This is a genomic window from Lactiplantibacillus paraxiangfangensis, assembly GCF_036246185.1.
Classification (GTDB): Bacteria; Bacillota; Bacilli; order Lactobacillales; family Lactobacillaceae; genus Lactiplantibacillus; species Lactiplantibacillus paraxiangfangensis.
In genome coordinates, this window is the sequence record NZ_BTPW01000012.1 from 1 (window position 1) to 107,609 (window position 107,609).

The 107,609-nt window shown below is 44.9% G+C and carries 133 protein-coding genes, 3 tRNA genes and 1 rRNA gene; 36 read left to right on the plus strand and 101 right to left on the minus strand.

All coding sequences use genetic code 11. The features are described from left to right. Nucleotides 1-156 precede the first annotated feature (156 nt). The 3 genes from AAA939_RS07800 to AAA939_RS07810 all read right to left on the minus strand — a co-directional run bounded on the left by AAA939_RS07800 (nucleotide 157) and on the right by AAA939_RS07810 (nucleotide 3,047). Nucleotides 157-1,431: an NAD(P)H-dependent oxidoreductase gene (locus AAA939_RS07800; RefSeq protein ID WP_338210731.1), complete on the minus strand. Its 1,275-nt coding sequence runs from the start codon at nucleotides 1,429-1,431 to the stop codon at nucleotides 157-159. Nucleotides 1,432-1,446: 15 nt separating this feature from the next. Continuing rightward, nucleotides 1,447-2,055, minus strand: coding sequence for an NADPH-dependent FMN reductase (locus AAA939_RS07805; RefSeq protein ID WP_338210733.1), 609 nt, complete (start codon nucleotides 2,053-2,055; stop codon nucleotides 1,447-1,449). Between the two features lie 200 nt (nucleotides 2,056-2,255). After that, entirely contained in the window at nucleotides 2,256-3,047 is a 792-nt protein-coding gene (locus AAA939_RS07810) for a tyrosine-protein phosphatase (RefSeq protein ID WP_338210735.1), read from the minus strand. 177 nt (nucleotides 3,048-3,224) lie between these two features. Between AAA939_RS07810 and AAA939_RS07815 the strand changes: the two genes are divergently transcribed. Beyond that, nucleotides 3,225-3,860, plus strand: coding sequence for a carbonic anhydrase family protein (locus AAA939_RS07815; protein WP_338210737.1), 636 nt, complete (start codon nucleotides 3,225-3,227; stop codon nucleotides 3,858-3,860). Nucleotides 3,861-3,881: 21 nt separating this feature from the next. Next, a complete protein-coding gene (locus AAA939_RS07820; RefSeq protein ID WP_338210739.1) occupies nucleotides 3,882-4,691 on the plus strand; it encodes an alpha/beta hydrolase in 810 nt (269 codons plus the stop codon). A gap of 563 nt (nucleotides 4,692-5,254) precedes the next feature. On the opposite strand, the gene AAA939_RS07825 is transcribed toward AAA939_RS07820, so the two are convergent. Beyond that, on the minus strand, nucleotides 5,255-6,229 hold the full coding sequence (locus AAA939_RS07825; RefSeq protein WP_338210741.1) for an asparaginase: 975 nt from the start codon (nucleotides 6,227-6,229) through the stop codon (nucleotides 5,255-5,257). 289 nt (nucleotides 6,230-6,518) lie between these two features. Between AAA939_RS07825 and AAA939_RS07830 the strand changes: the two genes are divergently transcribed. From AAA939_RS07830 to AAA939_RS07855, 6 genes are read left to right on the plus strand one after another with little or no spacing between them, the layout of a single operon-like run. After that, nucleotides 6,519-7,274 carry an ABC transporter ATP-binding protein gene (locus AAA939_RS07830; protein ID WP_338210742.1) on the plus strand — a complete coding sequence of 252 codons (756 nt, stop codon included), beginning with the start codon at nucleotides 6,519-6,521 and terminating at the stop codon, nucleotides 7,272-7,274. A gap of 30 nt (nucleotides 7,275-7,304) precedes the next feature. Then, the gene (locus AAA939_RS07835; RefSeq protein WP_338210743.1) at nucleotides 7,305-9,095 is read left to right on the plus strand and encodes an FtsX-like permease family protein; all 1,791 of its coding nucleotides are present in this window, start codon (nucleotides 7,305-7,307) and stop codon (nucleotides 9,093-9,095) included. A 22-nt stretch (nucleotides 9,096-9,117) separates the two neighbouring features. Further along, nucleotides 9,118-9,396, plus strand: coding sequence for a hypothetical protein (locus tag AAA939_RS07840; RefSeq protein ID WP_338210744.1), 279 nt, complete (start codon nucleotides 9,118-9,120; stop codon nucleotides 9,394-9,396). A gap of 31 nt (nucleotides 9,397-9,427) precedes the next feature. After that, nucleotides 9,428-9,799: a GntR family transcriptional regulator gene (locus tag AAA939_RS07845; RefSeq protein WP_057707395.1), complete on the plus strand. Its 372-nt coding sequence runs from the start codon at nucleotides 9,428-9,430 to the stop codon at nucleotides 9,797-9,799. Continuing rightward, a complete protein-coding gene (locus tag AAA939_RS07850; protein WP_338210747.1) occupies nucleotides 9,796-10,674 on the plus strand; it encodes an ATP-binding cassette domain-containing protein in 879 nt (292 codons plus the stop codon). The genes AAA939_RS07845 and AAA939_RS07850 overlap by 4 nt, the downstream gene beginning before the upstream one ends. Further along, the gene (locus tag AAA939_RS07855; RefSeq protein WP_338210749.1) at nucleotides 10,664-11,473 is read left to right on the plus strand and encodes an ABC transporter permease; all 810 of its coding nucleotides are present in this window, start codon (nucleotides 10,664-10,666) and stop codon (nucleotides 11,471-11,473) included. Before AAA939_RS07850 ends, AAA939_RS07855 begins: the two co-directional genes overlap by 11 nt. Before the next feature lie 123 nt (nucleotides 11,474-11,596). Here AAA939_RS07855 and AAA939_RS07860 read toward each other — a convergent pair whose 3' ends face one another. After that, entirely contained in the window at nucleotides 11,597-12,067 is a 471-nt protein-coding gene (locus tag AAA939_RS07860) for a universal stress protein (protein WP_338210751.1), read from the minus strand. A 209-nt stretch (nucleotides 12,068-12,276) separates the two neighbouring features. Here AAA939_RS07860 and AAA939_RS07865 point away from each other — a divergent pair, with 209 nt between their 5' ends. From AAA939_RS07865 to AAA939_RS07880, 4 genes are all read left to right on the plus strand, one after another. Continuing rightward, nucleotides 12,277-12,510 carry a hypothetical protein gene (locus tag AAA939_RS07865; RefSeq protein WP_338210752.1) on the plus strand — a complete coding sequence of 78 codons (234 nt, stop codon included), beginning with the start codon at nucleotides 12,277-12,279 and terminating at the stop codon, nucleotides 12,508-12,510. A gap of 77 nt (nucleotides 12,511-12,587) precedes the next feature. Next, nucleotides 12,588-13,004, plus strand: coding sequence for a GtrA family protein (locus AAA939_RS07870; protein ID WP_057707390.1), 417 nt, complete (start codon nucleotides 12,588-12,590; stop codon nucleotides 13,002-13,004). A gap of 118 nt (nucleotides 13,005-13,122) precedes the next feature. Further along, nucleotides 13,123-13,449: a hypothetical protein gene (locus tag AAA939_RS07875; RefSeq protein ID WP_338210755.1), complete on the plus strand. Its 327-nt coding sequence runs from the start codon at nucleotides 13,123-13,125 to the stop codon at nucleotides 13,447-13,449. Between the two features lie 127 nt (nucleotides 13,450-13,576). Then, the gene (locus tag AAA939_RS07880; protein ID WP_338210757.1) at nucleotides 13,577-13,759 is read left to right on the plus strand and encodes a hypothetical protein; all 183 of its coding nucleotides are present in this window, start codon (nucleotides 13,577-13,579) and stop codon (nucleotides 13,757-13,759) included. Between the two features lie 109 nt (nucleotides 13,760-13,868). On the opposite strand, the gene AAA939_RS07885 is transcribed toward AAA939_RS07880, so the two are convergent. The 3 genes from AAA939_RS07885 to AAA939_RS07895 form a co-directional block, all read right to left on the minus strand. Then, entirely contained in the window at nucleotides 13,869-15,065 is a 1,197-nt protein-coding gene (locus tag AAA939_RS07885; protein WP_338210759.1) for a MalY/PatB family protein, read from the minus strand. Between the two features lie 209 nt (nucleotides 15,066-15,274). Continuing rightward, nucleotides 15,275-15,787 (minus strand): NUDIX hydrolase, encoded by a 513-nt coding sequence (locus AAA939_RS07890; protein ID WP_338210761.1) that lies wholly within the window; start codon nucleotides 15,785-15,787, stop codon nucleotides 15,275-15,277. 263 nt (nucleotides 15,788-16,050) lie between these two features. Further along, nucleotides 16,051-16,695 (minus strand): LVIS_2131 family protein, encoded by a 645-nt coding sequence (locus AAA939_RS07895; protein WP_338210763.1) that lies wholly within the window; start codon nucleotides 16,693-16,695, stop codon nucleotides 16,051-16,053. A 198-nt stretch (nucleotides 16,696-16,893) separates the two neighbouring features. On the opposite strand from AAA939_RS07895, the gene AAA939_RS07900 reads away from it, so the two are divergent. Together AAA939_RS07900 and AAA939_RS07905 are read left to right on the plus strand one after the other, a co-directional pair. Continuing rightward, nucleotides 16,894-17,211, plus strand: a complete 318-nt coding sequence (locus tag AAA939_RS07900) for a hypothetical protein (RefSeq protein ID WP_338210765.1) — start codon at nucleotides 16,894-16,896, stop codon at nucleotides 17,209-17,211. Nucleotides 17,212-17,406: 195 nt separating this feature from the next. Beyond that, nucleotides 17,407-18,552, plus strand: a complete 1,146-nt coding sequence (locus tag AAA939_RS07905; RefSeq protein WP_338210767.1) for an ArgE/DapE family deacylase — start codon at nucleotides 17,407-17,409, stop codon at nucleotides 18,550-18,552. A gap of 465 nt (nucleotides 18,553-19,017) precedes the next feature. On the opposite strand, the gene AAA939_RS07910 is transcribed toward AAA939_RS07905, so the two are convergent. After that, nucleotides 19,018-20,736, minus strand: a complete 1,719-nt coding sequence (locus AAA939_RS07910) for a glycoside hydrolase family 13 protein (protein ID WP_338210769.1) — start codon at nucleotides 20,734-20,736, stop codon at nucleotides 19,018-19,020. A 154-nt stretch (nucleotides 20,737-20,890) separates the two neighbouring features. Between AAA939_RS07910 and thrC the strand changes: the two genes are divergently transcribed. The 6 genes from thrC to AAA939_RS07940 all read left to right on the plus strand — a co-directional run bounded on the left by thrC (nucleotide 20,891) and on the right by AAA939_RS07940 (nucleotide 28,278). Next, the gene (gene thrC, locus AAA939_RS07915) at nucleotides 20,891-22,384 is read left to right on the plus strand and encodes a threonine synthase (RefSeq protein WP_338210771.1); all 1,494 of its coding nucleotides are present in this window, start codon (nucleotides 20,891-20,893) and stop codon (nucleotides 22,382-22,384) included. A 15-nt stretch (nucleotides 22,385-22,399) separates the two neighbouring features. Continuing rightward, nucleotides 22,400-23,200, plus strand: a complete 801-nt coding sequence (locus tag AAA939_RS07920; RefSeq protein ID WP_338210773.1) for a Cof-type HAD-IIB family hydrolase — start codon at nucleotides 22,400-22,402, stop codon at nucleotides 23,198-23,200. A gap of 264 nt (nucleotides 23,201-23,464) precedes the next feature. Next, complete coding sequence (locus AAA939_RS07925) at nucleotides 23,465-24,343, plus strand: hypothetical protein (protein WP_338210775.1); 879 nt, start codon at nucleotides 23,465-23,467, stop codon at nucleotides 24,341-24,343. A gap of 45 nt (nucleotides 24,344-24,388) precedes the next feature. Next, nucleotides 24,389-26,713 (plus strand): bifunctional glycosyltransferase/CDP-glycerol:glycerophosphate glycerophosphotransferase, encoded by a 2,325-nt coding sequence (locus tag AAA939_RS07930; RefSeq protein WP_338210777.1) that lies wholly within the window; start codon nucleotides 24,389-24,391, stop codon nucleotides 26,711-26,713. Nucleotides 26,714-27,062: 349 nt separating this feature from the next. After that, nucleotides 27,063-27,695, plus strand: coding sequence for a pentapeptide repeat-containing protein (locus AAA939_RS07935; protein WP_338210778.1), 633 nt, complete (start codon nucleotides 27,063-27,065; stop codon nucleotides 27,693-27,695). Between the two features lie 73 nt (nucleotides 27,696-27,768). Beyond that, nucleotides 27,769-28,278 carry a hypothetical protein gene (locus AAA939_RS07940; protein WP_338230760.1) on the plus strand — a complete coding sequence of 170 codons (510 nt, stop codon included), beginning with the start codon at nucleotides 27,769-27,771 and terminating at the stop codon, nucleotides 28,276-28,278. 110 nt (nucleotides 28,279-28,388) lie between these two features. Here the strand turns inward: AAA939_RS07940 and AAA939_RS07945 are convergent, their stop codons facing one another. From AAA939_RS07945 to AAA939_RS07965, 5 genes are read right to left on the minus strand one after another with little or no spacing between them, the layout of a single operon-like run. After that, entirely contained in the window at nucleotides 28,389-28,991 is a 603-nt protein-coding gene (locus AAA939_RS07945; RefSeq protein ID WP_338210814.1) for a sugar O-acetyltransferase, read from the minus strand. Between the two features lie 2 nt (nucleotides 28,992-28,993). After that, complete coding sequence (locus AAA939_RS07950) at nucleotides 28,994-29,563, minus strand: NUDIX hydrolase (RefSeq protein ID WP_338210782.1); 570 nt, start codon at nucleotides 29,561-29,563, stop codon at nucleotides 28,994-28,996. Between the two features lie 22 nt (nucleotides 29,564-29,585). Continuing rightward, nucleotides 29,586-29,945, minus strand: a complete 360-nt coding sequence (locus AAA939_RS07955) for an HIT family protein (protein WP_338210784.1) — start codon at nucleotides 29,943-29,945, stop codon at nucleotides 29,586-29,588. 12 nt (nucleotides 29,946-29,957) lie between these two features. Further along, nucleotides 29,958-30,695: a 3-oxoacyl-ACP reductase gene (locus AAA939_RS07960; protein WP_338210786.1), complete on the minus strand. Its 738-nt coding sequence runs from the start codon at nucleotides 30,693-30,695 to the stop codon at nucleotides 29,958-29,960. Next, nucleotides 30,695-30,916, minus strand: a complete 222-nt coding sequence (locus AAA939_RS07965) for a DUF2829 domain-containing protein (protein WP_057707372.1) — start codon at nucleotides 30,914-30,916, stop codon at nucleotides 30,695-30,697. Before AAA939_RS07965 ends, AAA939_RS07960 begins: the two co-directional genes overlap by 1 nt. Nucleotides 30,917-31,084: 168 nt before the next feature. Between AAA939_RS07965 and AAA939_RS07970 the strand changes: the two genes are divergently transcribed. Both AAA939_RS07970 and AAA939_RS07975 read left to right on the plus strand, forming a co-directional pair. Then, complete coding sequence (locus AAA939_RS07970) at nucleotides 31,085-32,176, plus strand: DUF871 domain-containing protein (protein WP_338210787.1); 1,092 nt, start codon at nucleotides 31,085-31,087, stop codon at nucleotides 32,174-32,176. Between the two features lie 22 nt (nucleotides 32,177-32,198). Further along, on the plus strand, nucleotides 32,199-33,380 hold the full coding sequence (locus AAA939_RS07975) for a GNAT family N-acetyltransferase (RefSeq protein ID WP_338210788.1): 1,182 nt from the start codon (nucleotides 32,199-32,201) through the stop codon (nucleotides 33,378-33,380). Between the two features lie 238 nt (nucleotides 33,381-33,618). Here AAA939_RS07975 and AAA939_RS07980 read toward each other — a convergent pair whose 3' ends face one another. After that, a complete protein-coding gene (locus AAA939_RS07980) occupies nucleotides 33,619-34,149 on the minus strand; it encodes a 3H domain-containing protein (protein WP_338210789.1) in 531 nt (176 codons plus the stop codon). A 134-nt stretch (nucleotides 34,150-34,283) separates the two neighbouring features. On the opposite strand from AAA939_RS07980, the gene AAA939_RS07985 reads away from it, so the two are divergent. Next, on the plus strand, nucleotides 34,284-35,714 hold the full coding sequence (locus AAA939_RS07985; RefSeq protein WP_338210790.1) for a nicotinate phosphoribosyltransferase: 1,431 nt from the start codon (nucleotides 34,284-34,286) through the stop codon (nucleotides 35,712-35,714). A gap of 77 nt (nucleotides 35,715-35,791) precedes the next feature. On the opposite strand, the gene AAA939_RS07990 is transcribed toward AAA939_RS07985, so the two are convergent. The 6 genes from AAA939_RS07990 to AAA939_RS08015 form a co-directional block, all read right to left on the minus strand. Continuing rightward, nucleotides 35,792-37,096, minus strand: coding sequence for a D-serine ammonia-lyase (locus AAA939_RS07990; RefSeq protein WP_338210792.1), 1,305 nt, complete (start codon nucleotides 37,094-37,096; stop codon nucleotides 35,792-35,794). 206 nt (nucleotides 37,097-37,302) lie between these two features. Next, nucleotides 37,303-37,626, minus strand: a complete 324-nt coding sequence (locus tag AAA939_RS07995) for a hypothetical protein (protein WP_338230761.1) — start codon at nucleotides 37,624-37,626, stop codon at nucleotides 37,303-37,305. Between the two features lie 60 nt (nucleotides 37,627-37,686). Next, a complete protein-coding gene (locus tag AAA939_RS08000; protein WP_338210794.1) occupies nucleotides 37,687-39,129 on the minus strand; it encodes a 6-phospho-beta-glucosidase in 1,443 nt (480 codons plus the stop codon). Between the two features lie 18 nt (nucleotides 39,130-39,147). Beyond that, a complete protein-coding gene (locus tag AAA939_RS08005) occupies nucleotides 39,148-40,587 on the minus strand; it encodes a 6-phospho-beta-glucosidase (RefSeq protein ID WP_057707365.1) in 1,440 nt (479 codons plus the stop codon). Between the two features lie 155 nt (nucleotides 40,588-40,742). Next, complete coding sequence (locus AAA939_RS08010) at nucleotides 40,743-41,096, minus strand: PTS lactose/cellobiose transporter subunit IIA (RefSeq protein WP_125072610.1); 354 nt, start codon at nucleotides 41,094-41,096, stop codon at nucleotides 40,743-40,745. Nucleotides 41,097-41,201: 105 nt separating this feature from the next. Continuing rightward, nucleotides 41,202-41,519 (minus strand): PTS sugar transporter subunit IIB, encoded by a 318-nt coding sequence (locus tag AAA939_RS08015; RefSeq protein ID WP_338210795.1) that lies wholly within the window; start codon nucleotides 41,517-41,519, stop codon nucleotides 41,202-41,204. A 181-nt stretch (nucleotides 41,520-41,700) separates the two neighbouring features. Between AAA939_RS08015 and AAA939_RS08020 the strand changes: the two genes are divergently transcribed. The 3 genes from AAA939_RS08020 to AAA939_RS08030 all read left to right on the plus strand — a co-directional run bounded on the left by AAA939_RS08020 (nucleotide 41,701) and on the right by AAA939_RS08030 (nucleotide 44,760). After that, entirely contained in the window at nucleotides 41,701-42,408 is a 708-nt protein-coding gene (locus AAA939_RS08020) for a GntR family transcriptional regulator (RefSeq protein ID WP_057707362.1), read from the plus strand. Between the two features lie 238 nt (nucleotides 42,409-42,646). Beyond that, complete coding sequence (locus AAA939_RS08025; protein WP_057707361.1) at nucleotides 42,647-43,381, plus strand: glycosyltransferase family 2 protein; 735 nt, start codon at nucleotides 42,647-42,649, stop codon at nucleotides 43,379-43,381. Between the two features lie 707 nt (nucleotides 43,382-44,088). Further along, the gene (locus tag AAA939_RS08030) at nucleotides 44,089-44,760 is read left to right on the plus strand and encodes a histidine phosphatase family protein (protein WP_338210796.1); all 672 of its coding nucleotides are present in this window, start codon (nucleotides 44,089-44,091) and stop codon (nucleotides 44,758-44,760) included. Here the strand turns inward: AAA939_RS08030 and AAA939_RS08035 are convergent. Beyond that, nucleotides 44,738-45,229 (minus strand): hypothetical protein, encoded by a 492-nt coding sequence (locus AAA939_RS08035; protein WP_338210797.1) that lies wholly within the window; start codon nucleotides 45,227-45,229, stop codon nucleotides 44,738-44,740. The genes AAA939_RS08030 and AAA939_RS08035 overlap by 23 nt on opposite strands. Nucleotides 45,230-45,484: 255 nt before the next feature. Then, nucleotides 45,485-46,309, minus strand: coding sequence for an HAD family hydrolase (locus AAA939_RS08040; RefSeq protein WP_338210798.1), 825 nt, complete (start codon nucleotides 46,307-46,309; stop codon nucleotides 45,485-45,487). Between the two features lie 529 nt (nucleotides 46,310-46,838). Between AAA939_RS08040 and AAA939_RS08045 the strand changes: the two genes are divergently transcribed. Together AAA939_RS08045 and AAA939_RS08050 are read left to right on the plus strand one after the other, a co-directional pair. Beyond that, complete coding sequence (locus AAA939_RS08045) at nucleotides 46,839-47,828, plus strand: ketopantoate reductase family protein (RefSeq protein ID WP_338210800.1); 990 nt, start codon at nucleotides 46,839-46,841, stop codon at nucleotides 47,826-47,828. Between the two features lie 83 nt (nucleotides 47,829-47,911). Continuing rightward, the gene (locus tag AAA939_RS08050) at nucleotides 47,912-48,859 is read left to right on the plus strand and encodes a DMT family transporter (RefSeq protein ID WP_338210802.1); all 948 of its coding nucleotides are present in this window, start codon (nucleotides 47,912-47,914) and stop codon (nucleotides 48,857-48,859) included. Between the two features lie 67 nt (nucleotides 48,860-48,926). Here AAA939_RS08050 and AAA939_RS08055 read toward each other — a convergent pair whose 3' ends face one another. Together AAA939_RS08055 and AAA939_RS08060 are read right to left on the minus strand one after the other, a co-directional pair. Next, entirely contained in the window at nucleotides 48,927-49,877 is a 951-nt protein-coding gene (locus AAA939_RS08055; RefSeq protein WP_338210803.1) for a phosphoglycerate dehydrogenase, read from the minus strand. 146 nt (nucleotides 49,878-50,023) lie between these two features. Then, nucleotides 50,024-51,751: a hypothetical protein gene (locus tag AAA939_RS08060; protein ID WP_338210804.1), complete on the minus strand. Its 1,728-nt coding sequence runs from the start codon at nucleotides 51,749-51,751 to the stop codon at nucleotides 50,024-50,026. A 231-nt stretch (nucleotides 51,752-51,982) separates the two neighbouring features. On the opposite strand from AAA939_RS08060, the gene AAA939_RS08065 reads away from it, so the two are divergent. After that, on the plus strand, nucleotides 51,983-52,435 hold the full coding sequence (locus tag AAA939_RS08065) for a flavodoxin (RefSeq protein WP_338210806.1): 453 nt from the start codon (nucleotides 51,983-51,985) through the stop codon (nucleotides 52,433-52,435). 74 nt (nucleotides 52,436-52,509) lie between these two features. Here the strand turns inward: AAA939_RS08065 and AAA939_RS08070 are convergent, their stop codons facing one another. Further along, nucleotides 52,510-52,734: a hypothetical protein gene (locus tag AAA939_RS08070; protein ID WP_338210807.1), complete on the minus strand. Its 225-nt coding sequence runs from the start codon at nucleotides 52,732-52,734 to the stop codon at nucleotides 52,510-52,512. Nucleotides 52,735-52,737: 3 nt separating this feature from the next. After that, nucleotides 52,738-53,496, minus strand: coding sequence for a type I 3-dehydroquinate dehydratase (locus AAA939_RS08075; protein ID WP_338210809.1), 759 nt, complete (start codon nucleotides 53,494-53,496; stop codon nucleotides 52,738-52,740). 229 nt (nucleotides 53,497-53,725) lie between these two features. On the opposite strand from AAA939_RS08075, the gene AAA939_RS08080 reads away from it, so the two are divergent. From AAA939_RS08080 to AAA939_RS08090, 3 genes are all read left to right on the plus strand, one after another. Beyond that, entirely contained in the window at nucleotides 53,726-55,159 is a 1,434-nt protein-coding gene (locus AAA939_RS08080) for an amino acid permease (protein ID WP_338230762.1), read from the plus strand. Between the two features lie 200 nt (nucleotides 55,160-55,359). After that, entirely contained in the window at nucleotides 55,360-55,836 is a 477-nt protein-coding gene (locus AAA939_RS08085) for a MarR family winged helix-turn-helix transcriptional regulator (protein WP_338210813.1), read from the plus strand. Nucleotides 55,837-56,556: 720 nt separating this feature from the next. Further along, on the plus strand, nucleotides 56,557-56,853 hold the full coding sequence (locus AAA939_RS08090; RefSeq protein WP_338230763.1) for a hypothetical protein: 297 nt from the start codon (nucleotides 56,557-56,559) through the stop codon (nucleotides 56,851-56,853). A 46-nt stretch (nucleotides 56,854-56,899) separates the two neighbouring features. On the opposite strand, the gene AAA939_RS08095 is transcribed toward AAA939_RS08090, so the two are convergent. The 72 genes from AAA939_RS08095 to AAA939_RS08450 form a co-directional block, all read right to left on the minus strand. Beyond that, nucleotides 56,900-58,039, minus strand: coding sequence for a helix-turn-helix domain-containing protein (locus AAA939_RS08095; RefSeq protein ID WP_338230764.1), 1,140 nt, complete (start codon nucleotides 58,037-58,039; stop codon nucleotides 56,900-56,902). Between the two features lie 5 nt (nucleotides 58,040-58,044). After that, nucleotides 58,045-58,725 (minus strand): hypothetical protein, encoded by a 681-nt coding sequence (locus AAA939_RS08100; RefSeq protein ID WP_338230765.1) that lies wholly within the window; start codon nucleotides 58,723-58,725, stop codon nucleotides 58,045-58,047. A 108-nt stretch (nucleotides 58,726-58,833) separates the two neighbouring features. Then, nucleotides 58,834-59,988 carry a GH25 family lysozyme gene (locus AAA939_RS08105; protein WP_338230766.1) on the minus strand — a complete coding sequence of 385 codons (1,155 nt, stop codon included), beginning with the start codon at nucleotides 59,986-59,988 and terminating at the stop codon, nucleotides 58,834-58,836. Then, nucleotides 59,972-60,229, minus strand: a complete 258-nt coding sequence (locus AAA939_RS08110; RefSeq protein WP_338230767.1) for a phage holin — start codon at nucleotides 60,227-60,229, stop codon at nucleotides 59,972-59,974. Before AAA939_RS08110 ends, AAA939_RS08105 begins: the two co-directional genes overlap by 17 nt. Next, on the minus strand, nucleotides 60,195-60,446 hold the full coding sequence (locus AAA939_RS08115) for a hypothetical protein (protein ID WP_338230768.1): 252 nt from the start codon (nucleotides 60,444-60,446) through the stop codon (nucleotides 60,195-60,197). The genes AAA939_RS08110 and AAA939_RS08115 overlap by 35 nt, the downstream gene beginning before the upstream one ends. Continuing rightward, the gene (locus tag AAA939_RS08120) at nucleotides 60,443-60,814 is read right to left on the minus strand and encodes a hypothetical protein (RefSeq protein ID WP_338230769.1); all 372 of its coding nucleotides are present in this window, start codon (nucleotides 60,812-60,814) and stop codon (nucleotides 60,443-60,445) included. Before AAA939_RS08120 ends, AAA939_RS08115 begins: the two co-directional genes overlap by 4 nt. A gap of 33 nt (nucleotides 60,815-60,847) precedes the next feature. Continuing rightward, nucleotides 60,848-61,006: an XkdX family protein gene (locus AAA939_RS08125; RefSeq protein WP_338230770.1), complete on the minus strand. Its 159-nt coding sequence runs from the start codon at nucleotides 61,004-61,006 to the stop codon at nucleotides 60,848-60,850. Continuing rightward, nucleotides 61,006-61,347, minus strand: a complete 342-nt coding sequence (locus tag AAA939_RS08130) for a hypothetical protein (protein ID WP_338230771.1) — start codon at nucleotides 61,345-61,347, stop codon at nucleotides 61,006-61,008. Before AAA939_RS08130 ends, AAA939_RS08125 begins: the two co-directional genes overlap by 1 nt. 31 nt (nucleotides 61,348-61,378) lie before the next feature. Then, the gene (locus tag AAA939_RS08135) at nucleotides 61,379-61,789 is read right to left on the minus strand and encodes a hypothetical protein (RefSeq protein WP_338230772.1); all 411 of its coding nucleotides are present in this window, start codon (nucleotides 61,787-61,789) and stop codon (nucleotides 61,379-61,381) included. 104 nt (nucleotides 61,790-61,893) lie between these two features. Then, complete coding sequence (locus AAA939_RS08140) at nucleotides 61,894-62,370, minus strand: hypothetical protein (protein ID WP_338230774.1); 477 nt, start codon at nucleotides 62,368-62,370, stop codon at nucleotides 61,894-61,896. 109 nt (nucleotides 62,371-62,479) lie between these two features. After that, nucleotides 62,480-62,893 carry a hypothetical protein gene (locus tag AAA939_RS08145; protein WP_338230776.1) on the minus strand — a complete coding sequence of 138 codons (414 nt, stop codon included), beginning with the start codon at nucleotides 62,891-62,893 and terminating at the stop codon, nucleotides 62,480-62,482. Nucleotides 62,894-62,994: 101 nt separating this feature from the next. Next, entirely contained in the window at nucleotides 62,995-63,957 is a 963-nt protein-coding gene (locus AAA939_RS08150) for a hypothetical protein (protein WP_338230777.1), read from the minus strand. A 14-nt stretch (nucleotides 63,958-63,971) separates the two neighbouring features. After that, the gene (locus AAA939_RS08155; protein WP_338230778.1) at nucleotides 63,972-64,595 is read right to left on the minus strand and encodes a hypothetical protein; all 624 of its coding nucleotides are present in this window, start codon (nucleotides 64,593-64,595) and stop codon (nucleotides 63,972-63,974) included. Next, entirely contained in the window at nucleotides 64,588-65,733 is a 1,146-nt protein-coding gene (locus AAA939_RS08160; protein ID WP_338230779.1) for a baseplate J/gp47 family protein, read from the minus strand. The genes AAA939_RS08155 and AAA939_RS08160 overlap by 8 nt, the downstream gene beginning before the upstream one ends. Beyond that, the gene (locus AAA939_RS08165; protein WP_338230780.1) at nucleotides 65,720-66,088 is read right to left on the minus strand and encodes a DUF2634 domain-containing protein; all 369 of its coding nucleotides are present in this window, start codon (nucleotides 66,086-66,088) and stop codon (nucleotides 65,720-65,722) included. The genes AAA939_RS08160 and AAA939_RS08165 overlap by 14 nt, the downstream gene beginning before the upstream one ends. After that, nucleotides 66,088-66,477 carry a hypothetical protein gene (locus tag AAA939_RS08170; RefSeq protein ID WP_338230781.1) on the minus strand — a complete coding sequence of 130 codons (390 nt, stop codon included), beginning with the start codon at nucleotides 66,475-66,477 and terminating at the stop codon, nucleotides 66,088-66,090. The genes AAA939_RS08165 and AAA939_RS08170 overlap by 1 nt, the downstream gene beginning before the upstream one ends. Nucleotides 66,478-66,485: 8 nt before the next feature. After that, entirely contained in the window at nucleotides 66,486-67,775 is a 1,290-nt protein-coding gene (locus tag AAA939_RS08175; protein WP_338230782.1) for a hypothetical protein, read from the minus strand. Beyond that, nucleotides 67,772-68,248, minus strand: coding sequence for a phage baseplate plug family protein (locus AAA939_RS08180; protein ID WP_338230783.1), 477 nt, complete (start codon nucleotides 68,246-68,248; stop codon nucleotides 67,772-67,774). Before AAA939_RS08180 ends, AAA939_RS08175 begins: the two co-directional genes overlap by 4 nt. Nucleotides 68,249-68,262: 14 nt before the next feature. After that, complete coding sequence (locus AAA939_RS08185) at nucleotides 68,263-69,222, minus strand: phage baseplate protein (RefSeq protein WP_338230784.1); 960 nt, start codon at nucleotides 69,220-69,222, stop codon at nucleotides 68,263-68,265. 55 nt (nucleotides 69,223-69,277) lie between these two features. After that, nucleotides 69,278-74,734: a phage tail tip lysozyme gene (locus AAA939_RS08190; RefSeq protein WP_338230785.1), complete on the minus strand. Its 5,457-nt coding sequence runs from the start codon at nucleotides 74,732-74,734 to the stop codon at nucleotides 69,278-69,280. Then, complete coding sequence (locus tag AAA939_RS08195) at nucleotides 74,727-74,948, minus strand: hypothetical protein (RefSeq protein ID WP_338230786.1); 222 nt, start codon at nucleotides 74,946-74,948, stop codon at nucleotides 74,727-74,729. The genes AAA939_RS08190 and AAA939_RS08195 overlap by 8 nt, the downstream gene beginning before the upstream one ends. Continuing rightward, nucleotides 74,923-75,408 (minus strand): hypothetical protein, encoded by a 486-nt coding sequence (locus tag AAA939_RS08200; RefSeq protein ID WP_338230787.1) that lies wholly within the window; start codon nucleotides 75,406-75,408, stop codon nucleotides 74,923-74,925. Before AAA939_RS08200 ends, AAA939_RS08195 begins: the two co-directional genes overlap by 26 nt. A 51-nt stretch (nucleotides 75,409-75,459) precedes the next feature. Next, complete coding sequence (locus tag AAA939_RS08205; RefSeq protein ID WP_338230788.1) at nucleotides 75,460-75,873, minus strand: hypothetical protein; 414 nt, start codon at nucleotides 75,871-75,873, stop codon at nucleotides 75,460-75,462. Between the two features lie 12 nt (nucleotides 75,874-75,885). Next, entirely contained in the window at nucleotides 75,886-77,004 is a 1,119-nt protein-coding gene (locus tag AAA939_RS08210) for a hypothetical protein (protein WP_338230789.1), read from the minus strand. Between the two features lies 1 nt (nucleotide 77,005). Further along, complete coding sequence (locus tag AAA939_RS08215; protein ID WP_338230790.1) at nucleotides 77,006-77,485, minus strand: phage neck terminator protein; 480 nt, start codon at nucleotides 77,483-77,485, stop codon at nucleotides 77,006-77,008. Then, nucleotides 77,469-77,870, minus strand: a complete 402-nt coding sequence (locus AAA939_RS08220; RefSeq protein WP_338230791.1) for a hypothetical protein — start codon at nucleotides 77,868-77,870, stop codon at nucleotides 77,469-77,471. The genes AAA939_RS08215 and AAA939_RS08220 overlap by 17 nt, the downstream gene beginning before the upstream one ends. After that, nucleotides 77,867-78,472: a hypothetical protein gene (locus AAA939_RS08225; RefSeq protein ID WP_338230792.1), complete on the minus strand. Its 606-nt coding sequence runs from the start codon at nucleotides 78,470-78,472 to the stop codon at nucleotides 77,867-77,869. The genes AAA939_RS08220 and AAA939_RS08225 overlap by 4 nt, the downstream gene beginning before the upstream one ends. Further along, nucleotides 78,465-78,803, minus strand: coding sequence for a hypothetical protein (locus AAA939_RS08230; protein WP_338230793.1), 339 nt, complete (start codon nucleotides 78,801-78,803; stop codon nucleotides 78,465-78,467). The genes AAA939_RS08225 and AAA939_RS08230 overlap by 8 nt, the downstream gene beginning before the upstream one ends. A gap of 8 nt (nucleotides 78,804-78,811) precedes the next feature. Beyond that, nucleotides 78,812-78,988, minus strand: a complete 177-nt coding sequence (locus AAA939_RS08235) for a LysM peptidoglycan-binding domain-containing protein (RefSeq protein WP_338230794.1) — start codon at nucleotides 78,986-78,988, stop codon at nucleotides 78,812-78,814. Nucleotides 78,989-79,047: 59 nt separating this feature from the next. After that, nucleotides 79,048-79,512 carry a fibronectin type III domain-containing protein gene (locus AAA939_RS08240; protein ID WP_338230795.1) on the minus strand — a complete coding sequence of 155 codons (465 nt, stop codon included), beginning with the start codon at nucleotides 79,510-79,512 and terminating at the stop codon, nucleotides 79,048-79,050. Between the two features lie 78 nt (nucleotides 79,513-79,590). Then, nucleotides 79,591-80,775 (minus strand): major capsid protein, encoded by a 1,185-nt coding sequence (locus AAA939_RS08245; protein WP_338230796.1) that lies wholly within the window; start codon nucleotides 80,773-80,775, stop codon nucleotides 79,591-79,593. 12 nt (nucleotides 80,776-80,787) lie between these two features. After that, nucleotides 80,788-81,165 (minus strand): hypothetical protein, encoded by a 378-nt coding sequence (locus tag AAA939_RS08250; RefSeq protein ID WP_338230797.1) that lies wholly within the window; start codon nucleotides 81,163-81,165, stop codon nucleotides 80,788-80,790. Between the two features lie 11 nt (nucleotides 81,166-81,176). After that, nucleotides 81,177-81,734, minus strand: coding sequence for a capsid assembly scaffolding protein Gp46 family protein (locus AAA939_RS08255; protein WP_338230798.1), 558 nt, complete (start codon nucleotides 81,732-81,734; stop codon nucleotides 81,177-81,179). A gap of 18 nt (nucleotides 81,735-81,752) precedes the next feature. Next, nucleotides 81,753-82,676 (minus strand): hypothetical protein, encoded by a 924-nt coding sequence (locus AAA939_RS08260; RefSeq protein WP_338230800.1) that lies wholly within the window; start codon nucleotides 82,674-82,676, stop codon nucleotides 81,753-81,755. Then, complete coding sequence (locus AAA939_RS08265; RefSeq protein ID WP_338230801.1) at nucleotides 82,676-84,292, minus strand: phage portal protein; 1,617 nt, start codon at nucleotides 84,290-84,292, stop codon at nucleotides 82,676-82,678. The genes AAA939_RS08260 and AAA939_RS08265 overlap by 1 nt, the downstream gene beginning before the upstream one ends. 17 nt (nucleotides 84,293-84,309) lie before the next feature. After that, complete coding sequence (gene terL / locus AAA939_RS08270; RefSeq protein ID WP_338230802.1) at nucleotides 84,310-85,773, minus strand: phage terminase large subunit; 1,464 nt, start codon at nucleotides 85,771-85,773, stop codon at nucleotides 84,310-84,312. Further along, nucleotides 85,748-86,497, minus strand: coding sequence for a phage terminase small subunit (terS, locus tag AAA939_RS08275; protein ID WP_338230803.1), 750 nt, complete (start codon nucleotides 86,495-86,497; stop codon nucleotides 85,748-85,750). The genes terL and terS overlap by 26 nt, the downstream gene beginning before the upstream one ends. A 55-nt stretch (nucleotides 86,498-86,552) precedes the next feature. After that, entirely contained in the window at nucleotides 86,553-86,786 is a 234-nt protein-coding gene (locus tag AAA939_RS08280; protein ID WP_338230804.1) for a hypothetical protein, read from the minus strand. A 4-nt stretch (nucleotides 86,787-86,790) separates the two neighbouring features. After that, nucleotides 86,791-87,066 carry a hypothetical protein gene (locus tag AAA939_RS08285; RefSeq protein ID WP_338230805.1) on the minus strand — a complete coding sequence of 92 codons (276 nt, stop codon included), beginning with the start codon at nucleotides 87,064-87,066 and terminating at the stop codon, nucleotides 86,791-86,793. A 9-nt stretch (nucleotides 87,067-87,075) separates the two neighbouring features. Further along, entirely contained in the window at nucleotides 87,076-87,336 is a 261-nt protein-coding gene (locus tag AAA939_RS08290) for a Gp49 family protein (RefSeq protein ID WP_338230806.1), read from the minus strand. 41 nt (nucleotides 87,337-87,377) lie between these two features. Then, nucleotides 87,378-87,539, minus strand: coding sequence for a hypothetical protein (locus AAA939_RS08295; RefSeq protein ID WP_338230807.1), 162 nt, complete (start codon nucleotides 87,537-87,539; stop codon nucleotides 87,378-87,380). Continuing rightward, complete coding sequence (locus AAA939_RS08300) at nucleotides 87,532-87,753, minus strand: hypothetical protein (protein ID WP_338230808.1); 222 nt, start codon at nucleotides 87,751-87,753, stop codon at nucleotides 87,532-87,534. Before AAA939_RS08300 ends, AAA939_RS08295 begins: the two co-directional genes overlap by 8 nt. A gap of 126 nt (nucleotides 87,754-87,879) precedes the next feature. Next, nucleotides 87,880-87,950, minus strand: a tRNA-Ile gene (locus AAA939_RS08305). A gap of 373 nt (nucleotides 87,951-88,323) precedes the next feature. Continuing rightward, a tRNA-Ser gene (locus AAA939_RS08310) sits at nucleotides 88,324-88,409 on the minus strand. A 130-nt stretch (nucleotides 88,410-88,539) separates the two neighbouring features. Beyond that, nucleotides 88,540-89,025, minus strand: a complete 486-nt coding sequence (locus tag AAA939_RS08315; protein WP_338230809.1) for a hypothetical protein — start codon at nucleotides 89,023-89,025, stop codon at nucleotides 88,540-88,542. A gap of 91 nt (nucleotides 89,026-89,116) precedes the next feature. Further along, on the minus strand, nucleotides 89,117-90,802 hold the full coding sequence (locus AAA939_RS08320; RefSeq protein ID WP_338230810.1) for an NADH-ubiquinone oxidoreductase chain 4L: 1,686 nt from the start codon (nucleotides 90,800-90,802) through the stop codon (nucleotides 89,117-89,119). A gap of 20 nt (nucleotides 90,803-90,822) precedes the next feature. Further along, complete coding sequence (locus tag AAA939_RS08325; protein WP_338230811.1) at nucleotides 90,823-91,047, minus strand: hypothetical protein; 225 nt, start codon at nucleotides 91,045-91,047, stop codon at nucleotides 90,823-90,825. Nucleotides 91,048-91,264: 217 nt separating this feature from the next. Continuing rightward, the gene (locus AAA939_RS08330; RefSeq protein WP_338230812.1) at nucleotides 91,265-91,672 is read right to left on the minus strand and encodes a DUF1642 domain-containing protein; all 408 of its coding nucleotides are present in this window, start codon (nucleotides 91,670-91,672) and stop codon (nucleotides 91,265-91,267) included. After that, the gene (locus AAA939_RS08335) at nucleotides 91,665-91,937 is read right to left on the minus strand and encodes a hypothetical protein (protein ID WP_338230813.1); all 273 of its coding nucleotides are present in this window, start codon (nucleotides 91,935-91,937) and stop codon (nucleotides 91,665-91,667) included. Before AAA939_RS08335 ends, AAA939_RS08330 begins: the two co-directional genes overlap by 8 nt. Nucleotides 91,938-91,969: 32 nt before the next feature. Beyond that, nucleotides 91,970-92,152, minus strand: a complete 183-nt coding sequence (locus AAA939_RS08340) for a hypothetical protein (RefSeq protein ID WP_338230814.1) — start codon at nucleotides 92,150-92,152, stop codon at nucleotides 91,970-91,972. Between the two features lie 27 nt (nucleotides 92,153-92,179). After that, a complete protein-coding gene (locus AAA939_RS08345) occupies nucleotides 92,180-92,341 on the minus strand; it encodes a sporulation protein Cse60 (RefSeq protein WP_338230815.1) in 162 nt (53 codons plus the stop codon). A gap of 73 nt (nucleotides 92,342-92,414) precedes the next feature. After that, complete coding sequence (locus AAA939_RS08350) at nucleotides 92,415-92,813, minus strand: YopX family protein (protein WP_338230816.1); 399 nt, start codon at nucleotides 92,811-92,813, stop codon at nucleotides 92,415-92,417. A 2-nt stretch (nucleotides 92,814-92,815) separates the two neighbouring features. After that, nucleotides 92,816-93,088 (minus strand): hypothetical protein, encoded by a 273-nt coding sequence (locus AAA939_RS08355; protein WP_338230817.1) that lies wholly within the window; start codon nucleotides 93,086-93,088, stop codon nucleotides 92,816-92,818. 2 nt (nucleotides 93,089-93,090) lie between these two features. Next, entirely contained in the window at nucleotides 93,091-93,357 is a 267-nt protein-coding gene (locus AAA939_RS08360; RefSeq protein WP_338230818.1) for a hypothetical protein, read from the minus strand. Continuing rightward, nucleotides 93,344-94,156: a DNA adenine methylase gene (locus AAA939_RS08365; RefSeq protein WP_338230819.1), complete on the minus strand. Its 813-nt coding sequence runs from the start codon at nucleotides 94,154-94,156 to the stop codon at nucleotides 93,344-93,346. The genes AAA939_RS08360 and AAA939_RS08365 overlap by 14 nt, the downstream gene beginning before the upstream one ends. Before the next feature lie 80 nt (nucleotides 94,157-94,236). Further along, on the minus strand, nucleotides 94,237-94,359 hold the full coding sequence (locus tag AAA939_RS08370; RefSeq protein WP_338230820.1) for a hypothetical protein: 123 nt from the start codon (nucleotides 94,357-94,359) through the stop codon (nucleotides 94,237-94,239). Continuing rightward, nucleotides 94,359-94,502: a hypothetical protein gene (locus AAA939_RS08375; RefSeq protein WP_338230821.1), complete on the minus strand. Its 144-nt coding sequence runs from the start codon at nucleotides 94,500-94,502 to the stop codon at nucleotides 94,359-94,361. The genes AAA939_RS08370 and AAA939_RS08375 overlap by 1 nt, the downstream gene beginning before the upstream one ends. Then, nucleotides 94,486-94,632, minus strand: coding sequence for a hypothetical protein (locus AAA939_RS08380; protein ID WP_338230822.1), 147 nt, complete (start codon nucleotides 94,630-94,632; stop codon nucleotides 94,486-94,488). Before AAA939_RS08380 ends, AAA939_RS08375 begins: the two co-directional genes overlap by 17 nt. Further along, nucleotides 94,633-95,253 (minus strand): hypothetical protein, encoded by a 621-nt coding sequence (locus tag AAA939_RS08385; protein WP_338230823.1) that lies wholly within the window; start codon nucleotides 95,251-95,253, stop codon nucleotides 94,633-94,635. Between the two features lie 170 nt (nucleotides 95,254-95,423). After that, on the minus strand, nucleotides 95,424-96,110 hold the full coding sequence (locus AAA939_RS08390; RefSeq protein ID WP_338230824.1) for a putative HNHc nuclease: 687 nt from the start codon (nucleotides 96,108-96,110) through the stop codon (nucleotides 95,424-95,426). 6 nt (nucleotides 96,111-96,116) lie between these two features. Then, nucleotides 96,117-96,608, minus strand: coding sequence for a hypothetical protein (locus AAA939_RS08395; protein WP_338230825.1), 492 nt, complete (start codon nucleotides 96,606-96,608; stop codon nucleotides 96,117-96,119). 2 nt (nucleotides 96,609-96,610) lie between these two features. Then, nucleotides 96,611-96,892, minus strand: coding sequence for a hypothetical protein (locus AAA939_RS08400; protein ID WP_338230826.1), 282 nt, complete (start codon nucleotides 96,890-96,892; stop codon nucleotides 96,611-96,613). Beyond that, on the minus strand, nucleotides 96,889-97,857 hold the full coding sequence (locus AAA939_RS08405; protein ID WP_338230827.1) for a DUF4373 domain-containing protein: 969 nt from the start codon (nucleotides 97,855-97,857) through the stop codon (nucleotides 96,889-96,891). The genes AAA939_RS08400 and AAA939_RS08405 overlap by 4 nt, the downstream gene beginning before the upstream one ends. A 13-nt stretch (nucleotides 97,858-97,870) precedes the next feature. Then, nucleotides 97,871-98,596, minus strand: coding sequence for an MBL fold metallo-hydrolase (locus AAA939_RS08410; RefSeq protein WP_338230828.1), 726 nt, complete (start codon nucleotides 98,594-98,596; stop codon nucleotides 97,871-97,873). After that, a complete protein-coding gene (locus AAA939_RS08415; RefSeq protein WP_338230829.1) occupies nucleotides 98,596-99,702 on the minus strand; it encodes a hypothetical protein in 1,107 nt (368 codons plus the stop codon). Before AAA939_RS08415 ends, AAA939_RS08410 begins: the two co-directional genes overlap by 1 nt. Before the next feature lie 2 nt (nucleotides 99,703-99,704). Next, entirely contained in the window at nucleotides 99,705-101,663 is a 1,959-nt protein-coding gene (locus tag AAA939_RS08420; RefSeq protein WP_338230830.1) for an AAA family ATPase, read from the minus strand. Continuing rightward, nucleotides 101,660-101,875 carry a hypothetical protein gene (locus AAA939_RS08425; protein ID WP_338230831.1) on the minus strand — a complete coding sequence of 72 codons (216 nt, stop codon included), beginning with the start codon at nucleotides 101,873-101,875 and terminating at the stop codon, nucleotides 101,660-101,662. The genes AAA939_RS08420 and AAA939_RS08425 overlap by 4 nt, the downstream gene beginning before the upstream one ends. A gap of 138 nt (nucleotides 101,876-102,013) precedes the next feature. Then, a complete protein-coding gene (locus AAA939_RS08430; protein WP_338230832.1) occupies nucleotides 102,014-102,139 on the minus strand; it encodes a hypothetical protein in 126 nt (41 codons plus the stop codon). A gap of 99 nt (nucleotides 102,140-102,238) precedes the next feature. After that, nucleotides 102,239-102,592: a DUF771 domain-containing protein gene (locus AAA939_RS08435; protein ID WP_338230833.1), complete on the minus strand. Its 354-nt coding sequence runs from the start codon at nucleotides 102,590-102,592 to the stop codon at nucleotides 102,239-102,241. Nucleotides 102,593-102,614: 22 nt separating this feature from the next. Beyond that, nucleotides 102,615-103,145 carry a hypothetical protein gene (locus AAA939_RS08440; protein WP_338230834.1) on the minus strand — a complete coding sequence of 177 codons (531 nt, stop codon included), beginning with the start codon at nucleotides 103,143-103,145 and terminating at the stop codon, nucleotides 102,615-102,617. A gap of 71 nt (nucleotides 103,146-103,216) precedes the next feature. Then, complete coding sequence (locus AAA939_RS08445; protein ID WP_338230835.1) at nucleotides 103,217-103,405, minus strand: hypothetical protein; 189 nt, start codon at nucleotides 103,403-103,405, stop codon at nucleotides 103,217-103,219. 34 nt (nucleotides 103,406-103,439) lie between these two features. After that, nucleotides 103,440-103,664 (minus strand): helix-turn-helix transcriptional regulator, encoded by a 225-nt coding sequence (locus AAA939_RS08450; protein ID WP_338230836.1) that lies wholly within the window; start codon nucleotides 103,662-103,664, stop codon nucleotides 103,440-103,442. Between the two features lie 145 nt (nucleotides 103,665-103,809). On the opposite strand from AAA939_RS08450, the gene AAA939_RS08455 reads away from it, so the two are divergent. From AAA939_RS08455 to AAA939_RS08470, 4 genes are all read left to right on the plus strand, one after another. Further along, on the plus strand, nucleotides 103,810-104,202 hold the full coding sequence (locus tag AAA939_RS08455) for a helix-turn-helix transcriptional regulator (RefSeq protein WP_338230837.1): 393 nt from the start codon (nucleotides 103,810-103,812) through the stop codon (nucleotides 104,200-104,202). Nucleotides 104,203-104,210: 8 nt separating this feature from the next. Continuing rightward, nucleotides 104,211-104,654: an ImmA/IrrE family metallo-endopeptidase gene (locus tag AAA939_RS08460; protein ID WP_338230838.1), complete on the plus strand. Its 444-nt coding sequence runs from the start codon at nucleotides 104,211-104,213 to the stop codon at nucleotides 104,652-104,654. A 68-nt stretch (nucleotides 104,655-104,722) separates the two neighbouring features. Beyond that, nucleotides 104,723-105,412: a hypothetical protein gene (locus AAA939_RS08465; RefSeq protein WP_338230839.1), complete on the plus strand. Its 690-nt coding sequence runs from the start codon at nucleotides 104,723-104,725 to the stop codon at nucleotides 105,410-105,412. Nucleotides 105,413-105,578: 166 nt separating this feature from the next. After that, nucleotides 105,579-106,760, plus strand: coding sequence for a tyrosine-type recombinase/integrase (locus AAA939_RS08470; RefSeq protein WP_338230840.1), 1,182 nt, complete (start codon nucleotides 105,579-105,581; stop codon nucleotides 106,758-106,760). Nucleotides 106,761-106,916: 156 nt separating this feature from the next. Here the strand turns inward: AAA939_RS08470 and AAA939_RS08475 are convergent. Then, nucleotides 106,917-106,989: transfer RNA gene (locus AAA939_RS08475), tRNA-Thr, on the minus strand. A 493-nt stretch (nucleotides 106,990-107,482) separates the two neighbouring features. Continuing rightward, nucleotides 107,483-107,599 (minus strand): 5S ribosomal RNA (gene rrf / locus AAA939_RS08480). Nucleotides 107,600-107,609 lie beyond the last annotated feature (10 nt).

Below are 107,609 nucleotides of genomic sequence, written 5' to 3' on the forward strand. Positions count from 1 at the left end.
CTTCAATTACATTGACCGGACAACACAAAGAAGCGGCTTCACCGCGGTAGAATACCGCGGCAAAGCCGCTTAGACAGAACTCGAAAATTATATTATTTCACCTGTCAACTTGACAGGGACTAGTACAATTGCGAGTGACTTTTCTAAATTTTAGCTTTAATCGTTAGCTGATGCGCCTGAAACTTCATCAACTGCTGGTGCTTCGCTCTTTTCAGCTGGTGCCTCATCGGTATCAGCTGAAGCCCCTGAAACTTCATCAGGTTTAGGCGTCGTTGCTTTGGCAGATGCACCTGAAACGGCATCAGTCTTAGCATTCGGGTCTTTAACTAACTTTTGGCCAGTTAAGCCAAGGTAGTACTTAACGATTGGTAAAATATCCAATACGAATTCGTTAACTCCTTGGAACTCGCCCTTATCATCGTGCATCGCTTGGTAATAGTGCATATCACACTTATCACCGTTGCTTGGTACGGGAAGCTTAAATAAGTCTGTCTTGCCCGTCCGTAAAACGTGGATTGCTTGTTTAACGTGTGGAATAGCCCGCTTTGGATGACAGTCAGCAAGCGGATTCCCAACTTGCGCTGGCTTCCGAGAAGCTGACATGTTCTTAGCGTCGGTCTGATGGTTATAGTACAAGAACTGGTTATTTGCATCCACGAAAGTCAGTTCCATTGGCATTGAATTAAGGAAGTAATTCAACTGATCGACCGTCAAGACCCCACAGTCCAACCGTACATAGCTGTTACCAGTGACCGCGTTCGTCTTTGCAGTTGCTTGGTCGACCCAGTCGGCAGCGTGCATGTTCAGGCCCTTAATCGTCGTTGGCACACTCCCCGTTGCATTAAGATCTTCACTCTGCCAATCATCGTCATCAGCCTTTTTGTTCATCGAGTTAATCACTTTAACGAACTTGATAAATTTGCCTAAAGTTTCCTTTAAAAAGCCAATCGTTCGGTCGTCTTTAAGGTTATGTTGATCGTCAAACGCCTGTTTAACGTCGCCCAACAAGAATTCATTACCAGGCATCACAACGGCGTCGACCCCGGGTGATTCCAAAATCTGACGTAAATTCAACTGTGCCCGTGATGAACCTTGGTCATAGTATGAAGCGCCGACAATCATAACGGGTTTGCCGGACATTGGGTGAATCTTGAATGACAACCATTCAATCACGCTCTTTAAAGCCGCCGTGATGGTGTGATTATGTTCTGGTGTGGCGATAATAATTCCGTCAGCACCTTCAATTTTGCGTTTTAAGTATTGAACGGCTTCCCCATCAGTTTGGTCGTCACTCTGATTAAACATTGGGACGTCTTGAATATCCAATATTTCAACGTCAACCATGTCGCTAAAATGGTTTGCAATAAATTTTAATAAGGTCCGGTTGTAAGAATGATCTTCAACTGAGCCCGCAATTCCAACTAATTTCATGAGTTTAACTCCCTTCTATAACTTATCCCAGTCAAGATCCCGAACTTCTTGCTTGTTAGCGGCATTCGCATGCGTTAACTTTTGGGTGATTTCAACGAAGACTTGGAAATCTGCGAATAAGCCATCAAGCTTAGCCACTTTTTGTTCGTCTACTAAGTTGCCCGCGTCATCAAACGCTTGTAAGGAATGTCCCAATAAGAATTCAGAACTTGGCATGATCCGCGCCCGTAATTCGGGTGAATCTAAGATTTGACGCAAGTGTGCTTGGGCCCGTGATGTTCCTAAAGAACCATAAGAAGCCCCAATAATCATAACGGGTTTATCAACCAGCGGATGGATATAAAATGAAAGCCATTCGAGGGCGTTCATCAAAACGGCTGGTGCCGAATGGTCATATTCCGGCGTGCTAATAATGACCCCGTCAGCGGCGTCAATTTTATCCGCCATACTTTGCGCTAAGGCCGGTACTTTTTTATCTTCGGGCTTGTTAAAAATTGGTAAGTCCTTAATTTCCATTAATTCAATTTCAGCTTGGTCAGCAAAGTGACTTTGCATGTACTGCAATAATTTGCGGTTAGTTGATTCGGTCGAATTGGTTCCGACCATCGCGATAAATTTATGCATTCAAAACAACTCCTTCATAAGAAATAGTCTAAAATTATATCATTTCCGAATCATTATCTATATTGTAAGTGATTTCACGATATAAATCAAAAGATATTTAAGCGGTTACAACTACATGTTAACGGGAATTCACCCGAAAGTCTACCGCTATTAAAGTTAAGTCTTAATTACCCCTAGTCATTAAGCAACCACTCAAGAAATCATTCCAAATATAACCGTTGCAGATCCGTAATTTCATTTTTAGTTAATTTTAATTCGGTCCGTAAGTAGTGGGACAAATTCCCAGACTGACGCTCAATTTCGGTCATCGCAGCGTCTAAGTAAGCTGGATCAACTGACCAAAGTGCCCGCAAACTATCGACCGTTTCTTTAGACGCACCCTTAGCTTGGGCGGCCTTCGTTGCACCTTCAATGCGATCTACCGAGGCCTCGTTGGTCAACAAGTAGTCAGCCTTAATCGTTTCAAAATCAACGCCTAGCGCAGTCAATAAGAAGACGGCGCCCATCCCAGTACGGTCCTTTCCCGCAGTACAGTGGAAGAGTAAAACGTCGTCTGGCTTGTCATTGGCTAACAAATTATCAAAGAAGCGGCGGTACTCATTTTTTGCGTGTTGTTCCGACACGATCATGCGATAAACCTTCAGCATGTGCCGGAAACCACTATCAGGATGTTCTTCCAGGTTGGCCGTCATCTTATCACTGCCGTCCGAGTTCTTCGTCTCATCAACGTTAAACACTGGCGCATAGATGTACTTAGCATTCCCGGGGATCCGGTCAGGTGCGTCCAGCACTTCTTGGGGTGAACGGAAATCGATGTCATAGCGCACACCATAGTGATCCAAAAAGCTTTGATCAGTTGCGGTCAAGTCACTGAGACTTCCCGTCCGAATTACTTTGTGCCACTTCGTTTGTTTGCCATCTTTGGTCTGATACCCACCCATTTCGCGAAAATTGATGCCTTTTTCCATGGTCAAAATACGGTTTTGTGTCATTATTACGGCCACCTTTTCTATTAAAAGTCTTACTTCTATTCTAACATTGCTACTAAACAGGTCGCAGAAAGAAACACCATTAATTGACAAAGTTTCCGACCGTGAGAAAATAGAATTGGACGGTTTACATAGATGCATGTTTACGTGCAATCCACTAAATATTAAAGGAGCTTTTTTATGCCACTAGATTATTCAACCCAGGCCGATTGGGGATTCGTTGGTCAAACCCGACAGTCACCGATCGCCATCACAACCGCAGACGCCATCCCGTCACAACTTTCCGCCATCAGTTGGCGCGGTCTTTACCAGGCTAACCACATCACGGGGGAAGCTACGACGCTCAAAGCATCTGGAAACGGCATGGCCTACCTAAACGACCGGGACTTTAAGTTTCAACAGATCCATTTTCACACGCCCGCGGAACACACCCTCGATGGTGCCAGTGCCCCCATTGAATGGCACCTCGTTCATCAAAGCGCTAGTGGTCAGCTTGCCGTTGTCGCCGTCTTTGGGCGTGTCGGTAAACCGAACGCCAGCTTTCAACAGTTACTAGACCAACTGACGCCTAATGCCAGCCACGACTTGACTGAGCCTATCGATTTAAGCGACTTATTGCCAACTACTGGAACGGTCTATCACTACCTAGGTTCTCTGACCACACCACCGTTGAGCGAAACCGTTGAATGGTACGTTTGTGCCGACACCGTCATGCTTGGTCAAGAACAGTTAGCCGCCTATCAACAACTCTTCAAAGCTAACCACCGTGCGATTCAACCGTTAAACGACCGCGCCGTCTTAGCTGAACGATTCTAAACGACTTATCGAGGTGAGGGTATGCCTAAAAAAGTAATATGGGGATTGATTGCATGCGGGGCTTTCCTGCTGCTGATCATTGGCTTAGGGCTTGCCACCCAGCTCAAACGTGACCAAACGAGCCACGTGATAACCCAACAAAAACGGCCGCTGATCATGATTGCTGGTAGTAACAGCACACCTAATAATTTTGACGACATTATTAAGTCACTCAACGCCCAGCATCAGCATCCGGTCATTAACGTGACCGTGACGAACAGCCAAGCCATCAAAGTTAAACAAAACCGCGTTGAAGGGACTAATCTCAACGATGCTTTGATCGTCGTCTTCTTTGAAAATAGTACGGATACGAATGCTAACATCATGACTCAAACTAACGGACTGGCAAAAGTCATGCGTTATCTTCAAAAAAAGTTTAAGCTAAAAACGGCGAACGCCTTGGGCTACTCAAACGGTGGGCTCATTTGGAGTCGCTACATCGCGGGACTGACTAGTTCCAAGCCCCTGCCGATTCACGATCTCATGTTAGTGGGCACCCCATTTTTGGGGACTGATGAAGATCATCCCGACCACGAACTCTACGATCCATTGCTTAAAAGCCAATCGCATTTCAAATCATTGCACGCCGTCGTTAACGTTGCCGGTGATACCAGCAGCGGTAATGACAACGTTGTCCCGTTAACCAGCGTGACCGCCGGCGGTAAATTATTCATGAACACTGCCGGTCGTTACACACAAATGACCGTTAACATCAAAGACATCAGCCACGGCAACCTTCTACAGGAAAGTTACGTGGCACGACTAGTTCGGCAAAACCTGGTCAATCAATAATATGTTTATCAAAAAATAGCGGGTAACGCCGGTGACATCACTGTCATCAGCGGTACCCGCGCTTTATTTAAGGTTGAAAAAGCTAAAATTACCATTAACACCGTAACAGTGGCGATAGTCATGCTTAAATTATCCGCTTCGACGGACAGAACAGATGTGCTATTGGGGGACGGCCCCAGCCGAAGTGCGGTCTGCGACCTCGATTCAAAGCCGCCAGCCCACGTCTTTGAACCGCCCCGCAACAGTACAAAAATCATCGGCTACCGTTGCCGACACAGCACATCAATTCTGTCCGCCTTCGCTAAATTAGCCTTGCTATTATTATTATCGGATAATCGGAGACTGTCACTGATGGCATCGGTCGTGAAGGTGGTTTTAGGCCGGTGATTTTTCCGGACTTAGACCACGGACGGTCCGGGACAATTGCGCTTTTTGCAATTATTCCGGGCGAGGGACTAGACCGCTTCCCAGGCTAGGCCCGGTCCCACGACCGCATGTCATCAGTGGCAGCCGGAATAACTACTCACAGGTAGCTAATTTAGATTTGGCTTTTGAACGTTCAATTAAGAGTTCGCCGTGGCTACAAACCGCGCCAATTCATCAGCGGACATCCCGGCACTGACACCCACTAATAATTTGATGCGTGCCTTTTGCCCGTTCAATCCCTGACAAAAAATAACGCCCATCTGTTTCAGCTGAACGCCGCCACCCTCATAGGCGTAGACGTCCTGTGCAATCCCATTAAAGCACCGTGAGACTAAGACCACTGGAATATTCATGTCCAACAGTTTTTGGATTGCTGGCAACGTGGCTGGTGGCATATTACCCGCACCTAACGCTTCAATGACAACGCCGTGCGTGCTTGGTTGCGCAATGGCTTCAAATAATTCTGGTCCCATCCCAGCGTAAGACTTAATCAAAAAGACGTTATCCGTCACCGTTTGAATTGGGCAAACCGTGGAACGCAATAAGGATTCGAAGAAGACCACCCCGTGATTGGCAACTAGCCCAATTGGCCCAAACGTCGGTGTTCGGAACGTTGCCACGTTGGTAGTATGGGTCTTCGTCACATACCGCGCCGAATGAATTTCATCATTCATCACAACTAAGACACCTTTATCAGCGGCATCCGGCGAACTAGCCGTCTGGATCGCCGTCTCCAAATTATGCAACCCATCCGAGCCAATCTCATTAGCCGAACGCATCGCACCGGTCACGACAACCGCCAACTCGTTAGGCAGCGTTAAATCTAAAAAATACGCCGTTTCTTCCAACGTATCGGTTCCGTGGGTCACAACGACGCCGTCCACGCCTTCATGGGCCGCTTTATCAATGCGTTGCTTCAACGCCAACATCCGTTCTGGCGTGATGTGTGGCGATGGTAAATTAAAGACGTCTTCCGTTTCAAGTTGAATATCCGCGCCAAACGAACTTTGGTACTGATCTAACGGATTTTCAGCCCCCGGAACCACGTTTCCCGAAGCATCTGCGGACATCGCAATCGTCCCACCAGTATGTAGAACTAATATCTTTTTCAAACTTTTTCCTCCTATTGACTGCCGTTTTCGACCTAACTCAGTACTGGTAATTTTAGGCTAGCCCCACCTAGATTTCAATTAAAATCAGGTTAGTTTCCGCATTGCGTCCGTCCCCCACAGCACACTAATTTTTCAACAATTAAAAACATTGACCTATCAACGTTTAACCCACCAATTACCTCAACCCCCACCGAAAACAGTTGACAGTTCGGTCCGTTACTTTTATAGTTAGTTACATAAGCAACTAACCAAGCAACAAACTAACAAGCAATTAAAGGAGTTTTAAAAAATGACAACACCAATTATGACGGTCAGTGATTTACACAAAACCTATGGTAAATCTGGCACCAAGCAATACGAGGCTTTAAAGGGTATCGACTTTTCAGTTCAACCAGGAGAATTCGTCGGCATCATGGGGGCTTCTGGTTCTGGTAAAACCACCCTACTAAACATGTTAGCAACGTTAGACCAACCAACTAGTGGCGAAGTAACGATTCACCAACAACCCATTACCCATTTGAAAGGGAACCAACTAGCCGACTTCCGGGCGAAAGAAATTGGCTTCATTTTCCAAGATTTTAACCTATTAGAAACAATGACGGCCTACGAAAACATCGCGTTGCCATTAACTTTGCAAAAGGTTCCTGCTAAGAAGATCCGCCCCGCCGTAGAAAACGTTGCGACCCAACTTGGAATTCAAGAATTCCTGACGAACTATCCTAACGAATTATCGGGTGGTCAAAAGCAGCGGGTCGCCGCTGCCCGGGCACTGATTAACGAACCTGCAATGCTCTTCGGTGATGAACCAACCGGGGCTTTAGATTCCAAGTCGGCCCGCGAGTTATTGGACCTCTTCACTAAGATCAATCGTGATCAAAACGTCTCCATTCTGCTCGTTACCCACGATCCGTTTTCCGCAAGCTACTGCCAACGGATTCTCTTCATCAAAGACGGTCGCATCGGTCAAGAACTACGACGCGGAGAGATGAACCGTAGTGATTTTTATCAACAGATTCTGGATAACCTTGGGACTTTCGAACAGTAAGCCCGACGCAAAAAAGGAGTACTTTCTACTATGTTAACTAAACTTGCATTGACCGGCTTCAAAAACCGCTGGCGTGATTACCTGGTCCTATTCTCCGGACTGATCATGTCCAGCGCAATCTTCTACATGTTTGAAGCCCTCGCTACTAACCACGACTTTTTAAAACAAAACACGGGGATTAGCATGGTCGGGATCATTTTCCAATTTGGATCCGTTCTGCTGACCATTATTACCCTGGTCTACATCAGTTACGCCAACTCATTTTTACTCAGCATGCGGAAACGCGACTACGGTTTATTCATGTTAGTCGGGGCTCGCAAGAGTAAAATTGGCCAGCTAATCTGGCTTGAAACGTTACTCGTCGGCGTCGTTGCGACCGTCATTGGGATCGTCTTCGGAACCGCCCTAACCGCTGGCATTAGCCGCCTGTTAATAAGCAGTATGGATTTAACGTTGCACCACTTATCAGCTTGGTACCTGCCAGCTGCCGGAATTACCCTGTTACTCTACGTCGGCTTGTTCCTGCTTGCCGGTCTGTTTAACCTAGTAACCTTAACCAAAACCCCAGCCCTTAAGTTATTACACAGTAACGATCAACCTAACCGGCCCCGCTTGAAACCAGCACGTCAATTGCTTGAAATCATCGTTGGTTTAATTGCCATCGCAATTGGTTACTGGTCCATGGCCCACCTGGACACGTTGCAACTTGCCGGTATCGGCATTGCTTTAGTCACAATCGTGTTAGGAACCTACTTCCTATTCAACGCCATCTTTGTTTGGCTGATGGTTGGGTTAAAACGCCTGCCATTTGCACAACGCGGCTTGAACAATTTTACGTTATCCCAACTCAGTTTTAGAATTCGTAACTATACAAAAATGTTATCGATTGTCGCCATGCTATTCGCCTTAGCACTCGGTGCGATTACCGTCGGCATGGGCTTCCATGCGCAAACGCCTAAACTGGCTGCATCCAGCAACGCCTACGACATGGGAATCGTCAACGCGACGACGGCAGAAAAACAGCAAGTCACCGCTTTAAAACCAACTACCAACGTGACGTACCACTTTAAAACGGATAAGAAAGCTGTTTATTACCAAGCAACCGAATTTGACCAGCACCCCTTCACAACGATTAACATGCAGGGGAAGAATCAACTGAACTTTAAGCGAACAACGAACGATGCACAACAACTCAGCAAGTCCCCAGTGAGCTACCAATTATCGCAGTTACAAGCTAGTCAGAGCCAAAATAAGGCCAACGTATTCTTAAGTGCTAAGGACTACCAGAAACTGGCGCAACCCGAACAAAACCTAACCGTTTTTGCGACCAACGACGTCACGCAACACCTCCCAGCCTTAAAACGACTCGCAAAAGTTCAAGGCCAACGTGACCACGGCCTAGTTGACAACATGCTCGGTGGTCGTTATGGAAATTACGTGATGATCAACGGCATGTACTCCGGCTTAGAATTCATGGGGCTCTTCTTAGGAATCGCATTCCTTGCCATGTTAGCCAGCTGTTTAATGTTCAAGATTCTCTCAGGCGCCGATGCTGACAAACACCGTTACGCCATGCTAGACAAGATTGGCACGACGCACCAACAATTACGGGGGGCAATTAACAAGGAAATCGCCGTACTCTTCATCTTACCCGGCATCGTCGGCGTTATTCACGTGCTCTTCGGCTTACAAATGTTCAAGTTTTTGATGGTCGTTTCACCGTACACCGGTATTTGGTTACCATTCGTCATTTTTGCCGGCTTGTATTTGCTCTACTATTTACTGACCGTTACAATCTATCGCAGAATCGTTTTACAATAACCTTTTGGAGGAGGAATGAATCATGGTATACTTTGGATTAGTCGCTTTATTAATCGTTATTACACCGCTGCACCGTTACGTTCTCGCTAACCGCCAAGCATTTTGGCTAGGAACGCTGATGCCCCTACTTTGGGTGGGCACTAACGTGTTGTTGGCTAACTTAATGCCCTTGGAACACCAAGACATTCTGTTAGCGGTTCTCGGCACCCTCCTCCTACTATCGAGTTGGGTCGCGGCCCGCATCGACCGTACAGAACAACAATTGCAAGTGTCACGCCACCACAAGGTCGCCACGAAATAACGGTTAGTCACACTGCAATGAGGTGAAGAAAATGCAGTTCAACTTTAATAGTACGGAGCCAATCTACTTGCAAGTTGCGGATCAAATCGAAGAAGCAATTTTCACGCAGACCTTTGTTGAGGGCGAACAAATCCCTTCAACGACCGAAATCTCCAAAGAATTTCATATTAATCCGGCGACCGTGCTCAAAGGAATGAACATCCTCGTTGATGCCAACCTAATTGAGAAACGGCGTGGCGTTGGCATGTTCGTCATCGCTGGTGCCCAGGCCCGGATTGTCGAAAAACGACGTGACCAGTTTTATACCGATTACGTTAAAAAATTAGTGAGTGAAGCAAAAAAGCTCCACATCACACAAGCAGAACTAGCTAAATTAATCGAACGGGGGTTTTCCGCATCATGAGTATTCAAGTTCAAGGCGTGCAACAAGCCTTTCACGGCCATACGATTCTAGAGGACCTAAACTTAACCTTAGAACCTAATAAAATCTATGGGTTACTGGGCCGTAACGGTGCTGGTAAAAGTACGCTGCTAAACATCATTAGCAATCGCATTCGGCCAACCCACGGGACCGTCACGCTGGATGACGAATCAATGCACGATAATGACCACACACTGGGTAAAATCTACCTTATGAGCGAGGTCAACATGTACCCCGAGCGAAGCCGGGTCAAGAACTTGTTCAAAACGACTCGCTTATTATACGGTGGTTTTAATGATGCCTACGCGGCAAAGTTAGTGCACGCCTTTGGACTCGACGTTAACGCTCGTTTCGGAAAACTTTCAACCGGTTACCGGTCAATCTTCAAGTTGATCATCGCGCTGTGCGTGCCCGTCGACTACGTCTTTCTAGACGAACCAGTCTTGGGATTAGACGCTAATCACCGTGAGCTCTTCTACCAAGAATTGATTGAAACCTACAGTGACCAGCCGCGGACGTTCGTGATTTCAACTCACTTAATTGAAGAAATCGCTAATTTGATTGAGCACGTCTTCGTCCTTAACGACCATCACATCATCATTAACGGTGAAGTACCCGATATTTTAGCTAAGTCCTACACGATCTCTGGACCACAAACGGACGTGGAAGCCTACACCGCTAATTTGAACGTTGTCGGCGAAGACCATCTGGGTGGCATCACCGCTCACTACGTCTACGGTGCACTCGAAAACGACCGGCCGATTCCGGATACCGTTAAAGTCGATCACCTTGATTTACAAAAGTTGTTCGTCATTTTAACGAACACCAAGGAGGAGGCCACCGCACATGTCAACTAAATTACGCGCAACAACCCGCTGCCTGCTGATGAATCAGCTTAAAGCGCTTGGGGAAGCATTTCTGGCCGTAATTGCCATTTTCATTGTCATCCCGTTCGTACTAGCAGTTGTCTCGGGTAGCCTTAGCAGTTTTTCGCTGCCCAATACGATTGCAAACTTCAGCTGGGGCTTCTTAATTGGTGCGTTTATCTTTCTCTATAATTCGTTAACTTACGACAACTTCAAACTGTTTATTCAAAATGGAATCTCGCGTAAAACGTTTTGGGCGACAAAGATTATCACCACCGTCATCATTGCCGTGATTGGTGAACTATTTGCTGCCTTTTACCGCTACGCCATCTCCGCGCCAATTTGGGGCATCAGTGCCCACGCGGCGTTAATGAAGACGCCCTACAGTCTGTACGGTAACTTTTTTGGGAGTAACGTTTGGGTCAACATTTTGGTTAGTCTCCTATTTACCATTATTTTCTTTATTGCGACTGGCATGACCGGCATGGCCATTGGTGGCGGACTGGCCCTCCTCAGTAAGTGGGGCCAGCGTATCGTGATCGTTGTCGTCCCCGTAGTTGCCATCTTTCTAATTGGCTTTGTTGGCAATAGCAGTGCCGACAAACAGGTTCACTATGACTTCACGTGGCTAGTCAACTTACTCAAATTCCTAGTTGGCTACCCGCAACACGAACCTGCCATTGCAGGTTCCTTCAGCCCGGCCGTTCCAATGATCACCATGCTAATTGGCGGTGCCATCATGGCCGCCATCGCATACGGTTTTAATCAACTATTAAAAGTTAAAAATTAATTAATCAAAGCAAAAACGCCTTCTATCAGTCATTAGAATGACTTTGGTAGGAGACGTTTTTATTTGATTATCTCGGAATTACTTCCCCCTAAATACTAGGGATTTCGCAATGATCCGTTTAAATTACTTTGTCACTTGGGTATTCATCAAATCGGTCTTGACCACGATAACATCCGTCAACGCATTACGTTGTACGTAGGTCGTTACGGACCCTTCTAAGACCCGCTCCATCGCATTTAGGCCAGTCGCACCCATCATGATTAAATCATTATGGTGATCGGTGACGAAGTCCTGCGAAATAATTGGCTTCGGACTGCCCATGCGAATATGAAAATCAATGTCTTCAAACCCGTCTTTTTTGATCTTAGCAATGGTCTCTTTTAAGTAGGCTTCGGAATCCTGAACTAGCTGGTAAGTAATGTCGCCATCGGCTAAACCCGCTAAGTTATACCCAAACTGGCCAGGGTCGACGACGGCTAGGACATCAACGTGTGCTTGGTTACGCTTAGCAACCGCAACCGCCTTGTTGAGAGCAACCTCCGCCTGTTTGGAACCATCCAAGGGAACTAAAATATTCGTATATTCTTGTAACATTTACGCCACACCCTTTCCATCTGCTACCCTTATTTTACCATTTATCGCGTCTGAATGCGTTGTCATTTCCATTCCCAAGATGTTTGGGAACGTTAAGTAACGAACCCGGTCACCGCCACTGATCAGTTTTACACAACATTTACACAAACGGCGCCGATTATTTACACGGAGCACCTACAATGTAACTAATCTATGGGGGAGGCGGTTCTGTGTTAGCTTTAAACATTCAACCGGGCATCATTTCTAGTCAGACCATTACCGTTAATGAGGAACTGAGCTACCGAGTAACACTAGTGGCTAATCGACACCAGCGGCACTTCACGTTAAAGGTCACCGCACTAACGTTACTAGGCGCAACCGTCATTAAGGTGACGCACTTTACTGATCTTAGTCAGGCCCGCCGTCAATTCACATCAACCGTCACACACCTCGCAAAACCGTAATCTAATTATTCCTTCACGCACTTTTATGGTAGGATAAAACTTATCAAACAAGCCGTGAGTGAGGGTTAATTTTAAACATGGGACAACAATTGCAGCATCTCTGGCACCGTTACAAAAGCGTGCTAGCTTACTTATTTTTTGGCGGTTTAACGACCGTCGTTAACTACCTCGTTTTTTGGATTTTTAATATGTTCTGCTCATACTTAATTGCCAACACGTTCGCTTGGTTCTTATCAGTACTCTTTGCCTACGTGACCAATAAGCTATGGGTTTTCGACGCCAAGACCCCAACCGTCCGCGCACGCCTTAAGGAAGCTACGTCCTTCTTTGGGTTTCGCTTATTGAGCTATTTTGTGGATCAAGGCATCATGATTGTCGGAATTTCTTTCTTACACGGCAACGACTTGATCGTCAAATTAATTGATCAAGTTTTAATCGTCGTTTTGAACTGGTTTTTCAGTAAACTGTTTATTTTCAAAGATCGCGATGTTTAAACAAAACGCAGGCTCAAAATGGCAAAACTGTCATTTTGAGCCTGCGTTTTGTTTTAAGCATTCTCTTAAGGTCAATTTCAGCTTACAATAGAAAAAAACGTTCTAGGAGGAATTGAAAATGAACCTTACCGCTTCAGAGAGTGACTACCTCGTCACCGTTTTAACCAACCAATTATTCAGCTTATTAAGTCGTGTCAACCGTTGGCAGACGCACAGCCTCACTCAACATCAATATGATCAGCAAGTTGAAGAAACGCTAACCCCCGAGCTTAAGTTACTGAGCCAACTTGCTTTAAAACTCCAACCAACCGTCGCAGATCAAGATCAACTAGGTGCCCTCAACGCTGGTATTGCCAAGTTAACGGCGGCCACGACCTACCAATTGACCACCACCCAACTGGACCAGGCCAACGAGCGACGCATGAACCGCCACTACCGACATTAAATCATTAACGTCAACCATGGGACGCATATTTAACAGAAAATTCAAATTTCGATCACGAGATAGCTATTTTTAGTCGCTACAATAGAGCTATAAATTAATTAACGTGCAACGAAAGAAGGAGGGTCCCATGTTTTTAATTGTTTATTGTACACTCGCAATCGCAGTTTTCTTTTGGCTATTTGGTTTTATTAAAGCCGCAATCGTTACTGCGTTATTGACCCTAGCCATGGTTGCCTACTCCTTCATCCGCCGTCAAATCAAACGGCGCCGGCTTCTGAAGCAACAAACCGCGACCAACAAATCCCGTTAAATACAGCGTTCTTAAAATTGAATAAATAAAAGTAGTCGCCGTGTGAATTTTACACCTGGCGACTACTTTTGTTGTTAAGCTCATTTATAAATCAAATTCTAATTTATTACTAATGACTGGCTTGCGCGATACAAGTCACAATGTTGTCCACGGCTTTGTGCACATATTTAGGATCCGTGGCCAAGTTCAGCCGGACAAAACCTTGATCAGCAGCACTGAACCACTCACCGTAGTCTACGGCCAATCCACATTGATCCTGAATAAATTGACGCGTTGCTTCGGGCTGAACGTATGCCCGAAGATCTAACCAAGTCAGGTACGTGCCTTGAAGGTCAGCGACCGTGATCTTAGGGGCGTGTTCAGCTAATTGATCCTTCAGATAATGATAGTTATCCCGCACAATGGCTAAAATATGGTCTAACCATTCCGCCCCGTGTTCATAGGCCGCCTGCCCTGCCGTTTGGCCCAACACGTTAACTTCTGTCTGGCTCAAGCGGTTAATTTTAGCATCATATTTTGCCCGTAACGTTTCATTTGGAATAATGATGTGTGAATTCAGCAAGCAAGCTAAATTAAACGTTTTCGACGGTGCGTTGAGCACAATCACCCGGTCAGCAAAACGCCCACCCGCAACGGTTAGCGCTGAAACAAACGGGTGTTGCTCCCGGTCGATTTCGATATCTTGATGGATTTCATCCGAAACCACTAAAACGTCGTACTGCTCACATAGTGCCAATAACTTGGTTTCCTCTTCTGGTGTCCAGATTCGACCCACAGGGTTATGTGGCGAGCATTGAATAAACAACCGCACTTCATTGGCCTTAATCTTCGCTTCCACGTCCTCAAAGTCAATCGTGTAGTGCCCCTGGTCATGGCGTAGTTCAGAGGTCACTAGTTGCCGATGATTATCCTGAATAGCGTTAAAAAATGGGTAGTAGACTGGCGTTAAAATCAACACGCCGTCCCCTGGCTGAGTATACGTGTTCACTAAGGCGTACAGTGAATTGACGACCCCCGAGCCAAATCGAATCCAGTCCTTTTGCAACGTTAAACCGTGACGTTGTTGTTCCCAATTCATGAAGGCTTGGTAATAACTGTCTGGCGTATACGAATACCCATAGATTCCATGGGCAACCCGTTGTGTTAAGGCGGCCGTCACTTGTTCGGGCACCTTAAATTCCATATCGGCGACCCACATTGCAATGAGGTCCGGATTACCATAACGTTCGTCCAGCGCATCCCACTTCAAAGAATTTGTGTTAGCTCGGTTAGTCGCATATTGTTCAATAAACGTTGCTTGATCCATTAAAAATCTTCCTTTCACGAGGAGACCTAAAACAGCGCATCACCGGCTTTCATCAGGTTCAAACGGGCTAAAGAAAGCCTGGGATTAGCCCGGGCTTTTTGCAACCATGACCTGACTAAGTCGTGCCACTGCTTTTCTCATCATCATCTCATTTTAAGTTGTTTTTAACGTACACCGGCTATTAGCGATTGTCAACCGACCCGAAAACCTTAGTGGGCCTCATTATCCCAAGGCGCTCGTTTTGGCACCGTGTAAGCCGTTACTAACTGCTCTGCGACTGGGAACGCCCCGGTCATTAAAAAGCGCTTAGCCTGCATCACAGCCGGCGAACTGTTATGCCAATTAAGCTGGGTCAATGGCACTCGGACGGCACCAGCTGATAAAGCCGTCGTATAAGCTGGACGCTCGGTCAACAGTTGCCCGCCCACTGGTTCTAACAAATAGAAAATATTGACCATCATGATTGGCAGACCAAGTGACGCTAACGTGGGCAACTCAAACTGAACCGTACCGAGTTGCTGCGCAATCACAGTCGTTAAGCCGGTCTGTAGTTTGGTAATATGACTTACTGCCATACTTAATGCAACCCCTGGTGTCAGTGGTGCGGTTGCCAAATCATAACGGTTTTTAAACGGTCCCGTTAAACACTTATTTACGATCATCGTTTGCTGATCACCGATAATGCCACAAACGAATAGCGGTGTAATTTGTTCGCTAATCATTGGTTCGCTTCCTTCTATCGCTTATCATTAAGATTAACCAGATAAACTAATCATTCTATAAAAATATAACACATTCATTTTACCTCATTATAAAAATAACCATAGTAAAAAAGCGTCGTATAATAAATATTTACTATTTTTAACATTGAACCCCGGTCTATAATGAGCAAACTGAGACGTATTTTAAAAACGACCGACCACGTGTCCATTTTTACCGTCAAAAAAACGACTACGGGATAATTTTCCGTAGTCGTTTTAACCGCTTATTGAGTTTGAACATCCGTTGTATTGATAAATGATTGTGCGGGCACACGAATTAACCATCGTGTCATCGCCTGATGACCAACGTGAATGCCTAAGCCGTTCCAAAAGCTAGGCTTGTAAGTTGCGGTCATTTTGACCACGTACGCTTGCTCGTGATGCCGATCCATCTTAGTTAAAGCCTTTTGTGACCACGGAATTCCCGCGTCCGCCACTTTAACCTGTTTCAAATCGCTCACCACCGTCGCCTTGTTGCTAGAAACGGTGTACTTAGCCCCGTTGATCCAGTAGTGATAAATATGCACCGGTTTGTCCGTTGTTCCCCGGTCCACCGCCACGTAGTAAGAAGCCGAACCGTTATTGCCGACTCTTAAAACTAATGGTTCGTATTTATAAGTGACTTTAACCCCTTTAGTATCGGTCAGATCGACTTGGTGATTAAACGTCGCGTAGCCCATACCAGCCAGCAAGCCAATACTAATGATCAGCTCACCAATCGTAATGAATAAACTGTTCCATTCAAACGTGTGCTTACGTTCAACAATCATTTTAATCCGGCGAACACGGATATTATGAAATACCCACACAACCAGTACTAAGACAATTATCCAAGCAATGATTCCAATCCAGTTCCACGCAGAAGTCATTGATAGGCCAACCCTTTCCCTGTTACATTATTATTATGACCTAATTGTAAATAATTCACCCCTAAATAACAAGTCATCCTCTCAAAATCTCATCAGTTTAAAACGGCTCGGATTGTGAAAAAAATCACTGAAGTCTCACAAATGTAATCGAATTCATGGTAAAATAATGTTATTAACTTGTAGAAAGAAGGATTACCAATGATCGCATCACTTATTTACTGGGTTGTTGTGGTTGGCTTAATCGTCTGGGGTGTTTGGATGGCGATTTTGTCCGCTTACTGGGCAGGCCAAAAACAAAACGGCAATATTTTCTTTATTGCAATTATGAATACTTTAGGTTTAATTGCCGGCTTACTCGTTTGGTGGGTCTTTAATAACCAGAACTGGCAATACTACTGGTTATCAAGCACGGTTCAAATGACCAACCTCTTAGGGATCATCTTGATCTGCTACGTTGTCTTGATCGTCATTGAATTTATTCAAGGTCGCGCTATCAAACCAGCTGCAGCCAAATAATGATCCAACCAAAAAGTCTAGGACAAATTCCTAGACTTTTTTATTGCGCTAAACGCCCCTGAGAACGTAATGCACATCACAAGACCGTTCACCCACCTTGCCCTAGCCAGATGCCATTTAGTAAAACCAAACGACCCTTTTTAACTCATAAACTGATAACGTGAGTTAAACTGGTCTTATTAAGGAGGAATCGTGATGGCAGTATTTACAGACGTAGAAAAAATTAAAATTTTAAGTGACCTCGTTAAGATCAAATCGGTCAACAACAACGAAGCTGAAGTGGCAAGGTACTTACAACAATTATTGGCTGACCACGGGATTCAATCCAATTTGATGCCTATCAGTGACGGACGTGCTAACCTGGTTGCGGAGATTGGCACCACCGGCCCCGTCTTAGGGATTTCTGGACACATGGATGTCGTGGCACCGGGTGACCTCGATGCTTGGGATAGTGATCCCTTCACTTTAACTGAACGCGATGGCCGCCTTTACGGTCGCGGTGCGACGGATATGAAATCAGGTTTGGCCGCCATGGTCATTGCCATGATTGAAATCAACGCCGCTCACACCTTGACTCACGGCAAGCTTCGTTTAATGGCAACAATTGCTGAAGAAGTCGGTGAAACCGGCTCCCAGAAATTTTACGAAGCGGGCACGATGGATGACGTTGACGCCCTACTGATTGGCGAACCTTCCGGATACAACGTTGCTTTTGCTCACAAGGGCTCGATTGATATTAAACTCACGTCGACAGGAAAAGCCGCCCACAGCTCGATGCCCGAACAAGGATACAACGCGTTGGACCCACTGCTCGAAGTCCTCTATCACGCCAACCATACTTTCCGGGAATCAAAGTTAACTAACGCTTTGATGGGCCCGTTAGTATTCAACGCCACGGTCCTCAACGGCGGTGATCAAGTAAACTCGATTCCTGCCAGCGCTGAGACTGATATCAATATTCGCTCAATTCCAGAATTCGATAACGACGTCGCAATTGCGACCCTTCAAAAGCTTGTCGACCAACAAAATACACAGGGTGCAAAAGTTGCGATGGACGTCTTCATGTCGCAACCTTCCGTAGAATCGCCCAAAGATACTAAGCTCAGTGATTTAGCCGTTCAATTGGGAGAACCCTACGCCGGTCAGCCAATTCCTAAACTCGCAATTCCCGCTGTGACCGATGCGTCCAACTTATTGAAGGACAAGGGGGCTGATTTTCCATTTATCATGTTTGGCCCCGGTAACCAAACACCGCATAAGGTCAATGAAAATGTCGATAAACAGATGTACCTTGATTTCATCCACTTATATGAAAAACTGTTTGTCACCTATTTGAAGTAATGACATGGTTTTTAAAAAGATCCATGATTAAATAAAACGTGCGGTAATCCCATTTTAGGTTTACCGCACGTTTTTTTTTTAACTGAAGGTTGAAAGTTAAATTTAAGGATTGAGTACTGTTGTATCAGTATTTAGACTAATACAAATTAACTACTTGTGGGTTAGTCCGGTTACCATTGATGACATGCGATTATCCAAATCACAATAGTAAGTCTGTTTTGAGCGCAGTCGGGTAGCCCTGGTGTGCTGTGTCGGCAAGATTGGCAGGCGTTTCTTTTCTGCCAATCTTGCGGGGCAATTCAAAGACGTGGATTGTCGGCTTTGAATCGAGGGAGCAGACCGCACTTTGGCTGGGACCGTCCCCCATAGCACACCAGGGCTACCCGCCGGAGCGGCTAATTTAGGAATGACTATCGCTACTGTTACGGTGTTAATAGCATTTTTAGACTTTTCAACCTTTAGTTTTTAATTGACACTGACTTCAAAGCCACCAGCCAACAATTGATGCTCATGGACGCCAACACTCATTACCGTTGGTGTGGCACCGACTGCAACTGCGGTGGTGCCTAAATTAAACCGACCACTGATCAACTGAGTTGCGCTCTGACGGTTCAATGTTAAACACTGGCCCTCAATCTTCCAACTTAGCTCGTCACTTGCAAGCGCCGAAGCGTGCTCCCGCCGAAACCCGACGAGTTGCTTAACGAACGCTTTTAATGCTAACTCATCAGCATTCGGCTGCCAATTCATGCAACGCCGATTATCCGGGTCAGCCCCACCGGCTACCCCGACTTCGGTCCCGTAATACAAACAAGGACTCCCCGGTAATAGCATTAACAAGGTTAACGCAGCCTGTAACTTGGTGACATCCCCGTTTAAGGTCGTTAATAGCCGCGGCGTGTCATGCGTATCGATTGCGTTAAACATCGCTTGCTGGTTAGGCAGTCGGTATTGCGTCAACTGCAAGTTAGTCTTACCGACGTATTCTTTTAAACTGAGCTCGTGGTTAAACAGGGCCAAAATTGGCTGGGTCAACGGATAATTCATTACCGCGTTGAACTGGCCATTATTGACCAGTGCCTGACTACTGTGCCAAGCTTCACCTAATAAATAGATATCTGGTTTGACTGCCCGTAATGCCCCGCAGAGTTTCCGCCAAAAGCCATGGTCGACTTCATCGGCAACGTCAAAGCGCCAAGCATCGATGCCAAATTGCTCGACCCAATATTTGGTGACACTAATTAGGTAATCTTGCACCGCTGGATTTTGCGTGTTCACTTTTGGCATGGCCGCCCCGGTCGCAAACGTTTCATAATTTAATTGGTGCGTCTGTGGGTCGCGTCCAACTGGCCAGTCATGGATGTGGAACCAGTCCGCAAACCGGGATTGTTGGCCGTTCTTAATCACGTCTTGCCACTGTGGCGACTGTTCCCCGAAGTGATTAAACACGGCATCCAACATGACTCTAATGCCCCGTTCATGCGCACCATCGACTAAGGCTTGAAAATCAGCCTTAGTACCAAAGTGCGGGTCGATTTCAAAGTGATCGATCGTATCATACTTGTGGTTGGACGGCGAAGTAAAGATGGGACAGAGGTACAGCCCGTTAATTCCTAAATCAGCCAAGTCGTCTAAATGATCGGTCACGCCCTTTAAATCGCCACCATAAAACGAATCACGGTGCACGGGGCCTTGCCCCCACGCCGTCACGTTAGCGGGGTCATTGGTCACATCACCGTTGGCAAACCGTTCGGGGAATATCTGATACCAAACCGTATTCTTGACCCATTCGGGCGGTAACTCCGCGTCACTGACATGTAAGTAGGGTAAATGGAAGTAATGCCCGGCTACGGCCCAGTTAGTTGCTAGGTCGTCAAAAAAGCCGTCGTCGCCGTAACCAATTGTTTGTCCCGCCTTGTCAGTGACCCGAAACCCATAAATCAAGCGATTCGTTGGAATCGTCACTGCTAGTGTCCAGTACTGATTACTTTGCGTGGCTAGACCGCGGTGCATTTCAGTCGTCTGCATCGGGGTCCCTTCCTGCCATAAATACATATCTGCATAAATCATTTCAATTTTAGCAACGTCGTCTAACGCCGTTTTTAAACGAATTATCACGCGATGATCAGCCAAAATGGCTGTATCTTCACTTTCTGGTCGGTGTAAAATTCCTGCCAATAACATATTCAAAAACTCCTTTACATAGAAAACGGTTACATTTTGCACTAGTCGTAATCGTCATTCTCCGGTAAACCGCCGGGGATTTGTGGAAAAGGCCCCCATTCCAACATAATTTAGTGTATGATTTAGACAAAATCAATTGAAAGGACGTTCATCCATGGAAACACTTTATCGCAGTACCCGTGAAACTGCAAGCCACACCATGACTAGCTCACAAGCTGTCTTACAAGGGTTAACTCCCGACGGCGGCCTATTTGTGCCAGTCGAATTACCACGGGCCGACTTTGACTTTGATCAACTCGCAACCATGTCTTACCAAGAAGTAGCTTACGAGGTCTTAAAGCTGTTCTTCACCGACTATACGCCAGCCGAACTGCATGACTGTATCGATGCCGCCTATGGTGACCAGTTCGACGACGCGGCCATTGCACCGGTCAAAAAGCATGGCGAACCTTACTACCTTGAACTATTTCACGGCCCCACGATTGCGTTTAAGGATTTAGCCCTTCAGATTCTTCCCCACTTAATGACGACCGCCGCCAAGAAAAATCAGTTGACGTCGGAAGTTGTCATTTTGACCGCAACCTCTGGTGACACCGGTAAAGCAGCCATGGCTGGGTTCGCTGACGTTCCTCAGACTAAAATCATCGTCTTTTATCCCAAAGATGGTGTCAGCGCCATTCAAAAACAACAAATGATTACCCAGGCGGGGGCTAACACCTACGTCGTGGCCATCAACGGCAACTTTGACGAAGCCCAAACAAAGGTCAAGGAACTGCTTAACGATCCTGATTTACACGCCCAACTGGCAGCCAACCAGTTCCAATTTTCCAGCGCTAATTCTATCAACATTGGTCGGCTCTTCCCACAGGTTGCCTACTACGTTTACGCGTACGCGCAACTGATCAAGCAAGGGCAAATCCACAACGGCGACGAAGTCAATTTCAGCGTACCGACGGGGAACTTTGGTGATATTTTAGCCGGTTACTACGCGAAGCAATTAGGGACACCCATTCGCAAACTGGTGTGTGCCTCTAACCGGAACAACGTCTTGACCGACTTCTTCAATACGGGCACCTATAATAAGAACCGTGAATTTTTCTTAACCAGTTCACCTTCGATGGACATTCTCGTTTCTAGCAACTTGGAACGGCTCGTCTTTTACCTCACCGGTAGTGACCCCGTTGCAACGGCTAACCTAATGTCTGATCTGAAAACCACTGGTCGCTATACGTTGACACCGGCAATGCGTGCCACGGTTAAAGACTTCTGGGCTGGATTCGTTACTGAAAATCAGGACCAGGAAGCTATTCAACACGTTTACAAGTCGCACCATTATACGATTGATCCCCATACGGCGGTTGCCACTGCGGTTGCAACCCAGTACCGCGAAGCGACTAAGGATAAGCGCCCGATGGTAATTGTTTCTACGGCGAGTCCTTATAAGTTCCCACAGGCTGTTTTACGCGCCATTACTGGACATCCCGTAGACGTGGACGGTCTGGCCGCAGTCGACCAGCTCCACGACCTCATTCAAACGCCGATCCCGGCTACGGTCGAAAATTTACGGCAAGCAACCGTCAAACATGACCAAGTCACCGATCCGGCTACAATGGGCGCCACGATCAAGACCATTTTAAAACTTCAGTAGAAAGTGTGACAGGATATGATTACGACCATTGCTTTAGATTTAGATAATACGCTACTGACATCCGACAAGACGATTGCACCCCGAACCGAGCACGTCTTAAAAAAGCTGCACGCTGATGGCAAGCGAATTGTTTTATGTACGGGACGTCCTATCAAGGCCATCCAACCATTTTTAAAACAGTTAGGGTTAACCCAGCCGGATGACTACGCCATTACTTTTAACGGCGGACTGGTTCAACAAACTACGACCGGTAAAATTCTGGCGCGGACCAGTGTCACTAAGGCTGACTTACAGCCGCTATTTGAAGATGCTCAGAAAAATGGCTTCCATTTAGACGTGATCGACTTGCAACAAGTTTATTCCCTCATGGACCTTGGCAAGTCACCGTACGAAGACTTCATTAACGGGCTAATGCCATTCCAAAACGTCAACTTTGCCGACCTCCCTGAAGATACTCAGTTCGGGAAAGTCGTCAGTGCCGGTAAGGATGCCAAAACGGTCCAGGCTAACCTGCCCACTAGTATTACTAACTTCTTTCACGTGGTCCCGTCACGGCGCACCTTGCTGGAATTTCTGCCACCACACACCGATAAGTCCAGCGGTTTAAAATCCCTACTCGGACACTTCGACGAAGACTTTGACCAACTAATGGCCTTTGGTGACGAGGAAAATGACCTTGGGATGTTAACCGCCGCTAAAGTGGGCGTCGCGATGGCCAACGCCATCCCCGCCGTTAAAGCAGCCACGACGCACGCAACCCTTAGTAATGATGAAGACGGCGTTGCCGTCTTCTTAGAAAAGTATTTCAAATTGTGATTTGACTCAAGGGGTCTTCCGTATGAATAATTTCATGCGGGAGACCTCTTTAACTGACTGGTTTAACTGGAAATCCACTTGAAACAGCCCCTCTCGGAAGTTAGCCGATTAATTTCAACGTGTCAAATACCTCCCGAGGCTGGCCCACCAACTAAAATTCAGGTTGTTCCCACCCCTTTACAAGGTTTATAGTATATGAGTTAATTAAACGTAACGTTACTTAACTTAAATTCATAACAAAATTTATTCAGGAGCCGAAATTTTATGCAATTACTTATTAATATCGTCCCCAATGAGACCATTTCTTGGGACCGACTATTTCAACTAGGTGCTGCCATTGAGGCCCAACGATTTGCCGGTGTCACAACAAACTTACAATTAACCGCAAACCAAGAATTGACGGCCGACCACCAAGCAAAATTAGCGACATTAAATATCACCGTTCAAGATAAACCGCAAGTACCCGTTGCTAAGCACAGCTACGTCTTGAATTTACGTGAAAATGACGTGCTATTACCCGGCGCCCTGGCCCAGTGGCAGAGTGTCACGACCCAGCATGCCCACACGCCAATCAGTTTAGCGACTTTTGATAATCAGTTACCTTTAGATGAACAAATCTCTGATTATTTAATGATTCACGCTAATAATTCCCTATTAACGACGTACCACCAGCTTTCAAAGTCCGACAACGTTTGGCCACAACTGTGGGGGCTTCAAAATTACTCCGTCAGAAGTAACCTCAAAAACTTCCGGCTTTTTTCACAGCGCTTACGGCCAACCGGGGTCCTTTTGCCCGCAGACCAAATTAGCTCAGATTACCCACTGGCATCAATCGCACAAAATCTCCAGTTACTTAGCCAGCACACCGAAATTGTTCGGTTACACGTCCCAACCATTCAAAATGGTCAGTGGAATCGCGATACACCATTTATTTGGTTCAATCAACTTCAGGCAGCCACTAAGGTGCCATTGAGCATCGACTGGGAGCCGGCCTTTGCCCGCTATTGTCGCTCACAACTACGTAAGTTACTGAAGAACACTGAAGAAAACCACTTGACTCAAGATCAGCAAACCGTCATCAGCGAACAACTTGACCAATTTGTTGCTCAAGTGGATCAAGATGCTCAAGACGACGAAGACTAAGTATCCGTTGGTTTTAGCTATTATGATTTTTAGAAAGGATCATTTATGTTTTATAGTTTAATTACCCCCTGTCTGCCAAATGAACTTGAGCAGTTATTGGTTTTAAAAAATAATCTAACGCGTCAGACGATGACCGATTTTGAATGGCTGATTGCTTGCAACCAACCCATCGACCTGACCCAATCAAAGTGGCAGGCGCCATTCCCAATTCGTCAAATCACGTTTACGCCCGATACCGTCGGGGCAGCCCGTAACCAGGCCATGCAAGCGGCCAATGGTGACTGGCTCGTCTTCGTTGATAGCGATGACTACCTCTTACCTAACGCCTTGATGGACGCCGCTGCTATCATTAAGACTCGTTCAACGGACGTCTTATACGACTTGAACCAGTACCCAACTTATGAACCACACAGTGCCTTTGCCACCAGCCACGAAGCTGACGGCACGCGCGATGACTTACCAAAATGGGGCGGTCGGAAACGCAACCGGCCTAAGCGTCACACGGTTAATTTGCCTGCTGACGCGCTCTTACCAGCGGACTTATCCGTTGACCCACTCGTCATGAACTGGCTTCAACACCGTTACCTTGAACATACCGGGGAACAACGTTGGGACGGGCTTAACCGCCAGTTAAAAGTTGCCGGTAAGATTGTGGCCCGCCAATTAGTCGAAGCCCAAGCGTTGAAATTCAATGAGGAAAACCCGTTGTACCCCGACGCACCGTTCATGTTGCCATTAATTGCCGCAACGACTAGTACGATTCGGCTTAGCCAACATACTTACGTCCGGGTTAAACATAACGACCCCATTAACCACCCGTCGGTTCATCAACTAGATGATCCCACTCGTTGGACTAAACGGGTTCAAGATTGGCAAACTGCATTAGCTACCCAGACGCCAGATTCAGAAGGCTTTAATAAGTATGCGGTTCGGGCGCTACACCGCCTCCACCGTTACTTATACGCCGCGTTAGCAACTCGAACCGGAACGGTTGCTGAGGAACAACGCGCTGAACTCTTACAGACTTTACAAGGCTTCTTAAACGATGTGCCAGAATCTTTGATTAAAGAAACGTTACGTGGGCAAAGTCGCCGGGTCTTACTTACGATTCGGCGCAACGGTAGCTTGCCGCAACGTTCAGTAAACCGAATTGTCCGTTTGCGTGAACTTAACCGCGTGCTCCATCGGCACGGCCGGGGCATCACTAAACTGGCTTACAACTGGTGGTTTACTAAGTTGCCAATCAAGCCTACAACGATCTTTTACGAATCCTTCTTGGGCCGTAACTATTCAGATAGTCCTAAAGCAATTTATGAATACTTGCAACGGACGTATCCCGGCAAGTTCCACCACGTTTGGATCATGAACAAGGGGGTTGAACCTAACCCTGGGCATAATCCGAATACGACCGTTGTCAAACGGTTCGGCTGGCGGTACATGTACTACTTGGCAACCTCGAAGTTCCAAGTGATCAACATGCGTCAACCTAAATGGTTTATCAAACGTCCGGGCACGAAATTCCTGTCTACTTGGCACGGGACGCCGCTGAAACACTTAGTCTTTGATATGGACAACGTGGCCAGCGCCAACCCACTGTACAAAGAGATTTTTTACCACCAGTCCCGGCAATGGGATAACCTGATTGCGGCGAACCAGTTCTCAGTTGACGTATTTGAACACGCCTTTATGTACCCAACTGACCGCATGCTCAAGTCTGGTTACCCACGTAATGATATTCTAAACGCCCCGGACAAAGTCGAACGAACCCGCGCCATTAAAGAAAAGCTGGGGATTCCGTTAGACAAAAAAATCATCCTCTACGCCCCAACTTGGCGTGACGATGATTACTACGGTGTCGGGGATTACAAGTTTACGTTGAAATTAGACATTGCCCGGCTCCGGCGTGAACTTGGTGACGACTATGTGCTGGTCTTACGGACCCACTACTTCATCACCGAACATTTGGACACCACCGACTTCGGCGATTTCGTTTACAATGAATCCAGCTACAGTGATATTTCTGAACTGTACCTAATTTCAGACGTTTTAATCACCGATTACTCGAGTGTCTTCTTCGACTACGCCATTTTAAAACGACCAATTCTTTACTTCGTTTACGATTACGAGAAGTACGGCAGCGTGTTACGGGGCTTCTATCTCAACATGGAGAAAGACTTACCAGGGCCACTGCTCAAAACGAACGATGACGTCTTGGCTGCTTTACATGACCTTCCCGCACTCAACCGTGAATACGCGGACGCTTATCGCAAATTTAGCGACCGCTTTAACGCTTGGGAAGACGGCCATGCCAGTGAACGGGTCGTCAACGATTTCTTCGGTGACGTTTTACCAGCACCGCGCGCTAAATAATTGCATTTCTTACAAAACAGCGGATTATAAAGTTTGGGGTTAACGCCCCAAACTTTTTTCTTATCACTAATTAAAAATTGAAAATACTAGAACCAGTTTAATCGCTGATTTCCCGATTTTACGCCACCGACATCTTGAGAGACGCGTTTTTTCGGCTCTCAAGTGAGGTTCATGACCGCTTTTTGGCATGAACCGGTCGCCACGGCGGATGAAATCACGGACGATCGGAAGCGGGGATCTTAACAATTTTATTGGTGCTATCGTTGCTACATCAGTTAACTAGCAAACAGCTTCAACTTTCAATCTTAAGTCATTAATAAAAAACCAGTCAAACAATGAGGGATTACTAATGGAAACACCACGGATCATGCCATCGACCTTAACGGATGGCACTTTTACAACTATTTTTGATGATGAAGACCACTTACTCAGTCAGTGCCGAATCAGCGATACGACGCTTCCAGCAATCGATTTTCCACACCCGATGCTCGACCACGTCATTTTTGAAAACGTCGTGTTCACTAACCAGACCTTTGAGCGGTTAGAAGTCACGGACGCCATTTTTAACAAATGCGATTTTTCCAACTGTCACTTTGAAAAAGCCAATATACTGCGCGCTCAGTTTACGAATTGTAAAATGGTCGGGCTCGATCTAACCGGCGCGATTTTGAATAACGTTTCCTTTGACAACTGTCGCCTTGACCTGGCACTCCTCTGTGAAATGCAACTAAAAACGACCCACTTTAACGATTGCCAACTGATTGATGCGAGTATCATGGCTGATCGACTCACGAAGGTTCAATTCAACCGTTGTGACCTCGATAAGGCTTCTTTCAGTGAAACCCGCCTCAAAAACGTTGACCTCAGTAGTTGCCAATTTGACCAACTTGAACTCGATCCCGAGTTAGTCCGGGGCATGCAAGTTAACTTATATCAGGCTGCTAGCTTAGCCGCAAGTCTTAACGGGATTCAAGTCAAATAGGGCTATCCGCTTCGTCACTAACCGTACAAATACTTTTAGGCCCCACTTTCAGCATTTACACGAGGTAACGCAAATGATTCACTATCAATTTTATTATTCCAGATGGCATTTTTTAGGCGCACTACTAACTGGATTTGGCCTCATCATGGTTGGCTTAGCCTTAGTGCTCATGAAGCACTGGTGGTTTCTTATTCTAGGCGTTGCCCTAATTTTGCTTGGACTGTTCGCCCAATTAATCATTCTGCACCGCCTATTGACGAACCCCGTTGTTTTAGACGTTGGCCCAAAAGGCATTGCTTACCGTTACGGGACCTTTAGTAACCAAAAAATGATTTGGATTCCCTGGGCTAATGTCCAGGATATCAAGTTGGGAGACATTACCTATGAAAACTACGGTGCCGACGTTCCCCTTCCCATGAAGCTTGAACACATTACAATCATCGTAACGGACGGTTTTTTGAAGGATTACAGTATGTTTAGAGATAACATTTTTATTGCTGGTAACGAGTTGCGAATCACCACGAGTAACCTTCGCAAGTTCAACGCTGCGTATTTATTGGCCGGTCTTAAAGCCAATCATTAACTCACTATAGATAAAATAAATAACGCCCACTGAAGTCTTGATGAACATCATCAAAGCTTCAGTGGGCGTTATTTGAACAATGGCAACCAGAACTTGCCACTCATTTATGATTAATCCAATTTAAACTGCTGACCACTAAATCCGGTCCGATCCTCAGCAGTGATGGGCCGAATGACCCGGCACGGATTTCCAGCCGCAATCACGTTAGTAGGAATGGCATGGGTCACGACGCTCCCCGCACCAATAATGGTATGTGCCCCAATCGTGACGCCGGGTAAAACCGTCACGTTGGCCGCCAGCCAACACTGATCTCCAATTGTGATTGGTTGAGCCTGACAACCGCCATTGAGTCGTTCCGTAGCGTCAAACAGGTGATTACTGGTATATAACCCGACCTTTGGCCCAAATAACACGTGGTCACCAATTGTAATTGGCGCTCCGTCTAGCAAGACACAGTCGTAATTGGCGTAAAAGTCATCCCCAACGTGGATGTTACGGCCAAATTCAACCCGAAAATTAGGGTTCACAAACGGGGCCCGTCCTGTTGAACCAATCAGATTCCGTAGTAACCGTTCTTTTTCTATCGAATCAGCCGTCGCGTTAAGCAGATCCGTCTTTTCAATGGCCTGATCACGCGCCGCTACTAGGTCGGCATCTAAGTCATTATACGGTTTACCCGTAGCCATATACGCAAACTTTTCATCTAAGTTCATCATTATTTACCCGGACGAATAAAGTTCAAATACCAAGTTAGCGCACAAATGCCTTGTGCTGAACGAATTTTTCCATCCTTTACCAGCGCAATGACCTTCGTCAGTGGCACTAGTTGGGTGTTAACGTATTCGTCGTGGTCAAAATGCTTGGCGGCATGTTCACTCGGATCGATGTGCGTCAAAATCAAGCTGACCGTTTCATTCGTGAACCCTTCTGAAGAACTGATTGCGGTCATAACTTGTGGATCATGCGCAACGTATCCGGTCTCTTCTTGAAGTTCGCGTTTCGCCGCCGTTAGCGGATCTTCGCCTTCATTGATCAGTCCCGCTGGTAACCCAATTGTCTCAGCGTTGCGACCAACCCGGTATTCTGACCCGAGAACGACTTGGTCATCATCGGTAATGGCGAGAATCGTCACCGCGTTGCCATGATCAATGAGGTCCCGCTCGACTTTCAGACCATCCGGTGTTTCAATTTCTTGTTTGACTAAGTTAAAAATCGGCCCTTGATAGACTGGCGTCTGCTTTAAGACTTTACCCGTCCGTCCGACCTTTTCAAAAATATCTGACATTGTTGCTTACCTCTTATCTATATTAATCAGCTGCGGGTGGTAACATCTTGCGAATCCCACCGCGCGGGTCGGGAACGTCGCCGCGGTACCGTGGAATCAAATGAATATGACAATGCATGACCGTTTGTCCCGCATCCGGCCCGACGTTAATACCAAGGTTATACCCATCCGGATGATAGTGATCGTCCAAATAAGCCTTGGCTTGCGTCACCAAATCAAACATGGCGTCCCGCACAACTGGAGGAAGCTCAAAAAAGGTGGCGTAATGTTGCTTGGGAATAATCAACAAGTGTCCCCGTCGAACAGGATGAATATCATAAAAAGCCGCCGCCAACTCATTTTCTAATACGTACGGTTGCGGTTGACAAAAAAGACATTGCAAGTCTTCATCCCCTTACTTTTCTAACCAGCCACCATCCACGGGCGTTACCGTACCGTGAATATAATCGGCGTGCCGACTCGCCAAAAATAACGTCAAATCAGCCACTTCTTCTGGCTGGGCCCAGCGCTTGGCTGGTGTTTCACTAGCGACCCACTTGGCCATCTTACCGTCACCTGCAAAATCCGCCGCGTTCATCGGGGTATCGATTGCACCGGGTGCAATGCAATTAGCACGAATCCCCTGCGCCGCGTAATCCAGATCCAACTGTTTCGTATAACCAATAATGGCGTGCTTAGCCGCGGTATAAGCCGCACCACCGCCACCACCAACGAGACCGGCAATCGACGCCATGTTCACGAAGACGCCGTGTTGGCGCTTGAGCATCGCTGGCAAGACCGCGTTGGTGACCAGAAACTGACTAGTCAGGTCCGTCGCCAAGATATCTTGCCAAGTGGCTAAGTCAATGGCTAACGTCGGTTGATAGCCATCCAGTTTACCAGCCGTATTGCAGACGATTTGGGGTGTGCCTAAGGCCGTAATACCCGCTTGAATTGCATGGTTCAATGCGACTGCATCCCGCACATCCGCCACTTGAACATTCAGTTGATTGCTTTTTAAATCAACCGGGTGTTGGTCGATCGCAATGACGGCCGCGCCCTGTGCCAAAAAGGCTTGAACTTGTGCACGCCCAATTCCTGACGCCGCCCCGGTGACTAGCACCGTCTGTCCTTCAAACTCCGTGAATTTCATTAGTCAACGAGTTGCCAGTCAGTGGCTAAAATATCACAATCCGTTGGTGACCACATACTGTACGCTTCATCCGCCGTTTTAATTAAAAAGTACGGGTTCAACGGGTCCCCCTCAAACGTGGTCTTAGCTTGTAGGATCACGAATAGTTCGGTCCCTTCCCAGCCGGTCCGAACCGCCTTTTTGCCAGCTTTTAATTCGGGTAAGATTGCTTCAAATGTCATATCCATTCCTCCATTTTCTAATTACCCAAATCGTATCATAATCACACTTTCAGGAACAGGTTTAAAATTTGTACCAACAAATTATGTTTTATGGCTGGTATGGACCAATTAAATATGCGATAATGAAAGCGAATACAGAAGCTAACTATTTTTTGGAGGGATTTATTTATGAGTAAACTTGGTGTCTCCGTCTATCCAGAACGGTCAACATTCGAAAAGGACGCTGCCTACTTGGATTTAGCAGCTAAATATGGTTACAAGCGGGTCTTCACGTCACTGCTTGAAATCAAAGGCGATCAGGATGAAGTTGTCAGCAACTTCAAGAAAGTCATCACTTACGCCAACAAATTAGGCCTACAAGTGATGGTCGACGTTAACCCCGGTTTATTTAAACAACTCGGCGTTTCCTACGACGATCTTTCATTTTTCCACGACTTAGGTGCCTGGGGCGTCCGTTTAGACCTCGGGTTCACCGGCCAAGAAGAAGCCCGGATGACTCACAACGAATACGGCTTGAAGATCGAAGTGAACATGTCTAAAGGGACCCATTACGTGGATACCATCATGGACTATTCACCCGAAAAAGATAACTTACTCGGGTCACATAACTTCTACCCACAACAATACACCGGACTAGGTCACGACTACTTTGTTCAGACTTCTGAACAATACCGTCAATACGGTATCAACACGGCCGCCTTCGTTTCTTCTAACGATGCAACTTACGGTCCTTGGCCAATGCAAGACGGCCTGTGCACCCTTGAAGAGCACCGGGGCTTAGCCGTTGCAGCGCAAGCCCAACATCTCAAGATGACTGGTTTGATTGACGACGTCTTGATTGGTAACGCGTATGCCAGCGAAGCTGAATTGAAAGCCGTTAGTGACGTCTTCTTCAGTCCTTACCCACTACTACACGTGGACACCGTTGCTGACTTGACAGATGTTGAAAATAAAGTGCTCTTTGCCCAACCACAAACTTACCGGGGCGACTTCTCTGACTATGTGATCCGGTCCTCACAGACCCGGGTGATTTATAAGGATGAAGCCTTTCCTGCACACCATACCGATGATGTTAAAGCCGGCGATGTCTTAATCGATAACGATGACTACGGTCAATACAAAGGCGAATTACAAATTGCTCGCCGTGATTTCAAGAACACCGGTCGGATCAACGTGGTTGGTCACGTCGTCGCTAGCGATGCCTTATGCTTAGCCTTATTACAACCATGGGCAGATTTCAAGTTCGTCGCATCTAAATAAGATTGTCAAAGGGGGCACCTTAATGACTGCAGATTACCGGTTAACAACCGACGCCGACCGTGAGAAATTCTATCAGCTTTACCAATACGCTTTTAATAATCAGGACTCGCCGACTCGCCGGGCTTTCTTTATGGACCGCTATCAACATGGCTGGATCTATGGTCTCCACAATCAGAATCGACTCGTCAGTGGCCTATACAGTCTCCCCTTAGAAGTGAATTTTCACGGCGTCAAGTACGCCATGCACGGGATTGGTGACGTCATGAGTGCACCGGAATACGCTGGCAAAGGTGGCGCTGGCAAGTTGCTAACGACGGCCTTAGAAGCCATGGCAGCTAACCACGTACCGCTATCCTACTTGGCGCCATTTTCCTACGGGTACTACCGTCGCTTTGGCTACGAGCACGTCTTTGACCACTGCCACTACGTGATGGCGGCCAAGGACCTGCCCCGAATCAAGCCACACGATTTAACGGGCACGGTGACCCGCTATGGAAACGACGGCCTCGAACTAATCAATGCCTTTTATGAACAACAGCCCGCAAGTCAGCGCGGGGGTGTTATTCGGCCAGCTTGGTGGCGCCATTACCTGACCTTAAAACACAACTGGTCCGTAGCCATTTATCGTAATTCAGCTGACGTTATTGAAGGCTACTTGATTTACGATCGTGAGTCGACTAATTTTGCCATTCAGGAATGGTCAACCAGTACCCCGTCCGCATTTGAACGGTTGGCAAACTTTGTCACCAAACACGGGACAACTTTTGAAACGTTCAGTTACGAAGCACCGAGCGCTGACAACCAGCTCGACTTCCTAGCCGATCCGTACACGGCTACGGCCACGACGACGCCATACATGATGGCCAGAATCGTCTTATTGCACGACTTTATCGCCAAGTATCCGTTCACCGCTGATGTTACGCCGATTCGGCTTGCCGTCAGTGATGACACCCTTGCGATTAATCAAGGCATCTGGGAATTATCACGGAATCATCAGGTTGTCACGTTCAACCGGGTCAGTCCCGAAACGACTGGTCAGTCTGACTTACAATTATCCATTCAACAATTGACCAAAGCACTCTTTGGCACCCGCACACTGCTCAGCGCCTTAGAACACGGTCAAATCACCGGTGATGCCGACGATGCCGCCCGCTTAGACGCCAGTTTAGTCAACACCCGCCCAGCGTTGATCGATTACTTCTAATGGAAATTACAGCAACAAATTAATTACCTAATAAAAGGGTTTGGGACAAAGCTCAAAAGGCCAATCAGAAAATTTCTGGTTGGCTTTTCCTATTGCTATGGTCGAAACGTGCGCCAAAAGGCAATTTGTTCCGCTTAACCCGAAAGCAGTGACTATTCCAAAACCCAGGAATAATCACTGCTTTCACGTTAATGCTCGCAAATTAACCGCCTTTTGGCCCACTCTCTGCACTCACTGTTTAATTTTCATACAAGTACCCACCCTCACGCAGCGTCGCTTGAATCGCAACTAGCTGATCCGGTGTTTGGTAACCTACCGTGTGCGTGTGGATGCCGTCCGTGAGTTCGGATAATAAGTGCCCCTGTTGCTTTTGGAGACGACCCATGAAGAGGTTAATGTCACCCACCGTCCGCAATTCTAGTTCACCACGCAAGCGGCCGTACAACGGGTGTTCAATGGTCACGTCCTTAATCACGCCCCCGGCCTGCACGATCCGCGTCATCTCATCAGCGGCCTCATTCGGAAAATGCCGACAAACCAAGATGGCTGTCGGTTGCGCTTCATCTTCCAACTCGTAGCCGTGTAACGTTGCAATAATTTTCAACCCGTTAGCGCGCAGCAGTGAAATATCTCCGACCACCGTTTGGCGACTGACACCCAATTGCTGAGCTAGCGTCGTTGCACTAACCGCTAGTGTGCTCGTCGACAGCGTTGCTCGTATTTGATCACGTCGTTCTGATCCTGTCATGACCTCATCTTCTTTACTCATCAGTTAGTCCTATTTTACCAGAAAGGGTATCAAATAAGTGTACCGAATCTTTTCATAATTGAAAAACTATGCTACACTGTTTTCAATTGTAAGGGTGTCAAGACACCTAACTAAAATTGAAAGAGGTTTACCTTATGCGTAATTTGTCGTTACTGACGGACCTGTACGAATTTTCCATGGCGAACGGTTTTCAGCATGACTTACCCGACACGCAGGCCACGTTTGACGTCTTTTATCGCCGCGTTCCCGACGCCGGTAGCTTTGTCATTGCTGCTGGATTGCAACAAGTGGTCGAAGCATTACAGCAATTTCATTTTAGTTCTGAAGATCTCGCCTACTTCGAGCAGCTTGGTCTCTGGGATGCTGACTTCTTAGCCTACTTAGCCGATTTTCAACTCGACTGTCAAATTCAAGCCGTTGCTGAAGGGACCCCGGTCTTTCCGCGCGAACCGCTATTAACGGTGACGGGCCCCATCGCTCAGGCACAACTACTAGAAACCCTCGTTTTAAACATCCTGAACCACCAGTCCCTAATCGCAACCAAAGCTCGCCGGTTAACTTTTGCCGCCGAAGAACGTCCCATTATGGAATTCGGTGCCCGGCGCGCCCAGGGACCTGACAGTGCCATCTACGGGACCCGTGCCGCTGTGATTGGCGGCGCCAAAAGCACTTCCAACGTCCTGGCCGCTAAAGCGTTCAACATTCCCGCTGCCGGTACCATGGCTCACAGTTGGATTGAAGCTTTTCCCGATGAACTGACCGCCTTTCGCAAATGGGCGGAACGCTATCCGGACAACAGTGCGCTCCTTGTAGATACGTACGACGTTCTCAATTCAGGCATTCCTAACGCCATCACGGTTTTCCAAGAACTACGCGATCGCGGCCATCAGCCAGTCGGGATTCGCATTGACTCTGGCGACGTTGCAATTCTTGCCCAACAGGCGCGTAAAATGTTGAACGCCGCGGGTTTCCCCGAAGCTAAAATCACCATTTCAAACGCGTTGGATGAAACCATCATTACGTCGCTCTTACAACAAGACGCTCCCATCGACAACTTCGGAATTGGTGAAAAACTCATCACCAGTGCTTCCGCCCCCGTTTTAAGTGGCGTCTACAAATTAGCTGCCATCGAACGTGACGGTCGCGTCGAACCTAAAATTAAAGTCAGCGCCAGTCGTGAAAAGCTCACCATTCCTGGTAAGAAACAGGTTTACCGCTTGTACCACGCCGGTACCAAGCAGGCCTTTGCCGACTTGATCGCCCTGACTAACGAAACAATCGTTGGTGCAACGAACTTAGCCGTCTTCAACAGTAACCCACTAAGTGTGGACCACCACCACGTCCTGACCAACTTCGACGCACGACCACTACTAGTGCCGGTTACCTTAGAACCCTCAGCACCGCTCAGCGTCCAAGTCATTCAATCGACTAGTCAGGACCAGTTAGCAGAGCTACCGCGTGCCACGCAACGGCTGGTTAACCCTGACGTCTATCCGGTTTACATGACAGCGGCCCTAGGTCAGTTACAGACGGAACTCCTGCATCAGGCGACGGTGTCAGAATAAAATAAGCCAACATGATAAAAGGTGTTCCCCAGGATTCTGAGAAGCACCTTTTATTGTGGTCAATTATTTTGGGGTTATCACAGACGCTCAGCCAACAAGTCGACACCACGTTGATAGTCCAACTGACGTTCACTGGTGGGCATCATCTCGCCACCAGTTGCCCAGACGATGTGAGTCACGTTGGGCCCCGCAAGCTGTGGAAACGCAGCCATCAGGGGTTTAATCGCTGTAAAGCCCGCCGCGGCCGACGGTTCGACCGTTAGTTTTTGCGTATCAATCAGTTCACTGACATAAGTGAATAAATCATCATCGTTAAAGGTAACACTGCCTAGCAGTAGGGTCCGCATAATCTTGCCCGCAATCCGTGACGGCCGGCTGACGGCTAACCCGTCCGCTGCCGTTAGCCCATCGAGTCCAATATCTTGAACTGAAATTCGATGGTTCAATTTGGTCATCATCCCCAACGTCACGGACGGCACGTGGACGGGTTCGCAAAAGACGGGATGGATGTTCGCACCCATAATCATCTTGAGGCCAAAGGCGACGCCACTCGGGCTACCACCAACGCCCGCTGGTAAGTACACGACAACGGGGTGATCCGCATCGAGCTTGATTCCCCGTTGTTTTAGCTGGGCTTGCAGCCGGACTGCTGCCACGGCGTACCCGAGAAACAAGTCCGTCGACCCCTCATCATCGACAAAGTGACAGTGGGGATCGGCCTTGGCCGCTTCCCGTGCCAATGGAATCACACTTGAGAAATCCATGGCAAACTCCTTCACCGTCACACCGCTAGCCCGCAAACGATCTTTTTTCCACTCCCGGGCATCATGCGACATGTAAACCGTCGTTTTAAAACCGAAGCTTGCCGCTGCAATCCCAACACTGAGCGCCAAGTTTCCAGTCGACGCTACAATGACACTGTACTGTGAAAATAACTCATGGTACTTAGGCGTTGCCAAAATACCGTAGTCGTCCATGTACGTTAAGTCCGTCCGTTGCATGGCCACGGTCTCTGCAAACTTGAGCACTTCATAGATGCCGCCCCGTGATTTGATCGAACCGGAGACCGGTAACTCACTATCAGCCTTCAGGTACATCTGCCCCATCAATGATCGCCGGTTTAGCATCTCCCACGCCGCCTGCATGCGATCGATATGGACCAATGGGGATTCAATAACCCCGTGGGTCGCCACCGTTTCGGGAAACGCCTTTTCCAGGTACGGCGCAAACCGTTCCCAACGGGCAACTGCATCAAAAATCTGGGCCTGCGATAACGGTAGCTTGGCGGTCTTCCCATAGTCTGGATTTCGCCAAACAATCGGGCGTTTTGCCATTAAATCTTTGATCTGCGGATATTGTTTGATTAACATTTGCTTATCCATTACGCTCAAGTCCTTTACGTCAGATTGACTTACCAGTACCCATTACTTTGACTCGCATTTAACCACAAAGCCTCATGGGATACAAGCTGACACGGCTATGGTATAAAGTACAGCTAATGCCCGTCTGAAGCCACTTAACAATCAAATTTCGCCTGTTAGCTTTTAAAAATTATAGCTGATTCTTTCAGTTTCCTAATACTGTTTAATCATAAAACTAAAGAAAAATCTAAAACTGCTATTAATACCGTTACAGTAACGATGATCATCCCCAAATTATCCGCTCCGTCGGGTAGCCCTGGTGTGCTAAAAACAGATTTACTATTTTGATTTCGATAATCGGAGGTTGCCACTGATGATATCGGTCGTGAAGGTGGCGTTGGCACGGCGGCTTTTTTGCCGGGCTTACACCACGGACGGTCCGGAACAATTGCGTCTTTTGCAATCGTTCCGGGCGAGGGCCGAGACCGCTTTTCAGGCTCGACCCGGTCCCACGACCGCATGTCATCAGCGGCAACCGGACTAACCAACAAACAGTAAAAAAGCCTCTCAGAAATCAAAAATTTCTGAGCCGCTTTTAACTTAATCAAGTGTTATTTTAAATCCGCACCATTAGTCTTGATAACTTTTTGATACCAGTAGAACGAATCCTTCTTAGAACGGTCTAACGTTCCATTGCCTTCATCGTCTTTATCAACGTAGATAAAGCCGTAACGCTTAGACATCTGACCAGTTCCCGCAGAAACTAAGTCAATGCAGCCCCATGGGGTATAGCCAATTAAGTCCACACCGTCTTCGTTGACCGCTTTGATCATCTCGCTAATGTGGGCCCGCAAATAATCGATCCGGTATGGATCATGGATTGACCCATCGGCTTCAACCTTATCACGCGCACCCAAACCATTTTCAACGATCATCATTGGCTTGTTGTAACGATCCTGTAGCCAGTTCAATGAATAACGCAGGCCTTCAGGGTCAATTGGCCAATCCCATTCACTCGTCTTGAGGTATGGGTTGTCAACGGCTTCAGTCCCAACAAAGTGGTAACTTGGGTTGTCAGCTTTACCTTCAACGGTGTTGGAGTTGTAATAGCTAAAGCCGATGTAGTCAACGGTGCCTTCCTTTAAGACTTGACGGTCTTCCGCCGTAATATCTGGACGGAAACCAGTCTGCTTGAAGAAGGCCTCCATGTTCCGTGGGTAGTAACCCCATGATTGAACATCGGCAAACCAGTAACGCCGTTGCATGGCTTTTTCAGCCTGCATGATATCTTGTGGCTTTGCCGTTAGTGGGTAAATTGGGGTCATGTTGATCATGTTCCCAATCTGGAAGTCAGGGTTGATTTCGTGACCAATCTTAACGGCTAACGCACTCGCAACCACTTCATAGTGGGCTGCTTGATACATTAAGGCTTCAGCATCGGGATCGTCTGGTTTTAAGACTAACCCCGAGTCAGTTGCCATCAAGAACTGGTTCGTATAAGTCGTCTGGTTATTGATTTCGTTAAAAGTCATCCAGTACTTAACTTTGTTCTTGTAACGTTTGAAGACCGTAGTTGCGTAGTGAACAAAGAAATCGATAACTTTCCGACTCCGCCAGCCACCGTACTCTTTAACTAGGTGGTAAGGCATTTCAAAGTGCGCTAGCGTAATTACGGGTTCGATGCCGTATTGATGACAAGTATCGAACATGTCATCGTAAAACTTCAACCCAGCTTCATTAGGTTCTTCTTCATCACCGTTAGGGAAAATCCGGGTCCAGGCGATTGACGTCCGGAAACACTTGAAGCCCATTTCAGCAAATAATTTAATATCTTCTTTGTAATGGCCGTAAAAATCAATGCCATCATGGTTCGGGTAGTTTTTCCCGGCAATGACACCATCGGTAATTTCACGGGGAACACCGTTGGCACCAGCCGTCATCACGTCGGCCATGCTGACGCCTTTACCGCCTTCTTGCCAGCCGCCTTCGAGTTGGTGGGCAGCAACCGCGCCACCCCATAAAAAGTCTGATCGTAAACCGCTCTTAGTTGTCATCAAAAAATCGTCCTCTCTCTATAAATCTTCACCGTTACTTGCAATGACCTTTTTGTACCAGTCAAAGGAATCCTTCTTAGAACGGTCAAAGCTTCCTTGACCGTTATCATCAGCATCCACGTAGATGAAACCGTAACGTTTGGCCATTTCACCGGTGCTGGCAGAAACTAAGTCAATGCAGCCCCATGGCGTGTAACCAATCAAGTCGACCCCGTCTAAGGCAACGGCTTCTTCCATCGCTTTAATGTGATCATGGAAGTAACTGATCCGGTAATCGTCATGCACGCTACCGTCCGCTTCCTTCTTATCGTAGGCACCGAAGCCATTTTCAACGATAAATTGTGGTAAGTGCCACCGGTCTTGCATCCAGTTCATGGCATAGCGAAGACCAGTTGGGTCAATTTGCCAACCCCAGTCGGATTTTTCAACGTATGGGTTTTCAACGAAATCGTCTGGTTCTTTGAAATCGTAGTCGGTATCGCCATCCTTGCCCTTGGTAACAAAGGACATGTAGTAACTAAAGCCGACGTAATCAACCGTACCAGCCTTTAAGGTAGCTAAATCGGCCGCCGTAATATCCATGTCAAAACCTTTACGTTCAAAGTACTTTGGTAACCACTTTGGATATTCCCCTTGGCAGTGAACGTCGCCAAACCAGTAACGCTTTTGCATGGCCCGTTCCGCCATCATGACATCACTTGGCTTTGCAGTTAACGGATAGATTGGGCACATGGCGATCATGCAACCAATCTGGAAGTCAGGGTTAATGGCGTGACCAGCTTGAACTGTCAACGCACTAGCGACTAATTCATAATGGGCCGCCTGATACATTGCTTGTTCCCAGTTGTCATCCTTGCCGAGTTCCAAACCAGAGTTTTGAAGTAACGGGTGTGGATCACTCCAGGCCGTTTGGTTATTGATTTCGTTAAAGGTCATCCAATACTTAACCTTGTTCTTGTAACGCTTGAAGACCGTTTTAGCAAAGTGGACGAAGAAATCGATCATCTTACGGTTACCGAAACCACCGTATTCCTTAACTAAGTGGTAAGGAATTTCAAAGTGAGATAACGTAATGACGGGTTGGATATGGTGTGCTAACAAGTCATCAAATAAGTCGTCGTAAAATTTCAATCCAGCTTCATTTGGTTCTTCTTCATCACCGTTAGGGAAAATCCGGGTCCAGGCGATTGACGTCCGAAAACACTTAAAGCCCATTTCTTCAAATAATTGATCATCTTCAGGATAACGGTGGTAAAAATCATTGCCCCAGTGGTTCGGGTAAATTTCACCAGGTTTGACCCCGTCAGTGACTTTACGAGGAACCCCGTTACGACCAGCAGTCATCACGTCAGCGATACTAACGCCCTTACCGCCTTCTTGCCAGCCCCCTTCTAATTGATGGGCAGCGACCGCGCCACCCCATAGAAATCCTTTGGGCATTTTATATCCAGTTGCCATAAATCGATTACCTCCAAATAAGTTAGCTTACTTTTTTGTTTAGAAATTGACCAAATTAGCTCTAAACCGCTAAACACCGCGGCCATAATGATAAAAAGGGGCCTCCACCCAACACCAGTTATGGTATTTGTGTGGAACCCCCAATTAATTAACGATTATTTAGCTTCGTCAGCAGCTAAACGCCGATAAACATCCACAACTTCACCAGCTAAATCGCGGAAGGTAATGGCATTCATGATATGGTCTTGTGAATGAACCAAGAGTAAGGAAACGTGTGTATGTTCCCCTTGGGCTTCCGCCGTTAACATTGAAGTTTGTGAGTTATGTGCTTCAGTTAAGAAGTTATCAGCTTCCTTCAACTTAGCATCCGCCGTGTCAAAGTCGCCTTCTTTAGCAGCCTTGATAGCTTCAAAAGCGGAACTCTTAGCGTTACCGCCATTGACGATCAGACCCATGATTGTTTCGAGACTTGCTTCAGTTTCTTTTGGTGCTTGTGTTTCTTCTGCCATTAACCCTCATCCTTTTAGCCTAAATTTATTAGTTACTTATACAATCAAAATGCCACCGGACCAATAGTGATTAACTACCATGGTCTGGCAGCATCTAGAAATCATTTAGTTAGCTTTTGCAATTGAAGCTTCAGCTTCGCGTAATACCTTTTCGCCGTTCATCATGCCGTAATCTTGCATGTTGATAACTTCAACAGGAATTTCAACCCGTTTTTGGAAGTCGCTTAACATGTAACGAACCTGTGGTCCAAGCATTAAGATGTCTGGATTCTTTTCTTCCAACTTAGCGTCGGCGTCACTGGCAGCGGTTGCAAAAATTTCTGCATCAATACCGTCTGCTTCAGCAGCCTTTTGCATCTTTGAAACTAATAGTGAAGTTGACATCCCAGCAGCACATACCAACATAATTGTTTTTTCAGCCATAATAAACACGCTCCTAGATAGATTTAAATTAATTTATTTCAGCGGTTGCTTTAGTAAACCGCTTTCATTACAATTAGAATTATAAGTCATGGGTACAAATTTGACAAGCCTTATTAATCAAGTTTACGCAATTTATTTAATTGGTACCCACAAATTATTCTACCGGAAGAAGTGAACCATTATGTATCGTGAGATTGCGACCAAACTCGTCAATGCCATTCAAGATGGCCAATTTGAAACAAAATTACCGACCGAAGCCCAGTTGATGGAACGATTCCATGCCAGCCGTAACACGATTCGTAAAGCAATTGATTTAGTCTATCAACAAGGACTCTTACGACGTGTGCAGGGCAGTGGTTATTTTATTACCAATATTCAGTTAAAACATAAAACGGTCGTGAACCTGTCCGCTCGCTCCATGTTAAATAGTAACTTACACCCCCGTGATCTCGAATCAAAGGTCCTCACCTTTGATACCATTCACGGCGATACCGCACTCAGTCGCCAACTAGGCATTCCCGTCGACGAAGAACTTTACCGGGTCATTCGGTTACGCTACTGGCATAACCAACTTTACTGTTTAGAAAAGGCCTACTACCTCCGTTCAGTTGTGCCTTACCTATCCACTGAAGCCGTAAATTCTTCAATTTGGGACTTTTTAAGTGAGGCGTACGGTATCGGTATCGCTAACAGTGATGACTACCTTTCCCTAACGAACCTATCAGTGGAAGAATCGCAATTAATGGGGCTCGGCCACGGGGATACTTACATGACCTTAGATTCTTGCAATTATTATAAAAATAACGGCCTCTTAGACTTTTCGCACACCGTCTTCGTCTATCCCGACTTAGCCCTGTATTTTCACACAACCAACTTAGCCAATAATTAATCGGTCCCGTTATTTTTAGGATTTGGCCTATTTTATGAGCCAATTGGACTGAAACCGTCGCCAATCCTACCTTGTCAGCAATTATGATGAACACGCAGAGCCATTAAGCCGTTTTTCTTACACATTACCATTAAGAAAATAATTAAAACATCGATAAAAAAGGGGATTTCACTATAATTTTGTCACAATTTATGACTATAATGGTAAAAGTAACCAAATTTACGATGGAGGAATTAGCGTGTCAGCACCCCTTTTTTCAGTGGTTGTACCTGCGTACAATCAACATAAATTTATGAATAGTTGCTTGGCGAGCTTGCAACGGCAGACCGTTACCGATTTCGAAGTAATTGTCGTCAACGACTGCTCGACCGACGATACCGGTGACCAAATTGCTACCTTCGTTGCACACGACGATCGCTTTCACGTGGTCACCCACCAGCGTAACCGCGGCGTTTCCGCAGCTCGAAACTCTGGTATGGCAGTCGCCAAGGGTAAATACCTCTGTTTCGTTGATGGCGATGACTGGGTTGAGCCGGATTTTTTGGCGAGCTTTCAAGCCGCCTACCAAGCCAACCCCAAGAGTCAATTAGTGGTTTGTGGACATTTCGGCTACCTTGCCGTTCCAAGTCCCGCCAAAACGTATACTCAGAAAGAATTAATTGCGAACATTAACTTTGGAACGGTTGGTGGTTTTTCGTGGAACAAATGCTTCATTCGTAGCATTATCGCGACCCACCAACTTAAATTTAACGAAGACATTGCCTTTCTAGAAGACCAACTCTTTGCGTTCCGTTACGCTAATTATGTCACTAGTGCGCCATACGTTCCCGCAAAAACTTACCATTACCGTTGGCGCTTCCGTAGTAACCTAGCGCATATCGGTATTCCATTTTTTGCCGCTCGACGCAAGATGATCAAAATTCTCAAACAAGAAAACAAGCAGTTGCTTAGTGAAGATTTGAATAATCAGTAACTTAGAGACACACTGCTCAGTATTTAGGGACCGTGATTAAATTAATCATGGTTTCTTTTTTTGTATACAACGACTGACTATCTTTAAGTTAGCCGCTCCGTCAATCAGAAGATTAGTATTTTTCGGCGCTTCGCCGGCAGAATCAGTGGGCCATGGGGTCGGCTACAGACAAAGGACGGTCTTCCGCCTCGCTTGAAAGCCTCAAAGAACGAGTCTTTCAAGTCGCCCCGCACTGTAACCTGGCAAAAAAACGCCAGCTAACAGTGCCGACACGGCCTGCTGACTCTGCCGGCTACGCTAAGATTGCTTTAAAACAAACCGGTTAAGTTTGTCAGCAACCTCAACATAGCTGGAGGTTGTCTATGACAAATGTGCTTTAATCGGATGCTCGGAGGTTGCCACTGATGGCATCGGTCGTGATGGTGGCGCGGCGTTTTTTTGCCGGGCTTACACCACGGACGGGTCCGGGACAACTGTCATTTATAGCCTATTCCGAGATTGGAACCAACCGGAATAGCTCATATTTAGTCCAGTCTAAATAGTGAGCCAGTAGCACTTAATTTCCAATTCTGGCTTCCAAACTTTAGTTAATCATTCTAATGATTTATTCATCCCAAAATAAACGGTTTATTAACAATTAAACACTTGTTCAAATATGTACTCGGCCTTACAATTGAGCTATATCAATTAACGAAAGGGGTATGCGCATGGCAACGATTCATTTGTACTTAGTTCGACACGGACAAACTGAACTGAACGCCGCGGGTCGGTTACAAGGCATTTACGACTCCAAATTAACCCGCAACGGTATCCGCTCAGCCCAACGACTGTCCCGCATGTTAGCCGACGTTCACTTTGACGCTGCCTATACTAGTGACCTTGGTCGCGCCCAACAGACCACCCGCATCATCACCGCACTACACCCCGAAATAAAAAAACCGACAATTGATGTCGGTTTACGTGAATTTAACTTTGGCGGTTTGGAAGGCACTAAAAACCTCTGGATCGTGGGTCAAGTTCGCAAGCAGCTCGGTATGGGAACGTTCGTTAAGCTTGTTTTGAGCAAAGAACGCTTTGCCACCCTGCTTTGGATGTTCAACGCTTTAGATAAAACCCGTGCAGCCGAGACCCTCGTGGGGGTCACCGACCGAATCAGTCGCACCCTTCGCCGCATTTGTCTATTCGAATCACAGGATGGACAAGATAAGAACGTCTTAATCGTTTCTCACGGCTTAGTTTTAAGCGCTTTCCTATATCAAATCAGTCCCAGCGAACTGCCAACCCGATTACTGAAAAACACGAGTGTCAGTCGGGTCGATTACGACGATCGTCAATTTGACTTGATCGACATTAACATTACGCCAACTCGTCGGTCTTAGTGGTTTCCAAACTTTGCGTTTCTTGGTTACACGTCCGGAATTGAAGCCGGGCCTGAATGCCAAAGAACGCTTTTATTTTGCGTTGCAATTCCTGACCAGTCGCATGAACGACTTCGGAACCCGCACCCGGTGCCCCAATGACGATTAGAACCCGGCTACTCTTCGCATTTAAATTGGGCGCCACCGTTGATTCCGTTGGTGTTCCCAACGTCACGGCTTTTCCAGTGACTTGGACCTGCGCACACGGAACGTTTAGCACCGTCATATCCCAGGCCTGAATGCCCACCGGATGACGATGGCCAATCAACTGAATCAAATCAGCCAGGGCACTTTGGGGATTGGCCACGGCAACGTTTTGTGTCACTAATTGTTTTTCAATTGCCGGATTAAGCTCACGATTATCCAAATGCTGTAATGAGAGAATAGCGAGCGCCGTCGAGTGCGCTGCCGGTAAAATTTCAATTTTCACAGTTATCACTTCCTAAAGACACTTCCACAGTCAAAGCCAAACTTTGACTATCAAAATCAGGATTTCCCAAATAGTTCTTGGCATTTCCATCCTAAATTTCTTCCCCTTTAAGTGTGCCAAATTTGACGTAAAAGTCAATCACCTGACCCTTAAATGGGGCAAAACTTAACAATCAAAAAACGCCACGTGAACCATCGATTACGGTTCAAACGTAACGTTTATTTTTCTAAAACTTAGAATTCTAATTAATACTCGCTAGTTTAACGGATACTTTTTAAAGTAATCCTCTAAGAACAGTGCTAAACCGTCATTATAGTTCGTATCGGTCACGAAGTTCGCCGCCGTCTTAACTTGTGGCAACGCGTTCCCCATGGCAACTGACAAATCAGCCGCTGCCATCATCCCAACATCGTTGAGACCGTCGCCAAAGACAAAAGTATGCGCAGCGTCAACGTTTTGTTCCCGCTGAATCTGTTTAACCGCCGTTCCCTTGTCAGTATTTAAAGGAATCATTTCAATATTATTTGGATTGGATGAAGACAACCGTAATAACTTACTACTGGTTAACTTCTCACGGGCCGAATCTAAGCGCGACATATCTTCCCGACTCAAAATCACACCGTTTGTGATCTGATCTTCAATTTTGGATAACTGCGTAAAGCTCTTCACTTCAGAGTAACCAATCGAAGTCTCACCGGCATCAAAGTTAGCCGCATTCCGGGCCACAAAGCGCGGAATTTGTTCCGTGTAATAGGCCATTTCTGGTGTAAATAACATCATTGGCAAATTATCACGCCGAGCAATTAGATAAGCCAATTCAACGGCTGCTCCCCCGAGTTTTGTGATTTCGCGCCCCTGTGCACCGTCAAACACGGCACCGTTAGAAGTCACTAACCGGACTTCCGGATTAATTTTATTCCGTACAATCTTTGCAAGCTCGTACATCCGTCCAGTTGCAATGTAGAACATGACGTCCTGCTTTTGTAACCGTTCGATAGTTGCTTTCGTTCGCTCTGAAACGTACTGATGGTCCGTTAGTAAAGTCCCATCAATGTCCATAAAGACTAGATATTTTGGCATGTCTAACCCTCCCACATTTTTACAATTATAATTGTACGCCATTATCGGCCAGAATGGAAATCGCTTTCAAAAGCGACCCGCGTAACGCATTCTGAAGATTATTAAGTTTAGTCCCCGTTTTTCTCCCCGTATACCCGTTCATTCTTTCGATTTAAAACCTTTTAAGAATTTCCATTGACATTTAACCGGCAAGCAACTAAATTAGAAAACAATTAATATTTGATGATAAAAGTTATGAGCAGTCCAGTAGTGTCCCCGGTAGCGGTTCAAGCGAGTCTGAAATGGTGTGAGCAGACCCCGTGGTGGTGACATGAACATCAGCTGTGAACGGGGCCCGTGAACGTGAGTAACGGGCCATGGTTTGCACCCATTAACGTGCGTCGGATCAATTATGATTCGCACGAGGTCAAGTCCGTAATGGCTTGATGAATAACCGGTGGTAACACGCGACTGCGCCCGGCAGACTTTGTCTGCTGGGCTTTTTTCATCTTAAATTAATAAAATATCATTTTAAAGGATGGTCATACATATGCATTTTACAGTACTTGGCGCAGGCGCCATGGGGCTACGCTACGGCGTCCTCTTACAAGAAACAGGCAATCAGGTTGATTTCGTCGATACGTGGTTACCGAACGTTAACAAAATTCATAAGCAAGGCGGCGTTTACGTCTCCCGCGATCATCAAGATCGTCATTTAGTTCCCGTTAAAGTGGTCACACCAGAAAATTATCACGATGATCCGGACGTCTGGGTCGTTTTCACTAAGCAGATGCAACTAGCAGATTTCTTAACCCGCACCGCCCACGCGTTTAACGATCACCAGTACGTCCTCACTTGTATGAACGGCATGGGGCACGTGGAAAAGCTCCTCCAGTACTTTCAGCCACAAAAAGTTTTAGCCGGGACTGCCTTAGTTGCAACGGTCTTAAATGGCCCGGGCGACGTCGATTTCATCGGGGCCCGCGGTGCTGGGACGATGAACTTGGCAAATTACACTGAACAGCCCGACGAGATGACGCATCGCATCGTGACCGAACTTGAAAAATGTCAGTTTAACCCTAACCTAACCACTAATTTCCGTGGCACCTTGTTAGCTAAAGTGGTCTTCAACTCGGTCGTCAACACCCTGTGTACCCTATTTGAAATCACAATGGGTGAATACGCAGCTTATCCCGGAGCCGATGAACTCAGCCGCCAATTGATCAACGAGGCTTATGACGTCTGCGAACGCGATGGCGTAACGATGCTCAATACTAGAGCGGAGGAACTTGCTTCCGTGAATTACGTCAGCAAAGTCGCTAACCCACTACACTACCCGTCAATGTATCAAGATATGTCCCATAACCGACCAACCGAGGTCGACTACATCAACGGCTACCTGGTGCAACTGGGGGCAAAGTACAATTACAATGCTAAGACCCACGCCTTTTTGACCCACTTAGTTCATTTAGCCGAAACCACTCGGCAAGCCGCCGCTAACGACGTTGCATCCGAAGTTCAAAACCAGGCCGTGCTTTAGTTTATTTAAGCCTAAGTCCCGTTTTTCTAAGTAAAATCAGTTACAATGAATGGAAAGTGATTTTACTTAGGGAGGCGTTTTCGATGCAAGCTAGTCGGGAATTTAAAGGGATTTTCTTAGCAAGTATCAGTGCAACTTTTTGGGGGATCTCTGGGGCCATCGCCCAGACCCTCTTTGATACGACCAATATTAATTCAGTTTGGTTAACCGGGATTCGGATGCTCGGCGCAGGAATCGGGTTGTTACTGATTAGCCTACTGACTCACGTTGATCTGTGGTCAATCTGGCAGCATCCCCGGGATCTATGGCAGATTGTCGGTTACACACTGTTAGGCTTAATGCCCGTTCAGTTTACCTACTTCTTAGCGGTAGAGGCCAGTAACGCCGCAACGGCCACCATTTTACAATTTATGGGACCCGTCTTCATCGCACTCTGGATGGTGGTCGCGCACCGGCAATTTCCAACCCGTGCGGAAGGGATTGCCATCTTGTTTGCACTACTGGGGTCGTTTCTGCTCGTCACCCACGGAAATCCCGGTACCTTAGTTATCTCAGTGGGTGCCCTCATATGGGGCTTACTATCTGGCGTTTCGTCGGCAACGAACACGTTAATGCCGACGCAATTGCTGACTAAATATAGTCCGATGACCGTCAACACGTGGTCCATGTTACTTGGAGGAATCTTATTTAACTTTGTTCAACCGGTTTGGAGTATTCACATTCCACTGACAATGTTAAATATTAGCAAACTGAGCTTTGTCGTTATTTTTGGGACCCTGCTTGCGTTCCTGTTCTTCCTCCAAAGTCTCCAGTATATCCGACCGACCGTCGTGAGCTTGCTGGATGCCTTTGAACCCCTTTCCGCGACCGTCATTGCCGTCGTACTCCTAGGCGTCAATTTCGGCTGGCTTGATATCGTCGGTAGTTTACTCATTATCAGTACCGTCTTCATCCTCGCAATTGGTCAAGCACCGAACGACCGGAGCGCAGAAAATTTTAAGGCGGACGATCCTGCTAATCAACATGATTAATTTTCACCATTAAAGTAGCGAACGGTTCATCATCATTTGAGATGGTGACCCGTTCGCTTTTGATTTACTAATATCCCCGCGTTAAATCAACCTGATTACGAGCAAGCGTTCCGTCTTGGACGTACTGAGCAAAGTTAGTTGCAAAAATACCGAAGACCGTCGTACGAAAATGATCAATTTGGCCCGAAATATGTGGCGTAATCATGACATCGGACCGTTGCCATAGTGGATTTGTCTCCTCCAACGGTTCTGGTTCCGTCACGTCTAACGCCGCCATACTGAGTCGATGCCGATCTAATGCGGTCACCAAGTCAGCCGTGTTAACGGCGGGACCGCGACCAATATTAACAAACATCGGCTGTTGTTCAGCCTTTTCAAACAACGTCGCGTTAAACAGATGGTGCGTCGTTGGCGTCAATGGCAACGCGTTTACGATGAAGTTGGCCTGCTTCAGTGATTGGTCGGTAGCGGTTAAGGCAACCGTCGCATCAAAACCAGTTGCCGGATGGCCCGTCGTATTGACACCGGTAACGTGCATCCCGAAAGCAGCTGCTTTTGCCGCAATCGATTGACCGATTTGTCCCGTCCCAAATACCAATAAGTTTTTATCCGTCAGTGTGGTCGTTTTAACGGGCAACGACCACTTTTTAGCCCCCGTTTGGTTGATCCAAGCAGCGTGGTAGCCCCTAACAACCGTCAGCATGGCCCCAAGGACACTTTCACCAATGGCATCCGCGTGAATTCCACTCGTATTCGCCACCAACACATGCGCTTGTGCCAACGCCTTCAAGGGCAGGTAATCCACCCCCGCAGAAATTACTTGTACTAGTTTTAGCTGATGTGTCGGCCGTGCCAGCAACGTTTTTAAGATTGGGTGATTCCCGAACATCACTTGAACCTGATCATAATCTGCGAACGTTAACTGGTCGACCGTTTTAAACTGCCAAGCCGGATACTGTGCTTTGATCTGCGCAAGTTGGGCCGGCTTAGTTGCTTGAACCATTAATGCAATTGGCATATTTGACACTCCGTTTCTGATTTTTGACCCTATTTCTATTAATTCAATGGTACACCATGGGACTTAGCGCCAAACATAAAAATGCTCCTCAGAAAAAATTCTGAGAAGCATTTTTTTAATCAGCGCTACCAAAGCGATGACTTTAATTAATTATTATCAGTCGTCGTTGTATCGTTAGTGGTCGTACCGCCAGTCGTTTGATCGGTGGTATTGCCAGTACCGGTACCCGTGGTATTGTTGTTCTTTGAATGACTGCTGTAATGAGTCGTGCTTGAGCTTTCAGCCGCTGAACTAGTTTGCGTATCATTACCACCACCATAGTAAGTCGAAGTTGAGCTACTATCGGTCGTCGTTGATGACGTATCTGAATCTGAACTACTTTCAGACGACGATGAGCTAGACGATGATTCAGGTTCACTGTAACTAGAACTGCTTGCACTGTAGCTTGAAGATGATGAACTAGCCGTCTTAGCTAACTTCTTACGGTCCGCCTTTAACTGCTGGTAATCGTTCGCAGCTAACTGGGATTTCTTCCGGTAAGCCTTCAAGTTGGACTGAATGACGTCAATATCGCTGGATGGCGTGGTCGATTTAAGCTTGCCCTTTTTAGTATAAAGCTTCTTAAATGCTGCGTCGTAACCGGCAACCTTCTTGACCGTCTTATTCGTTGACTTAAATTGGTTGTCGTACTTCTTGGCAAAGTACGCCTTATCGTTAGTCAATCCCGTTGATACGATTTTTTGTCGGTCTTTAGCAATCGACTTAGTCGTCACGTCAATGTTGATCAATCCTGCCGTATTGCGTAGTCCTCGATAACTTGAGCGAACTTGCATCATCTGACTAGCGTAGTCGTGCTGCTTTTGCAGCTTATCTTTTTCGCTAGAATCTTTCATGTTGTCAATGTTGGATTGTAATTGCTTTAATTGGTCAGTCGATGCATTCGTGCGTAAATCACGTTGTGCACTTGAGGTATAGATCGCCTGGACAATTGCTTCCGCGTTAGACTTAGCATCCGCTTGCGCCGTTTTAGCCCGGTTCCACATGAGTAACGCACCAAGTCCCGCAACAACTAAGATGGCAACCCCTACGCCCATCAATTTCCAACTATAATGGCCGGACTTCCGGGACTTTTTCTTTAAATGCGGATTGTCAGCATCATCGTGTTCATCGGCCGCTTCCTCGTCAATTCGATCGGCATGTCGTGCAACCCGTGACATATTATCCGCGTTCCGCTTTTCCGGTTCCCGACCACCATTTGGTTGTTGGTCACCGTATAATTCTTCACGTGATAATGGCAATTCTGGTTGGTCATCATCAGCATTTTCAGTTCCACGAACCGCAATTTTAGGCTGATTATCATCGCTACCCGCAGCGTCGTGAACGGCAAGCTTAGGTTGCGACGCCTCACTAGTTACTTTTGGCGTAGCGGCACTCGCTGGTGTCCGCCCCGCCTTAGTATCAGCTGCTGACTGCGCAGCCTGTTTGTGCGTACGCTTAGTAGATTTAGTTGAAGACCGCTTTGATTTTGCGGGTTCAGCTGGCTTAGGCGTCTTAGCTTCACTAGCCGGCGCCGCTGCTTTAGCTTCCTCAGACGATTGCTGTGACGCAGCCGCTGACTTGCTTTGATGTGACTTAGGTGCTGGTGCTTCTGAAGCTGGCTGCTTGTGTTTCTTCGTCGCTTTCGTAGCAGCGCTTGCGGCAGTACTTTCTGCAGATGCCGCTGGCTTAGCCGGTGCACTTTCAGCAGAGTCCTTCAAATCGTAAGCTAAAGGAATCTGTTCATTATTTTGATCATCGTTATCATCTGGCAACGGCTCAGTGATTGAGTCCCATAACCGCTTACCAAAATGCGATTTCTTTTCTCTTTTAGACAAATTAACCGCTCCTCGCCAATTATTAGTATCAATAAAGTCTTCTGGTTAAGCGCCGTCAATAACTTTAATACGAGCCGGTAAAATAACCATTATTAAGTAAATTATAGCATGGAATCCGTTGCTGAGAAACCACTGGTTTAGCGGTTTTCTGATTATCGCCGACTCCGCTTAATTTCTACTACGAACTCTGCTATAATCAGCTTAATAACAAATTGAAAGCGGGGAGTTATCATGGCCACAGCCAAAGTCATTTTTGCAACCATTACGGGTAACAATGAAGATGTTGCTGACATCATTACGGAAAAACTAGAAAATCTCGGTGTGGACGTTACGAAGGAAGAAATCTCGCAGGCGGACGCAACCGAATTTGAAGCGGTCGATATTTGTATCGTCGTTCCTTACACTTACGACGAAGGGGCCCTCCCCGAAGAAGGCTTGGACTTCTTTGACGACCTACAAGACGTTGACCTGAGCGGTAAAGTGTACGGCTGTGCCGGATCTGGGGATACTTTTTACGACGACGATTACTGCCGCGCGGTGACTGATTTTAGTAAAGTTCTGAAAAAAGCGGGCGCCACTCAAGGGGCCAAGGACGTTTTCGTTAACCTTGCACCCGAAGCTGACGATATTAAGAACTTAGACGCCTTTGCGGAACAAATCGTGAAGACGCAAGCGAACGCCTAATTTCAAAAAAATAATCATCATAAAAATGACTGCTCAGTATTTTACTGAACAGTCATTTTTATGATGTCTATTTTTCATTGATGACGGCGACGCTTTAAAATTCGTTGCCGTACGTAATTATAAATAATCTCAACGACCAAGAAAAGCGCCGCAATTCCAATCGTATTTATAACGTAGGACCATAAATGATAACCCGTTTTGCCAAGCCACAGGTCATATGGCCCCTGAATTAGGAAAAAGTAAATGACAAGCGTCTCCAAAATATAGCGCGTGTGCCGCCAAATTGATTTCCACTTCATGCCCTAGGCTCCTTCTACCGTTGATAAAGTCTGTAAAGCTTGTTTCAACTGACTGACGGGAAGTTGGTTTAATTCACCGACACGACCAACGCGGCCAAACGCCAATGCTGAACCAGTCAATTGACCACAAACGCTATTAAAACGACCAAGCGCCCCCGTGACCGTCGCGATGAGTGGCAATGTTAGCTGTTGGCGTGCGGTTGCAGTCGCAGTCATGAGTCTTAGGACTGCGCTAGCATCCTGGCCCTCAATCGTCACACGCGCAACGTCTGCGCCCGCAGCGGCCATTTCTGTATAAGCCGCTACTAAATCAGTCGTACTTGACGTTGCCGGTAACGTTTGACTTAATAATAGGGCGATTTGGTTGGACCGCATCTGATTTGTTAAATTCTCATAATCAATTTGATTAACCATGGTAAAGTCAATGTCCACTGCGGCGACGGCCCGGTTATTGACTAAGGTCAAGCAAGTTTGGCCATAATCCGTAGCTGACATTGGCTTTTGGTCCGTCTGAAAATCAGCAATCACTGGAATTGTTCCTAAAACTTGTTGCAGTTGCGTTGCGGTATTGATCAACTCCGCGCGATTATCAAACTCCTGGTAAGCGGCCAATCGCCAAATAACCACCTGAGCCGCTGAAGACAAGACTTGCGCAGCTTGCCCCAGCAACGCCTGCCGGTTACTTCCAGAGAGCACCACCCCAATTTTTGGCATTCCCGTTGACAATGTGACCGTCCCAATGGTAACTGTTTTCAAAATCATTCCCGCTTTCATTTCAGTCTAACACGTCCGTCCCCTGACACATCATTGACGCGACTAGTTGTTTCGTTATTCTATTTAACAATATCAAACTTTCGCTATTTTAACATCTAATATTCATTTTTTATACCAAAATTTAAAGCGCTTTTAATATTGAAAAAATAAAGTTGTCAACGCTTCCATTTTCGTTTTACAATTAGGCATATTCAGACTAAAAAAAAGAGGTTAGCTTATGAAAACAGAAAAGCAGTTACGATGGTCCAACATCGCATTAATTGCGTTCGTAGCCGTCTGGGGTTTGGGTAACGTTGTTAACAACTTTGCGTTACAAGGCCTGTCAGTGGTTACATCTTGGATCTTGATCATGATTATCTACTTTGTCCCTTACACCTTGATTGTTGGTCAATTAGGTTCAACATTTAAGGACGCTGAAGGGGGCGTTTCCTCTTGGATTCGCGCTACTAGTACGAAGCGACTAGCCTACTACGCCGCTTGGACGTATTGGATCGTCCACGTGCCATATTTAGCGCAAAAACCCCAAGGGATTCTAATTGCCTTCAGTTGGTTATTTAAGGGAAACGGGAATTTCATCAACACCACCCCCGCGATCGTTGTTCAAGCCATTTGTTTAGTGCTATTTTTATTCTTCCTATGGATTGCTTCCTTAGGCTTAACAACGTTAAAACGGATCGGTAGTGTTGCTGGAACCGGGATGTTCATTATGTCGATTCTATTCATTATCTTAGCCGTTTCCGCACCATTGATGACCAAGGCATCGGTTCAAACACCTAATATGCTTTCCATCAAATCGTATATTCCTAAGTTCGACTTTGCTTACTTCACAACCGTTTCAATGTTAGTCTTTGCGGTTGGGGGTTCGGAAAAGATTTCACCGTACGTTAATAAAACGAAGAATCCTGGCCGCGAATTTCCACTGGGAATGTTAGTTTTAGCCGGAATGGTCGCTGTCTGTGCCCTACTTGGTTCCTTTGCGATGGGGATTCTCTTCAACGCAAAGCATATCCCAGCTGATTTAATGGCCAACGGTGCCTACTACGCTTTCCAACGCCTAGGTGCTTTCTACCACGTTGGGAACTTATTCCTGATTCTATACGCGATTGCCAACGTGCTTGCACAAGTTTCTGCGTTAGCCTTCTCAATCGATGCACCATTGAAGATTTTGCTTGGTGATGCCGATCCAGAATTTATTCCAAAGAAACTCAGCAAGATGAACAAAAAAGACGTGCCGGTTAACGGTTATATTATGACTGGAATCTTAGTCAGCATCTTAATTATCATTCCTGCTTTAGGAATTGGTAACATGAACGAATTATTCAACTGGTTGCTAAACTTAAACTCAGTTGTTATGCCAATGCGTTACCTCTGGGTATTCTTAGCTTACATCTTGTTAAACAAACATTTGAAAGAATTCAAGAGCGAGTACAAGTTCTTGAAGAACCCGATGGCTGGTAAACTTGTTGGGGCCTGGTGCTTCTTATTCACCGCCTTTGCATGTATCTTAGGGATGGTTCCAAAGACATCCTTAGCTGCTAACCCAAGTGGCTGGTGGTTCCAATTAGCGTTAAACATCATTACGCCAATCGTCTTCGTTGCTTTAGGGATGATTCTGCCAATGATTGCTCGGCGCGGTAATGCCAAAGCCTAGTCTATTCAATGATAAAAAAATGGTACTTACGTCATCTGAGGATGATGCAAGTACCATTTTTTATTATCGTTTTATAATTTTACAGCCCACTATTTAACACTTTAAATAAATTTTGCGTTACTATCTTATATGAAAATCAATTATCAACAATTACTGTATGTTGATATTGTTCAGACAAGCTTAGCGAAGGAGGCTAAATTATGGCATCCACCACACCCGTATTTGACGATTTTCTCAATGACTACGCTGCAGTCTTACGTTATCTCAATGACCGGATTACTGCGCCACTTAATACTTATCACCTTACGTTTGATACTTTTTTAATTATGCATGAAATTCAGACTAGCCACGAACCACTGTTGTTGATGGATATTGCAAATAGTCACCACGTGTCGCGTAGTGCCATTTCTCGTCAGATCAGCATACTCCTAAAGTATGATTACGTTTATCAGGTTTCAAATCCTAATGATCGGCGTCAAAAGAGCTTATTGCTGACCAAACGTGGCCAAGAAGTTGATCAAGCACTGATTACGACCATCCAACAGACCTTTGGTGAATGGACCCAGCAGCTTGGTAAACGTCGCATCAACAACCTATTAAGTCTATTGAATGACTTTACCCAGCAGATTATCGCACCAACGTACACCAAGTCATCACCGGCCCCTAAGGACCACTAACACCGTCTTTTGCAACGGTGTTTTTTTATTATTCTGAATAAGCCCGGTAGTCATCCTGGTGTACCACTCGTGTACCTAATTAAGAAAATGAGACCAATTTACTGCTTTTTAAATAAAAACAAATCCCATACAAACGTCGTCACAGCAACATTTGTATGGGATTCGACAAACTATTGAAATCGTCCTGAAGCCGTTTAGCAGATTTGAACGAGTAGTAACAAACGCCGTTAAATCAACGTTTTAAAGACTTTGGTTTTTGGCTCGTGTACCTCTCGTGTACGTAATCTAAAAAAGTGAGGTTTTTGTTTTCTGAAAACATGCTCCAAAAAATCAAAATAGCACTTGATTTATAGAACATACGTTCGGTATACTCATATTGAGGTGATTATCATGAAGTATGAATCCATGAATGTTTTATTTGATAATGAAGTCAAAATATTAAAGTTGAATCCACTTATGTTATACGTCCGTGTTTTTAACGAAACAACACGGCAACCAATTAATTGTATTTTGGTGAAGCACGCTTTAACATTCTTCTACGAATTGCAGTCTGATTCACGTCTTGCACTGTACGGTCATTACAATAACAGAAAACAGTTTATAATCAATAAGTTTATGATCCAACACGCACTAGAATCTGCTGCTGTTTAAAAAATTAAGAGGTAAAAACGGGAATCATCTCCTGACTGCGTATTTAGTAAGTACAAAGGAGATGGTCAAATGCACATTGTTTCTGAGCACACTGAATTATGGGAATTCGGCCCGACAACTATTTCAAGACACTACTGTACTGTACGGCAAAAGATCGTAGGCTACTCGAATGAATCTACTGTTTTTCCTACTGAACACGACGCACGTCGATTTTTTCAAACACTTATCACGGACCATCGAGAATCCTTCTTTGAAGCTGTTGAGCTAGAGACTCATTGTTCTAATCCAGAATTTCTTGAAGAACTGTATGGTATCGGATTACGTACAGCCCACCAATATCAAGAACAACTACTAGACAAAGAATAACAAAAAGCCGCCTACCGGTCGAGATGACTGGTACGCGGTTTTTGCATTACAATAAACGTAAGTTGGGTTCTTGCTTATCTTCTAATGAAGGCATTTTCTCGTTGATTAACCAGTAGTTGACTTCAGCAATTGACAAACCAGCGGCCCTTGAAATCTCTTTCAAGCCATAACTGGAATTATCATTTGAAAATTTAATCGCACTTTGAATATACGACGGCTTTTCTATCGGAATTTCATCATCAAGTGGCTCATTAATTCTCCACTTATTTCTATAAATAGTCTGTCGTAAAAAAAGCGCTTGAGAATCGCTTATTAATCCCATCTCATTTCCACGATAAACTAACGCTTGAATGGCTACCTTCCAATGTTTTTTTAACTCAATCATATAGCTCATATTTGTTCTAATCATGTCTAGTGAAATCCCATAATCTGGCATTAGTAATGCCCCAGCAAAATGATTAGCTTCGCTCTCAATTGTTTTTAAATTAGAGCTACTATTAATAATATTGCTAGGATAATGTGCATGTAAAAGTATATGTCCTAATTCATGTGCTAAATTGAATCTTAATCTAACACTCGAAAGTCGTCTAGAATTCAATAAAATATATGGTCGTGACATTATATTTCCTGTAACGGCATCTATCTTTTCACTCTCAAGATCAGAAAATTTAACTCTTATTCCCATTCTCTCAACTATCAATGTCATATTTGCAATGGGTCCATCGCCCAAATTGAATTGTGATCTTACATTGTCCGCAATTCTATCTATTGTTTCATAAGATAGAACCTCAAAATTTTTAGACTTATTTGCGTAATTAGGTTCTGAATATGTTGGTAGATTAAGTATTTCGGTCAATAATCCATCAACTATTGCAAATCCTTTCTCTTTTGATTTAGCTTGCGTTATCTTTCGCTTTGGTAAAACTGCTGCTTTTCTAAAAAAAACAGGACCATCAAATTCAGGTATATCTATCCTTGACAAGAAAAAATGATGATCAACATTAAAATGCTTTGCCAGGCCCATTATGCCCGAAAAGTCAGGTATAGATCGTCCTTTTTCCCATTTTGAAAGTGTCGTCACGCTATATCCGACATCATCAGACACTTGCTTTAAACTTTCACCTTTTAAATCACGAAAAAATTTTAGCTTTTCGCTCGAAAATCTGCCTGATTCTATCGCTGGCATAGTCCTCATCCTTCAGTTTTAAATTCTTGGTATTGCCGAAATTCATCCATACTAAACGATGCAATTTCTTTTGCTGTCGTCTTTATATCTCTTTCTTCATTACTTGAAAGAACCTGCAAGTTATTCTGCAAATTTAGTCTAGCTTCCCATAAACCCGTATTGTCTGGTTTACCTAGTATTGTAAATGATGGTTGATCTGACTGATAGCCATGGTTCAATTCCAGATAAACTGAATCTTGACTCCTTGCTTCATCATCAAACAATACAAATCGATTATCACATTGATCAAATAAATCAGCTCTAAACTTTGCATGTCGACTAGCACGCTTATCAGACGGTGTTTGATTTATAGTTAAGACAACTTGTTTCTCGTTGTCAATAAGCTTCAAAAATTTGTTTTTATTTTTTTCAATAGTTTCAATTTTATATGAAAATGGAATAATCTTTTGATCACATGCACGTCTCAGCGAAAATTCAACAGCCATATTCTTCAACTCAGGATATAGCTTTTGAGCTCGGTCCATTCGAAGCCATTCTGGTGCGTTAACATTCACAAAATGCTTTTCAGCCTGATATCCTGCCGCTATAATTCCAACAACCAAACGTTGCTGAGTTGGTGTGAACAAAGTCTGGACTAATTGTTGCGCTGATTTATTTGATTCAGAAAAATACGGGACTTTTTTCATTGAAATCAACCACCTTACGTCTTTTTTCCAATTTTACATCTTTACATGTTTTTTGTAAACCTGACAAAAAATCCCGCACCGGCCATCATGGCTAGTGCGGGATTTTTGTTATTTGATAATTAACTTTTCACCGGGATAAATCGTACTGTAGATTGACTTCCCATTTTTGACCGCTAATGTGTACGCATTTAAACCACTTCGTTGAGCGATTACCCACCACGAATCGCCGTACTTGACCTTGTAGTACACGTGAGAAGCACCACTTTTCACGTAGGCTAGCGAATTACTTGCCGGGCCAGTTACCAGATAGCCGTAACCGTGTGATCGTGGTTGGCGTACCCAACGATATCCACCCCTAATAATTGCAAGGTCCGTTTTGACAGTGGCGCCGGCTCGTAACGGCGCAATTACTTTTGAACTGGTTGACGCACCAGTGCGGAGGTTGACCGTCGTCTTCAGCGTGTAGGTCTTTTTTTCCTTGATACACTTGGCTGAGTCGTTCGACTTAACAGCAGGCTGCTTGCTGGTTTTCTTGCTATTGGCTTTTACCGCCTTCTTGTCAGTTGGCTTAACCGCCGATTTCTGACCAGCAGTGTAGTAAGTGCCGTAAAGCTGACTTACATCGAAGTTACCGCTTGAAATGCGGAAATGTGCGGTGCTACTGAACTGCCAAGCATGTGACCACGAGTACCAGGTCTTGCCACTAGCATCATATGGGTAGGACGCGGGCCAGCCGGTTCCCTTCTTTAGGTCCATTTTGGTGCCAACCCAACTACCCATGGTGTACACGTCCGGGCGGTAACCGTACTTTTCAATCTGCTTCATGAAAGCTTTATTGTTAGCATTGTTGGTCGCCTTCGATACGCTTCCTTGTTCTGCTTCAACATCAGCAGCTAAAACGGCACCCACAGGTAGCCCGCTAGCCTTCGCCATGCGTCCGGCAAAGTTACCTTCAGCAATAGCTTGCGCCTTAGTGGTGTAGTGCGCAAAGTGATACCCATTCACGTACAACTTAGCCGACTGTACGTTTACGATGTTACTAGTCGCGTACGGGTCTTTGTAGGTTGTCCCTTCACTAATCTTGACCGTGACGGCTTTCACACCGAATTCAGTCCGCATCGAATTGTACTCTGCCGTGCTCATGTACCCGTTGTGATTAGATACATCCACCATATCCATGCGGGCCGCATCGGCATTCAGGGCAAAAGAAAAAGCCGCAATAGCTGCGACTCCCGATAAAACTAATTTATTTTTGAACTGCATGCTTGGTTTCACCTCCGCGCAAGTTTTTCTTTAAGATTGGATTATTATCAAAATAGGCCACTAAGTTAGTCATAATCGTTAACCATAAGCTAACCTCTTGGTTCAATTCATCGCTAGTGATTGGCAATACTGGGTGGCCAGTTGATACTAGAATTTGATTAATCCAAACCAGTAAATAACCGGCGAACTTAGCGGCTGCTGGAATGTTAATCTTTTCGATGAAAGCTCGAATCTTGTTCATTTCGGCTTTTCTCCTTTTCAAGTTTGATATTTTTTCTTACTTCTGATTGCCACTTCTGGTAGTACTCATCACGTTCTTCCTTCATCTGACTATAAAGCTGCTCATACGCTTCGTGGTTAGACTTCTTTTTACTAAGAAGAAAAGTGCCAATAGCAATGGCGGCACTTCCTAATGCGGTGATAATACCGGGCAGCGTCGTCCAAAAGCTTGCCGTCATTTGCTATCACTCCTCTCAGCAAGTAACATGAGTACCCCCGTAATTGCTATATTTGAAATCCATGGTTGCGGGATTCCAAACAAGTACCAATGGAAAAATTGTAAAAACGTCAGAACTGCCATCAGCGTGCTAGCACAAATCAAAATAATGTGATTAGCGCGAGCCGACTTGTTAGCATCTAACGCCCACCAGATCATTGCAATTCCAACCAAAATAAAAAACACCCCAAAGGTGTCATCATTTTCGACAGGAGCCATAATGGGTGGCCACGTAAAATAATTTTTTTGTCCTATCAGATATACCCCAATACCACTGAGTGCGGCACCTAGTACCAAGTGATTCAAGTTTTCCTTTGCCTGTTTAAACATGTTCTCACCTCCCCACCTTTGAACTTACTGCCATTATTCAGCAGTAGCGGCAGGCGTAGGTGTAGCGTAGTCTTGACCGGTAATCTCTTTGTACTGCTCAATTGTCAAACCGGCACCAACAAAGACTTTGTAGTAATTCGGGTCACTTTGACCCCAAGACTTAAAAAGCTTACATTGCTCATAAATTGTCATTATTTAGAATCTCCCTTGCTCAAAATCGCTATCTGGCTAGCTTGTGACATTGCCAATTGCTGCAGTTGTGCGATGCCAGTTGCTTGCTGCATAATCATCTTCTGTTCTGCGGTTGGCTCTGGTGTAGGCACTGGATGTGCTGCTAGCCACTCTTCCTTAGATGTACCCAGCCATTTTGTTTTATCATCGCTAATATGAATTGGTTCATAAAGCCCATTTTCCGGAGCAACCGTCGTCGCATTATCCGGCAACGGCTTAGGCACATCGCTCTCATTCATATAGAGCTCACTATGATCGAGCTCTTTTGTTTCTTTATCCCAGTAATATAGTACTGTGGCCATCTTACACATTCCTTTCTGTAACTATATCAATTTAGCCAATCATCCACATAATCACATCGCCAACATAATCCTCGGAATGAAAGTCATTATCGAGTGGATTTTCAAAGCTAATCACTCCGCTTGTGCTTATATTCATTGAGAATATACGTCCCGCTGTTCCTCGCATTGCAGTTCTAATCTCTATCTTTGGCGCAAAATTAGACGGAAACTTCCCTAGAGGGGTATTCTGCGTTAGTTTTGAGGCCCACAATCGAAGCATGACTAAATTTCCAATTTTTCTAATGCTAGTCGTTCCAATTTGATTAATATTTTCAAAGCCATTAAGAAATTCAATATCAATCCATCCGGAATCAGCGACTGAACTCCCTAATTCTGTTAGCATTTGATTAAGTGGTCCATCCCAGTTAGACATTCCATGATCAATTTTTACAATGTTAGCCACGACGAACACCACCAATCATCTGATACATAAAGCTGTCTAATATATTTATACAATTCATAATTGAGCTCCCTCCATAACAAAAGGCCGCCCAACTATGAACGGCCTTAGGCTATTCCAATGTAGTTGACCTGAAGCCGGTCTCCTTCTGCTATTGTTTCCTTTGAACGAACTGCAATTTTTTTAGTGTTTAGATTAAACGACATTGCTACTACTGATCCGCCACTTACAAATCCAGAAAATCCTTGCTTAACCGCAGGGTTATCCAAGATAAACTGATTTAAATCATCCGGCACCGTGCAAAAATCCATCCAATTATCGGCTTGAAGGTTATCCGGAACCTTTAGTCCACCGTTAACTAATACAGCCTTTTTGGCTCCACCCAAGCTAACATAGCGATATTGAAGTGTATCATAGGCTGAACCACCAAACTCAGTAAATCCGTTGATTAGAGTGATTCCGTTTGTAATCCAACCACTGTCCTCAGTTGCGCCATTGATTGCAGCAACAATCTTGGCAGCATTGTCATTCCAAATCTTATCCCAACCGGCTTCTCCCGGCACTAAAATAGGTAGGCTATCCATATAAAACACCTACCTTTTTAAATAATAAAGAGGTTAGAAATGCTGTTAAGTCAGCATTCCGCCCCCCGTAAAATTTTAATATGTTTTTCATTTTGATTAATTCCTTTCTTCAATCAACTACCCACATCAGTATGTCCCCAACATAATCACTATCGGCATAATTACCATCTACCTTACTTTCAAACAGTACCGAGCCGTCTGAATTAATAGATAGGTTGTATGCTGCACCAGCAAGTCCTCTGACAAATGTTGGTATTGTTCGATTTGGTACAAACCCCGTTGGTAATTTTAAACAGCTAGTTGCTGGAGTTAAATGCGATAACGACAATTGTAGCGTAACGGTTTTTCCAATCTTTCTAACTTGAGTCTTTCCAATACGATCTACTGGTAAAAAACCATTAATCAATGGTAAGTCAATCCATCCACTGTCATCGGTTGACTTAGCCAAAGCTTCTAGCATTGTATTCAGTGGCTCAACCCAATTAGACTGGCCTTCAACAATCGGTTGATATACTTTAGCCATTTTGTCCACCGCCCAACTCTAATAAAAGGGTTAGAAACGCTGGTACTACTGAGTTTCTAGCCCCCCCCCGACGTTTTCTAATGTTGTTTTAATTTTTAACATTATGCTACCTCCTTAAAAGTTGCGTTTAAGCATTGAATACCAATAGTTGGAGCACCGACTTCTGGCGTGTTTGAAACCAGATATAGCCAATGCCCATCCGTTGATCGGTTGATTGTGAAGTTTGACGTATCGAAATCTGGCATCACACTTTTAAGCTGTAAGGTCCAAAATTTTGGAATCATAACGGCCCCATTATCTTTTAAGTCTGCAAACATTTGCAGATGAAACATTTCTGGCACACCAGCATAACCATCTCCTGATTGTGCGATTCCAGCACCATTATAATAGGCACGAGCAATGAATCGCGGATAGTCATAGAATCCCAAACTATTGGTGTCTACTGAAAAGCTGGCCTCGTTAAGTGTGTTCATTGCGAGATCAGCCGGGTGCATTACTTTAGTATCATCAGCAGGAGTGAACGTCGTTCCGTTTGCCGTGATAGTGCCGTCGTGATTATCCTTTACAGTCGCCTTATCTAAGGCCTGAACGTCCGTGCTTAAAGCATATACATCGTTCTTTATTTGAATCGTAATGTTAGTAGCATTGGAATACCCAAAGGTTACCCCTGCAATGTAGCTAACTGGCACGTTGTTGTAAGCAGGTAAGATAAACGGATCAACTCCGACAACTACGCCCAGTAATTTATCCGTAGAATCCGTACTTGTATGTGCAACTACCCCAATGAGCGCAACCTTGTAATCACTTGTTAAAATATTGCCGGTTGCATTATTAGAAACCGCCGCTTTAACTTGAAATGAATCATCATTTTTCTGAACTGAATTTATATTAAACTCAATAGGATTAGTAAAATCAGATAGTGTCAGATACTTCAAATCAATGCTCTTATCAATACTCTGCTGTGAAACAATCATCTTATCAATGACTATTGATGTTGAATCTGCATCACTTCCAGACAGCATCATTAGGCCATCTTTAGTCAATGATTTTTGACTATAATCCAATTGCTATACCTCCTTTATAAATCAACTTGAACCGTAAACGATGGTGCCATACCGATAAATAAACCTTCACTAAGCGGGACAGATAGGTTCACAAAGTTAATCTTTGTGGCGCCCACCGTCGCCCGCTCTAATTCAGTAGTTAGCCGGTCAATCAAAAACATATTCTTTACTTTGTCATATGGAATGTCTTTAACGTCAATCGTATTAGGGTCGCCAACCAAATCGCCATTGGCATCTAAATGCCGGTTGCGAGCCATCCAGACATCTGATTTATCGCAGCCAAGTAAGTTAGCAGCAATCCCAATCAATTCGTTAATTGTTCCTTTCGAATCACGCGACATCATGCGACTAAGCAGTAAGAAGCGATATAACTCATCATCGACACCGTTACGCTCAATTCCTAAATCGTCGCCAATGTCATCTAATTCAAGTCCGTGTGCATAAGAAATTTCACGAGCTTTGGTAATTTCATCAGTGTTTTGAAGTCTGGTAAAGGCTGCATCATCCAGATACTTAATTAAGTTGTCGAATGTCGTACCTTTATAATTGGCTTGAAAACCGGTAAATTGTGCGACGTGATCACGGTGGTATTCATCGAATGTCGTCCCATCTAAAAGCTCGTCAGTATCTTCAGCCATTAGTTACCGTCACCCCAATCAATTCATCAGTTGTTTGAGCTTGCTGGTAAGTATCAATTAAGATATTGTCAGCGGTCAGTGTATCGGCAATTCCCGCAGTAATTGAAGTAACATCATCAACACCAGTAATCTGGTAAAGATAGCCGTACAGCTGGTTTAAGATAACTGGCTGGCCCATTGTGAGCGTGTCAAAATAATCCAACACGGACTGTCTGAGAGCGTCCTCATCGACAGTCGTGCTGGATTTAATTGTGATTGCTAATTTAACTTGTACCATTTGTTGCTGATCAAAATATTCGGTTACCTTATGGCCGCTGTCGTCAACTCCTGTACCCGATGATTTACCAACAAACCACACTTCACCGCCCGCAATATCAACAAGCTTCTGAGCTATTGCATCAGGTTGGCCACCCATAACATAAACGTGCATTGAATACGGCGGGTTGCCGTAACTATCAGTGATGTTGCCCCGATTGGCAATTACTTGCACATCCGTCACACCATCGACGTTCATCAGTCCGACCTTAATCCCGTCATTAGTCGTTCCCTCAGCGGACGCCTCATTTGGAATAATACGGTGCCGGTAATCGTAATCTGTTTCTAAATCAGCACCGCCGGTAGCCGGTTCTGGGTTAGTGACCTCAAATACATCATCAACCGGCTCAGCCTGATTAATAATTTGATTAGCACCAACATTGACGTAGTCAGCTTCATCTTCGGAATAAACATCAACCGAACCGTTGCCTGACTCATCAAGTTGCACATCTCGGCCACTAATAAACGCAGTCCCGTCATCAGTATCAAACTCAGTTTCAGCTTCAACCACATAACCCGGCGTCCCCGTAATTTGTAAAGTAGCCACCGCGCTTTGCGACAAATTGCGTTGCACACCAAAGTTAGAACCCACCCTATCAAGGCTCACACCATTACTAAGAGCTGCGAAAGCGGCATCATAGCTATCATGCGCATGCTCGTCGGCTTCGATATCCTTATCGGCTTCGTATTGTGCGATTTGTCCCCATGGAGAATGGTCTGACAAATCAATTTCTTGACCTAAATATATTTTTAGCTTAGTCCGTTCAGATTCAAGCGCATCATCTGGATCTAAGTCTTCCCAACCATTATCACCCAGCGGCATTTAATGGCACCTCCTTCCCAAAATTGATATCTCCGACTGTGGAAGATAATGAAATCGTAAAATTAGCGACTCCCGTGTCATAATCCGGTTCGCAAGTTATATCATGAATCTCAGTAACCCGCTTATCCTGCATAATGGCTTCGGTAGCCGCCTCAATTCCAAGTTCCTGATCAAAGCCACCAACGATAAAAGTCATGTCTAGGCCCATATCTTCATTGTCTAAAAAGCTCCCTTTAGGTGTTGATAACAGTGAACGCAGAGCCTGCGCCAACTCCTCAACACCGCTAATTATGACCGGTTGTCCGCCTTGAATGACAATATCGCCAGAATCATCATAAAGAAAATCCGTTGCCATTATTCAAAGTCCTCCTTATTTGCAACCTTCCCGATTACTACGGCGTTATTAACTAAATGCGGTGTTGTCGTCATTTGTCTAAAGAACTCTTTACGGTTGTAGTACGTCGTATCATGATCCAGAACAACACAAACAACGTGATCATCAGGCTTTAATTTAACTTTGCCTGTACCACTAGGGCAAAGCACTAACGCTTTTTCAATAATTCCTTGCTTCTGATTAGATTCAACCGTTAAAGATAGTGGCTGAACACTAACAGTTGGCGGTGAAACCTTGACCACTTCAGCAATAAATGACACATTCACCCCTGTTAAGGCGTTTCCGATGGTCTCTTTGATAATTTTAGCCAAATAGTTAGTACCGTCAGCCCCATTATTTTGAGCACTCATGTTATCACCTACTTCTTCTTAGACTTGGCTTTAGTTTTAGTCTTAGACTTGGCCTTCTGCCGTGCTTTCCGTTTAGCTTGAGCCTTCTTCTTAGACTTCTCGTCAGCCTTCGCTTTAGCCTTACGGTCGGCTAATTTTTTCTTGTTAACCTTCTTTTTGACTTTAGTCCGATAAGTAGAGTACAGCTCAACAGTTACCTGCGTTGTTGGCGTTCCGTTACCTGTATATGAGCTATTACCGCTTAGGATAATGACCCAACCATTAGGGCCACCTTGAGCAGTTGAATTCAAATAAATAATGTCCCCGACCGCAACACTACGGTAAAGGAACGTTACTTGCCATTGATGTGAATTCTTATTATCGTCGCCAGATTGATATTCTGTGGATATTAATCCGGTTGACGGCTGAATGTGGATGTTTCGCTTGCGCTTAGTATCCAGCTTTTCAATCCGTAGATCACCGTAAGAATTAATAATTTCAGTGTCACAGTCTTTAGCAATTTGTTTAATACACGTCATTGGCTTTGATTTAGCTGTGTATCCGTTCAAATATACTCGGTCATAGTTAAGATGAACTGCCTTCAGCTTGATACCTGCCTGCTTTGCAATTCGCTTAATAATGGTTGAACCATGAGTTCCTTTTTTAAAACTCATATATTCATGAACTGTTTTAACCTGGTACTGTTTCTTGTCGTTAAGCTGCTTACGTTTTTTGTTATAGTTGGACCGGGCATTAGTTGCGTAGTTCTTCTTCAACTTCGTCCAATGCTTATTCTGGGCCGTGACTTCTTTCTGCTTAGCGTGCGGGTGCTCATCAATCCATTTCTTCCGTTGCTTATTAATCTTCGAATTATAAGCACTGATGGCCTTATCTAGGCTCTTCTGTGATGCCTTGATTCTTACACGTTTGGATTTACGCACCTTGATTGGCTTAATGTTGTCATACTGCTGATTTACAGTAATTGTGAACTGAACAGCCGTATCCGCATCAGTATAATGTGACGGTGAAACAAAGGATATCTTTGCTGAAATAACGCGGTGCACGTCGTAATTGTTGCCACTGATGTCATACCAACCAGCGTCAAGTGTCACGGTTCTACCAACCTTAAACTCCTTAATATGGGCCATCGTAAGATTGTGGATAGTGACTTCAACAGTTCCCGTAGTATCTTCAGAAGCGAAAGTATTGGTATGCTCGAGCATGATTCGATGCCCTTTCTTTTGGGAAGCCCGAACGTGATACTTTTTATTTTTAGAGACGGTTAGAACTAAATGCTGTACGAAATGAACTAACTTCATGAGTCATCGCCTACCGTTTCATCGGTCCCATAAAGATTCATATCGTCATCAGTAAACTCGTCGTTATCATCCAAATCGTCAGAATCATCATCTCCGTCTTCATCGTCTAAATCGTCGGTAAATTCTGTGGCTGCTTCATCATCCTCATCTGGATCATCAGCTGGCAGAAATAGAAACACGCTTTTTTGAATGTTGCTCCCATCTACTACCGATTCACCTTCAGACTCCGAGCGTGGAATGATTGGAATAATTGGTAATCTAGGATCATTAATCGTTCCAAATAATGGCTCACCATATTCCATTTTTTCGCCTAAAACTATTGGAACTTCATCCTCGTCGTACACGTCAATATATAAGTAATCACTGTACTCACTACGATACACACGGAACGTGAAGTCCTCCCCAGCCAACGTCATATTAAACTTTTGTGGCAACTGATCTACATCAAATTCAATTGAATCGCTCTCTGCCATATCATCACCTCAAATCAGTAGTAAATTTTTGCACCAATAGGAATCTTACGTGCCGGATATTTGTTCATCTTTTCAATTTTACTCAAGCTAACCTTGGTTTTCTTAGAAACGTACCAGTATGAGTAACCACGTTTGGCGATAATGTACCGCTTCTTCTTGGCTGACTTTGAGCCTTTCTTTTTTGATGATGCCTTTTTAACTGACTTTTTACCGGTATCGGTAGTTTTCTTCTTTTTCTTCTTAGGATTACTATCGGCAAAGTCGCCGATTGTTAGCGTCATGCTGACTGCGATGATGTTGGTACCGCCAGTACCGGGTTCGTGATTAAAGTCAGGGGTGAAATTCGTAATGACAACTTCTGGGTATACATTGTCACCGTGCCAAGTCATAACCGAGCTATTATCAGACCACCGCGCTAATCGCTTGGCCTGCTTTTTTAACCCTGCCATTTTGGATTTATTACCATCTCCACCTAAATATCCAGTTATCGATACAGTGGTTGCCTGCTTTTGTGCATTCGCACTCAGAGAACGCCCCTTTTCAACCGCGTTACTGCTCATTGTGGTTTCATGTGGGGTGCTTTCATCAGTGATAAAAACAAAGCAATACGACGTGTTAGCGTGTGGATATTTCGGCATGATGTAGGCCCGGTGCCCCCAGTAATCACTTTTGTGCATCTTCTTCATGATCTGCTTGCGATACGTTGCCGGCAGTTCAATCTTCTTTTTATACCTGGATAAATTGGACTTAGCCTTGTCGTATTTCTTCTGCTTAGACTTTTCAATCTTTTTATTAGCCTTGATTGATTTCTGTAAAGTGACAAGTTTGCGAGCATCGCTAGTTGTCGCATGGTGTGCCATTCGCTTTTGAATAGCCTTTAATTGCTTGTTTTCTTTAGCTAGTCGCTTCTTTGCCTTAGTCAATGCAGCCTTGGCCTTGGTGTAGGCTGATTTATATTTCTTTTTAGCAGACATTTAACTACCCCCGTTATCAAAATTCTATGTATAAAAAAGAGCCGAAGCTCTCTTTTTAGCCTTCGCTTGTGACAGCGTAAGTTGCACGCTCATGTCTCTGAATTTCTTGTTGCACGAGCTTTTTGAGCTGTGCAAGCGTGTAGTTAGCAAAATCATGGGCAGTTTTAGCGTCTGTATTTCCGTTGAAATTGAACGTTGGACTGATCACGATCTTACTGCCGTTGCCACTATTAGAACTACGATGCGTGCTAGTGACAACACTCCGTAGTCCTGTGATAGCCTGCTTGTAAAGTGATTGACGCTTGGTTATTGATTCCTGGTTAGCTGCAGCCCGCTTGAGCTGACCCGCTATCCCGGATCCATTAACCTTGGAACGCTTATCAATCGCACTAGCAATCAAGCCGTCAGCGCTGGCCATTTTTGGATTAATTGCGACCTCTTGGTCCTTTTCACCAAAAATGTTTAGTTTACCAGGCACAGACCAACCACCCGCATTATGCAAAGCAGCTTCAATTTTACGTGCACCCGCAACGTGTTGCGAAGTATACCCGCCACGTTCCCAACCAGTAGAAAATCTAGTAGCTAGAGAAGCAACGGATCCACTGCCACGCAAAATGCTCTTAAGCAGTGAACTGTCTGAGCCATCACCATTTAGGGCAAAAGCTAACTGTGTCCCAGCATTTTTCCAGCTCTTACCGTGCTTTGAACCGTAGTTGATCAAGGCCGTTTTACGACCGCCCAACCATTGGCCCAAGCCAGAAGCGCCACCGCCGGGGTTAATCGCATTAGGATTCAAGCCAGATTCGAAGGACCAGTTACCAAGTACCGCCGCAATCCCGGCATTAGTAGCCGATGGATATAACCGCTTGATAGCTTTAGCAAGTGATCGTGCACGTTCGGCTACGTCTCCTGACATCGAAATGCTGGAAACATCAGACTGAAGATGATCCTCAATCCAGTTAAGCGCCTTTGAACCAAGTTCCCGCTTTACCAGCCCGTTCAGCCCTTTACCACCTTTAGGTAGCTTTTTAACCTTGCCTTTATAGGTGTCAGGGTTAGGACGTGAATCGCCGGAGCCTAAGCCTTTCCGCAGTTCGTAGTGAACATGCGGTCCAGTTGCTTCACCTTCGGCACCAACCCGCGCAATGATTTGGCCAGCCTTGACGTGTTGCCCAGCGTGGACCGAGTAACTACGCATATGACCGTAAATAGTGTTGATATCCTGACCATTTGGTCTGATTACAACCCAGTTACCGAACCCACTAGCTGAGCCAGCGGTGACAACCGTCCCGGCATACTGTGCCGGAATAGGTGTCCCCATCGGGGCAGCAAAGTCGATACCTTTATGGAAATCGGAAACGTCACTAGTTCGGCGACCGTAGCCAGAAGACTCTGTAAATTTGCCACCGAAGTGAGGCTTAAGTGAACCGTTGCCGGTCCCGCCACCCTGTATGGTGCTGTTAATCAATCCCCACATTGCGCTTGACCAAGCTGTCCCCAGTGAATCAACTGCGCCTTTTGCCGTTTTCAAAATGCCTTTTGATAAGACAGACGAACCGCCCTTACCAATATGTTTATCAAATCCGGACTTGAAGGCGCCTTTAGGATTACCGGAGTTCTTGGTAGCCAAATCAATCAGCGCATTGTCAGATAGCCCAGTTCCTTTTGCATAGTGCGGTAGGAACCGTTTTGCTTGATGACCATTAAGAACATGGTCACCCTTTTTCAAGTGGGTAAGCGTGTCATTACCTTCTGGCTTCAACAGCTGATTATTGCGGAGAACTAATTCTTGCCGTGGCCCACTGACAGCATCATTCAATACGGCCAGTTGATCACTGCCAATTGGACCGTTTGACCCAGTTGCGTAATGAATTGGCTTCAATACTGACTTATTACCGCCGAATTGGCCCAGCGCGCTATCAATTGAACTAATCCCGCCGTTCAAGGCAGAAACAGCCCCAGACATGCCTTTATGAGCATATGGTTTGAGCTTAGTCATCACGTTACCGAAATAATTCACCATATTGCTCCAGGTCTTACGCCACTGCTTACTGATTGAGCCGGTAATATCATCCAAATTGGAGCCCATATTTTTAACCTTATGGGTCAAATTTGAAGACATCGAACCGGTCTTGTGGCTTAGACTTGATGACAAGTCTTTAGCGGTACCGTTGACACCACCGGACATTGACTTGTAAGCCTTTTGTACTTTCGATGACATGGTGCCAATCTTGCTAGTCGTGTCACTCTTAACCTTTGCAAAATCGCTCTTACTTGAACGTTTGAACGAAGAAATAGACTTTTTAGAGCCATTCAACTCTTTGTCATATTTCTTTTTGGTGCCATCAATGCCAGTTTTAACCTTAGTCGCGACACCGCCGATTTTTGGTAACTGTGCCGTTCCACTAGCAAGGTGAGCCATACCAGTCGCACGTTTAGAATCGCGCCCGTTTAAAACGTGTGTACCTTTACGCAAAAACGCGATTTGGTTCATCTTCCGAAACATGAACGGTTGCTGTTCCGGTGGCAGAATTAATTCACGTGACCCACCATCGTTGACTTTAGCCATCATGTCATGTGGTAGGCCATTGGGATAACGTCCCTTAGTCCCAGTTGCAAAGCCGACAGCACTGATTACCTTTTTAACAGCTTTTGAACCACCACTAAAAGCGTCCTTAATCATCTTGACCGGGTGGAATCCGGATAAGGTATCCTTGAACCACTTAATAGGGTGGAAGTTCTTAAAAGGATTAGGAATACTGATTTTAGTAAATCCGCTAATTAGATTTTTAAAGTCCTTGATTGGATGGAAACCAGCAATTTTGGATTCAAACCACTTAATCGGATGGAATTTATCAAACGGATTGGCAATCTTAATCTTACCTAAATCAGTAAGCTTAGCTTTGATCCATTTGATTGGGTGGAAATTTTTGAGCTTAGATTCAAACCATTTTATAGGGTGGAAGTTCTTAAAAGGATTAGGAATCTTGATTGACTTGACCTTTTTGATCACGCCGGTAGCCCACTTAGAAATTCTTTTGCCAGTTTTGGTGTCCGTCAGGAACCACTTTGTACTGTCAGAGAACGGGTGCGTGATAAAATGAACCACCTTGGGACCATACTTGGTAAAGCCTTTCTTAGCTGACTTGTACCAGCCAGTAACGGCGTCCCCAGCTTCACGCGCATAGTAGCCCGCTTTAGGTAATAATCCCTTTGGCGGCTTTTTGGCACCGCGTCCCTTCTTGTTCCATCCATCGGTAAATTGTTTGGCTCCTTTGCCACCCCACTTACCAATGAATTTACCGATTGAAGCACCAATAGCAGCGCCCGCTGGGCCACCAAAGAAGAACCCAATCCCGCCACCTAGTGCAGTACCAATTCCAGAGCCAAAATCTTCAAATTTCTTTTTGGGATTTTTAGCTTTGATACCTTTATAGATATCGAGTCCACTAGAAACAGCAATCCCGACACCAACCGCACCAGTAGCAACTTTACCGGCGGCAGACATATTAGAAACGTGACGGCTGGTTAAATTATTAATCCAACCGCCTTTTTCTTTGTAAGCTAGTCCGCCAACTTCTTTGGAACTCATGGCGCCCTTTAATTTCGACCAACCTGTACCAATTTTTGAACCAGCCGACTTAAAGAACTTGCCAACAGACGTGTTAAACGGCTTCTCATCAATCTTAGCTTTTGGGCCAAGCTTGATACGCTGAAATGCTCGCCCTAATCCATTTAAAGCACTTAATGGTGCTTTTAGAATCTTACCAGCACCAACCAATCCAACTAACGAACCGTGCAATACTTTTGTAGCACCACTCATTAGAATCATGCCGGCCGCCCAAGTACCGAATACTTTAGGGTGCTTACTTACGAAGTCCCCTACTACTTTCAGTATCGGCAGTAGGTCCTTTAGGGATTGAACCATAACCTTCAGCGATGCGCCACTCGTAGCCTTCATGGCTTCAAAGAACACTTTGATGTCTGGCATGTGACGCTTGATTGACCCACCAAAGTCAACAACGCCCTTAGTCAAACCGGACATCAGGCGGTCCATTACTTTTGATGACGATCCTAAATGGAAGGTAGATGAAAAAGCCTTAGCAATAGTATTAACGCTTGTGTTAATAGCTTTGCCAAGTTTTTCGAATTCCTTTTCGGTTTTCTTAGCAGCCACCCATTTAGAAATGCCACGATACAGCCCGGATTCTTGCGTTAAGAATGGTTTTTCCATCATACCCATAAGAGCCGGGACACGGGACTTGATTGTCCGTTCCATCCCGTTGAAGGTTCCCATCATACGCTCAGCAGCTGCACCGTACTTGACATTACCTAACTGCTCAAACACCTTTTCATAGGCGCTAGCGGAAATTTTCCCCGTCTTTGCCATTTCTCGTAGGTCTTTACCGCTGATGCTTTTAACATGCTTAACTTTGGCTAGATATTTCTCCATAGCTTCGTTAAACATCGGGAAGTACTGGCCAATGACGTTTAAGTCACCGGTCTGCACGACACCGCCAGCCAACGTATGGACCATATCCTGACTGACCGACTTCGCTTGGTCCTTACTCAGGCCAACGGCATCGGTCATGTTAAGCATGGCATGAGTCATTGAGTTGGATTCTTTTTCATTTGAGTGTAAGTGATAGAATCCTTGCTCTTCCTCGTTAACCAGATCAGTATCCTGACCAGTTTCGGTTGAGTAATTGTTAATGCTCTTGCGCATCCGCCGGGCGACCTTTTTAGAACCGCCTAACGTGGTCCAAGTAGCTAACATTTGGTCCTGACCTTTTTCATAGTCAAGACCGGCTTTGGCCGCTTCTTTGATTTTCCCGGTTAATGCGCTCCACGAGCTTAAAATGGCGTTACTAATCAAGGTTGAACTAAATATCTTACTAAATAGGTGCTCACTAGACCCGGCTTGCTGATCCAACTCATGCAGTTTGTTCTTGGCTTTTTGCAGCCCTGAACCCATGAATTGTCCTGCGGACTCTCCGGCGTTACGGAAATACCTTTTTGCATTGCCGCTAAATTTCTCTACTGCTTCAGTTGCCCGCTGAGTTTCCTGCTTAGTATTAGTTTTTACCTTGACGACTGGCGAAGTATGACCCAGCTTATCAACTGCACGTTGAGCCTGCGCCGTAACTGAATTATTATACTTAGTCTTTATTTCAACTGATTTAATTGAATCTATCGCACTAAGCTTTTTGCTGAAAGCGTCAACCGTCTTAGCGGACTTGTTAACATTTTCCTCAGTACTTTGCGAGGCGCGTTTGTTCTGCTTGACGATTTTATCAACAGCGTCCTGTGACTTATCAGCTAATTCGGAGTATGCCTTGCCAAGTTTATCCACATTTTTAAGGCCCTCATTACTGAAGGCCTTTTCCAACATGCCTGTAACTTTAGTGGCTTTTTTAGGCATTTCATCGAGTAGCTTATTGGCTCTTTCCAGCGATTTAAGGTCGCCCTTTACGCTGAAACCGATAGTAGCCCGTCGCATTTCTTTAGCCAAAGATTGATCGCCTCGATTCCTGCTCGTTCTTGATTCGCTTACGAGTGCAGTAAACCATCACGGATAGCTCAGGAATCGTTAGGTTAGCAACGTCGTCGGAGTTTAGGTTCAAAGTTCCGGCCATGTAGCTAATCCATTTGATGACGTTAATGTCATCTGAATCCAAATAGGCCTTAACGGCCCGGTCGCTAATCGGCGTTAGACACCTTGTCAAGAAAGGAATCTGCCTGATCCATGAAGTATTGGTAAGTCTTATTTGAAACATTTTCAAAGAATTCATCATTGACCTTGCCAGCTGGCTTACTGTCAATCATTGCTTGGCCGAAATATTCCATGAGTGCAGCGTGATAATCGCCTTGGGTCATCCGTGAAACTTGCCGCCCGTTGACACCCCGTTCAATTTCAAATTGAAGACCTTCTAAGTTTTCAGCAACCCGCTTACCAGGCCAGTTGAAAGGTGCCGTCACAGTTCGACCATCCTTTTCAGTTACTGTGATTCGGCGTTGTGTTTCGGAAACGTCATCAAATGACCCTTGCCATTTTTGTTCAGGCACAGTCTCTGCGGGCGTTGTCGCTTCTGCTGGTTCTTCCGCAGCAGTTGATTCTGCTGTAACTGCTTCGCTAGTTGCTGTGTCTTCAGTTGTGGTTCCTAATACATCTTCATCATTTGGCATTTTAAAAAATCCTCTCTATTTTTGAAATTTAGACAAAATAAAAGCCAACAGTTAGGCTGCTGGTTCAGCTACAAGTGTTGGTGTCTTGAATTGAAGTGCCCGTGTTGGTGCTTCGTTACCAGAATTCATATCTGGCATTTTAACCAAGTGAGCTGAGTTAGTGTGTAGGTGTTCAACCGGTGTCATGATATCGATAGTGTGACCCTTGCCAGGATCGTGATCAACTAGGAAGTCATGCCAAATCGTATCCAACGCAGAAACGTTAACCGTAACAGTGGCTGAACCGTTGTGGTTGATCACGGTAATCCCGTGTCCTTTGATATCTGCTGAAATCGTAACGTTATCGGAATCGTATGTTGCGGTGAAAACATCACCAGTTGCATATAACTCCGGTTGCTTAGAATCTATTAAGATAACGACGTCGGCGGTGTCCCACTTAGGATCCGTATAATCTCCTGCTGCCATGTATAATTCCTCCTATTCGTTTTGTGTAACGACAAGTGTTTGAGTGAACTTAACTTGATCAATAAGCCGCATCATTGAGATGGACCACTTGAACTTATTCAAAATACCGGAAGCTTTTTCTGCTTCACTGATATCCGCAACTTGTGGGTCATTAATTGAAAAGTCTTCAATAAGTTCAGCGGTCTTGTAATCATCTGCCACACCCATAACAGCACTCTTAACCAGCTTTAAGCTTGGTTGGTCGTATGGTAGGTAACCCGCACCAGTGACGATTGGAGAAACGGCATTTACCACATCGCGAGCAAACGCATCCTTAGTGATCATGTTGCCCATTTGAATCCCGGAGAAAGAACGGCCGTTGGTGGTCATCGGTGTGTCCTTTTCGTAGGCATAGGTAGCAATTTGATACTTGTCGTAAACGGCTAAGTTATCATTGGTAAATTCGTACCGATCTTGTGGTTCAACGCTCAACTCGCCAACAAACTTTGCATTTGAGCCTGTTTTGAGTTCAACGTAATGTCCTAAGAAATCGGCCCCAAACGTGTTATCTACGTCTTTATCACTAGGCAAGCTAAATACCTTAGTACTCCGGTTCTTTTGAATCTGAGCAAACTGAGAGAAGTCTGGGGTGGTTGCAGGGTCAGTTGTGTAGCTCAAAACCAAGTAGCCACTATCCTGTGCTTCAACAAAGTTGGAAACCGTTAAAGCTAATTTGATATCGTCGGCTGTACTGATTGGAAGCAGCACATATTCAAACCCGGCAAAGTAGTACTTTTCCAAGGCATGAATTAAGCCACCGCCATCGGTTGAATCCAATGAAACAGTGGCTGTTTTATCGGTAGTCGTCGCACCGGTTTCGGTTGGCGCACTTGCCGTATAGTTTTTGTCGTAATTCATGACGTAGATAGCGCCATCACTAGCTCCGTTAAAGTAGGCGTTGGCTTGGTTACAAGTAGGCGTATCGATGTCGTAATCATCTTCCAATGCGTCAAGACTCCGATAGACCATAAGGCCCTCTTTATCTCCGGCAATTGGAAGTAACACGCCCCGTAACCCAATATCAGTTTCTACTTGCTTATAGCTTGTAGATACGATCACTGGTGAAATCGGGACTAATTCTTTAATAGCCATTTTATGAATTTCCTCCGTATTGTTTAATTTCTGGGTGGTCTGATTGGTACCGGCGTAATAGTCGGATAGTCAGGTCAAACCCGTAATTGCTAACTTTCATGAAGTCCGAGAGTACCGCGCTCCGCCGCGCAAAGTTTTGGACGCTCACAAACGTAATGCCGAAACTATTCAGCTCGTCACGGTACTGCGGGTCTTGCAGTAAGGTATGCAAATCATCCGCAATATTATTTGCTTCGCCGTCAGTCTCGGCATAACAGCTAATTGATACCGTTCTGTCAAATTGGTCGTTAACCTTATAAGTGCTGTGAAATAACTCGGTATAAGGATTCTCATCAGCAAACGTGATAAACGGGTACTTAGCTGTTTTAGGCACTCGGCCATCATCGTAAACAGAAACTTGACCTTGTGTGATATCACTCAAGGTCTTAGCTAAACCGTTTATAACTTTGGGCCAGTCGAATGTTCTAGCTTGATACGCCATCGTGATCACTCCTTGCACTGAGGTAGTAAACGGCAAAGCCGCCAATCTCAAAATATGGATCAATTTTTTTTACCGTCAGTTCATGGCCTTGGTAGCGAACAACGGTGCCAGTTGGGTAATGGCCAGTTGACCACCATTCATAATCGAAAGCGTCAGCACTGCCACCAGCTCCTAAACTCATCAACACTGAGCGTCCACTGGTAAACGGCATGAGTGGCTCGGTTAGTGTTTGAAGCGGCTTCTGGTCAGCTGTATTGCCTTCTGAATCATCTCCAACAAAATAGCCTCCAGAATTTTCATCTGAAGGCCCCGGACCAATGCGCATTAAGTCGAACTTAACAGCGAACATCGGGAAAATATTTAAAACGCCTGCTAAAGGCTTCATTCTTCCACCACCCAACTAATCGACCGATATAAAGCACCGGTATCGAACAAGGGCTTATCCTTACCCTTGTTTGCAATGGTTAACGGTGCATTACTAGGACTGGCTTTCACCATCGCCCTCTGCACGTCCTTGACCATCTGGCGCCCTAAGTCGATGTACAGTTCCTTAGCTCTCATTTCGCCAACTAGAATTTTTGAAATATCAAACTTAACTCGATCAGTCCATTTTGATTTAATGTTTTGGTCGAATGTATTCCGCATGAAAGACCGTTCTGGAATATCTACCTGCTTTTTCAGGATAAAGTAGACATCTAACCCACCTTGACCGTTGGACTTAGCTAAAATATTGTGATTTTTAGGCTTGAATAGGCCCTCAATCTCACTAGCCTTACGACCGTCAGCCAATTTAGTGGGTATCGTTAACCATTGCCCATTTTTAGGGTGAATATGTGCGCCGTACTCGTTAACCATAGCAATCATTTCGATGAAGCTCTCACTATTACCACTGGCTGCCTTTAAGGCGCCGACATGGACCGACATTCCCCCAAGCTTTTTTAATTCGCTGGTTGGTCGTTCTAGTCGGTTGAAGTCTTCACTAGGCAAATCCAGTCATCTCCGCTTCATTCAGGCCAAGGTGCTTCACGGTGTTATTAAACATCGTCAGCCAGGTATCACTGCCAGTGCTGGCGCTGTTTATTTGAACACCATTTACTTTAACTGAGCTAAGACTAGCCATTTTTGCGTAAATTAAATGCGCAACCCATAACTTAACTAGCCCGGCCACCTGTTCTTCAGGCGGTTTAAACGTAGCTACATAGGATTGCGCAATTTCAACCAACGCTTCTAGTTGGCCATCACTAAAACCCGCAGCTTGATCGCCGACCAGGATTTTTACGGATTGAACCAACTCAGATAGTTCTGCTTTATCTTCCATAAGCGTCCCTACTTTTCTTTAGGAATGTAGATTTTTCGACCAGCAGTCGCATAGTTGCCGGCACTCCGTGAATTAACTTGACGTAAAGCACCTACGCCAACGTGAAATTGTTCAGCAATGCTGAATTCAGTATCACCATCCTTAACGGTGTAGCGTACTAACTTGCTGTATTCTGATTTATCCAAGGCCCTAACCCCCTTACTCTAATGTGATTGTGGCGCTATTATCCGTGGTGGTAATCCCATCAAGCTTTGGGACTACTCGCCGGAGCTGTTGGCGTACCCGCTGTAGCTTCTGACGCCGTGGAAGTACCTGCACTGTTCTTAGCAACTACCTTGAACGTGTAGGCCGTGCCATTCGTCAAGCCATCAATGGTCCCGGTTGTCGTCGCTTCAGGAATGTCCGTGAACTTCGTGCCGTCAGTAGAATAGCTAACGACGTATGAACGTTGGGCGTTGCCGTCGCCGGTCGCTGGCGTGATACTAAAGTCTGCCTTACCATCGCCAGCAGTAACTACCAGAGATGGTTTCCCCGGTGTCGTCGTCATATCATCAAGAGTTGCCATGGCAGTCGTGTCACCGGCGTTAGCAGCCTTGTAGCCCTTGTATGTGGTATTGCCAGATAGGCCACTAATAGTAACTGGTGACGGCTTGCCATCAACAACCTTAGTTCCTTTATCGTCATAAATATCGAATAATTTATCAGCCAAGTTTAAGCCTCCTAGCTCAAATCAATTTTTGCAGTCGTGGTCGTAGTAGTGATTGAGTTTACTTTGGGACTACTCGCACTATTTACTCGCCCCAGAGTCACCTGCGGGTTCTTCCGTTGCGGTATCCGTTCCTGAATCTGGTTGATCAGTAACCGTCATGCGGAATACACCAAGTGATCCTTCAAACGTTGGCAAGCAGTTCATTGATACCAAGGTTTCCTTACGTGCCATCCGCTGATCATAGTAGACATGGTAAGTAACACCGATATCGAATGTTTGAACCGTGTTACCTGGAAGCTCACCGTTACGGACAGCAAGTTCTTCAGGGGTTGGCGCAAATGCCATATGACCAATTGGTTGAGTACCATCTACAACACCAGTAGATCCTGTGCCAGTCAAAGCAAACTGTTCAGGAATTGGTGCGTTAAAGAGCGCAATTTTGCCTGTCGGAACGTATGGCGTGAAGTCATCGTTACCCGTGGCATCTTTATCAATAAAGCCTTGATCGTAAATAACTGGCGTGATATGCAATTCGGTTTGCAAATAATCAACAGCCTGTGATTGTGTTAAACGAACATTTGGCGTGTTGGCATTGTTAGCCAGAAGCGTCGCTTTAACGCTTTCGTTGCGTTGGATTAACCGGAAAGTCTCGGTATTCATAACAACTTGATTAGGTACAATCCCAACCTTCTTCATTGCATCGATAGCGGATTGCAGATCATCGATTGGCGTTGACTTAGCTGTATCTGTCCACTTAACATTTGAAGTGCTATTAAATCCGTCACGGGTCTGGTATGTGACTGAGCTCTTGACGCCGCCAGATGCCAATTTAATTTCCCCAGTCATTAGTGCCTGCATGCCCATCCATTCACGACGTGCGCGATGGCCAAGCAATTGCTTAGTTTCGTCATCAAAGATGCGTCGTAAAACGGTATCAACAAGCGCATCATCACTGTTGAATAAGGCCCGGTTGAGTTCCTCTAGGTCATTTTCATTCAAAGCCATGGTGTTCCGGAAGAAACTAGTTGAGAATGTTTCTTTTTCAAATTCTTCACGGTTTACTGGTACTGGCTGTGCATCATAGGTTGATGCCTTAGCTAATTTCGGCGCTTCCCCGTGTGAAACAAGGTATTGAACTAAATCGGTCCCGATTTTGATACCAGGGAAATATGATTCAGTCAAGAATGGCGGTAAAGTTAGGACCTTTTGGTCATACCATTCCGCCAACGCTTTGAGAGTGACAAGTTGGTCAATATTTAACATGAATTAGCCTCCTTAGACTAAAGTAATGTGAGTTAAGGCATTTTTAACAGCGTCTGTGTACAGTTTTTGCACATCGTCGTCCATATTGCCTAAAACAACGTCACCGCGACGGATAACCGTAACTGGTGCAGGCCCATCGGTAATGTCAACATCGTGCATGATTACTGCTTGACCATTAGACGCAGTCGCATCCGTAATCGGAACTAACGTGACGTTATTTGCGTCCAAATAAAAAGGCTTATCCGCCCCAACGGGTGTACCAGCCTTCAAGATTTTTCGATTATAGTCATTTACAGTTGCAGCAGGAGCGTTAACTGTTGCAGATACCGTCAACGCTTCCGCAAAATTCATAAGGATTTCGCGACTAGTGCCGTATTTTTGTGAAATCATTGTGTAACCTCCTATTTATTTTTGTCGCCAAATTGGCGCTTCATGAAGCCTTCCATAAAGGTATCAGGGTTAGCATTCTTACCGCCGTTCTTTTGGATATTGAATCCATTGTCGGTTGGCTTAACGTTGCCTTTACCGTTCGCTTGCATGATTTTGGCCATATTTTCAACGTTGGCTTTGGTTGTTTCCTCGTCTTTGCCAAGTAATTGATCAGCCATGTCACCTAAGTCAATACCGGCTTCTTTAGCAGCTTGTGTTTGAACACTTACTAGCTTTGTATGTGTCTGTTCAGCCTTCATTTGACTTAATTCATTGGCCAGACGTTCATTTTCAGACTTTAACTGTGCATCTGCACCAGTTGGCTGTGATGGGGCCGGTTGTGTTGGCTTAGTGGCCGCTGGAGCTGGGGCCGGTGCAGGATTGCTGTTAGAAGTAAATTCCCGTAGCATTCCCATGACTTCATTCTTGAACTCGTCAAAATCTGCTCCACTAACATTGCGGTGCCCTGGGTCAACCGGTGCGCCGTTTGGATCTGTTTGTTGATTTTGGCCATTATCTGGTTCTGACATAAATGGTTCCTCCTAAACTTAGTAATAAACAATAAAGCAACGACATCCATGGTGTGGCCGTGCCGGTACCGCATTACGACGATAAGGGCTTTCCATGGCTAAGGTCTCACAGGGCTTACATACTCGATTATCTTCAACCGTGTACCAGTAACCCTTCTTAAGCGAATTAGCAATAGCTACATAATTGGCCACCATCGTCACAATCTCGGCTTTCTTATCACGTAATAGTGAATTGGCCAGATAACCGTTAGCCGAATCAAAAAGGGCTAGTACGCTGCTACTGTTACCTGAAGCACCATCGTTAAATAAGTGATTCTCGTAGTAGTCATCGTCTAGTCCTTGCTGAAAGGCGCGATCAATTGCGCCGTTAACCTGGTCGGCCAGTTTATCTGTCCGTAGCCAAGCGCGTTCAGACATTGACAGTCCCTGAGTTTCTTGCTCAGCAAACTCTTTAGCCATTGTCTCAACGTCCTCCGCCACATCCTTGACTTTGGTACCACGCCCGCGGCTTACTTTATTTTGAAAGTTCATCGCGCTACTGGCTTCACTGATCAAGGACTGGCCGTAATAATCATTAACGCCAAGTGTCGCATAAGCGACGGCAATCCCAACAATGGAACTCATCAAATGGGCGCGGTCAATTCCCGCAGTCTTTTTGGCGTTTTTTAATCGATACTTGGATTCTGCATCCTTCATCAATCGAGGACCGTACTTGCTAATAAATGCCTGCCACATTTGATAATCGCCATCATTGACGTTTGTACGCATGTCGCCAACCGAAAGCACCCCATCATTTGCGTAATGGTCACGGAAATACTTGAGCTTCTCCGCAATTACGCCGGTGGTCCCTTTACTTAGCGAACTGATGTAAATATCGTCACCATGATCGTCGTGCTTAATCTGGCGTTCACGCTGGCTAACTAACTGCTTCTCCGTAGCCATTACTTATCATCACCCCCTTTGATGCTCGGCGGCGCATCGTCGTCCTTAGCGCCTGGTGACTGATCGTCCTTGTCGCCGTTTGAATCATCAGGACTACCATCAGTTGGCCCAGCGCTGTTAAACTTCTGGGCGTTCTGTTCTTTTTCCTGTTCCTCACGCTTAATTTCATCATCAACGTTATTAATTCGGCTCAAGTAGCTAAGTAACGCCGGCTTGGAAATAATGCCGTTCAAGTTCTTAACCACAGTGGCTTCATCGATGTCGGAATGTGGAATGTTTGGCGTGAATTCAATCTTGATTTGCCGTACTAGCTCCGCAATGTCATCTTGATTACCGAACCCACCGTTCTGATTCAGGATAATAGTCAGTAGTCGCTTGATTGCAGTGCGCATCTTCTCGGCTTTAGTACTGGCTAACATCGTCATAGGTTGCATCTTCTGCTCCAGAGCTTTACCACTGGCTGAAGAACTCAATGCAGGGTCCGATAGGTTAACTACCTGGGCACCGTCGTAAATGTTATCGGACAGGTGTTTCAATGCGTTCTCTTGGAGCTCGTTGCTATTAGGCTTGTCCAGGAACTCAACACTCGCATCCTCACTACCGCCGTCATTTTGAATCTGCATGACGCGCCAGTGTTTGATGTCCTGCTTATCCTTATCGTTGAGCGGAGCCACACCCTTAGTGACCATAATCGCATTACTGAAGTATGAAATGTCGTCCATCAATGCGGACAGAACCTGGTCTTGATGATCAATCAACGAGATCAAGTCATCATATAACCCAAGCCGCTCATTATTTTCAGGCAATTCAATCACCGGAATCATTCCAAAAGGATTCGCAACTACTCCGTCGTGCGCATCAACACGATCTATAAACTGCTGTGAGCTTGAAAATGGGTGCCAGTGTCGCACCATGTCGCTGTTATCAAACTGATAAATGTGCGCCGGCGTGTAAACCGAGCCAAAATAGCGACCATCAACATAATCAAACGTAACGGCAAATATTGGGTCACTATCGTTGCGATTGCTATACACGATCAGTGCATTCTCTGGTCCCTTCTGGGAAAACTTGAGCGTCTTGTTATCATCATTGGCTATATACGCCACCAGATAGCCACGGCCGTAAATGTCTGATGATTTACTCCACTCATAGAAAACATCGTCAGAATCGCTAACTGAGAGTGCCTGTGAGATGACATCATTAACCTTCTTGGCTTGTGTCTTACCGTCATCAGTAGGCGCGTATGTGATTTTCGGTGGGACTCCGATAAAGTAGCCGTTGAAAGTATTAACCAGGTTCTTAGCTACACTCACAACTACCCGGTTCTTATCATCACCCAGCTCGTCTTTGATTGGCTTATCCTGGATATCCTTATGATCACCTTTGTAGTAGCGCATTTTCTGGTGGTAAGTCTCCCCAACCATAGTCATGTACGTGCTCAAAATCATGTTCAGGTCGTCCAGATGGTCTTCAATGTCATAGCTCGGCGAACAGCGCAACACGTCATTATCATCGAAGTAGATGGCGTCATTAAGCCATACGTCATAGCCGTGCGTGCGTCCACTAATAAAGCGGTTCGGTCTACCATGTCGGTTAAACATTCCAAATATGTTCATTCATTCACCTCCAATCCTTAATGCAAAATGCTGTTATGACTGATGATCACACTTGCCGGCTTACCAACAATCTCACGGCTTAGTGCTTGTGTCATACTGTCAACTTCATCATCGTGTTCCTTATTTGGGAACCCGGTCCATTCATCTAACATTTCAACAACCCATGGTTGCCACTTTGGGTGCGGTAAATAAATATTACCGGCGTCAAAAAACGGAACGACTACGTTAGCCCGGGTAACCTTGTCACCCTTTGGAACTACCGGAATCACTCCGCTAATGGCGTTGCGAATCGTGCTAATGATAGCTGACCCGTTTGCCTTATCTTCAATGTAAATTGCCTTAGCGTCAGGCTGACGGACATGCATGGACTGAATAGCTTGCAATTGCTTGTTGAAGTCCATCCGACCGTGCACACGATCAAGCAGGTAAAAGTTAGCAGCCTGCTTACCCCATGTCTGCCCGGCAACGAAGTCGGAACTGTCCTTATCAGTGAACGTAAGGTCCCAACTGCTCCAACGCTTATCCAATCTTGGTAAGATTGCAATTGTCTCATCGTGATCAAGTCCAAGTTTGGTAGCAGTCTTGGCGTCTGGTAAGTAATAGTGAATATTGGACAGCTTGAAAATGTTCCCACCTTGTAAGACTGGCCGTTGCTGATAAAGTGCCGCCCAATTACGTACACCTTCAACCCGCTGTGTCTTCTCCGCCCACACCTTATCCTTGTAGATTGGTGCGTATGGAGCCAACGGCTCGCCTGGTTGCCGACCTAACTGGTCATGTTCCTCAGCAATCGCTGGTAGTTTTAGTTCCTGCCAAGGTAGGGCCATTTCTCTAAGTAAGCGTCCCGCCAAGTCATCAACACTCCAGCGTGTCATGATTACGATCACACTGGCGTCCGCAGATAGCCGACTAAAAAAACTAGCTTGCCACTCATCCCATATACGGTTTCGAATCGTGGGTGAGTCAGCTTCTTGCTGGTTTTTAATTGGATCATCAACAATCAATAGGTCCGCATGTTGCCCGGTTGCTGACCCCAGAATAGTGGTTGAGTGCATCGCACCTCGGTGGCCATCAATCTGCCACTCGTTAGCCGTGTGCTTCGTTGGTGATAGCTGCAAACCATACATAGGCCCGGCTAGGTTACTAAACTTAGCCATGTTTCGGCTACCAAACTTCTGGGCTAGCGTATCGGAGTAACTGGCAACCATGGCTTCTTTATCTGGATACTTCATCAGGAAAGCACTAGGAAACGTTTCGGTAATAGTCGTAGATTTGCCATGTTGCGGAGGCATCTCAACGATTAAGTATTGTTGCTTGCCATCAAGGATTGGCTGGAGCGCATCACAAATGAACTTGGTGTGTGGCATTAGTTTCATTTGGTTGTCTTGAGACAGCTGAAAGTAATATTCATAACTACGCCGGGCTAGTTCGTACTGGGCCTGTTGACGTAAGTAATCACTCTGTACTGCTGTTAGTGTCACCAGCTAATCGCCTCAATTCCTCAATTGACATTCCATGCATCGCTTTCTGCATTCCTAATGAATTACCGTTACCATTAACCTTAGCAGCCTCAGCTTCAGCCTTACTTGCTTCCGCACTCAACAAGCGCCGGCGCTCAGAACTCAGTGAATCCTTGATAGCCTGCTTTTGACGTACTGCTTGCATCAGTGACTTAGTCACATTATCCAGCGCAGTATTAAGCCTGATTACCAAATCCATGCGGTCTTCATTTTGTTCAGCACCCTTTGAAACCTTTAGCAAGCGCGCCATGATACGATGCTGCCTAATCTTAAGCTCACGTATTTGGGTATTAGCAGTAATTAATGGATCATCAGTAACGCCGGTAAACATGGCTAACTCATCATCAGTCATTGTGTCGAACATGATGGTTTCGTACTGACCAGTAACCAGAGCGTTACTATTGCCAACCGGAGCACCATAGCCCACCGCATTATTGTTACCGGGTGGCGCACCACCGTGGTTTCCAACTGCGTTTTTGTTCTCTTTCATCGAAGCGTAACGCTCCTTATCAATCGGAGCGCTCCGTTTGCTTCCGAGTGACCATTTATCGGTCGATTTCCATTTTCGAATCGTTGAAGGAGTGACACCAATTTCTTTAGCAATATCTTTTAACGGCTTACTGCCCTTAGACTTTTGCCAAATCTGATATGCTTTATCACGATTCGGATTTCTTTTCTGTGCCACTCAACTTCACCACCTCCGTTAGGCTAACCTCTGTGTTGTTTGTTTCAGAAATATGCTATGAATCAAGGCCCGCAAACTTCAGCGCCATTGCAAAAGCTTGATCATCTGAAAATCCTTGATTAATTGCTTCAACATACATTTTTCCTGATTCAACAACGATATTTTCCACAACATCGTCAATGGTTCCGTCCGCAATCTCTCGCTTTAATGTTTCCGCGCGAACTGCATCTTGATTAGCGATTTCAGTAATCTTTCCATCGAACTGTTTAATAATTTCATCTTTATTCATGCTGCTATTCCTCCACCAGTTCATAGGTTTCTTCAAAAATATCCGGCTTGCATGGATACAGCTCACCGTGAACGCCTCGAATAACGTAGTCACCACGGTCAGCAATCATGTAACCCTCTAGTGTACGAATAACCATTTTTGCCTTGTCAGTTCCAACATCTTTGAATTCCACGTCTTTAGTCTTAATCGCTTTACAAATCCACTCTGGGTCTTCCGATTGATCAACATCTCCGGTCCACTTAAATGCTTCAATAGTTACTGGCTTTTTCCGATATTTCATAGCAATCTCCTAATCCTTGTCAGCTAAAATACTGGCCAACCGATATCCTTCAAGTTCCCAGATTTTATTCTTAATTCGTTCCAAGCAAATTGTTTTACCCATTTCAAAATCATAGTTTTCTTCTGACACTGCACCAGAGCTTTCTACCAACACAAATCCATTAGGAAGCTTTGCTGTCACAACAGTTACTTTGTTAAACATTGTCTTTGCTTCAATTTGTGAATTATTTAGAATACCCTCAACGGTTGATTCTGACACTTTGGTTTGCATTTTAATAACCATCCTTTATTTTCTGAATTAAACACAACCGGCTAGGAATCCTTTACCACCGGTGCACGCTTATTTTCCAAATTAAAAACGCCCTGCTGTTTAGCAGAACGCTTCTTTCCTTTAATCCACTTATCTAACCGCGCATCAGCTTGAATCCACTCACGGGTTTCATAGCCGTATTTACAGTGAATCATCTTAGCCATGAGTATCGGCTTCTTCCAACTGATCAAGTGGCACATCAATCATCTTGGACTTACCATGGCGCATGAGTAAACCAAACTCGCCATCGCGACGCTTTAGAACACCAAAACAACGGCCTTGAATCGTTTCTGCATTACGGTGTACCTTTTTGCCACCATCGCCTATCTTGTCAAAAGCTGGCCGATTCCAAACTACCTTACTACCTCTTTTAATCATCAGATCACTCCTTAATTTTCGTCACATCAAAAAAAGCCCAGCATTCGAAGACTGGACTTTCGACGAAGACTAATCGCCACGATGAGAGGAACCCCTTCATCTCCCTATTTTAAATCGTGGCAACGCCCCTAACCGGATTCGAACCGGCGACCTCTTGCTTATCAGGCAAGCGCTCTAACCTAGCTAACCGGACCAACGCCCGACAATCAATGGTGCGTACGACATCAATTGAAGCTGTCAACTTTCTGAGCTATAGCGACTTTGGTCATTGCTGACCTTTCATGTCCCTTATAGGACAATCATTGCACCCATTACGGAGTATCCCATCACGCGGTATGCAATGTGCTTGGTAAGGATTTGCACCCTACATGACATGTGATCACACCATTGTCAGCTGGTGCCGTTTTTCGTGTCTGACATGCGTCTACCTATTCCGCCACAAGCACACTGGATAATAGCACCCGAACCGCCGCAGTGCCTCTAATGATCAGCTTAATCAGAACCACATCCGTTAAGCCCCATGCGTTTTATGCCCCAAAGAACTATCCACAATCCTTCTAGCATTGGATACGGAGTGAGCTGGACTTGAACCAGCAACTCAACTAGTGAGTAACGACTTAGCAAGCCGCTGCAGTACCGATTATGCTTACCACTCCTTGATGATAGGCATACAAGCTGGGGTGGCTTACCTATCAATCGATAATACTAATATAGACCCCTTTTTCGCTAAAATGTTCCGGATACCGTCCGGATTCAGTCCGAAAAGCGTCCGGATTGTGTCCGGATTTACTTTTTGCCATCATCGCCCTTCTTAACTCGCAGTTCATGCGGATAAAACATGGGAAACTTGAACATGGCTTCCTTTCGATACTCATAAAAGGTTGTTTTAGACAAATCTACGCCATACTTCTGCATGTAGTGGTAACAGCAGTCCTCAACCTTGTGGAACTCAACAAATTGTAACTGAAGGACGGTAGCCAACTGGTCAGAATGCTCATCAACTTGCCCCATCAACTTAATGGCGTTGGTGATCATGGCCATTTTGAACTCGTTTTTTTCTTGCAAATGTAATCGTGTAATTTCTTTTTCTTCCTCGTGATTAACATTAGTTGTACTATGCGGCATCCCATCATAAACCTGCCCGGCTAAATGATAAGCTCGCAATTGTTGCTCCTTAATCACTAGACCCTTATACCCTTTCAGTTCGTGCACTACATTTTTAATTGTTGCATCGTCGTCATAATCATCACTCTTAAAAATTGGTTCAATCAACGCCGCCACCCCTTAACTTGACTGTGATATAATTAATTTTGTAGGAATTAATCGTAGCGCAACCTTTAGGGGTGGCGCTTTTTATTTGCCATTATTTAAAGCTTAGATTTTTGAACACCTGCACTGTGCCAGTATTTGCTGACTTATTTACGTTTCCAGCCAATTGAACACGGTCTCCAGTCTTCATCAAAACGGCTTTAGGATAATCGTTTGATCCAACCGTCCATAATACTGAGTTACCTTTCAAAGCAAACAAAACATTTTGAGAATTACCGGATGGTAAGACGATCACACGGGACACTACACCGGTTACTTTAGACATCTTGCTATTCCCTGTTGAACTTGCTGTTGATCCTGCAGCAGCTAATTGAACTCGGTACTGATCTAAAGCATCAGTTGCTGTTGAGGCGTATGCTTTAACACTTTGGTCGCCAGCTTTAATATATGCATAGCTACGAAAGGCACCAGTTGAATCCAACAACGAGACTACCCAAGTTGGCGTTCCGTCAATGTTATACATAATCGGCATAGTAGCTGACCATTTCTGTGCTACATACTCTTTTTCAGCAATTTTCTTAGCCCCATCGCTATCCATCACACCGATATTTTTACCAGTATAGTAAGTAATCTTGCCTGTCCGTGCATTGATCATTGAATAGCCCATCGTTGAATCGGCATCCGATTTAGGCGACGTGAAGTCGTTAAAGTATGAAATGTTGCCATGTTTATCGACAACCGGTGTTACTCCGTCTTCAGTGCCATTGTTGTTTGAAACTTTGACATTAGTCTTCCCAAATCGAGCATTCCAAAATCCATTGGCATACTTGCCAAAAATACTATTCATTGTTGCTGCAGTAGACGAAGCGATTGATTCGTTAATGAATTTTGGTGCGCCACTTGCTGTATAAATTTGAGTTGACTTAGTCTTAGAATTCAGCACAACAACATGCAAGGTTCTGTAATTAATGCGCTTAGAAAGGCCACGTGCCTTGTAAACCGTCTGAATGTAGTAAGGTTCACCTTGATCGTTAACTTCAAGCTGCGGGTCACCTTCCTGAATCCATTCCGGATACCGGTTATAGATTACACGTTGAGCATCGTCTGCCAAGCAAGCACTTGGCGTGTATTTCATGGATTGCTTAACAAAATGTGGTTCAGCATTAACATTGGTGGCATCAATAATGAAATATCCCGGAGTTGTATGTGCTCGTTGCCATTTCCAGAATCCATCAAATTCAACAGGAGCAATATACACGACCTTGCCTTTGACTACTTGTGTCTGCAAGCTTCCTAGCTTGTAGTAAGACGTGTTTGGAACTGTACTCATAGCCTTATTCATTTTGTTACGAACTGTCTTAGGCGAGATAGCAATCGGCGTTTCCTTCTTATCCAACAGTGGCGCTTTCTTCTCTGTTTTTACATTTAATGACGAATAAACGGGCTTAACACTAAAAACCGTCTGAGCAAATCCAACGCCAACTAAAATGACTAAGACTAATACTAAACAACCTGATACCCAGCCAAACAAGTTTTTTCCCTCGCCATCATTAGCAAACAATGCTGCGATCGGTAAATATAAAACGCCCATCAACAAGTTAAGCCCAATCATACTCAACAATGACTTACTAGGCATTGCCAGGAACACCAATCCTAGTAAAAGCACGTAATAAATCGCATAACTAAACGCAAAACCAACTATGTGCTTCGCATTTATAAGTAGCCCCACACAAGCCATGATCAAAACACTTATCATTCCCAAAAAAGTTAATAAATACACCTTTCATTCCTCCAATTTTTCTACTTTGGTATTTTTAAAACGGAATAAAGCTGAAATTCGCTATTAATAGCTTTCTTCCCCTGTTCTTCAATCTCAATCCTTTTAAATCTCTCATCCCAACCACTATCAGATACGCCGTACGCTTCATAAACAATCTTGGCCGCCTTTTCGCCTACCATCATCGTCACAAATAATTCTCTAAAGTTTCGCAAATCAAACCGCCAAAATGTGAATTCATATCTCATTTGCTTATCCTCACAGCCCTTACCTTTGCATTATCAGCAAGCCTCATCAGCAGCATAACTAAGTGAATGTCAACGTTACTAAACGTAATCGAGAATCCACAGTCATGCTTAGCGGTTGACTCACAGTCGTTATAAGCAAGCTGCATTCCGATATAAGTCCGCTTATCTATGACATGGTATAAAGTCTGCTTTAATCGTTTGCGACGCATCCGCTTGTTCATTCACTTTCCTCCACTTGATAGCCATCAAGCCACGCACGGCATACTGTTTCCATATTTTCGAATATCCAATCGCCATCATCTAATTTTCCATGGGTTGCTACATACATCAGCGCACCCATGTCGTGATTAGACTTATAATCCTCGATAATATCTGCAACATATCTTGAAATTACCGGCAACTCAGCATAGGCTTGCTTGAATGCATCAGCTTCCCAAATTGACAATTCCCTGTCATCTTGAACTAGCCAGTCTCCATATCGGACTGTCACCCGCCCCTTTGCATACGTTGGATAAGCGCAATAGTGATCATCCCGCCAGTCTAGCTGCCAACAATCCGCCATCTCATCACTGCCATCAAACTGCTCGGCCTTAATCGTGGCCGTCTTTCGGTAAATTCTAATCATTTGCAATCCTCCGCAACTTGCCTTTAATTCTCTTGAATCTCGTACCATCAACGCTAACGCTAGTTACGGACACCTTTAAGTGTCCAGCGGTCCAAAACGCAGCTTCGGCATCTTCCTTATCACTATAATCAGCATTAGCAGTGGTATAGGTTTGAACCTTTTTCCCATGTTCAAATAGACAAATTATTTTGTAATTTTTATTGTCAAAACGTCCTAACCACCACTCGTTATACATTTTTTCTTCTGAACTTAATTCACTACTCATGTTGCACCTCCTATCAGAAATAGAAATTTTATTTAAAGCTTCCGTCCGCACATTGGGCAATATTTTATATAAGCACCGCACGTATCGCCTACTGAAACTTTTAATGAATTTCCTGATACCCAAGCATCGGCTACATCACCATCTATCATTTCCATAATCGCCATTGAATCACCATGACAATAGCGGCACTCTTGCTGCTTTTCAGTTTCACTCATTTAAATGCCTCCTATAAAACAGAAATCCTATTTAGATTCAGTTTGATAAATAATTAACGCATAATCATTTTCGGTAGTTGCTTGAAACTTGATATCAATTAATAACACGTCTTGATGTCTCTTAAGCCAATTGTTAATTTCATTTTCCATATTTTGATCTACATAATTAAAATATTTAACTTGAACCACTTTGCTTGCCTCCTGTTTACACTTTCTATCAAAAAGTGTATAAATGAATACTTATTCTACAAACGCACTCATATCAAGCTTTCAGCAGTCCCGGATTCTCATGGATATTGCCAATAACTCCATAGCCATCAAAATGAGTTACTTCATCTAGTAAGTAGTCACAATTGTTGCAGTCAACAACATAAGCTCCCAATCTTGAAATGAACCGCACCACTCCGACATGTTCTTCTTCTTGTGGGTCAGACTGGGTTCCATTCAACCAGATACTTCCAAATTTAACGATATCGCCCTCATAGACTTCGACTCCATTGGAATCCAGCAATCCTGTGTACGATTCAACTACTGCAATGTCATTAACAGCTTCATCAAAATCACGATTTATGGTTGTCGCTACATGTCCATCCTGTAATAAAATGACTGATTTATCGAAATATCGCTTAGCCAATTTGTCCCATGCTCTAAATTTAATCATCGCTAGCCCTCCCCGAATAATTCAAAAGCCCGTTCGATGTATTCAATCATCAAATCACGATGCAACTTGCATGCAATGACCCAGCAATAAGTTAGACACTTATCATCACCGATTGGATTACGTCCTTCGGCTTCGTCCGTCAACCAGCTATGTGCCTGTTCGACGACAATCTGGGTTATTTTTCGGGCTGACCGTTCACCATCAGATAAATCTGGTAAGATACTTTCATCAATAAATTCACTTACAACTGACGGAATCAAATTTTCATTTTTCATGACTACTCCTTCGGCGGGAATGCTGCCCGCAACTCATCACCATGTTTTTCCAGTAGATTCGTGCCAGCTAGGCTAATTCCTACGCAATCATACCCAAGTATGGCTTTAAGGCCGCCTTTATCCATGCAGCAGATCTTCTTGAACTTGCCAACAAAGACGCCGTATTTGTAGTTATTTACCCAAATTAGTAAAGTGTTGCCTTCCCACGTATAGTCCTCAATATATGGGTTACGAATGAACCTGATAAAATCCAAATTAAATTTGCTCATGCTTTGCATCCTCCATTTCAAGTAGATCAAGGCTTCCGGCTGGTTCAAAGTTGCACCACACAACTTCTTGCCGTTTCTGGCCAGCTTCGGCGTGAGCGTCAAAGTAACGCTTATGCCAATCTCCTAGATAGCTGTCATACATTTCGCTCTGATAGCCACTGATAATCACTTTGCCTTTGAAGTTAACCAACGTATCTAGCAGTGCTTCGTGGTCAGCATCCGTCATCTCAACAGCATAGTGCCGCTTGCTTCGGGTACTTAGCAGGTACGGCGGATCAACGTAGGCTAGGACGCCGGGACGGTTGTAACGGTCTAAGAGTTGCAATGCGGGCTGGTGCTCAATCTGGGCATTTTTCAGCCGCTTAGCCACCGCAACTATCCGCTGGTCCAATCCTTCCCACTCACCGATTTTCCCGCCTACTTGGTCAATATTTGACCGCCAGCCAGTTCGATCACTCGTTTTGCCACCGATGGCTTGCCAACTTCTAACCATGAACCGCCGCGCATCTTCGATAGGATCCGGACTAGGCTTGTATGCTAGCTCATGCTCTTCGCGTGATAGTGGTGTAAGCTCGATTTCCCGGCAAAGCTCCTGCGGGTGGTCGCGACAAACTTTAAAGAAGTTAACCACCCGGCCATCCAAATCATTAACAGTCTCAATGCGGCTCTTAGGCTTATTAAAAAATACTGCTCCGGATCCAAAGTAAGGCTCAAGGTAAGTCAAGTGCGGTGGCATCATATTGATGATCCAGTCCGCCATACTCCATTTGCTTCCGGGATAATTTAAAATTCGTTTCAATTTTCATCACCAACTTTACCAACGTTAACAGCGATATACCCGCATCCGTTCTGACGTCGCCGCGCGGTAACCGGCGCACTTTAGTACCTGATGGTACCTTCCTTTACGCCAAACTTAGCGGCCAGTTGCTTAGCTGTCCCATAGCCAACGACGTCGTCACCGTGATAAAGGTAGTACTCGCTTGCTGCATATCTACGTCCCATCAGATCACCACCATCCAAGCGTGAACAACTAGCCATACCACAAGGCCAAGGAGAACAACGATGTAAGCTATGCACAGCCCAATGGCGCCGATGCTCCCAAACATCTCGATGGCATCATCAATTGCATTAGTAATCCGCTTCATTCGACGCACCTACTTTACTTTCGTGCTTTGCCCGCGGGCGCTCCACGCTATGTTGTGCTGCGTGCAACCTCATGCGCCGACGCTTCTTTTGGATTGCTGACTTTTTCGCATGCTTTCGCTGTTTTGCCATTTAGTTTTCCTCCAATAACCGAACAAAATCATTTTTTAAACGTGCCTGGGAATAATTAACCCCCTTGCTATCCAGATACTCCTTAATTTCAGTTAAGGTACTGTAAGCATTTGGCTTAGCTGGACCATCATCCGCACTTGAATAGGCCTCGTCATCTTCTCGTCTAGGCTTGTATTCCTGATTCAAAATGTAGTAGCAACCGTCTCGATCTGCTTCTCCTCTGATACCAGTTGACCAAGCCATAAACAACTTAGTTCCACATTCTGGGCAACGCCAATAGCTGTAACCATACTTAACCTGTTTAAGACCCGAGTAGCCACATTTTGGGCATTGTACCGTCGCGGTGACAAAGTTTCCACGTTCGGGTACATCAACATGGTTTAATGGCCAATGCTCTTTTAAACTATTTTTTAATCTTTCAACGGTTTCAGGATTATCAACCGGGCCATCATCCGGCATATTGTTCTTGACCATCACCGGCTGTTTTACCTTGGCCAACTTATCCTCATCATATTTTTTGCCGGTTACTAAACTGTATGCCATTACCAACTGATTGAAATCCAAGTCCGTGTCAGTCGTAATCTTCAAATTTGCTTTTTCACTATCAATTTTTAATTTCATCAATATTCACTCTTTCTACTCGCCAACCATTAACTTCAATCGACTTATTTAAATGCAGCATCCCTTTAATACGCCATGTTTCGCTGTGAAGATACCGGAGCGCATACTGCAACGTGATGTTGCGGTGCCACTCGGAACCATTTGTAATCGTCACTCTCATCGTCTATCAGTTACTCCTGTTTGCTAATAATTGGCTCTTCACGGTATACGTGCCAGTCGCCTAGCCTCAGCATTTCTGCGAGCTCTGGCGTGACCCGTACACCCTTGATATGGTACTTACGCATAAACGTCCAAATACCCGTGTTATGTTGCTCATTGTGATGCTCCCGGCACAATGCCATGACTTGGTACCCAATATGGCTAATCTTGGTACGGTCACGACCAATTCCGACCGCGTGGACGTGCGCAATGTCGCAATGCTTGCCACAAATACAACACTTCTTTTGCTCCAAGCACTTCCGCTCCCAACCGTACTGCCCGCGAATTTCGTCTAAGGACTTGCTACTAAAGCTGATATCCTCAACTAGGCAGAACTGAATTAAAAACTCGATAAAGCTAGTTGCCAATGTCATGGAACAATCAGAAAACGAAAACTTGCCTGATTGACCGGTATACATGCCGTAGCGCTGTTTCATTTGATACTCAGTCAGGTCAATAAGGTAATTGCCGACCTGCTCATCAATGTCGTGCAGCATGGCAAAAATCTTTTTACGCTGGAGTGCACTGATGTGCCGACCATCATCATAGACAAGTCCGACATCGCTGCCGAGCGTTAAATAATCCGGATGATCATGAGGATCAACTTGAATAGTCACCAAATTGCCTTTAGTCTTCACCACTTTTGCTGGTGCCTGCATTTCTAATCACTTCGCTTTCTTAGTAATGCGGTATCCCATTGCCATCCCGCCACGCTCTGCTACCTGCTTAACTGTCCTAGCCGGTATCCCCAGCAAACTCGACATGGTCCGCACTGAGTCGGTTCTGATTGGCTTGCCATCATCGTCATAGGGTTCGGCAAGCCAGTAGGATTGATCGCGTGGTGCGAATACTCGGTCGATGTACCGAATTTGCCCACGTGACAGCCCAGTTGCTTTGCTGATATCGGGCAAGCTCGTGAAGCCCGCCTTAAGCGCCTGCTTGACCATTTGTAGTCGTTCCTCAAGGCTTGGACCTTCTGGTTTGTTCATGCCGTGGTAATATTCATGATCAGTAATCAATTTGATACCATCGGGAACGATTGCGACCGGGTAGCGCCAATGTCCGCTGTCACGCTTAGAGCTAACCAGCTTAAATAGATACTCATGCGACCCGCTGGCTAGGGGCGGATTATAATGTTCTGCGCTAATTACAATCAAATTCACGCCTCCATCTGTAACCCATTTCGAGCTTGATCCAAATCAACAAAATAATCGGCAGGCTTGTCCCAACATTTGCTTAAGTCAAAATCCAATCCGTTCCGCTGATATTCAGTAATCAGGACTTCTATCGCAAATAATTTATATTCATGCGCACACACGTCATCCTGAGCGCTACCACCAGTGCTTAAGTGCTGTTTCATGCGTTGCTTGGTCCAGTTAAACGCCTCTGGTACATAAGCGTGATTAGCGGCTAGTTTTACTAATTGAGTACCCCAATTCATTTGGTTCCCTCCTGACTATTCACAAGTGCTAAGAAGTCTGCATCGCTGATGTCTTCTTGACCATTCTGCCCTGATTTTTGCTTAGATTGCGTCTGTGAAACGCCTTTCTGCGCCCATTTCGGCACTACTTCCTTACGTCTACCTGAAGTCTTACCATGCGGCCTAGGGGGCGTCATGTCGTATTTACTCAACCAACCACCGTTATCCAACCAGTTAGCAAGCTGTAGGACGTACTGGCCTTGCGTTTCCTTGACTTCCAAGTACCGCTTATACCGGTTAATCCCGTCAATCACGGTTGCTTTAGTCGTCTTACCAGCCGGATTAGCACCGGTTACCGTAGCTCGGTAATAAGCGTTCCATGCATCACTAAACTTTTCTTGGCGTGGGTAAATGGGCCATACCTCGTTTTGGAATTCTTCACGAATACGGTCACGCGGGTCAGCTTTATTATTATTTACTTTGGTATTATCTGATTTACTCTGTTCTGATATACTATGCGTACTTTCATGCTTGGAAACGGGGTTATCATGACTTGAAACAAAGTTTCCATCGTTGGAAACCTCGTTGTCATGGCTGGAAACTCTTGGCAGCTGAAACTTAGGCTCAATCGAATGATCTTTTTTTTGTTTAGCCGCCAATTTATAGTTCTCCTGAATCCGTTTAGAAGTTAGCACGTGATACTGCTTAAAGATTTCACTTCCAAAAAATTCAACTGCACAAGCTTTGTCAACCACATCTTGTACTGCACTTTCCTTAGCACCAAGATCGTCAGCAACTAAGAACCGTATATCTTCATCCCACCGCATGTAATACCCTTTATCTTCATAGATATTACAGAGCAGGTAGACTAGTATCGCAATCGATTGATTACCGCATGCATTACGAATTTTTCGAATTTTAATATCATGAAAAAAAGTAACATCTAAATTAAAATAATCGATTCCTTTTTTGATTGGACGTGCCATATTAGCACCTCCCTTAAGCTTTTACGCCAACCTTAGGCGCCACATACACCGGCACGCCTGTTTCTTCTTGAACACGGCGCTTAAACAGCGCCTCATTGCTATTTAAATCTGATAAATGGATCAATGTCACATCCTGCAATGCAGGTGAATCGTTAGCCTTAATAAAATCTAGCGAGTTATTCATTTCAAAATGCGACGTGAACAACCGATTCTCTAGTGCATGGTTTAGATCACCATGCTGCTCGTTTTCCATGGCGATGTCCTTGGAGTAATTCATTTCAACCAACATCTTAGTAATGTGGCTGAATCGGTACTTTACAAAGTAGGTATCAGTCACATACAGCAGGCGTTCACCTCTTGAATTTTCAAGTAGGAATCCTACTGGTTCAGCTGCATCATGTTCCACCCTGAACGCTGTCACCGTCCACGAACCGATTGTTCTAGGCCTCATAGGTGTTAATGCACTGTATCGACTTCCAGCAACGTCAAGCGCCTTAAACGTGCCCTTTGTTGCGTACATTTCAATGCTCGTGAACTTCCAGAACTTATGAATATACTTGGAGTGATCACCATGCTCATGGCTGATTAGTAACCCCGCGACCTTCCGCAGGTTGAAATCCATCGCCTGCTCTACTTTTTGATAAGGAATACCAGCTTCGATAATGATTTGAGACTTTCCATCATCGACCAGGTAACAGTTTCCACTGCTACCCGATCCGAATACTCGGACTTTAATCATTAGAATGGCACCCCCTCATCAATTGCGTCTGCTTTAGCCGCTTGTGATGCGGGTTCTGATGCCGTTTCACTAGTTGCCGGTTGACTGCTACCTGAATCAGCACTGTCAGGTTCAATAATTTCGCCGTTCTCCGTAACATCCCGATCACCTTGTGGTTCTTTAGCTTCAGGCTTTTCAACTGATTCATCAAAATCAAGTTGGTTAGCTGATTCAGTAACATCACGCCGCGCCTGCTTCAAAGATTCGTTGGTCGTCTCTTCATAAGTTTGGACAGCCAAGCCATTGCTGAAGTCTTTGGGTATTTTCTTCACCACGTTGTTCCGCATCTTTCGAATAATCATTTGTTCACGGCTCTGTGGTTCTTTCCAAGCTGGGGAAATCTTACCTTTGGCCTGCATTTCAGTGCTGTCCAAGATTTCATCAACTGTATGGTCTTTAGCAAACTTCTTAATAGCATCTACTTTTTCAGCGTAACCTTTGGGATTATTACGCGATTCACTGCGCAAATTGTTGATCATATGGGCTAACAGGTTAGGCTTAACCAGCTCCCGATTAGTTGAATAGTACTCAACAGTTGAATCTGTTTGTTGGTCGTCTGTCCAGAATTCGATTGGGTAAACTACTCGCTCAACTTTGGCATCGGAACCGTCCACTGGCTCCCATTCAGGGTCAGTAATATGGATTCCTTTGCGCTTAGCGGGCGTGTAGCTGTCACCCTCTCTAACTATCCAGACGGGGTAAACATGCTTCACATTGCGGCCAAAGCGGGCAAGAATAGCATCGTTACCGTCACCCTCAATTCCCATCTCAATCGTTTTAGTCCAAGCGTTCCCAACTTTGACGTTACGAGTTTGAAAGTAGATTTCACTTGGTTGAGCGTTGGCATTGAGCTGCAAGGAAGCAACAGTCATAAGAATGTTGCTGACGTCGTTCATGATGTTATTTGGGTTAATACCGTTCTTGTTGATCAGTTCATACATATTCTGTGAAGCACTCATAACGCACATCCGTTGGTAGTCCGTCATTTGAATGCTGTGACCTTGCAATTGTTCCGCAATCATTGGCATAAATACGTTGTTAAACTTGGTTAATCCTGTTTCTGTCATGACTAAGCCACTTCCTTTTCAGTTTCTTGTTCAACAGTCAATTGCTTGTCGCCGCTTACTACTAAGGCAATCTGTTGGGCATCCGTGTCAATCAGTCGGTTAACTGATTCGGCGTTATCTACAAAAATTGGTGCAACTACTTGGTAGTGATTAGACAGTGTGTTGATAATATCTAACCCAGCGTTGATGCGGGCCGCATTGTTAAGGTCAGTGCTGTATGGCACACCATCAACCATGGCTTCACAAATCTCGTTGATTTCACCGTTCTTTTGGACTTCGAATAACTTGAAGTTAACCAATTTGAATAGCTTATTGATTCGACTTTCTAGCATCGTTACCCGCGTCCGTGTGTATTGATCAAGTAAGAATGACTGCTTATCTAAGTCGGCGTAAGTGTTTTTCAGCTCGTCTTCTTGTGCATGTAACGCCTTGACCCGGTCTTCTTGCTGCTTGATCAAGTCAAAGCTTGCTAACTGTGACTTCACCTGGTCAATGCTTGATTGAATCTCATCAATTCTTGCTTGAGCGACTGCTTTAGTTTTGGAATTATCGCCAGAATTGCTATCAATTAGGCGTTGCTGTTCATCAATTTTCTTTTGTAAGCTTTCGCCCTTAGTCGTTTGGCTAAAGTCCACTTGGATCGCCTTGGCTTGGTTATAATCATTGCTGATTTTATCTAGGCGGTCTCGCACCTGATCTAGCTCGCTTTGTGCGGCATCTAAGGCTTGCTGTTGGCTCTTAATCTCATTGTTTGCCATATTCATATCTTTGGCAGATTGAAGCCCATCGGTCTTGATTTCTTCAAGTTTGGTGGATTTTTCAACGTTGAAATGCTTTCGAATGTCTTCTTGCTTATCTGGCTGTAGTTCTTGTCCACAGGTTGGGCATGTCAGCTGTGATTCATCAAAGTTTTTGTGATTAAGCACAGAATACTTTTTAACAAGCTCCGTATGTTTAGCAGTCGCTATCTCTAGTGCTGCCTTTGCTTGGCTCAGGCCAGTCTTTGCACTGTCCACCGTCATGCGAACCGTATTGAGCTTTCGTTGCATGGTGTTCATATCTTCCGAAAGTCCGTTAAGTTCCAATTGGTTACCCTGCATGTAAGACATCTGGGCATCACTGTATTCGCCTTGAAGTCGTGCTTTTTCGGCTTGGGCATCTAAATTAATCCCACCCGTTGACGCAAGACTCAGCGACTGTTGTGCATCGGTCATAGTGCCCTTTAAATCTTCTAGCCTAGTTTGAAGCTTGTCCTTGGAATCATCTGGAACTGCTGGGATTGCTCGTGTCGCCTCATCAATCCGATCAGGCAAACCGTCAATTTCGGCTTTAAGTTTGCGACGGCTGCTAGCAATGATTCGCTTCATATCATCGGCAGTATGTTGATCGAGTAGCTTAGCTAACTCGGCAGGATTCTTGGTAGCCTTGATAACATCTTCGTCGCTAACATCACTGACCAAGTCAAGCAATAGTTTGCGGCGGTCCGTCCATTTGAGATTGTTAAAAGCGAACGGGTTAGTAATCATCTTGAAGCTATCTTCATCAACAATTGAACTGATGTAGGCAGTAAAGTCTTTGACCTTTTGCGGTACTTCATCGATTGTTAGTTCGGTTGCATCAGGCTTACGCACCTTCTCAGCTTGTCCGCGCGGTGTGCTCCACTTTTCTGCCAACTTGCGGCTTAGTGAGACTTCCTTGCCCTCAATTTCAAGTACAGCAGAAACCTCTGGGTCCAAGCCAAGTTGCTCACTTCCATCTGCATTTAATGGCTTAGGATTGAACTTTTTAACTTCGTCGGAGTTCTTACCGAACAGCAACCAAGTGAACCCATCGAACAAGGTCGTTTTACCTGTCGCATTAGCTCCGCTGACTGAAATTGATTCACCATTCGGTGTTAAAGTGAAGTCCTTGATACCTTTAAAATTGTGATAACTGATTGAAATTAATTTGATTGTTTTCAAAGTTCATCCTCCTTGTTGCTATAGTGCGTAATAACTTCTAGCACAGGTTTCCACTCGTTCAAGCTATCTGAAATGACACTCAGGTCATCATATTGTTGGTCAGACAATTTATTACTGTCGTCATCAACAAAATGTGATAAGTCGTTACATAAATCGACTAAGTCGCCAATATTCTTTACTCGAACATTATTGCCAATTTCTACGCTCATCATTTCCACCCCCGCAGTTTACGGATTAACCGTTGTAACAGTCCTGATTTTGGACTAGAATAGAAATCGAAATTAAATTTGCTTTGTGTTCTAGCTGTCCACGTACTTCCAATACGTGAACAGCTTTTTTCGTACTCTTGTTTAGGCACTAGCGGCACTCTTCGTGTTTGCAATTCGTTCAGCCTCCTCTTTAAAAACTTTATGAAGCTCCTCACTCGTGACTTGCTCAAAATGTAAGCCACCAAGATTAAATGTGAATCTAGTCATTGTTATCACCTCCGAAAAACTTATCGTAACCGCCCTGATCTAAGGCGCTCAGTAAAATCGCTGGTATCAGTATTTCAATAAATAGCATGTCAATTCCTCCTATCCCACAGCTTGGTTAGTGTAAAGGTCTTCAAAATGAATACTTAGCCAATCACTCATACGTTCCGCATCAATTGAATACTTTTCTTGATTCGTAGCTGGGTAATAAACCGGCCCGCCGTATTCAGTACTCAATTCCTTTTCATATTTGCTAAAAATCTTTTGGCTTATCCATGTACGTTGATGGCCTGTAACCCGAATTAAGTCGTTTACTGTCCATCGCTTACCATGTAGCACGTTATGATCACGAAACCGTTCTAGGCTTTCGAAATAGGTCTTATCAACAATCACTTTGTCGTCTGGAAGCTCAAGCGTTACATTCGCTTTGATTTCCGTTTGAACATCGGTTGCCATATCATCACCCCCTTACGAATAGTTATGCTTTAACTACCCCAAACTTCTGGTTAAATTCGTTAAATAAACTAAGTAGATCATTATTGGAATACCCAGCATATTCAGCTTTTGTGATGTAGTCTGCTTGCTCCGCAGAAGCTTCGCTCACATACTCAAATAAATAGTCATGAATAACTTGAATTTGCTCAGCTGTCCTATATTTTGGGTCAACAGCCACAGCATCATTGAATGCTGGCTCCATTTTCTGACGCTTAACTTCTAGTTTTCGCTGCTCCCAAGATGTGTGATAAACGTCTGTTTTTAAACTCTTATCAACTCGGAAGCTTGGAACTTTGTAATCAAAGCTCGCCGATTGAAATGCCAGCCGGCAATCTTTTAAAACGCCGGTAATTATTATTCGCATTTCTTTGTGTATTGGCCGCTTTCCACTACGCATCCGAGACATTTGCCCCGGGTCTACATGGACCTTTTTAGCCATTTCTCGGTTCGTTATTGAATGCCTATCCACGGCCTTGCTAATCAACTCATGCATCGTTGTGCGTGGACTCATCATAAAATCACCTTCATTTGGCAACTCCTGAATATTTAGTTGCCAGCCTAATAAATTAAGATGTAAGTAATCAGCTAGCGATTGCCTACTTGGATTGATTGTTGCTCCTTGATGCGTTCTGAATGAGCGTTGGCGTGGTTAAAGAACTCAAGATACAATTCTTCATCACTTAAAACTTCAAACCAGATACGTGCTTTATCTGGTTCTTCATTAACCAGTGCATCAATCATTGATTTACGTGATAGCTGTGATAAATGTTCCATTCTTATCGCCTCCTCGTTTAACTACTTAAGGTAGTTACATCCGACCGTTTAACAACATTTTGTAGTTGAACGCTTCAAAAAAAATTTCCTCTTTGGGAGTATGAAAATAATCTTCCAAAAATTGCATCTGTGACGGTTTAGGTGTGGATTTACCTCGCTCCCACTTACTAACTGTTCGCTGATTCGATTTTAATAAATTGGCTAATTCCAATTGTGTTAATCCTTTTTCTTCACGCAATTTTCGTAATTGGTTTTCCATTTTCACACCCCCTTTAACTACCTTATGTAGTAATAATATACCACGTTTTGTTGTAAGTCAATGTTTTTTACTACATTTCATGGTATTTCATTAAATAATACTACTAATCGTGGTATTATCACAATAATAACTGGAGGTTCTAACCATGACTAAACTATCTAATCGTATAAAGGAGCTTAGAAAGCAATCCAAGTTGAGCCAGCGCGAGCTTGCACATCTGATCAACGTTTCCCAACAGACAGTTGGTAGTTGGGAAACCGGACGTTCTGAGCCAAACTCTGAAATGATCAACAAGTTATCTGATTACTTTGGGGTAACTACTGACTTTTTACTTGGTCACGATATTGGCGCAGTTGATACACCATCCTGGGCAACCGCCTCAGACGTTATAGATATGGAAAAAATGCTTAAATCTGCTGATCCAATGTCTTTTGGAAATTTAAACTTAAGTGCGTCCAATAAGGAAAAAGCATGGCGGGTGCTGCGTAGCCTTTATTGGGACGATCTTAAGGAATTAAAAGAAAAAGGGCAAAAGTAGGTGGACACATGCGTTATGACACGTATCTTAAGGTTCAACAATTAGCGAAGACTTTTAATACCTTCAACCCTTTTGAAATTGCAGACATGCTAGGGTTTAAAGTTGTTTACCGGGATATTGGTACTAATCTAGGATTTACACAGGATTTTTTAGGCTTCACGCATATTGTTTTAAACGAGAAGTTAAAAGACATTCCGTACCGCTGGCCAGTGATGGCTCATGAACTTGGGCATGGTGTTGAACATACTGCTTGCGCAGCATGGTACACCATCGGAAATCTTCAAAAAAACAGTATGGAATACCAGGCAAACATGTTTGCTTGCTATGACCTATCAAAATTATATGAAGAGCAATTTGACATGTTGCCGGAAGATTTCAAGGCGCTACAAATGGCCTATGCTCTTCCTGATGAATTTTACGAATTTTTCACTTCATCAGATATTATTAATTAAGAAAACTTATTATTAACAGACCAGATACTGAGGTCGGTAAAAGCTGAAATTTGCGGGGGAATTTATTTATGTTTGGTTTTTTGTCATTTTTACTATTTGTTTTTCTAGTTGGAACGCTGGTCTGCGCTATTGGATGGATTATTAGCTTTGTCCGCGTACAGAGTAGTTCAAGCTTCACGCCTAAGCATCACTGGGGGCGCTATTCGCTCATTGCTTTAGTTGCCAGTATTGCACTGGTTTTTGCTTGCGGTGCTGCCTACTCCAATTCTCCAGATGGGAAAGCCGATGCTCGTGAAGAATCAAGGTCTGACGCGTCCAGTCGTAAGGCTGCATCAAAACGAGAATCTTCCAAGAAAGCTTCATCCACTAAGGCTAGTTCAGTTGCTGAATCTAAGGCCAAGGATAAGAAGGAGCTTTCAAGTGCTCGTAAGGCTAATGAAAAGAAAAACTTCGCTAGTTATAAAAAGGCTTTAGCTACTGTGCCTACAAAAACACATAATGCAATCAGTAAAGCGTACTTTGATAAGACCAGCGAGCAGACCGTTCTTGTTTTATCTGATGATGCTTTAAGCCTAAATGATAATGAATTAAAAGGTGTTGTTAGAAGCGCTTGGAATGCCGGTGAAAATTTGTTAGATAACTACACCCCATTCCCTGATGATGACGCCGCAGCAGCTTTGTATATAACTGTTCAAGACAGTGCTGGTAATCGACTAGCACACACGTCAGCGTTTGGTAACTTCAAATATGATGATTAAAAATTATTTTTATAATAGCCTGAAAAGGGCTTTTATTTAAAGCTGAAAAAGAACATATGTTTGTCTTACTAACGAAAGGAGGCGGTTGCAGCAGGAACAGAAAAATAATTAGACTTTACTTAACCAGACACTATCAATCAGCAATTTGGAAAGGAAGGGATAACTTATGGCCTATTACTACAAACGCACTGACGGACTATGGCATTGGCGTATTAACCGCACAATTGATGGTACCCGCGTACCAATTAATTCAAATGGTGGTTTTAAACTCCGGTCAGCAGCAAAGGCTGAAGCTGAGCAGGTAGAGTTTGACATTAGGCATGGAACTTATGAAGAAGATCCAGATATATCATTCGCCAAGTATTATGAGGAGTGGTACAACACTTTTTACAAAAACAAGATGAGTTACGCTTCAAATATTCATTTTCTAAATGCTCTAAAAGTTATCAAAGAATACTTTAAGTATAAAAAAATTACGGAGATCACTCGTGATGAATATCAAAAAATGCTTAACGATTACGGTAAAAATCATGCACGAGAAACTGCCAGCAGTCGCCACATATATATCAGTAAATGCCTGAAAGCTGCGTACCATGATGGAGTAATAAAAAAAGACCCCACTTGGGGGGCCAAAGTAACCGGCAACAAGAAATTAGAGAAACCAGAATTCGAAAAGTTTATGGATTTTAATAACTTCAAAAAGTTGATTGCTTATCTAAGTACGAGTGATCACTGGACGTCAGCAAACCACTGTATCATTTTAACGATGTGTATGACAGGAATGCGGTACGAAGAGGCTGCAGCTCTTACATGGGACTGTGTTGACTTTAAACATGGTACTCTTAAAATCAATAAGGCCTGGAGTGAGCACTCCCAGGATAACAATATGCTACCCGGTTTTGGCCCAACAAAAAATGCTAACTCAAATCGAACGATTTCAATTGATGACAAGCTAGTCATGATTTTGAAACGATATAAAAGAACACAGGATATCAGAATCTTAAAAAGCAGATATTATAGTAATCCAAAAAAATTACTATTTACTGAGCGAAACGATAAGCCTGTTTCAAACAGTGGTATTAATCAGGATCTCAAAAAAATCTGCTATCAGCTTGGTATCATAAAAAAAGATCGGCGCGGAAAGTATATCCATCCGTTTACCTCACATTCGCTCCGTCATACTCATGCAAGTGTCTTACTTTATAACCACATTGATGTTGCTTATGTATCGAAACGTCTAGGCCATAAAAGCATTATGATCACGTACAATACGTACATCCATATTATCCGTGAAGCCCAAGCGAGAGAAGATGAAAAAGTTGAAAAAACGCTCTTGGAATTCTACTAATCTCGTGTACGCTCGTGTACCTCTGGTGTACGTAATCGAAAAAACGAGGATAAACCAGGAACAACGAAATAAAAAAGAATCTCTTGCGAACGCTGATGTAACAACGTTTGTAAGAGATTCAAAAAATACGGGAAACTACCAGAAATAGCCTCCAGAAGCCGTTTAGCAGATTTGAACTGCTGACCTCTTCCTTACCATGGAAACGCTCTACCTCCTGAGCTAAAACGGCAAAATAAGTCCTATCCAGTATACCAAAAGTTAAGGAGGCTTTCAAAGTCAGTTTGGTGATTATCATTCGGTGACGGAAGCTGGGAAATCAACGAGTAATGCTACATTTATCATAAATAACCGCCAGCTAGGTGGAGGTTACTATTAAAAACTAGTTTTGTTTTAAAGCAGTCTTAGCATAGCCGGCAGAATCAGCGGGCCGTGTCGGCACTGTTAGCTGGCGTTTTTTGCCAGGTTACAGTGTGGGGCGACTTGAAAGACTCGTCCTTTGAGGCTTTCAAGCGAGGCGGAAGACCGTTCTTTGGCTGTAGCCGACCCCACGGCCCACGGATTCTGCCGGCGAAGCGCCGAAAAATGCTGAATTTCTAACGATAAACAGAGCATACAAAAAGCGCCGGTAGAGTTCCTCATTAGGAACCCCTACCGGCGCTATGGTTTTGTTATAATCATTTTGATGTAAAAAAAAAGAACCAGCCTCAGCTGATCCTAACTTTGCATGGCAACGTCCTACCCTCGCAGGGAGCGATCCCCCAACTACTCTCGGCGCTAAGAAGCTTAACTTCTGTGTTCGACATGGGAACAGGTGTATCCTTCTCGCCATCGTCGCCACACTACTGAGAA

Coding starts and splice junctions, on each gene's coding strand:
- AAA939_RS07800 (WP_338210731.1), bottom strand. CDS start 1,431: ATGAAATTAGTTGGAATTGCGGGCTCAGTTGAAGATCATTCTTACAAC.
- AAA939_RS07805 (WP_338210733.1), bottom strand. CDS start 2,055: ATGCATAAATTTATCGCGATGGTCGGAACCAATTCGACCGAATCAACT.
- AAA939_RS07810 (WP_338210735.1), bottom strand. CDS start 3,047: ATGACACAAAACCGTATTTTGACCATGGAAAAAGGCATCAATTTTCGC.
- AAA939_RS07815 (WP_338210737.1), top strand. CDS start 3,225: ATGCCACTAGATTATTCAACCCAGGCCGATTGGGGATTCGTTGGTCAA.
- AAA939_RS07820 (WP_338210739.1), top strand. CDS start 3,882: ATGCCTAAAAAAGTAATATGGGGATTGATTGCATGCGGGGCTTTCCTG.
- AAA939_RS07830 (WP_338210742.1), top strand. CDS start 6,519: ATGACAACACCAATTATGACGGTCAGTGATTTACACAAAACCTATGGT.
- AAA939_RS07835 (WP_338210743.1), top strand. CDS start 7,305: ATGTTAACTAAACTTGCATTGACCGGCTTCAAAAACCGCTGGCGTGAT.
- AAA939_RS07840 (WP_338210744.1), top strand. CDS start 9,118: ATGGTATACTTTGGATTAGTCGCTTTATTAATCGTTATTACACCGCTG.
- AAA939_RS07845 (WP_057707395.1), top strand. CDS start 9,428: ATGCAGTTCAACTTTAATAGTACGGAGCCAATCTACTTGCAAGTTGCG.
- AAA939_RS07850 (WP_338210747.1), top strand. CDS start 9,796: ATGAGTATTCAAGTTCAAGGCGTGCAACAAGCCTTTCACGGCCATACG.
- AAA939_RS07855 (WP_338210749.1), top strand. CDS start 10,664: ATGTCAACTAAATTACGCGCAACAACCCGCTGCCTGCTGATGAATCAG.
- AAA939_RS07860 (WP_338210751.1), bottom strand. CDS start 12,067: ATGTTACAAGAATATACGAATATTTTAGTTCCCTTGGATGGTTCCAAA.
- AAA939_RS07870 (WP_057707390.1), top strand. CDS start 12,588: ATGGGACAACAATTGCAGCATCTCTGGCACCGTTACAAAAGCGTGCTA.
- AAA939_RS07875 (WP_338210755.1), top strand. CDS start 13,123: ATGAACCTTACCGCTTCAGAGAGTGACTACCTCGTCACCGTTTTAACC.
- AAA939_RS07880 (WP_338210757.1), top strand. CDS start 13,577: ATGTTTTTAATTGTTTATTGTACACTCGCAATCGCAGTTTTCTTTTGG.
- AAA939_RS07885 (WP_338210759.1), bottom strand. CDS start 15,065: ATGGATCAAGCAACGTTTATTGAACAATATGCGACTAACCGAGCTAAC.
- AAA939_RS07890 (WP_338210761.1), bottom strand. CDS start 15,787: ATGATTAGCGAACAAATTACACCGCTATTCGTTTGTGGCATTATCGGT.
- AAA939_RS07895 (WP_338210763.1), bottom strand. CDS start 16,695: ATGACTTCTGCGTGGAACTGGATTGGAATCATTGCTTGGATAATTGTC.
- AAA939_RS07900 (WP_338210765.1), top strand. CDS start 16,894: ATGATCGCATCACTTATTTACTGGGTTGTTGTGGTTGGCTTAATCGTC.
- AAA939_RS07905 (WP_338210767.1), top strand. CDS start 17,407: ATGGCAGTATTTACAGACGTAGAAAAAATTAAAATTTTAAGTGACCTC.
- AAA939_RS07910 (WP_338210769.1), bottom strand. CDS start 20,736: ATGTTATTGGCAGGAATTTTACACCGACCAGAAAGTGAAGATACAGCC.
- thrC (WP_338210771.1), top strand. CDS start 20,891: ATGGAAACACTTTATCGCAGTACCCGTGAAACTGCAAGCCACACCATG.
- AAA939_RS07920 (WP_338210773.1), top strand. CDS start 22,400: ATGATTACGACCATTGCTTTAGATTTAGATAATACGCTACTGACATCC.
- AAA939_RS07925 (WP_338210775.1), top strand. CDS start 23,465: ATGCAATTACTTATTAATATCGTCCCCAATGAGACCATTTCTTGGGAC.
- AAA939_RS07930 (WP_338210777.1), top strand. CDS start 24,389: ATGTTTTATAGTTTAATTACCCCCTGTCTGCCAAATGAACTTGAGCAG.
- AAA939_RS07935 (WP_338210778.1), top strand. CDS start 27,063: ATGGAAACACCACGGATCATGCCATCGACCTTAACGGATGGCACTTTT.
- AAA939_RS07940 (WP_338230760.1), top strand. CDS start 27,769: ATGATTCACTATCAATTTTATTATTCCAGATGGCATTTTTTAGGCGCA.
- AAA939_RS07945 (WP_338210814.1), bottom strand. CDS start 28,991: ATGAACTTAGATGAAAAGTTTGCGTATATGGCTACGGGTAAACCGTAT.
- AAA939_RS07950 (WP_338210782.1), bottom strand. CDS start 29,563: ATGTCAGATATTTTTGAAAAGGTCGGACGGACGGGTAAAGTCTTAAAG.
- AAA939_RS07960 (WP_338210786.1), bottom strand. CDS start 30,695: ATGAAATTCACGGAGTTTGAAGGACAGACGGTGCTAGTCACCGGGGCG.
- AAA939_RS07965 (WP_057707372.1), bottom strand. CDS start 30,916: ATGACATTTGAAGCAATCTTACCCGAATTAAAAGCTGGCAAAAAGGCG.
- AAA939_RS07970 (WP_338210787.1), top strand. CDS start 31,085: ATGAGTAAACTTGGTGTCTCCGTCTATCCAGAACGGTCAACATTCGAA.
- AAA939_RS07975 (WP_338210788.1), top strand. CDS start 32,199: ATGACTGCAGATTACCGGTTAACAACCGACGCCGACCGTGAGAAATTC.
- AAA939_RS07980 (WP_338210789.1), bottom strand. CDS start 34,149: ATGAGTAAAGAAGATGAGGTCATGACAGGATCAGAACGACGTGATCAA.
- AAA939_RS07985 (WP_338210790.1), top strand. CDS start 34,284: ATGCGTAATTTGTCGTTACTGACGGACCTGTACGAATTTTCCATGGCG.
- AAA939_RS07990 (WP_338210792.1), bottom strand. CDS start 37,096: ATGGATAAGCAAATGTTAATCAAACAATATCCGCAGATCAAAGATTTA.
- AAA939_RS08000 (WP_338210794.1), bottom strand. CDS start 39,129: ATGACAACTAAGAGCGGTTTACGATCAGACTTTTTATGGGGTGGCGCG.
- AAA939_RS08005 (WP_057707365.1), bottom strand. CDS start 40,587: ATGGCAACTGGATATAAAATGCCCAAAGGATTTCTATGGGGTGGCGCG.
- AAA939_RS08010 (WP_125072610.1), bottom strand. CDS start 41,096: ATGGCAGAAGAAACACAAGCACCAAAAGAAACTGAAGCAAGTCTCGAA.
- AAA939_RS08015 (WP_338210795.1), bottom strand. CDS start 41,519: ATGGCTGAAAAAACAATTATGTTGGTATGTGCTGCTGGGATGTCAACT.
- AAA939_RS08020 (WP_057707362.1), top strand. CDS start 41,701: ATGTATCGTGAGATTGCGACCAAACTCGTCAATGCCATTCAAGATGGC.
- AAA939_RS08030 (WP_338210796.1), top strand. CDS start 44,089: ATGGCAACGATTCATTTGTACTTAGTTCGACACGGACAAACTGAACTG.
- AAA939_RS08040 (WP_338210798.1), bottom strand. CDS start 46,309: ATGCCAAAATATCTAGTCTTTATGGACATTGATGGGACTTTACTAACG.
- AAA939_RS08045 (WP_338210800.1), top strand. CDS start 46,839: ATGCATTTTACAGTACTTGGCGCAGGCGCCATGGGGCTACGCTACGGC.
- AAA939_RS08050 (WP_338210802.1), top strand. CDS start 47,912: ATGCAAGCTAGTCGGGAATTTAAAGGGATTTTCTTAGCAAGTATCAGT.
- AAA939_RS08055 (WP_338210803.1), bottom strand. CDS start 49,877: ATGCCAATTGCATTAATGGTTCAAGCAACTAAGCCGGCCCAACTTGCG.
- AAA939_RS08065 (WP_338210806.1), top strand. CDS start 51,983: ATGGCCACAGCCAAAGTCATTTTTGCAACCATTACGGGTAACAATGAA.
- AAA939_RS08070 (WP_338210807.1), bottom strand. CDS start 52,734: ATGAAGTGGAAATCAATTTGGCGGCACACGCGCTATATTTTGGAGACG.
- AAA939_RS08075 (WP_338210809.1), bottom strand. CDS start 53,496: ATGATTTTGAAAACAGTTACCATTGGGACGGTCACATTGTCAACGGGA.
- AAA939_RS08080 (WP_338230762.1), top strand. CDS start 53,726: ATGAAAACAGAAAAGCAGTTACGATGGTCCAACATCGCATTAATTGCG.
- AAA939_RS08085 (WP_338210813.1), top strand. CDS start 55,360: ATGGCATCCACCACACCCGTATTTGACGATTTTCTCAATGACTACGCT.
- AAA939_RS08090 (WP_338230763.1), top strand. CDS start 56,557: ATGCACATTGTTTCTGAGCACACTGAATTATGGGAATTCGGCCCGACA.
- AAA939_RS08095 (WP_338230764.1), bottom strand. CDS start 58,039: ATGCCAGCGATAGAATCAGGCAGATTTTCGAGCGAAAAGCTAAAATTT.
- AAA939_RS08100 (WP_338230765.1), bottom strand. CDS start 58,725: ATGAAAAAAGTCCCGTATTTTTCTGAATCAAATAAATCAGCGCAACAA.
- AAA939_RS08105 (WP_338230766.1), bottom strand. CDS start 59,988: ATGCAGTTCAAAAATAAATTAGTTTTATCGGGAGTCGCAGCTATTGCG.
- AAA939_RS08110 (WP_338230767.1), bottom strand. CDS start 60,229: ATGAACAAGATTCGAGCTTTCATCGAAAAGATTAACATTCCAGCAGCC.
- AAA939_RS08115 (WP_338230768.1), bottom strand. CDS start 60,446: ATGACGGCAAGCTTTTGGACGACGCTGCCCGGTATTATCACCGCATTA.
- AAA939_RS08120 (WP_338230769.1), bottom strand. CDS start 60,814: ATGTTTAAACAGGCAAAGGAAAACTTGAATCACTTGGTACTAGGTGCC.
- AAA939_RS08125 (WP_338230770.1), bottom strand. CDS start 61,006: ATGACAATTTATGAGCAATGTAAGCTTTTTAAGTCTTGGGGTCAAAGT.
- AAA939_RS08130 (WP_338230771.1), bottom strand. CDS start 61,347: ATGGCCACAGTACTATATTACTGGGATAAAGAAACAAAAGAGCTCGAT.
- AAA939_RS08140 (WP_338230774.1), bottom strand. CDS start 62,370: ATGGATAGCCTACCTATTTTAGTGCCGGGAGAAGCCGGTTGGGATAAG.
- AAA939_RS08145 (WP_338230776.1), bottom strand. CDS start 62,893: ATGGCTAAAGTATATCAACCGATTGTTGAAGGCCAGTCTAATTGGGTT.
- AAA939_RS08155 (WP_338230778.1), bottom strand. CDS start 64,595: ATGGCTGAAGATACTGACGAGCTTTTAGATGGGACGACATTCGATGAA.
- AAA939_RS08160 (WP_338230779.1), bottom strand. CDS start 65,733: ATGCCGCTGGGTGATAATGGTTGGGAAGACTTAGATCCAGATGATGCG.
- AAA939_RS08165 (WP_338230780.1), bottom strand. CDS start 66,088: ATGGCAACGGATTTTCTTTATGATGATTCTGGCGATATTGTCATTCAA.
- AAA939_RS08170 (WP_338230781.1), bottom strand. CDS start 66,477: ATGAGTGCTCAAAATAATGGGGCTGACGGTACTAACTATTTGGCTAAA.
- AAA939_RS08175 (WP_338230782.1), bottom strand. CDS start 67,775: ATGAAGTTAGTTCATTTCGTACAGCATTTAGTTCTAACCGTCTCTAAA.
- AAA939_RS08180 (WP_338230783.1), bottom strand. CDS start 68,248: ATGGCAGAGAGCGATTCAATTGAATTTGATGTAGATCAGTTGCCACAA.
- AAA939_RS08185 (WP_338230784.1), bottom strand. CDS start 69,222: ATGTCTGCTAAAAAGAAATATAAATCAGCCTACACCAAGGCCAAGGCT.
- AAA939_RS08200 (WP_338230787.1), bottom strand. CDS start 75,408: ATGCCAAATGATGAAGATGTATTAGGAACCACAACTGAAGACACAGCA.
- AAA939_RS08205 (WP_338230788.1), bottom strand. CDS start 75,873: ATGGCAGCAGGAGATTATACGGATCCTAAGTGGGACACCGCCGACGTC.
- AAA939_RS08210 (WP_338230789.1), bottom strand. CDS start 77,004: ATGGCTATTAAAGAATTAGTCCCGATTTCACCAGTGATCGTATCTACA.
- AAA939_RS08215 (WP_338230790.1), bottom strand. CDS start 77,485: ATGGCGTATCAAGCTAGAACATTCGACTGGCCCAAAGTTATAAACGGT.
- AAA939_RS08220 (WP_338230791.1), bottom strand. CDS start 77,870: ATGAAGCCTTTAGCAGGCGTTTTAAATATTTTCCCGATGTTCGCTGTT.
- AAA939_RS08230 (WP_338230793.1), bottom strand. CDS start 78,803: ATGGAAGATAAAGCAGAACTATCTGAGTTGGTTCAATCCGTAAAAATC.
- AAA939_RS08245 (WP_338230796.1), bottom strand. CDS start 80,775: ATGTTAAATATTGACCAACTTGTCACTCTCAAAGCGTTGGCGGAATGG.
- AAA939_RS08250 (WP_338230797.1), bottom strand. CDS start 81,165: ATGATTTCACAAAAATACGGCACTAGTCGCGAAATCCTTATGAATTTT.
- AAA939_RS08255 (WP_338230798.1), bottom strand. CDS start 81,734: ATGTCAGAACCAGATAATGGCCAAAATCAACAAACAGATCCAAACGGC.
- AAA939_RS08260 (WP_338230800.1), bottom strand. CDS start 82,676: ATGGCTACGGAGAAGCAGTTAGTTAGCCAGCGTGAACGCCAGATTAAG.
- AAA939_RS08265 (WP_338230801.1), bottom strand. CDS start 84,292: ATGAACATATTTGGAATGTTTAACCGACATGGTAGACCGAACCGCTTT.
- AAA939_RS08280 (WP_338230804.1), bottom strand. CDS start 86,786: ATGAATAAAGATGAAATTATTAAACAGTTCGATGGAAAGATTACTGAA.
- AAA939_RS08285 (WP_338230805.1), bottom strand. CDS start 87,066: ATGAAATATCGGAAAAAGCCAGTAACTATTGAAGCATTTAAGTGGACC.
- AAA939_RS08290 (WP_338230806.1), bottom strand. CDS start 87,336: ATGCAAACCAAAGTGTCAGAATCAACCGTTGAGGGTATTCTAAATAAT.
- AAA939_RS08295 (WP_338230807.1), bottom strand. CDS start 87,539: ATGGCTAAGATGATTCACTGTAAATACGGCTATGAAACCCGTGAGTGG.
- AAA939_RS08300 (WP_338230808.1), bottom strand. CDS start 87,753: ATGATTAAAAGAGGTAGTAAGGTAGTTTGGAATCGGCCAGCTTTTGAC.
- AAA939_RS08325 (WP_338230811.1), bottom strand. CDS start 91,047: ATGAGATATGAATTCACATTTTGGCGGTTTGATTTGCGAAACTTTAGA.
- AAA939_RS08330 (WP_338230812.1), bottom strand. CDS start 91,672: ATGATTAGAATTTACCGAAAGACGGCCACGATTAAGGCCGAGCAGTTT.
- AAA939_RS08335 (WP_338230813.1), bottom strand. CDS start 91,937: ATGAGTAGTGAATTAAGTTCAGAAGAAAAAATGTATAACGAGTGGTGG.
- AAA939_RS08340 (WP_338230814.1), bottom strand. CDS start 92,152: ATGAGTGAAACTGAAAAGCAGCAAGAGTGCCGCTATTGTCATGGTGAT.
- AAA939_RS08350 (WP_338230816.1), bottom strand. CDS start 92,813: ATGATTAAATTTAGAGCATGGGACAAATTGGCTAAGCGATATTTCGAT.
- AAA939_RS08355 (WP_338230817.1), bottom strand. CDS start 93,088: ATGAAAAATGAAAATTTGATTCCGTCAGTTGTAAGTGAATTTATTGAT.
- AAA939_RS08360 (WP_338230818.1), bottom strand. CDS start 93,357: ATGAGCAAATTTAATTTGGATTTTATCAGGTTCATTCGTAACCCATAT.
- AAA939_RS08370 (WP_338230820.1), bottom strand. CDS start 94,359: ATGGGACGTAGATATGCAGCAAGCGAGTACTACCTTTATCACGGTGAC.
- AAA939_RS08375 (WP_338230821.1), bottom strand. CDS start 94,502: ATGAAGCGGATTACTAATGCAATTGATGATGCCATCGAGATGTTTGGG.
- AAA939_RS08380 (WP_338230822.1), bottom strand. CDS start 94,632: ATGGCAAAACAGCGAAAGCATGCGAAAAAGTCAGCAATCCAAAAGAAG.
- AAA939_RS08385 (WP_338230823.1), bottom strand. CDS start 95,253: ATGAAATTAAAAATTGATAGTGAAAAAGCAAATTTGAAGATTACGACT.
- AAA939_RS08390 (WP_338230824.1), bottom strand. CDS start 96,110: ATGCAGGCACCAGCAAAAGTGGTGAAGACTAAAGGCAATTTGGTGACT.
- AAA939_RS08400 (WP_338230826.1), bottom strand. CDS start 96,892: ATGAATTGGGGTACTCAATTAGTAAAACTAGCCGCTAATCACGCTTAT.
- AAA939_RS08405 (WP_338230827.1), bottom strand. CDS start 97,857: ATGGCACGTCCAATCAAAAAAGGAATCGATTATTTTAATTTAGATGTT.
- AAA939_RS08410 (WP_338230828.1), bottom strand. CDS start 98,596: ATGATTAAAGTCCGAGTATTCGGATCGGGTAGCAGTGGAAACTGTTAC.
- AAA939_RS08415 (WP_338230829.1), bottom strand. CDS start 99,702: ATGACAGAAACAGGATTAACCAAGTTTAACAACGTATTTATGCCAATG.
- AAA939_RS08425 (WP_338230831.1), bottom strand. CDS start 101,875: ATGATGAGCGTAGAAATTGGCAATAATGTTCGAGTAAAGAATATTGGC.
- AAA939_RS08430 (WP_338230832.1), bottom strand. CDS start 102,139: ATGACTAGATTCACATTTAATCTTGGTGGCTTACATTTTGAGCAAGTC.
- AAA939_RS08435 (WP_338230833.1), bottom strand. CDS start 102,592: ATGGCAACCGATGTTCAAACGGAAATCAAAGCGAATGTAACGCTTGAG.
- AAA939_RS08440 (WP_338230834.1), bottom strand. CDS start 103,145: ATGATGAGTCCACGCACAACGATGCATGAGTTGATTAGCAAGGCCGTG.
- AAA939_RS08445 (WP_338230835.1), bottom strand. CDS start 103,405: ATGGAACATTTATCACAGCTATCACGTAAATCAATGATTGATGCACTG.
- AAA939_RS08450 (WP_338230836.1), bottom strand. CDS start 103,664: ATGGAAAACCAATTACGAAAATTGCGTGAAGAAAAAGGATTAACACAA.
- AAA939_RS08455 (WP_338230837.1), top strand. CDS start 103,810: ATGACTAAACTATCTAATCGTATAAAGGAGCTTAGAAAGCAATCCAAG.
- AAA939_RS08460 (WP_338230838.1), top strand. CDS start 104,211: ATGCGTTATGACACGTATCTTAAGGTTCAACAATTAGCGAAGACTTTT.
- AAA939_RS08465 (WP_338230839.1), top strand. CDS start 104,723: ATGTTTGGTTTTTTGTCATTTTTACTATTTGTTTTTCTAGTTGGAACG.
- AAA939_RS08470 (WP_338230840.1), top strand. CDS start 105,579: ATGGCCTATTACTACAAACGCACTGACGGACTATGGCATTGGCGTATT.